Genomic DNA, 115,343 nt, shown 5'->3' on the forward strand with positions numbered 1-115,343 from the left:
CCGAGTAGCGCGCTCCGACCGGAGTAACTCGGCGGGCGACGGCACACCGCGACCGCCCGCTCGGGCGCGCCAGCACGAGAAATTAAATAGACTCGGCCGAGTCAGGGAGTATGGTCGAGTTGGGTACACACACGTCGGCGTCGGAGCGCCGGTTCGCACTCGGGTGGGTCGGGATGGCCATCGTGATGTCGCTCGCGGTGGCGGCAATCGACTTCCTCGAACTCCCGTTACAGACGGTGTACGTGTTCGCGGCGGGCGTGACGCTCCGGGAAGCCATCGGACTGGCGGTCTGGGCGCTCCGACGCTGAGGGCGGCGGAGAAGGAGCTATACTCCCGACTCCCGAACGTTCACGCGTGCCATCACGTCGCCTCGTCCTCGGGACGCTCGCCTCGCTTTTCGCCGGCTGTAGCGCGTCGTCGCCGACCCCGACCGACGCCCCGACGACGCACACCGAGACCCGGACAGCGACGCCGACGCCGACGCCGACCCCGAACCCCTACGAGTCCCATCTCGCTTCGTTCGGACGGTTCCTCGAATCGGAGTCGGTGGCCCTCACGGAACTGACCGCCGACGAGCGGGCGTCGGTCGTCTCGCTCACCTACGAGAGCGACGGGCGGAGCACCGACCGCCTCAGCGGCGAAATCGGGACCGTCGCCGGCGGGTTCTTCAGGGAGGTCGCCGCCGGATGGGCGGCGTCGCGCCTCGAAGCGACCATCGTCGCGGCCGACGACGACGCGGACGCGGTCGTCGCCCGCTGGCGCGCCGAAGCGACGTGGTTCGAGGCCTACGACCGCGGCGACATCAGCGCGGACGAGCTCTCGCTCCGGGTACTGCAGACCGTCGAAAGGGAGTAACGGGAAAGAACGGGCGACGAGACGCAGAAGGGTTTAACGGCGCTACGGCCGCCGGCGAGCGAGCGCGACGAGCGCCGCGAGCGCCGCCGCGAGCGCCGCGGACACCGCGCCGAAGCCGGGAGTTCTGGTGTCAGTCGTCGCCGGTTCCGACTCGGTCGTCGCGGTTGTCGCCGTCGTCGCGGTCGGCGTCGGCGTCTCCTCGGCGTCGACTTGGAGCGACCCCGCCGAGACGCCGCCGACCGCGATATCGTAGCGCCCGACGGCGTCGGCGGCGACGGCGAACTCGACGGTCCGCGTCTCGCCGGGGGCGAGGTCGAGCGTCCGCGAGTCGCGGACCGCGCCGTCGACGGTCAGGTCGACCGTCGTCTCGCCGCGGGTCTGGCCGGTGTTTTCGACCGTCGCGGTCACGGTGACCGAGTCGCCGACGACCGCCGACGACGGGAGCGACCCGGTCGTGACCGCGAAGGCCGCCTCGGCCGGCGCGGGGGCGAGCGCGAACACCGAGAGTCCGGGCGAGGCGGCGGTGAGCCGAACCTCGCCGTCGGTCTCGGCGACGACGCTCGTCGAGAGCGCCCGCCACTCGCCGTCGCTGTAGCGGTAGAGCCGGAGGTCGGCCGGGTCGAGACCGCGGTCCGACAGCGTCGCCGCCGAGACGGAGAGGGTGAAGTCCACGCCGTCGACGGCGCTGTCGTCCACGTCGTGGGCCACGTCGAGGTAGGAAAGCGGCTCTCCGTCGAGCGCCGGCGTCCCGTCGGGGACGCCGTCGAGCGCCCGGACCGTGAGTCTCGCGTCCGACTTCGCGCCGAGCGTGAGCGAGAGGCCGTCGACTCGGACGCCGCCGGTCTCGACGTCTGAGAGGTCGACGTCGACCGGCGTGCCGGGCTTCGCGTTTCGGATGTCGACCGCGAGACCGCCGCCACTGACGGACGTGCGAACCGACGTTCGCGCGCCGCCGGAGCCGGAGCCGCCCGACGAGCCGCCGGGGTCGTCGGCATCGTCGTTCGAGTCGCCCGGGTCGTCGCCGGAGCCGGAACCGCCGGACACCTCGACGGACGCGTCGGCCGTCGTCCGCGTAATCGCCGACCCGTCCGCGTCGGCGAGGGTGTCGACCTCGACGCCGAGCGTCGCGTCGCCCGCCGACTCGCCGGTCACGTCGAGCGCCGCGAGCGCGACGTCGCCGGTCCGTCCGGTTCGTGCGTCGGTGTAGCCGACGATTCTGAGGACGCCCGACTCGGGGGTTGCCGACTCGACCGCGAAGTCGCTGTCGGCGACGCGCACCGAGACGACCGAGGGGTCGTAGGTGACGTTGACCGCGAACGCGCCGACGCCCGCGTCCGCGGGAACGTCCGCGGCCCGCAGGGTCGCCGTCGCCGTCTCGTCCACGCCGACCGAACTAACGCCCGCGACCGAGACGGTCGCCGAAGACGCCGCGCCGGCCGCGGCAACGGCGAACGGCGCGACGCCCGCGAGGACGACCGAACAGACGACCGCGGCGACGACGAAGCGCCGCGCGAGTTCGAGACGGCTCATCGCACACCCCCGTAGTCGGCGGTGCGATTGCCGGCGTCGTACTGCGCGACGAGCATCGCGTCGACGGCCGTCACCTCGCCGTCGCCGTCCACGTCGCCGTAGGGGTCGCCGTCGTCGACCGCGGCGACCGCGGCCGCGATATCCGCGGCGTCGCCGTCGTCGACGGTCCCGTCGCGGGTCGCGTCGCCGACCCGAAAGCCGACGAACTCGACGGCCACGTCGAGCAGGCCGGGCGAGTCGAGCGCGACGGTCGTCCTGCTTCCGTCGCGCTCGGGCGCGACCTGCTGGCCGTCCACGGTGGCCGTCACGTCGTGGTAGCCGGACGGGAACTCCGCGGGGTCGGCGACGCCGACGACCGCTCGGCCGTCGGGCACGTCCGCGAGGAACGCGACTTCGAACCGCGCGCGGGCGGTGGCGTTGCCGGCCTCGGTGACGAGGCTGTCGACGCTCCCGTTCGCGACGGCCGACTGCGCGTCGGTGGCGGCAACGACCGTCGGGTCGGCGAGCGAGCCGTGGCGGTAGGTCACGTTGGTCTCGCCGGCGGCGGCGACCGAGACGTTCAGCGCCGGGTAGGACTCGCCGTCGACGGTGACGGAGACGGTGTGGTCGCCCGCGGTCACGTCGTCGCGGACGGTGGCCCCCGCGCGGTCGGTGCCGTCGACGGTGACGGTCGCGCCCGACGCGGGGTCGCCCGCCTCGTCGAGCACGTCGACCGAGAGCGCGCCGGTGGCGGCGGCGGTCGCGGTCGTCTGCGCCCGGACGTTGTTCGACTCGTTGTACAGGGGGCGCACGTCCGCCTGAATGGTGCGCTCGCCCGCCGATTCGACGGTGACGGTGAACACGTAGGTCCGCGACTCGCCCGCCGGGACGTTCCGCCCGTAGACGAAAAGCGAGTCCCCGCTCGTAATCGTGCTGTTCTGGACGGCCCACGTCCGCGTGCCGTCGGTCGATTTCACCACCGGGTTCGGGTCCGACGGGGCCGACAGCCCGGTTTCGAGGGGCACCTCGACGATGGGGCTGAACAGGTCCGTCCCGCTTTCCGTGTTGTCGACGGTCACTTCGAGCCGGTTGTCGCCGACGTGGAAGTCCGCGGGCGCGTCGATGGAGACGCCGTAGCCGGGGGCGGCCGCGGTGGGCGCGGCGACGCCGGAAACGACGACTGCGGCGAGCAAGAGCACCGTCGCGGCGCGTGCGACGGCCATCTCAGGCACCTCCCTCGTTCGCGGCGTATTCATCGCGCGCGACGAGCTGGTCGTTCTCGAAGCCGACGACGAGCACGCCCGTCCCGGTCGTATCGACCTGCACGGTTATCGGCCCGTCGGCGTTGTCTCTGAGCGTCTGAAGCTCGCTCTCGGTGAGTTCGACCGAGTCGAGCGCGTCGGTCGAATCGACGTCGATGGTCTTCGTCACGAGCGCCGGGTTCGACTCCGTCCCGAAGGCGACGGTCACGTCGTGGGTCGGGTTCGAGCCGCCCTGCCCGAGCGTCAACAGCGTGTTGATGGCGAGCGCGGTCGCGCGGGTGTAGCCCCACGAGCCGCGGTCGTCGTAGACGGTGACGAGGTAGGTCTGGCCGTCCTGCACGGAGGCGTTCGTGTTCTCCAAGCCGGTCGCGTTGAGCGCCATGAGCGCGTACGCGGTCGTCTCGGAGGTGGTGCCGACGTCGCTCCACGAGGCGGAGCGGCGCTCGGTCCACGCCCCGCTTTCGGCTTGGGCGTCGAGCAACCACGTCCGGCCGTCGTCGATGGCCGTCTGCACGGCCGGCGTCTCGACGCCCGAGGCTTCGAGGCCCCAGACGGCGAGCGCGGTGGACATCGTGTTCGGGTCGGTGCCGTCGCCCCACGCGCCGTCGGCGCGCTGGGCGGCGACGAGGTAGCTCGCGGCGTCGCCCCTGAGCTGGTCTGCGGTCGATGCGGCGGTCGCGTTGTACGGGCCAGCCTGGTCGAGCGCGACGAGGGTGAACCCGGTCATGGCGGCGTCATCGTCGAAGTAGAACTTGTCGTTGCGGATGCGGCCGTCGGCGGCCTGCTCGTCTGCGAGCCACGAGACGGTCGCGTTGGCGTCTATCCGGTCGAGGTCGGCGCGGACCGGCGCGCGGGCGCTCTGCACGGGGTCGTTTCCGACCGCGCTCGTACCGAAGAGCGCGTAGGCCGTGTAGAACACGTCGCCGTCGGGGTCGTTCCCGTACATGCTCCACGAGCCGTTTGCGTGCTGGGCGTCCTGTCCGGTCGTCAGGCGGGCGACGCCCGCGCCGACGCTGTCGTTGATGCGGTCGCTGTCGTACCCGCCGGGCGCGGGGTTGCGCCGGTAGTACTGGCCGGTGTACAGCGCCCCGAGCATCGGCGAGGTCGTCTGCTCGACGCAGGCGTGGGGGTACTGCACGAGGTAGTCGAGGCCGGCGAGCGTCCGCCCGTCGGTCCCGAGGTGCGTGGTGATAGTCAGGTCGTGCTCGTAGGTCGTCTCGTTGCGGAGGGCGAGCGTCGTCGAGTCGCCGCCCGTGCCGGTGAAGTTCACCGCCGTCGTGTCGACCACGCGGGTCTTCGGGCGCTCGACGGTGAGCCGTTCGGTCGCCGTCTCGGTCTCCCCGCGGGCGCTCAGGTTCAGTTCGAGGTCGTAGGTCGCGTCGCGGTTCTCGGCGGCGACCACGGTCCACTCGAAGTACGTCCGGTCGTCGGTGTCGTGCTTGGTCGCCGTCTCGCCGTCGGCGAATTCGAGGCCGGCCGGGAGCGACAGGTTCGCGGTCACGTTGCTCTCGTAGTTGCCGTAGCCGCGGCCGTAGACGGTGACGTTCTGTCCGGCCTGCACCGGGTCGGCGGCGGACAGTCGCCCGCTGAGTTCGTACGGCTGGCTCGTCGTCGTGTCCCGGTCGCTGTTGCCGCGGGGAGCGTCGGGGTCGTCCACGGTGGCGACGACCGCGTGCCGGCCGGTCGCGAACGTGTGGTTCCGCGTGAGAACGACCGACTCGCGGGGGTCGAGCGCCGGCACGGTGAGCGTCTCGTTCGACGAGCCGTCGCCGAAGTCGAGTTCGACCGTTCTGGGGTCGTTCGGGGCGTTCCCGTAGTTCCTGAGGTAGATTCGGGTCTCGGCGGCCTCGGTCGGGATGACCCGCCACGGGGCGTTCACCGAGAGCCGGAGGTCGGCGTAGGTGACCTCGGTCGTCGCCGCGGTCCGGTTGTCCGTCTCGTCGCCCTCGGCGACCGCGCCGTCGGGGTCGGAAACGGCGACGAGTTCCACGTCCGGGTACGCCGAGCTCAGGTTGCCGCGGAGCCGGTCGGTGAGGTCGACCGTCACCGTCTCGTTCGCGCCGGCCGCGACCGTGCCGACGGTACGGGTGTACGTCGTCGAGGCGTCGTCGTAGTAGCCGACGCGGGACCGCGCGACCAGTCGCACGTCGACGCCGGTCGCCTCGGCGGTGCCGTCGTTGACGACGGTGACGTTCGCGGTCACGCGGTCGTTGCCGAGGGTGTACGCGGGTTCGACCTCGATTCGCGGTTCGAGGTCGGGCGCGGCCGAGGCGTTCACGACGAGCGTCGTCGCGTTGCTGTTGCCGGACGCGTCGGTCGCGGTGACGGTGATGTTGTGTGGCCCCGCCGTCGCCAGCGAGAGGTTCGTCCGGTTCGCGGCCGTCGTCACCGACTGCCCCTCGTCGGTCTCGAAGGTGAAGTTGGCGACGCGGTGGTTGTCGGTCGCGGTCGCGGTGACGGTGAGGTTCCCGCCGGTCCTGACGGGCGACGGCGCGCTCGCCGAGACCGTCGGCGGCACGCGGTCGACCACCGGGACGGTCGTCGACAGCGTCACAAGCGTCTGCTCGGTCGTCCCGTCGAGCACCTCGACCGAGACGGGCGCGTCGCCGAGCGTCGCGTAGGTGTGGTTCGTCCGGTTCGCGGTCGTGAAGTCGGTCTCGCCGTCGCCGAACGACCAGTCGTAGCGAACGTCGGTCACGGACGCCGGGAACGAGCGATTGGTGACGGCGAACGAGACGTTCGTCACGTTCACGTCGGCGGGCGTCGGGGTGACGCGGAGGTCCGCGGAGCCGATGTCGCGGACGGTCACGGTCGTCGTCGCGGTGTAGAGCCGGCGGTCGTAGCTGTCGAGACCGGTGACGCGTGCCGTGTAGGTCCCGGTCCGGTCGTACGCGTGCGAGGCGTTCCGCGCCGTCGTCTCGGCGGTCGCGCCGTCGCCGAACGACCAGCGGTAGGCGTCAATGCTGGCGGTGTCGCCCGAGGCGGTCGTCTCGAAGGTGACGTTCTCGACGGCGCGCCGCGGGTTCGCGGGCGTCGCCGAGAGCGACCCGGAGACGGACGCGAGGGGTTCCACGTCGCCGAGGGCGACGAGCGAGCGGTTGATGTCGGACGACGACCCGGTCTGGACGTAGAGCCAGCCGTCGCCGCCGACGACCGCGCTCGCGACGGTGGTGTCGAAGCCGGGGGCGTCGAGCGAGTCGTTCCACACCGGCGCGCCCGTCCGCAGGTCGAGCGCGTGGACGGTGCCGTCGAACTCGGCGACGTAGACCGTGTCGCCGAGGACGGCCGGCGCGCCGAGGACGGCGCTTTCGGTGTCGTAACGCCACGCGCGCGAGCCGTTCGTGGCGAGCGCGACGACGCCTTTCTCGTCGTCGTCGTAGCCGCCGCGGGTGTCGACGACGATGCCGTCGGCGACCGCGGGCGACGAGCGGCTCTCGGTCTCGCCGGCGGCCGCGGACCACAGCGTCGAGCCGTTCGCCGCGTCGAAGGCGACGAGCGAACCGTACGTCGAGACGTAGAGGACGCCGTCTGAGACCGTGGGGGCCGCGCCGCGGTGGTTCGAGAGGCTCCGGTTCCACCGCTCGGTACCCGTGTCGGCGTCGAAGGCGTAGAGGTGCGAGCCGAAGCCGGTGTAGCGCGCGCCGTCCCAGCCCTGCGTCACGTAGACGGTGCCGTTCGCCACCGCGGGGACGGCCTGCGCGTTCCCGGTCGTTGCGAGTTCGGTCAGGTTCGTCCGCCAGCGGAGCGAGCGCGTGTCCCGGTCGATGGCGTAGAGCGAGTCTTCGGCCTCCGAGACGACGTAGACCGCGTCGCTCGTGACCGTCGGCGCGGAGAGCCGCTCGCCGTCGGTGAACAGGCCGTCGCTGTCGGCCGGCACCGACACCGACCAGCGCTCGGACCCGTCGGCCGCGTCGAACACGGTGAGCGTGTCGCGCTGGTCGTCCACGTCGTCGTCGTACCCGCTCACGAACACCGAGTCGCCCTCGACGGTCGGGGGCGCGGTCACCTCCTCGGGATAGGTGCTGGCGGACCACAGCGTCGAGCCGTTCGCGGCGTCGTAGGCGACGATGCCGTAGCCGCTGGCGGCGAACACCCGCCCGTCGGCGAACGTCGGCGACCGCGAGTAGAGCGTGGACGTGGTCTCGTTCCAGCGGACCTCGACGGGTCCCGATGGGCCGACGCCGGCGACGTTCGCACCGGTGTTGGCGTCGTCGTAGCCGAACTGCGGCCAGCCGTCGGTCGGCGCGGCGAACTCCTCGGCGGCGACGTCGACCGTCGCCGAGGTCGTGAACAGCGGCGTTCCGTTCGCGTTCGCGGCGGTCACGGCGGCGTCGTAGGTTCCGGGGTCGGCGTAGACGTGGGCGGTCTCGTTGGCCGTCGTCGTCGCGTCGGCGGTCCCGTCGCCGTCGAAGTCCCAGCGGTACTCGCCGACCGACTGACCGGCCGCGAGCGAGACGTTCCGAACCGCGAACGCGACCGAGTCGCCCTCGGTGAGCGCGTCGGGCGCGGCGACGAGCGTGCCCGACCCGGCGGCCGTCACGTCCAGTCGGAGCGTCTCTTCGACCAGAAGCGCCTCCGTGCGGTTGTCGCGGACCCGCACGGTCGCGTTGTACGCGCCGGCGGCGTCGTAGGTGTGGTTCGCCGTCGCGTTCGGGTGTCGGGTGGTCGCGCGGTCGCCGTCGCCGAACGTCCACGTGTAGAAGTCGCCGTCGCCGACGCCGGAGACGTTCACGAGTGAGAACCGAACCGTATCGAGATTCGCGCGGGCGGGCGTCGGAGCCGCCGTGAGCGTGCCGTTTCCGGCCGTCGTCGCATCGAGCGTGAGCGACTCCTCGAAGAGGAACTGCTCGGTCCCGCTCCGCGCCGTGACGGAGACGGTATGAGAGCCGGGGTCGGAGAAGCCGGAGAGGACGAGGCTCGCGTTCGGATGCGTCGTGTACCCCGCGTAGGAGCCGTCGACCGTCCACGTGTAGAACGACGGCGTCTCGCCCGTGACGTTCGACAGGGAGACGTTGACCGGCTCCCCGAGCGCCGGGGCCGTCTCGTTCGCGGTCAGGGTCGCCCCCGACTGCTCGGCCGATTCGAGCGTCACCGTCACCGTCTCGTCGCCCGTCACGTCGAGCTGTCTCGTGTAGACGCGCTGGACGTAGCCGCTCGACGACGAGACGGGCTCGCCTTCGACTCCGCCGTCGTAGCTGAGTCGTCTCGGCGGGGCGACGGCGACGGTCACGTCACCCACGAGTTCGATGCCGGCCGTCTCGTTCGAGAGGTGGATATCGCCGTCGGACTCGGTGAGGAACCACTCGCCGAACTGCGAGGTGTTCACCGTCGCGCCGTTCGCGTTCGTGTGCTGGAAGGCCACGGCCGCCCCCGAGACGGGCGCGCCGGTCTCGTTGACGACAGAGAGGTTCACCACGTGCGCGTCCGGAAGCGTCGCGTTCCCGAGGTCGGCGGTCGCACCGGGCGAGGCTCGCTGGAGCGCGAACACGTCGGGCGAGCCGTCCCGGGGAAACGCGCCGGGCGAGCCGGGTTGCGACCCGTTGGCGGCGACGTAACTCACGTCGTACGTGGCGTTCGACTGGAGTCCCGTGAGGTTGTACGCCCCCTGTGCCGATAGCTCGTCGTTGGTCGGTTCACTCCCCTCGGTCGCCGCGAGGACGACGTCGCTCGCGGCGGGCGCACCCGTCGCGCGGTCGACCGACCCCGCGAGCGACCCCCCGGCCGCCGCCCCCGAGACCGCGACGAACGGACTCGAAAGCGAGACGAGGACGATAATCGTGAGCGATACTGCTCCTACCTGCTGTCGATAGCGTGTTGTCATGCCCCACCGTGTTCCCTCCGAAACCCGCGATACTCACGAAATCCGGACTGATACCGAGTGTCATCACGGCGGGGCTATAATTCTGTGTTACTGACGTTACAGCGGTGTTTCAGGGCGTGAAACGCCGTTTCGACTCGCGGGATGCCGGCCGGCGAACGGCGTCGCTGTCGAGTGGTCGGTCGCGGCGGCGGCCCGCGCCGCCTCAGAGAAACGCGTCGCGGTCGGCCGGCGTCGCTTCGGCGCGATACCGCGTGTACGTCGAACGGGCCCAGTCGACCACGGCGTCGGCTTCGGCGTCCAGCACCGCTCGCGGGCGGCCGTGGTCGTCGACGACGCCCATGCCGACACGGTCGGCGTCGAGAATCGAGAGGACGTACGGCACGCGCTCGTAGCGGTACAGAGAGACGCTGGGGGCGTCGAAGAGGTCAGCCAACTGCCCCGCCGTCTTCTCGCTTCGCGCCATCGCCTCGTAGGCCCCGTCGGTCATGACGACCTCGACGTCGATGTCGTCGTTCCGGCGGCGATGAATCGTCGCGAGCACGTCCGGCGAGGCGGCGTGGGTCAGGATGCGGATTCTGTCGGCCGACTCGACGTGCGACACGGCGAGCCGCAACGGGGCCTGCGGGTCGCTCGGCGTCGGAGCCACGACGGTCGCCGACGCGAGCGCGCCGAGGTTGAACCCGAAGTCGTCCCGCGGGAGCCACCGAAGGAGGTCGCTCTCGGCGAACGCCGTCGCCGCCTCGACCGTCGAGATGGCCGACTGGAGCTGTTCGACCACGACGACCCCGAGCGGCGTAATCTCGTATTCCTCGCCCGACTTCGCGACCCAACCGCGCTCGGAGAGCGACTTCATCACCCGCCAGACCGTCGACCGCGACGTGTCGAGCGTCGCCTGCAACTCGCCCGCAGTCGCCGGTCCCTCGTCGAGCGCCCGGAGCGCCGCTAACCGGTTCGGTGAGGTGACGAGACACCGAAGTTCGTCCACGACCCCGTCCATGGTGAACGATATGACACCGCTGTAATAGTAGTTCCCCTCTGACGAGTGCGAAACTAGACGAACAGGACCCTGTACGGCGCGGAATCGCCTTCGTCGCGTCGGTCGCGGACCGCGGGCTCTCGTTCTCACTGCGAGCGAATCCACCTCAGCGATTATGTGCGTTCGCTGAAAATATCGGACCATGTTCGACCGACTCCTCTTTCCGACCGACGGGAGCGACGGCGCGGACGCCGTCCTCGACCACGTCGTCGATATCGCCGCCGCCCACGACGCGACCCTCCACCTACTGCACGTCGCCCCGGCGGAACCCGAGCGCCGCCCGAACCTGAACGACGGGGACGACGACTCCGACGGTTCCGACCCCACCGAGCGCCGCCGAACCGACGGCGAGCGGTTCGTGACCGACGCCGAAGCCCGCGCGTCGCAGTCCGGCGTGTCGGTCGTGACGAGCGTCGAGCGCGGCGAGCCGTACCGAGTCATCACCGAGTACGCGGCCGAGCGGGACGCCGACCTCGTGGTCATGCCGACCCACGGGCGGACGGGGCTGAGCCGACTGCTCCTCGGGAGCACCACGGAGCGCGTCGTCCGCCGGTCGGACGTGCCCGTGCTCACGGTCCGGCCGGACGCGGCGACCGACCTCGCGTACCCCTACGCCGACGTGTTGACGCCCACCGACGGGAGCGCCTGCGCGACCGCGGCGGTCGCGTTCGGAAGCGAGTTGGCCGCGGCGACCGACGCGGCGCTCCACGCGGTGTCGGTCGTCAACGTCGCCGCCTTCGGCGCGGATATCCGCGGCCCGCTCCTCATCGACGAACTCGAAGAGCGCGCGAGCGGCGCGGTCGAAAAAGCGGCCGACGCGGCGGCCGCCGCGGGCGTCGAGACGGTCAGGAAGTCGGTCGGCCGCGACGTGTCGATTCACGACGGCATCCTCGCGTACATCGACGAACACGACGTTGACATCGTGGTGATGGGAACCCACGGCCACACGGGGTTCGACCGCTACATGCTCGGGAGCGTCGCCGAGAAACTGGTCCGGACCTCGCCGGTGCCGGTGGTGACGGTCAGAGAGCCGCGAGACGAGTAAGTCGAGGCGGGTCGCGTTGGGTCGGGGCGAGTGCCGACTCGCCGTCGGCGGACGCCGGCCGCTCCCCCGTCAGTTCCGAAGCAGTCCCGTGACGCCCGCGGTCTCGGCGACGACCCATCCGACGAAGACGAGATACGCCGCGCCGAGCGCGTAGCACTCCAGCCGGGTGAGAGACAGGTCCGTCCGGAGCAGGCCGAAAAGCAGGACGGTCGCCAGCGTCAGCACGCCCAGCATGGGGACGGCGACGGCGAAGTCCACCGGGACGCTCCCGACGATGAGCACGCCGACGGGGATGGCGACCAGCAGGTCGAACGTGTTCGACCCGAGGACGTTGCCGAGGCTGGTCGCGCTGTTGCCGTCGGCGGCCGAGCGGACGCTGACGAGCGTGTCGGGGAGGCTCGTCGCGGCGGCGACGACGGTGACCCCCGCGAGGAACGTCGGGACGCCGAACGTCGCGCTGAGCGACTCGACGCTCCCGACCAGTTGGTGGACGCCGACGAGGATGACGAGGAGGCCGCCGAGGAGCCGCGCCCACTCGCGGCCGATGCCGTCGCCGACGCCCGCCTCCTCGCTTTCGTACTCCGAGACGTCCTGCCACTGGATGAACAGGTAGAGCCCGTAGAGGAGCAGTGGGATGAGCGCGACGGGGCGGGTGAGCTGTCCCGTCAGCGCCGGGCCGCCGGGCACGGGGAAGTAGATGACCGCCAGCGAGAAGGTGACGACGAGCGTGGCGACGGCGACCATGTAGAACTGCGCCTCCTTGTAGACGACGAGCCGACTGGTTTCGAGAGGGCCGTCGGTGGCGAGCCCCGACAGCGCCGGAATCACGAGGATGTTGAAGATGGCCGAGCCGACGATTGCGCCGACGCCCATGTCGAAGACGCCCGCGGCGGCGGCGATAGCGACGCTGGCGAACTCGGGAAAGCTCGACCCGAGGGCGACGACGATAGAGCCCTGCACGACCGCCGGGAGGCCGTAGTACGACGCGAGGTGGTCGGCGGACGCTTCGAGCCAGCCGCTTCCGACCCAGATGAGACCGGTCATCAGGAGAATCACGGCGACGTTCGCGAGCGGCGACGACGGGAGGAGACTGCCGAGGACCATTGGAAGCCCGTTCAGCGACGCGGAAAAAGAAGCCACCGACACGGGTGAAACGCAGTCCGTGGTCTCGGACCGCCGTCAGTCGTCGCCGTGAGCGGACTCGGGGGTGAACGTGACGCCGCCGATTTCGATTTCGTCGGGGACGCGGTCGGTGTCGTGCGCGCCGACCGGGGGGAGGTTCGCGTCGGCCGCCGGCGACGCGTCGAGGTCGGTCGCGGACGCGAGGCTCTCCATCTCGCCGTCGGCCTCGCGCGCGTCTCGGTCGATGCGCATCGAACAGAACTCCACGCCGCACATCGAGCAGAAGCGCGCCTGCTTGTAGTTGTCGCCGGGGAGCGTCTGGTCGTGGAACGACCGCGCCCGCTCGGGGTCGAGCGCGAGGTCGAACTGCCGCGCCCAGTCGAACTCGTAGCGCGCCTCCGAGAGCGCGTCGTCCCAGTCGCGCGCGCCGGGGAGGTCGGTCGCCACGTCGGCCGCGTGGGCGGCGATTCGGTAGGCGGCGAGGCCGTCGCGAACGTCCTCGCGGTCGGGGAGACCGAGGTGTTCTTTCGGCGTGACGTAACACAGCATCGCCGCGCCGGCGCGGCCCGCCTCGGTCGCGCCGATGGCGCTCGTGATGTGGTCGTAGCCCGGTGCCACGTCGGTCACGAGCGGCCCGAGGACGTAGAACGGCGCGCCGTCGCAGACTTCCTGTTGGCGCTCGACGTTCTCGGCGATTTGGTCCATCGGGACGTGACCGGGACCTTCGACCATCACCTGCACGCCGTGGTCCCACGCGGTCCGCGTGAGTTGGCCCAGCGTGTCGAGTTCGGCGAACTGCGCGTCGTCGCCGGCGTCGGCCAGACAGCCGGGTCGGAGGCCGTCGCCCAGCGAGAACGTCACGTCGTGCTCGGCGAAGACGTCGCAGATGTCCTCGAACGCGACGTACAGAGGGTTCTGCTCGCCGTGTTCCTCCATCCACTGGGCGAGGATAGAGCCGCCGCGGGAGACGATGCCCGTCTTCCGACCGTCGGTAAGCGGGAGGTGCTCCATCAGCACGCCCGCGTGAATCGTCATGTAGTCGACGCCCTGTTCGGCCTGTTTCTCGATGACGTCGAGGAGCAGGTCGCGGGTGATGTCCGCGGGGCTGTCGACGCGCTTGACCGCCTCGTAGATGGGGACGGTGCCGATGGGGACCGGCGAGTACGCGACGTTCGCCTCGCGAATCTCGTCGAGGTTCGACCCCGTCGAGAGGTCCATCACCGTGTCCGCGCCGTAGTGGACCGCGGTGTGGAGCTTTTCGAGCTCTTCTGTGAGGTCGCTCGTCGTCTCGCTGTTGCCGATGTTCGCGTTGACCTTGGTGGCGAACTCGCGGCCGATAATCATCGGGTCGAGCGAGTCGTGATTGCGGTTCGCGGGGACGACCGCCTGCCCCTCGGCGACCTGTTTCCTGACGAACTCGGGGTCGCGGTTCTCGCGCTCTGCGACCCGTTCCATCGCCGGGGTGACGCGTCCCGCTCGGGCGTGTTGGAGTTGTGTCGACGCCATTGATTAGCTAGTGATACAACTGGCTAATAACAGTTGTGACGGGCGGGTCGGAAACGAGGGACCGAGAGACTAAGAGACAGAGTGACAGAGAGACCGAGAGACCGAGGACCGAGAGACAGAGCACGCGGGCTATCGGCTCACAGACCCGAAGGCGCGACGACGCGTCGCTCAGCCCTCGTAGCCGGCGTACTCCATGAGGCTCGCGAAGATGTCGGAGTCCATCACCTCCTTGTAGACGACGCCGCTCAGCATGCCGCCGGGGTAGAAGTTCCCGTTCATGACGTGGTTGACCTTGTGGCAGTGCATGAGGTAGATGCCGGGCTGGGCGTCGGCCGTGAACTCGACCGTGTGGCGCTCCGCGGGCGCGATGTTCGTCACGTCCATGTCGTGGCGGGCGGCCTCGGGGACGATGCCACCGTCTTTTTCGACCAGTTGGAAGCGATGGTTGTGGATGTGCATCGGGTGGCTCATGTAGCCCGCGTTGACGTAGTGAATGCGGACGGTGTCACCCTGTTCGACGATGATGGGCGAGCCGTCTTCGGGGTGGAGCGTCCGCGGCGCGCTCTTGCCGTTGACGGTGAACACGTCCGGCTTCCGGTTCCGGGGGTCGTAGCTCACGTTCTCGCCGGCCATCTGTCGGGGGAGCCGCGAGTCCCAGTCGCGGACGGTCATGAAGTACTCCCTGTCGGCCGGTTCGTACCCCTTCGGGTCGACGCGGAGGATGCCGTACATCCCCATCTCGATGTGCCGGTGGGTCTGGTAGTGACAGTGGTAGAGATGCGTCCCGGGGACGTTCGCCGGGATGGTGTAGGTGTGTTTCTCGCCGGGGTCGACGCGGATGCCCGTCGTCGTCGGCACGCCGTCGTCTTTCCACGCCTTGCGCACGCCGTGGAAGTGGACCGTGTGGGGGCGCATCCCGTCGGTGTTGTCCAGCGTGACCTCCATGTCGTTGCCCTCGGTCGTCCGGAGAATCGGCCCGGGGACGCTCGGCGCGCCGTCGTCGGCGCTGAACGCCCACACCTGCGGGAGTTCGACCGGGCCGCCCATCGTTTCGAGGGGGTGGGCCGCGTGGCGCGCCGGCGCGCTCTTGAGGGTGACTTTCCCGCCCTGTTCGTCCACCTGTACGACTTCCGGCGGGCTGGTGTACGGCAGACTCGACTCGCTCGTCTGGGCGGCCGTCGTCTCGTCAGCGCCGACGGCGGCCGAGTCACCGTTCGTGGGCGCTGTACACCCCGCGAGGCCGAGCGCTCCGACGCTTCCCGTTGCGGCGAGGAATTCGCGACGCGACACCGTCGAACCGGGTGCACCGACGTGGTTTCGCATTACAGTCGGTCGTTGGCCCGGGGGAGTGGAATACCGTCTCGCCGGTTCCCGTCGCACAGGAGCCCTGCGAACATGTTCGGCGGGGTCGATACGTACCGGGCCGAAAAACGGTCAGTCGGGGCGTACCAGTCCGAATCGACGGCCATCGGTTCGACCGGACCCGACGCTGGTGCCCCGCGACTTTCATACGCCCCGGCGGTGTATCGGGAGCCGAACCGACGGCGCGCGGGTCGCCGCCGACCAATCCACTCTCACGCAGATGTCGACCAACCCACTCTCAGACGCGCTCGAACCGGACTTCGAGACGGTGTTCGACGCCCTCACCAGTCCGCAGTGCCGGGCCGTTCTCAAGGAACTCGACGGCCCGATGACCGCCTCGGACATCGCCGCCGCGTGCGACCTCCCGCGGTCGACGGTGTACCGGAAACTCGAACAGATGGTCGAGGCGGGACTCCTCGAAAAACGCGACCGCGGCCGCGACGCCGCCCGCTACGCAGTCGGCTTCGAGGAGGTGGTCGTGACGCGCGAACCGGGCGACCTCTCGATTTCGGTGTCGTCGCCGTCGCGGTCGGCCTCGGACCAGCTCTCGACGATGTGGTCGGCCGTCGGCGAGCAGACCGACGACTGAGACCTACCCGACCGTCGCGTCGTCCCGCGCGAGAAACGCCTTCATCACTTTGCCCTCGGCGCGGTGGAGCTTCTCGCTCGTCGTCGACTTCGCCAGCCCCACGGCCTCGGCGAGCTCGGTGAGCGTGCACGTCCGCGGCGTGTCGTAGTAGCCCTCGGCGACGGCCGTTTCGAGGAGGGCGTACTGGTCGTCGGTGAGAAGCGACTCCGTGTCTATCGACTGGTGGATGGAGACGAGGTCGAACGGGATGCCGAACTGCGCGAGCTGGTCGCCCAGCTCCGAGAGGTTCTCGCGCGGCGCGGTCACCTCGACTGTCACCTCGCCGTCGACGATGGTGATTGGCAGTTCCAGCGGGATTCCCACCTCGCTGAGCGTGAGAATCAAAAGCGGCTCGGTCGTCTCGAACTGCACGAGGGCGCGCTCCGGTTGCGCTTCGAGAATCGTCACCGAGACGACCGATTCGTACTCGTCGATGGTGGTGACGACCGGCTCGATGTCGGCCGCCCGTATCTCGACGAGGCCGACGCCCGTCTCGTCGGCCGGCATCGCCGCGAGGACGGTGAACTCGGCGTCCGGATACCGCCCCGAGAGGTCGGAAACCCAGACCTGCTCGGGGAGCGTGATGGAGAGTGTTGCCCGGGGCATCGGTAGTGAAACGAAGTCGTCCCCGCCGCACAAAGATAGTTCCGAACATGTTCGCCCTCCGGCCGCGTTTCGGGAACCACCGAGGCGGGTTTTTCACCGGACCACCGACCGTCGAGTGTCGAGCGGGGCGGGACCGCCGCCTCGCCACCTTCAATCATGAACCCGAACGACACCACATCTCCGACGCTCGGCCGGCGAACCGTACTTCGACTCCTCGGCGGCGCGGCCGTCTCCGCGACCGCGCTGGGAAGCGCCGCCGACGCCGCGCGGGCGCAGTCGGAGACCGACCTCGATTCGTGGTTCGCACAGACCTCGAACTACGACGGCGTCGCCGATAAGACGGGGAGTTCGACGGTGACGGTGACAGTCGGTGCGCAGGCCAACGGCGGCGCGTTCGGGTTCGGCCCGGCCGCCGTGCGGGTCGACCCCGGGACGACGGTCGTCTGGGAGTGGTCCGGGAAGGGCGGGTCGCACAACGTCGCCGCCGAGGACGGGAGCTTCGAGTCCGAACTCGTCGGCGACGCGGGCCACACGTTCGAGCAGACGTTCGATTCGACCGGCGTCTACACCTACGTCTGTACGCCGCACAAGACGCTCGGCATGAAGGGCGCAATCGTCGTCGGCGACGCCGGCGGCGCGACCGCGACCGAGGCGGCCGACTCGACCGACTCGACCGGCGAGGGCGAGTCGGAGGCGTCCACCGAGAGCGCCGGCGAGGGGGACGCCGACCTCGACGCGTGGTTCGAGAACACCTCTAACTTCGACGGCGTCGAGGCGCAGACCGGTCTCCAGCGCGTGACGGTCGACGTCGGGGCGCAGGCCAACGGCGGGGCGTTCGGGTTCGGCCCCGCGGCGATTCGCGTCTCGAAGGGGACGACCGTCGCGTGGACGTGGACCGGCGAGGGCGGGTCGCACAACGTCGTCGCCGAGGACGGGAGCTTCGAGTCCGACCTCGTCAGCGCCGGCGGCCACACGTTCGAACACACGTTCGAGGAGGCCGGGACGTACACCTACGCCTGCACGCCGCACAAGACGCTCGGGATGAAGGGCGCGGTCGTCGTCACCGACGACGAGGGCGGGTCGAACGCGCAGGTCGCCGAGCCGTTCGGCGACCCCGAGACGGAGCGCCTCGGCGGCATCGCGCTGGCCGGGACGTTCGGCGCGATGCTGGCGTCGCCCGCGCTGTTCGGCGCGTTCATGTGGCTCAACGGCGAGGGCGACGAGTCGGCCGGCGAGACGTATCCGAAGGGGAAGTCGGAGTAAGTCGTCCGCGGGAGGAGTCGGGGGAGTCGATGCCGTGCTGAACCGTTTTCTCGAATGACGCGCTCAGAACAGCGACGCGAGCACCCCCGAGATATCGACGTGGAACCCCAGCCGCTGGACGCCCTTGTAGCCGAGGTAGATGCCGACGATACCCAGAATCCCGGCGAGGTTGGGTGGGGCCGGAATCGGCGTTTCTATGAGGCCGAACAGGGCTCCGGCGAAGACGCCTGCCAGCAGGGCCAAAACGAGTTGCGAGGCCATAGGTGAGTCATCCGCGTTCCCCGGTAAATAAGTACAGCTATCGACGCGACCGCGGCGACCGCCTCCGCGACCACGAGGCCGCGGTCGTCGGCGTGCCGCGGTTGTGACCGGACGACAGCGAACAGAACCGAGACGCTGGCCGAAGCACTCACAGCGCGTGCCACCGGTCCAGAAAATTGTTACTGACTCCGGTGTGTTACTCCGTATGCGCCGTCGCGTGTTCCTCGCGTCCGCCCTGACCGCCGCCTCCGCCCTGACCGCAGGATGTAGCTCTCTCGGCCCGCAAACCGAACACACGGACCCGGCTGTCGAAACCGACGACAACCCCCGAGACAGGGGAAAATACCTCAAATTCGACGGAGACGGAGACGGTGGTGACCTCGCCACCGTGGGCGTCGACCCCACTTCCGGTCCCCTTCCGAGGCCGCTCGCCGTCTCGATTTCGCATACAGACGACACCGAACTCCGGTCGCTCACACAGCGGTTCGTGGCACCGGACGGTGACGGGTCCCCGCCGAAACTCTCACTCCGAGGGCCGTTCGAGGGAGGCCACAAGTCCCACCCGTCCGTGTCGCTGTTCCGAGACGAGGTCGCCGCAGTCGTCGAAGTCCACCGGTTCGGCGAGCTCGCCGACGAGACCGCGTTTCTCAACCTCGCGGTCACCGACTGGCCGGAGTCGGCCCGCAGACTCGTCGTCGACAGTACCGTGGAACTCGTCGAGACGGGGACGTTCGAGCACACGCACGTCCTCGACGGCGAACTGACGTTCGACTTCTTCGCCGAAACGGATGCCGGCGACGGAACCGCTGAAACCCGGAGTCGTCGGGGTAGCTAGACACCGGCTCGTCGCGAGTGCAGACACCGGTCTCGACGTTCGAGACCGAGATGCGACTACTCCACGTACACCCGCGTCACGTGGCCGCCACAGCCGCATCGCTCGACGTACTCGTACGCCACGTCTTCGCCGAACCGCGCCGCGAGCGCGTCGTACAGGTACGTCTCCGGGTGGCCGTGGTCGCCGTGGGTGACGAGGTTGACGTGGTGGCCGGCAGTGGTGTGTTCGACCGCGGCGACGGCCTCCGCGACCACGAGGTCGCGGTCAGCGGCGTGCCGCGGGAGTTCGAGGTTCGCCGACCACGAGGTGTCGTGGACGCGGTCGGTTGCCGAATCTGGCGTTTCTCGGTCGTGGTCGTGGCCGTGGTCGGCGGGGCGCGAGTCGGTCGTCATACGATTCGAGAGAGGGCTTCCGGCTCAAAGAGCGGCTTTCCGAACATGTTCGCCCGAGCTGTGCGAAGCCGGGAAGCGGCGCGTGGAGCCTATAGCAGGCGTGTGAACCACGACGTGTATGGAGCTTCAACGCAAGACCATCGCGAAGGCAATCGTCGTCGTGTTCGTCTTCAACCTCGTCGTGATGGGTGCGGGCGCGTGGTTCGCCTATCAGGAGGCCCCGCCCATCCCCGACGAGGTGGTCGGACCCGACGGCGACGTCGTCGTCAGCGGCGACGCGATTCGAGAGGGCAAGACCGTATTCCAGAAAGACGGCCTGATGAACCACGGGTCGATACTGGGCAACGGCGCGTACTACGGCGCGGACTACACCGCCGACGCGCTGGATTTGAAAGTCCAGTTCATGCGGAACTACTACGCCCAAGAGCGGTACGGTGAACCCTACGACCGACTCGACTCCGCCGACCAAGCGGCCGTCGCCGACGTGGTGAAATCCGACCTCGACGACAGCTACGAGGGCGGCGCGATTCGCTACACCGCGGCCGAGGTGTACGCCCACGAGCAGGTGCGTCAGGAGTACGTCGAGCGCTACCACGAGGGCGACCACGAGCGCGGCGTCCCCGTGAACATGATCGACTCCGAGGAGGAGGCGCGGGCGTTCGCGGACTTCGCCATGTGGACGGCGTGGTTCTCCCACACCGACCGCCCCGACGGCACCCACTCGTACACGAACGACTGGCCGTACCAACCCGGCGCGGGCAACGACGCCACCGCCGCCTCGATGACGTGGAGCGTCGCCGCCATGGTGCTCCTCGTCGCGGGCGCGGGCCTCGGCATCTGGCTGTACAAGTCGGTCGAACTCCCCGAGCCGTCGGCCGAGGACATCGCGGTGCCCGAACCGGGCGACGTGAGCGTCTTCCCGAGCCAGCGGGCGGCGCTCCGGTTCATCCCGGTCGCCGCGGGGTTGTTCTTGGCGCAGGTGCTGTTGGGCGGCCTGCTCGCGCACTTCTACATCGAGCGCGCCGGCTTCTTCGGCGTCGAGTCGATATTCGGCGTGCCCATCCTGCAACTGCTCCCGTTCGCCATCGCCAAGACGTGGCACATCGACCTCGGAATCCTCTGGATAGCCGCGACGTGGCTCGGCGCGGGGCTGTTCCTCCCGCCGCTTCTGACCGGCTACGAGCCGCCGAAGCAGTCGACGTACATCAACGTCCTCCTCGGCGCTATCGTCGTCGTCGTGGTCGGCGGCCTGTCTGGCATCTGGCTGGGCGCGAACGGCTACATCGACGGCTCGCTGTGGTGGATTCTCGGCAACGAGGGGCTCGAATACCTCGAAGTCGGGAAGCTCTGGCAGTTCGGCATCCTCGCCGGCTTCCTCATCTGGGCGGCGCTGGCCGTCCGCGGCCTGAAGCCGCTTCTCGACAGGGAGCCGCCGTACGGACTGGCGCACATGATTCTGTACGCCGGCGGCTCTATCGCCCTGCTGTTCACCGCGGGCTTCCTCTTTACCCCCGAGACGAACATCGCCGTCACGGAGTTCTGGCGCTGGTGGGTCGTCCACATGTGGGTCGAGGGGGCCTTCGAGTTCTTCATCGTCGCCATCGTCGGCCTGACGCTGGTGTCGATGAACCTCCTCAGTCGCCGGAGCGCCGAGAAGGCGGTCATGCTCCAGGCGTTGCTCGTCATGGGGACGGGCATCATCGGCGTCTCGCACCACTACTGGTGGGTCGGCATGCCCGACATGTGGGTGCCCATCGGGAGCGTGTTCTCGACGCTCGAACTCATCCCGCTGGTGTTCATCCTCTACGAGGCGCTCGGGCAGTACCGCGCGATGTCGGGCGAGTCGTTCCCGTACCGCCTGCCGTTCATGTTCATCGTCGCCAGCGGCGTCTGGAACTTCGTCGGCGCGGGCGTGCTCGGCTTCTTCATCAACCTCCCGCTCATCAACTACTACGAACACGGGACGTACCTGACGGTCGGCCACGCCCACGCCGCGATGTTCGGCGCGTTCGGCTTCCTCGCGCTCGGCATGGTCACCTACATGCTCCAACTCTCCATCGACGCCGAGCGCTGGGACGGCTCGTGGCTGCACGCCGCCTTCTGGTGTTGGAACGTCGGCCTCGTGTTGATGGTGTTCGTCTCCGTCCTCCCGGTCGGCTTCCTCCAACTGGAGACGGCGTTCACCGGGAGCTACGCCGCCGCGCGGAGCGTCGCCTTCTACGACCAGCCGCTGATTCAGACGCTGTTCTGGGCGCGGCTCCCCGGCGACACCCTCATCATCCTCGGAACGGTCATCTACGCGGCCGACCTCGTCAGAAAGCGGTTCGTCCTCCGGCAGTCCGCGGACGACCCGAGCGTCGAGGACATGGCCGTCGCCGAGGGTATCCTGGGCGACGACGACTAACCGGCGAGGCTCTGTCGAACCTCGCATTTTCTGATATTCGTCAAGGTCGTGCTGAATAGAGCGCGCATATTCAGCAAGCCTAACGGCTGGGTGAATATGGAGAATTGGCGAAGTATATGCGCGCTGACTCGGTGGAGAGAGGGTCAATCGAGGAGCCGATTGACTCCTATCTCCACACCTGTCACGAGGATGTTGAGGACCCCCACCGAGAGAACATCTACCGGATCGGATTATGAGCCTATTTTGAGTTAGGGACGTCGTCCCTCTTTGACGTGTGTTACGTATTGGTGAGCAGTTTTCCAAGTGACATTTAGTGCATCACCCGTCTCGTGGGCAAGGAAATCGTGTACTGATGAAAGATACGCTGCGATAGCCGGTTTGCCAAGTGCCGCAACATCAACAGGTACGAAATCTTCGTCTCGGTGTATTTTTAAACTATCAATATGTCGACAGAGTTGGGCGAGAGCAAGTGCCCTCCTTTCACGTCCACTATAATACCCGTCATCAATTTCGTATGCATCACCGCTCTTATCCACGACAATATACCTGTCAGGCCCTTCTGACCACGGCGGGTCGTCAGGGTTTGTAGTTACCGCGATTACCCTGACCCCATCATCGTATTGTTCAACCGTTTCGCGTTTTTCATTCGGACGCTTTCGTACCATATCACGAAATCCTATATGCTACGTATTGTAGCATCTATTCTTTAAATACTATTTTTACTAAACCGCACTAACTAAGGCATGTTACCCTACATCATGTAGTGAAATTAAGTTAAGTGTGCGTGTCTCTAATAATCTGATGCCATCCGGGACACCACGGCTCCCACGTCTCTGGATGGCTCGGCTTGGGCCGGTGATAGAGCGTGAAGCAGGCAGAGACATCTCCGTCAGGAGAATCGGCGGTACGAGAGTACGCAAAAACGGCTTGGTGGATACTGCGAGTCCTCCTCGCCTTAGCAACTCTCGTCAAAATCACCGTGGAACTCGGCCTACCATAGGACCGGACACCACGGCTCCCAACATGTCATTATTGCGGCGAAGTTTTAACGTTAACTAATCTCTGGATATCGGACGTAGATACGCTATCTGCTAGCAGATACTGGCTTCTAGCATTCACCACTCAGGTCTTTCCAACTGACCCTGTGCAGAATGCATCCTCTGTCTGTGCCACACCACCCCATCAGATAACGGATGCACAACAGCGCAACCGGCGACTGATTCACCGTCTCTGTTTTTCGCCGACATCGGACTGCCGACTCATTCCCACGCGAGCGCCAGCCCCGTCGCGGCCCCGACGACGACCGTCCCGCCGAGCGTCGCAATCACGCCCAGCGCCCCGAGGAACAGCGGGACGACGAGAAACAGAACAACGCCCCTCACGAGCGCCGACACCGGACCCATCCCGGGCGACGCTTCGAACGGGGTCCCCTCCATCACGACCACCGCGAGTTCGAGCAGGTACATCGGGACCGGGAGCGCGAGCAACCCGACGAGGCCGCCGACGAGCGCGCCGCGGACTCGGGAGTTCGGCCCGCTGAGTCGCCGCCAGAGCAGGCTGGCGAGCAGGCCGCCGCCGAGAAAGCCTCCAGCGACGAGCACCGCCATCGGTCCGGAGGGGACAGACGGGTCGCCGCCGGTCAGGAGGGCGACCACCGGGTCGGCGAGAACGTACCAGAGCGCGAACGCGCCGCCCGCGAGGGCGAACGTCATCGAGGGGCGGCGGCGGGCGGCGGCGAGGAGCGGTTGGCCCATGCGAGAGATTCGGCGCACCGGGAGAAGAAGCTCGCGGGTGGCGGAGAACCGACGACGGGCGAAAAACGAGAAGAAGTGAGGGCGGGCTACTCGACGACGACTGCGCCTTTCATTCCGAGCGTCTCGTGGGGCGTACAGGCGTATCTGTACGTCCCGGCCTCCTCGAAGGTGTGTTCGAACGTGTGGCCGCTACTGCCCGCCAACTCCGATTCGAAACTTCCGTCGGCGGCGGCGACGTTGTGCGAGCCACCCTTGCCGTTCCACTCCCAGACGACGGTGGTGCCGGAATCGACCCGTACGGCGGCCGGGCTGAACCCGAACGCGCCGCCGTTGGCCTGCGCACCCACCGTCACCGTCACCGTCGAATTCCCCGTCTTGTCCACCACTCCGTCGTAGTTGCCCACGTTGTCGAACCAGCCGTCGAACTGCGGGGCGCTCCCGCCGCCGGAACCGCTGTCCGCGCCGGTCGTTTCGCCGGACTCGGTCGTCGGCTCCGCGGTCGATTCGGCGGTCGTCGCGTCGCCCCCGTCCGCCTCGGCCGCGTTCGCGGCGTCGCCGCCGGAGCCGGAACAGCCGGCGAGCGCCGTCGACAGCGCCGCCGTCGCAGTCAGTGCCGTAAAGCGCCGTCTCGTGAGGTTGGTGTCGCGCGTCATCAGCTACACCTCTGCGGCGACGAAAGCAAGCGATTGTCCCGAATATGTTCGGGGCGGCTCCCGCGGACCGCCACGGGCTACGGGGCGTCAGTCGCCCGCTGACTGACTCGCGGGCATCGGGCCGTCGTAGTCGGCGGGCACGTACCCGCAGAGCGGGTCGCTGGCCAGCGGGTCGCCGGTGTGGGCGTACGCCCGCGAGCGACTGCCGCCGCAGACGTGGCGGAACTCGCACGCGCCGCACTTCCCGCCGAGGGCGTCGCGGTCCCGGAGCGACCGAAAGAGGTCGCTCTCGCGGTATCGCTCGACGAGCCCGCCGTCGCGGACGTTACCGGCGGACGCGGGGAGAAAGCCCGACGGGAACAGGTCGCCGGTGTGGCTGACGAAGGCGAACCCGTCGCCCGCGGTGATGCCGAGTCGGCGGCCGATGCCGTCGGTCGGTGGCGCGTCGCTCGCGTCACGCCGGCGCTGGATGGCGACCCGCCGGTAGTGGGGCGCTTCGGTCGTCTTGACGCCGAACGGCGCGTCCTCGCTCACCTCGGTCAGCCACTCCATGACGCGCTCGGCGCGCTCGGGAGATATCGGGTCGAGGACGCGCCCGCGCCCGACGGGGACGAGGAAGAACACCGACCAGAGCACCGCCCCGAGGTCGGCCACGAGGTCGCAGAGCGCGGGGAGTTCGTCGACCGTCTCGGCGCAGACGGTCGTGTTTATCTGAAGCGGGAGGCCGGCCTCGCGGGCCGCGCGGGCGGCCGCGACGGTCTGGTCGAAGCTCCCGTCCTCGCCTCGAAAGGCGTCGTGCGACGCCGCGGTCGCGCCGTCGAGACTGAGCGCCATGCGCCTGACGCCCGCGTCGGCGATGTCGGCGACCGTTTCGGGCGCCAGCGACGACGTTCCGCTCGGGGTGAGCGTCATCCGGAGGCCGAGGTCGGTGCCGTACTCGACGAGGTCCACGAGGTCGGGGCGGGCCAGCGGGTCGCCGCCGGAGAGGACGACGAGCTGTCCGGGGCCGAACTCGCGGGCCTGTTCCAGCAGGCGCGTTCCCTCCGCGGAGGTCAGTTCGTCGGGGTGTCGCGCGGGCGTCGCGTCCGCCCGGCAGTGGTCACACGCGAGGTCGCACGCCTGCGTCACCTCCCAGATGAGGACGAACGGCCGCCGCGAGGTGTCGATGCTCGACGGGTCAGGCGGGGCGGTCGCCGTCGGCGGCGCGCCGGCGTCACTTCCCGCGTTCGTATCGGTGTCGACGTGTGGCGGTCGAGACATGGCTCTAGCCGGGTGGTTCGAGGGCGCGGGAGGTGAGCGACGCCCCGAACGTGTTCGGCCGACTGGCCGGGAGAACCGAGACGAACACGTTCGGGGTGAGCTTCCTGCGCTGTCGCCCCCACCGTTTTGGTATGGAGCACGAGGCGTACCTCGACGGACTCGACGCACCGACCGAGCGAGCGGTCGACTTCCTCGACGCGCGGGAGTTGCCGCCGCCGGAGCCGCTCACGGAGACGATGAACCGCCTCGCCGGGCTCGACGACGAAACCGTGTTCGTCCAGCTCAACGACCGCGAGCCGAAGTTCCTCTACCCGAAGCTCGACGACCGGGGGTTCGCCTACTGCTCCGCCGAACGAGACGACGGCGTCGCCACCGCAATCTGGGTGCCCTGAGGGCGGTCCTCCCGCTTCCGTCGCCCGAAACGTATCAACCGAGCCTAATTTGGCATAATCGTTAATGTAATAACACCCCGGGCGTTTGTACGTGGTATGAGTTCAGACCACACGAATACCACCCACTCCGAATGGTGTCCGGACTGCGGCACGAAGATGGCCTTCACCGGCACACAGCCGGCGGGGCTCGCGCAGTTCTTCTGCGAGCAGTGTCGGTACCGCCGCGACCGTTTCGTCGGCGACGACTGAACCCTCGTTCGTCTTCTCGGGATTCACGCGCTCGGTAGCGGCCGCGCTCTCCCGCGTCTCACGGCGTGGTACGGCTCGCGAAGATGTTCGGAGCGCGTCTCCAAACCGGACAACCATTGTCCGTTTATACCCGTGTCCGGGCACTCGATTCAACCGGAGGGAGACAACATGCTATCTACGACTCGGCGGCGGACGCTCCAGTGGCTCGGACTCGGCGGCGCCGCCTCGCTCGCCGGCTGTGCGACCGAGGCACCGACGACCGCGCAGTCGCTCGACGGGGCGGACGAACCGACACAGCAGGGTTCGGCCGACTTGGTCGACCAAGTCGCGGCCGACCCGACGGACATCCCGGGCCCCATCGACCGGAGCGAGCCCGCGGAGGTCGACGTGACGCTCCGGCCGGAGGAGGTGACCGCGGAGGTCGAAGACGGCGTGACGTTCACCTACACGACGTACAACGGGCAGGTGCCCGGCCCGCTCGTCCGCGTCCGGCAGGGAGACACGGTGAACCTGACGTTCGAGAACCCAGAAGAGAACACCATGCCGCACAACGTCGACTTCCACGCCGTCGCCGGCCCCGGCGGGGGCGCGGAGGCGACGATGACGAACCCCGGCGAGACGGCGCACCTGCGGTTCAAGGCGACCTACCCCGGCGCGTACATCTACCACTGCGCCGTGCCGAACATGGACATGCACATCAGCGCCGGGATGTTCGGGCTCATCCTCGTCGAGCCACCCGAGGGGCTTCCGGAGGTCGACCACGAGATATACCTCGGCCAGCACGAGTTGTACACCGACAAGGACGCCGGCGAGGAGGGCCAGCACACGTTCGACTACGAGGCCATGCGGAACGAGGACCCGACATACGTCCTCATGAACGGCGAGAAGTACGCGTGGACGCCCAACGGCCGGGGACCGGCCGCGACCGTCGGCACCGGCGAGACGGTCCGGGTGTACTTCGTCGACGGTGGCCCGAACCTCTCCAGTAGCTTCCACCCCATCGGAAGCGTCTGGGAGACACTCTACCCCGAGGGGTCGTTGACGACCGAGCCGCAGACACACATCCAGACGCGACAGGTGCCGCCGGGGAGCACGACCATCGCGACGATGAGTTCGCCCGTCCCCGGCGACTTCAAGCTCGTCGACCACTCGCTGTCGCGCGTCGTCCGCAAGGGCTGTATGGCGGTCGTCCGCGCCGAGGGGCCGGAGGACCCCGAGATATTCGACCCCGACCCTGACCCGCAGTAGTCTCGTCGCACCGCCCGGGAATCACCGACTGACCGTTTTTCGACCTGACTCTGTTGAAGCGACCACAGCATTATGGCGTTCGCTTTCAAAATGCCAAGGATGCCAGACGACAAACAGGGCCGGGATAAGCAAGCGGCCAACGAAGAACAGCGCCAGCGCGAGCGAGCGATCCAAGAAGCGCGTGACCGCGCCGACGAACCCGAACCCGGGGAGCAACTCGGGGACCTCGACGACGCACTCGAAATCCAGGACTATCCGACCACAACGGAGCAACTCGTCGAGAACTACGGCGACTACGAGGTCGAAACACAAGGTGGGTCGAAACCAGTCGCCGAGGTGCTCGCCTCGGTTGACAACGAAATTTACGACTCCGCGGACGACGTTCGGGACCGGATACAGCGATTGATAAATCGGAGGTGAGTGCGTCCGAACTGGCCTCTGTCGTGGCGATATTTCGGTGACCTGCGTTCCGAGACGTGTCCGCTCTGTCTGTACCGCTCTTTAGCCCGCCCCATCAGCACCTCCCTTCCTGCGACCGAGACGTGGGCTGTACTCAGCCCGGACGCGACAACCGACCCGCGACGACGGGTTGTAACAGCGCCATCGACTCGTGCCACAACCCCCTGACCCCGCCGGAGCGCCGGCACTCCCAACAGTAAGTCGAACGTGTTCGGGGGTGGGCCTACGCTCGTCGCGACCCTACCTCGGACTATGCCAGACATCCCATCCCTGTTCGGCGGCGGGTCACGGGCCGACCGCTTCGACGACATCGACCAGTTCGTCCCCGAGCACCTGCCGGACCCGGACGCCTTTCTCGACGGCCACCGCGTCCTCGACGGCGACGACCACGTCGCCGTCCACCGGGTCGCTCGCGACCTGTTCGAAGCGCGGGGCGTCTACGACGTGACGTTCGGCTACAACCTCGCCCGACTGAACCTCGACCGACGCCACCCGGACGCCGGCTTCCGCTACGCGGAGGACCGGGACGACCCGTCGGTCCTTCTCGCGGAGTTCACGCCGACGACGCCGTTCTGCCCGCAGTCGAAGACGCTCACCGTCGGCGCGTTCCGGGCGTGGAACGGCCTCGCCGACCGCCACGACTACGACCGCGTCCGCGTCCGCGTCGCGCCGATGCACCAGCAGGCCGACGCCATCAACGCGGAACTCGACGCGATGGATCCGGCTGACGCGCAGGCGGAGACGGACGACTCGGTTCCCGATACCGGGACGCCCCAGGGTGAGCGCGACGGCGACGAGCCGGGTGCAGTCTCGCTGTCCGAGGAGTTCGAGGCGGCGCTGAAGCGGCTGTCGAGCGAGCCGGAGTAAGGTGGGCGTTCGTCCGCGGGTTGGCCCTGCGGTTCAGTCGTCGGCGGTCGGCGCGAACACGAGCACCGCAGAACTATCGACTGGGGCGCGCGGCGAGATATCGCGGTCGCCGCCGAACCGCATCAGCTCTCCAGCCGCGACCTCGTGCGTCTCGCCGTCGAGGGTGAGTTCCATCTGGCCATCGACGACGTGAAAGACGATGTCGAACCCGGGGTGGGAGTGCGCCGGCACCTCGTCGCCGGCTTCGAGGCGGAGCCTGACGGTTTTCGGGCGGTCGGTCTCGAAGACGGGCGCGTGCATCACCGGCGGGAGGTCGGCGAGCGCGGCGTGTTCTGGCATCACGACTGAGTCGTCGGCCGCGCGGTCGGTAAGCCTGCGGCCGAACGTGTTCGGAGGTGGAGCGCGGCCAACGAGGTGGCGAATGCAGGTGCCCTTTTGTTCTTCGGACGAGACGGCCTGTTCAATGCCCTCCATCGTCGACGAAACCGTGTTCAGCGAGCCCTCCGGCGGCCTCTTTCCAGCCGTCCAGCTCTGTGGCGCGCTCGTCATGTCGGGCCTTTTCTGGCAGTACGCCGTCGTGGAACAGTCCATGTCTGGCGGCTGGCTCCTGTTCATGATAGCCGGGACCGCGCTGTCCGGCATCGCCGAATCGCTTCCGAAGGACCGGCGACGAGCGGCCGGCGTTCTACGCCTCGCGGCGGTTCTCGTCCTGACGTGCCTGCTCGCACTCCTCTTTCTCGCGCCCGAACTGCTCGGGATGTGAGGGAGTTCGAGACGTCTCTGCCGCACTGACTCAATCCGCGCCGTCGTCCGCATCGACTGACGCGGTCGCACCGCCGACCAGCGACTGCGGGCTGTGAACCCAGACGACTCGCAGGAGGTTCGCGGCGAACGCCGCGACACCGACGAGCACGAGCGCCCAGCCCGCCGTCTCGACGGCCGTCGAGAGACCGACGAGGTCGCTCGCGACGACGGCGGCGACGCCCGAGACGACGAGGCCCAAATCGAGGCGAGCGAGGCGGGCGCTGTAGAGGTCGTCGAGCATCGGCACGGGTTCGAGGCCGAGGCGGTCGCTGTAGCGGTGGACCCAGACGATGAAGGGGACGACGTGGTAGAGCGTCCCGAGCACGACGAAGCCGACGAAGCCGAGGCGGAACAGCGAGCCGGCCCCCGGCGCACCGAACAGGCGGTCGCCGGCCAGCGGGGCCGCGAGCCACGCGGGAAGGGTCAGGACTCCCCACCCGGCGAGCGCGACGGCCGCGACGGCGTATCGGGCGAGCATGGGCGTCCAGTCGACCGACGACTCGACGAGCCGGCGGGCGAGAATCGCGGCGACGCCGAGAAGCGAGAGGGTCACGAGCGCGCCGCCGACCCGCGCGAGCGTCGGGTCGGAGACGAGTCGGCCGCCGGCGAGGGCGACGACGCCCAGCGGGTAGCCGACTTCCTCGAATCGGCGGAGCAACACGTCGACGCCGCGGAGCTTCGTCTGGGTGAACATCGTCGCGAGCTGGTAGAGCGCGCCGACCACGGTCGTCACGACGACGCCGAAGACGGCGAGCGTGACGTGGGCCGCGCGGACGCTCGCGTGGGTCGCGCCGACGCCGGCGAAAAGCGGGCGCGTGAAGTCGACCGCGAGCAGGAAGCCGAGCGCGGTGGCGACCGCGAGAAAGCCGAGTGCGAGGCCGAAGTGGCGCTCGGTCACGTCGTAGTCGTCGAGTCGGGAGAGCGTGCGCGCGACGTTGTAGGCGAACGTCCAGAAGCCGAGGAGCGCGGCGGCACCGAAGACGGGGAGCCACGCGAACGCGCCGAGGAGGAAGCACGCGGCGAGGCCGGCGAGACCGACGCCGACGGCCCACAGTTGGGCGGTCGCGAGCCGCCGCGAGTGGAGGTCGACGCCGGACCAGACCGGGACGAACTGCGTCATCGCGCCCATGATGGTGACGCAGACCCACCCCGCGAGCAGGAGGTGGACGTGCGCGAGACGAGCGGTGCCGGCGACGACGCCGGCGGCGAGGGCGACTCGGAGGCCCACCGCGGCCGCGAGGAAGCCGAGCGCGACGACGAAGTGCCGGAGCGGAATCGTCATCGGTGGCTGTCGGGCCGTGTCGACCTCGGCGGGAATGGCGCTCATACGCGGACTAGCGCGGCGCGAAGCCCTACCGGTGACGCCGAACATATTCGCCGAGGATGGAGAAACGGCGGAGCCGGGTCGGGTCGGGACAGCGGGGACGACCCGCGACCGTGACCCGCGGCCGCGACGCTACCGCTTCGGGAAGGTCGCCGCGAACTCGTTCGGACCCTGTTTTTCGACCGCGTAGTTGTCGGCGTCGAAGGCGTCGACTTCGGCCTGCATCTCGTAGAACAGCGGTTTCGGGTCGTGGTCGTTGAGAATCGTCAGCGACTCGCCGGCGTCGAGGTCGTCGAAGGCGGCGTGAATCTTCGGATGGCGCTCCGCCGGAGGGAGGTCGCGGACGTCGAGGATGGTGTCTGCCATACGTGTCGTACCTCACGGGGGACCGCCGAGTCGGTTACCCCGAACACGTTCGCTCGCGCGGCGGGTAATATCGATACTACTCGCCGGCGGGGGAGAGTAAATATACCGCTTCCACGGGGGTCGCCGGCGACGGCCAGTACCGCCACGGGAGCAACGGGGCCCGCCAGTTCGAGAACTCGGGAACGCGGCTCCCCGACGCATCGCGAGTTCACCGATTCGAGTGGCATCTACGCGGACAGACGAATGGACGAACAGACAGACGGTCTGGTCTGGTCTGGTCTGGTCTGCCGACGCGCGCTCCCGGAGCCGAACTGCTGATGTTCTGGGCTGAAAGATATGTTTATACCTATTCAACATGTTATTTACTGACAAGTGTATATCATCGATAACGAATTGGAGGAGAACGGAACAGACAGACCGATGCCGGTCGGTTCGGTACCGCTCCCGTAAGCGGTCAGAACGCATATGACTCCCATCTCGGAACTACCACCACGATATGGACATCGAAGCGAGGATTAAACGTCGGCAACGCCGGGACGGAACGCCTCGCCTCCTCGTCGATTACGACTCGCTCTCGCCGGTCGCACACACCGACGACCCGGTGAACTGCGGGCCGGTTCTGGAGCGACTGCTCGACTACCTCGACCCCGTGTTCGACGGGCACCTCCCGCCGAACGCCTACGTCTACGGCCCGAAGGGGTCGGGGAAGTCGGCGGTCGTGACGGCGCTTTTCAACCACCTCGTCCGCGCGTCGAGCGTCAACAACGCCGCCATCCACACGACGACCCGCGTGCAGGCGACGTTCGCGCCGCGGTTCGTCTACGTCGACGCGCGCGAGACGACGAGCGCGTTCGCGTTCTACCACGCCGTCCTCGACGCGCTCGTCGACGAGTCGGTGCCGAAGCAGGGCATCAAGACGGAGGCGCTCCAGTCGCGGCTCAAAGCGACGCTCGACGCCCCTCAGACGGGTGCCGTCGTCGCCGTCGACCACCTCGGAGAGCCGGGGACGCTCGACGGCGAGGCGTTCGTCGACCTCTGTGCCGGGCTTCCGAGCAAGGTCAGTTGGCTGGCCATCGGGCGCGCGCCGCCCGACGAGACGGTGCTGACCGACTACACGGCCGACGAGGTCCAGTTCGAGCCCTATCAGAGTCAGGTGCTCATCGACGTGTTGATGACGCGGGCGGCGGCGGCCGGCTCGCGGCGGACGCTCGACCACCGACTCGCCCGCGACATCGCCGAGTGGGCCAACGGCGACGCCCACGACGCGCTCGCGGCGCTGTTCGGCGCGGCCGACGAGGCGGTCCGCAACCAACACCGGAGCATCACGGCCGCCGACGTCGCCGCGGGCATCGCCGCGGTCCCCCAGCCCTGCGTCTCGCTCGGCCGCGTGCTCGCGCTCCCGGAGAACCGCCAGCAGGTGCTCCACGAACTCCTCGCGTTGCGCCCCGACCAACAGGAGTCGGTGCGGGCGGCGAGCCAGCACATCGCGAAATCGGTCGACCTCTCGGCGACGACGGTCAAGCGAATCCTCTACGAACTCGCCGAAGACGGCGTCACCCGCCGAGTCACGGCGGAGCGCGTCGACCGGAAGGGGCGGCCCCCGAGCCGGCTCGAACCCCAGTTCCCGACGGTCGTGTTCGAACGGCTGTTCGCCGCCGCCCGGTAACCCGCCGCCGGAACGTGCGCCCGTGTTGGCACGTTCGGCCGGTCGCCGGCGGTGCGGTTGGGAACGTCCGGATGCGGTGTCCTGTTCGCGCCCCGGACAGCACTCGGAACACCCCCCAGAGACAGTCGCGTTGGCGGCCGAGGCGACGACTCGGTGAGTCCCCCCGTCGCGCGACGACGCCGTCGAAGACCCGCCGACCGCGCCGTCGTCGCCGCGGTGCAACGCTTACGCGCGGGGACAGAACTATACTTCGCCCACGGGACCAGTAGGTAATGACGACCACCCCGACGCCCGTCCGTGCACCGCCCGTCGGCGCTCCGTCGAACCGCTTCGGCGCGCCCGCGACTCCGCGGGGTGTATCGACCGCATGACCGACACATCGAGTCGGGAAGACGACGTGGTCGACGCCGTCGTCGAGACGCTCTGTGCGGCCGCGCCCTCGATTCGGGCAGGACTGCCCGGCCGGCGCGTCTACGAGGAGGGGACGAACCCGAGCGGCGAGCGCCAGTTGGAAGCCGACACCTACGCCGACGAACTGCTGTTGAAGCGGCTTCGCCCCCTCGACGGCGTCGGCGAGTACGCCAGCGAGGAGCGCCCCGACGTCATCGACGTCGGCGAGGGCGTCTCGGTCGCGCTCGACCCGCTCGACGGGTCGACGAACCTGAAGCCGAACAACGTGATGGGGACGCTCTACAGCGTCTACGACGAACCGCTCCCCACGGGCGGCGAGAACCTGCTCGCCGCGGGCTACATCCTCTACGGCCCGGTGACGACGCTCGTGGCCGCCCGCGACGGCGTCGTCAGCGAGTACATCCTCGAATCGGGCATCAAGCGCCCGCTCCGCGAGGAACTGACGCTCCCCGACGACCCGGCCATCTTCAGCTTCGGCGGCCGGGTCAACCGCTGGTTCGACGAGTTCGAGGCGTTCGCCAGCGAGACCGAGCGGACCGAGGGGATGAAGCTCCGCTACGGCGGGTCGATGATCGGCGACGTGAATCAGATTCTCCACTACGGCGGCGTCTTCGCGTACCCCGCACAGACCGACGCGCCGGGCGGGAAACTCCGCCAGCAGTTCGAGGGCTTCCCCATCGGCTACATCATCGAGTGCGCGGGCGGGCGGTCGTCCGACGGCGAGAAGTCGCTCCTCTCGGGGACGCCCGAGGGCGTCCACGACCGCGTGCCGGTCTACATCGGCAACGATTCGCTCGTCGAGTCGCTGGAAGCGCGACTGAAGTGACGGACCGCCCTCGGTGGGCGTAATGACGAGCCACGCGTTCTGCGGCGACCGAACGCAGTCGACGAGCCGACCGCTCGTCACTCGCCGCGTGAGGGCCGCGTTCGACTCGACGCGTACGAGACAAACTGACAGATAGAAAAAATGAGTTGATATCGGATACGTTCTGTTTCCAGAACGTCGGGCAGGGTCTGTGAACGGCTCTGTTCTCATCATCCGATTGTCGGGCTACAAGCCCCAGGAGTGCTAACTCTGGATTATCTGAGGACAGACGGGAATAGAATCGCACATCGAAGTCGGTCAACCGATATCCGAAGTTAGAGCGCATAAAACTGCGTATTACCGCCTGTTACCGCCGATTTCGTCATCAGGGGGCGCGCTATCGAGTCAACGACTCCAAAAGAGTTTGATATTCGATACTATCCCATTCCGTTTTTATTTTTGATATGTATTTCGAGACAGGCAGAATCGGGTGCGTACCCACAGTCGGAGCGCGGCGTATCGGCCTCGACACGCCGAATGGTCGAGTGAACGTCGGACGCCAGAGCGTGCGAGAACCCGTGTGGCATTACACGCGTATCCCTGTCATGGAAACCGGTCGGGCGGCTCAGTCGAAGCGCCCGTCGTTCGAGCTCCGCGCGGCCATGTTCATGTTCACCTCGATGATGTTGGCCGTGCTCGTGACCATCTCGGGGATGGTGTCGCGGAACTGCTCGCCTTTGATGCGACTCGTCGGCCCCGAGACGCTCAACGCGCCGAGGACGGTGCCGTTTCGGTCGCGAATCGGCGCGCCGACCGCGCGGAGGCCCTCGATTTCCTCCTCGTCGTTGCAGGCGTACCCCCGCTCTCGTATCTGGTCGAGCTCGTCGAACAGCGCGTCGCGGTCGGTGATGGTCGCGGCGGTCTTCGCCGGCAGGCCGTGTTGGTCGACGATTTCCTCGACCCGACTGCGCGGGAGGAACGCGAGGATGGCCTTGCCGGTCGACGACGCGTGGAGGTTGTCCGGGCGCTGAATCTTCGACCGCTGGTACTGACTGCCGACGGCGCGCTCGCCGCGCACCTTGAGCAGGCTGATGCGCAGGCCGTGCTGTTCGGTCGAGAGGTGGGCGTACTCGCCGGTCTTCTCGGCGAGCGCCTCGACTTCCTCCTTGCCGACCTGATACAGTATCTGCTGGTTGCGCACGTACTCGCCCAGAAGCAGGAACTGGAGGCTGAGGTGGTAGCTGTCGCCGTCCTTGGCGACGAGGTTGTTCTTCCGCAGGGTCGCCAGATGGTTGTACACCGTGGACTTCGAGAGGCCCAGGTAGTCGACCAACTCGGCGACGCGCGCACCGTCTAACTCCTCGAGCGCCCTGACGACGCTGACCGCCGTGTCCACCGTGCTGAGGGTCCGGGACGGGGCATCGGTGTTGGGGTTCTCGGGCATGCTACGAGAACGTCTATCCGGTGGCATAGCTGTTCCGAATATCTTGCAATCGAAACGTGGGCGCGAAATCGGTGGCGAGACCGTCGAACTGAGCCGATATCGCTCGATGATTGTCCAACAGGCGGCGCGCCCGCGAGACGACCGGTCTCCGCGATGCGCGCGAACGAGCGCGTCACGCGTAACGCGATGGAAGCGACGTCCAGCCCTCTCGAACCCACCGCTGTCAGATGTGTGGAATCACTTCTCTCCCAGTCTTCTGCTATCTCGACGGTTTTGGTTCGGTTCTCACCGCGAGCCGATGTCTAAGCCGTTGTATTTACTGACAACACATCGAGTCAGGGCGGTAGAGCGCTCAGTTCTCCCAGAGAGAGCCGATGGCTGGCGGGCGAGCGCTCGGCCGGTGAGGGGCAGTTGTCTACAAAAACGACACCCAACGCCCGAGCGTGGCTGTCACATCGGGGAACGCGGCCGAAGCCACGACAGGAGTTCCCGTCGAGGTGGGGTGTCACATATCGAAACTATCGGCGCGGCCGCGAGGAACACCACGGAGGAGCCGCGACCATGGCAGTATGTAACCGCCACTCGGTTGAGTCGGGTCGGCGAGCGGCAGGCCGCCCACCGCGACTCACGCGCCGGCGAGGCGAGCGAGCGTCCCCGCGAGAACCGTCGTCGCGGTCGCACAGTCCTCCCAGTCGGTCCATTCGCGCGGGTTATGCGAGAGGCCGTCCACCGACGGGGCGAACAGGAGCACGGCATCGGTGACGCTGGCAATATTTGCAGTATCGTGCATCGCCGCGGAGTGCATCCGTTTCGCGTCGATATCCCCGGCCGCGGCGGCGTCGAAGGCGGCGTCGACGCAGTCGTCGGCCATCTGACTCGGGCGCTGGTCGCGGTAGCGGTCGAACTCCGTCTCGACCGGATGCGCGGCTTCGAGTCCGTCGAGCGCCGCGTCGGCCCGCTCGGCGATGGCGTCCATCGCGCCGTAGTCCACGTCGCGGATGTCCATCTGTAGGCTGACTTCCCCGGGGACGATGTTGCGCGCGTTCGGGGCCACGTCGAACTGGCCGACGGTCCCCACGGCGGTCGGACTCCGGTTCTGCGCCACGTCGTCGGCCGCGGCCCGGAACTCCACGACGAACTCGCTGGCGGCGACCAGCGCGTCGCGGCGCTCGTCCATCGGGGTCGCCCCGGCGTGGTCGGCCTCGCCGACGATGTCGGCCGCGCAGGTCGTGATGCCGGTGATGGCGTCGACGACGCCGACCGACGCGCCCGCGGACTCCAGTACCGTCCCCTGTTCGATGTGGAGTTCGGCCCACGCGTCCCACCCTTCGGCGTCGATGGTGTCGGTCCCGCGGAAGTCGATGGCGTCGAGGTGGGCTTCGAGGGTCGTCCCGTCGGCGTCGCGGAACGCGAGCGCGTCGGCGGCGTCCCGCGCGCCCGTCGCCACGGACGACCCGAGCAGGCCGTGCGAGAAGCGCGCGCCCTCCTCTTCGGTGAACGAGACGACGTCGATGGGGCGGTCGAGCGCGAGGTCTGCTTGCCGTTCTCGGAGCGTCCGAACGGCTTCGAGCGCCGCGTAGACGCCGAGCGGGCCGTCGAAGATGCCGCCTTCGGGGACCGAGTCGAGGTGACTGCCGGCGGCGACGGGAGCCGCGTCGGGGTCTGCCCCCTCGGGAACCCATTGACCGGCGATGTTGCCCACGGCGTCGACGCGGACCGAGAGGCCGGCGTCGCGCAGTCGCTCGACGAAATAGCGGCGGGCACGTCGGTCGGCGTCGCTCCCGGTCAGGACGGTGCGGCCGCGCCCCGCCGGCGCGTCGATGTCGCCGAAGCGGGCGTTCGCTTCGATATCCTCGCGGAGTCGTTGCTGGGAGGCCTGCATGTGCGGCTCAACTCGCAAACGACGTCTAATAATTGTGTGTGTTCGTGGCAGGTTCTACGGGGCACGGGCGGCGATGGCGGGTGAGACGCGCGGCTGGTCGAGGTCGAACAGCCGGGTCGAACCGCCGCGTTAGAGCGTTCGAATCGTCTGACACACCACGTCGACGCCGATGTCGAGGGCGTCCTCGTCGATGTCGAACCGCGAGGTGTGGTGGCCGAACTCGTTGCTCGCGCCGATGCCGACGTAGGTCGCCTTCCCGCCGTGTTCCTGAACCCGCCGGATGAGGTAGGAGGCGTCCTCGCTCCCCCCGATGTCGAGTCGCGGGACCGTCTCGGTCACGTCGTCGAGGTCGGCCGCCGACGCGAGGACGGCCTCTATCATCTCGTCGTCGGCCGTGAACGTCGCCGTCTTCCCGTACAGGCCCGTCTCGACCGACACGTCGTGCATGCCCGCGGCGTGGTCGAGCACGCGCCGGGCCTTGTCGAGCATGTACTCGTTGAGGTCGGCGGTCCCGCCGCGGACCTCGACGCGGAGGCGCGCCTCTTCCGCGATGATGTTCTGCGGGTTGGGCGACTCGAACTTCCCGACGTTGATGCGGGTCGCACCGTCGGCGTGGCGGGGAATCCCATAGAGGTTCTGGACCGCGGCCGTCGCCGCGTGGAGCGCGTTGCGCCCCTCGTTGGGCGCGTTGCCCGCGTGGCTGGGCGCGCCCTCGAAGGTCACGTCGAGTTTCGCGTTCGAAAGCGGGTTCTCGTAGGCGGCGATGACCGTCCCCGTGGGGTTGCCGAGGCCGAGGTGGAGCGCGAGGAAGTAGTCGATGTCGGCGAGCAGGTCGGTCTCGCTCATCGGCTTGCCGCCGCGGCCGCCCTCTTCGGCGGGCTGGAAGAACAGCCGGAGCGTGCCGTCGAACCCGCCGTCGTCGTCGAGGGCGCGGGCGATACCGAGCCCGATGGCGGTGTGGCCGTCGTGGCCGCACGCGTGCATCTCGTTGGGGTGCGTGCTCGCGAAGCCCAGTTTCGCGGGGCGGTGTTCCTCGTCGCTCGACTCGGTGCGTTCGAGGGCGTCCATGTCGACGCGGACGCCGACGGTCGGCCCGTCGCCGAAGCGCTTCTCGGCGACGAGACCCGTGACGCCGTCCATCCGGTCGAGGTAGGCCTCGGGCGCACCTTCCTCGCGTGCGCGTTCGATTGCGGCCGCGACCGCGTCGTCGTCGGGGACGCCCAGTCGCTCGTCTTCGGCGACGGCGTCGGAACCGAGGTGGAGCGTGAACTCGCGGTCGTCGAGCGCGGCGGCGATGAGTGCGGTCGTGCGGAACTCCTTCCATCCGGACTCCGGATGGGCGTGGAGGTCCTGTCGTAACTCTCGCAGGGAGAGCGTGCTGGCGTACGCCATGAAGCCGATATTGCAACCACCCCGTTAAACTGTTTGGGAAGCGGTAGCACAACGAACCCGACCGGTCTATAGTGCAGATTAGTGCCAAGTTTGTGAGAGTTTGGCAAAGCTATAAATAACGGTGTTTCATGAGCTAAGGTATCACGCGTACCGCTACAAGGGTGTGTACGTAGCTCAACAAAACAATGTCAGACGACAACATTACCGAGATAAACATGGACAGACGGCAATTTATCGCGGCCGCGAGTGCGGTCGGCGCGGCTGGCTTCGCGGGCTGTACCGGCGGTGACTCCGGTGGTTCCGGCGGCTCCGACGGGACCGAAACGAGCGGTGGAAGCACCGACAGCAGTTCGTCGGGTAACTCGGGAGAGACCGTTCGCGTCAACGTCGCGCTCGCCGCGGAGCCGTGGAACTTCGACCCCGCGCTCTGGACGGACACCGCGACCAGCACCATCGGCGGCCTCATCTACGATGAGGTCATCGAGCTGACGCCCGACTCCGAACTCCAGCCCGGCCTCGTGACCGAAGTTCCCGACCCCATTGAGGACGGGACGGCCTTCGAGTACACGCTCCGCGAGGGCGTCACGTTCCACAACGGCGACGAGGTGACCGTCGAGGACTTCAAGTACTCCGTCGACTGGATTCTCAACCCCGACAACAACTCGCCGGTCAAGAGCCGCCTCCCGTTCGTCGAGGACACCGAAATCGTCGGCGACCGGACGCTCCGGCTCAACCTCTCCCAGCCGTTCGGGACGCTCAACTGGTGGCTCACGCGCGGTCTGGAGGGCATCGTCCCCGAGGGCTCCCGCGGCGACACCTCCGAGGGCAAAGGGCCGAGCGGCCTCGCGACCGACCTCACGCAGGACCCCTCCGGCGCGGGCACCGGCGCGTTCAAATTCGTCGAATGGAAAAGCGGCAGTCACGTCCTCCTCGAAAAGAACGAGGACTACTGGAAGGAGGGCGCGCCCGCCGTCGACGAGTTCAGATTCGACTTCATCGGCGAGGACTCCACGCGCCTCGCGAACCTCCGTTCGGGCCAACTCGACCTGACCGACAAGGTCCCCCCGAAGGACTTCGACGGCCTCAGCAGTCAGCCGGACATCACGACCGAGTCCGTCCCCGGCAACTTCACGCAGGTGCTGTACGTGAACCTGATGGAGTCCGAGGGCAACCCGATGAGCAACCGGCACAACCGCCGCGCGGTCCTGTTCGGCATCGACCGCGAGGAGATTCTCGACGAGGTGTTCTACGGACAGGGCGCGGTCCAGAAGGGACCGTGGTACCCAGACAGCGACTGGACCTCGCCGAAGCTCAAGGAGATGCAGATGTACGACCCCGAGAAGGCGAAAAAGGAACTCGAACTCGCGGGCAACCCCGACGGCTTCGAGATGGACATCATCGCCACGAAGGGGTCGTGGTTCAAAGACGAGGCCGTCGTCATCCAGAACCAGCTGTCGAAAATCGGCATCGAAGCCACCGTCACCGCCGTCGACAAGTCCACGCTCCTCAACCAGGTGTACAGCACGGACACGTGGCACGCCGCGATGGAAGACTGGGCGCAGTCGATTCCGGTCGCCACGTCGTGGCTCGACGCCGGCTACGCCGACAACAACCACAACCACAACAACTGGCACCACCCGTCGGACGACCTCGAAGACATCTACGCGCCGAGCGGCCCCGCCGCGCCCGAAGACGCCGAGGGCGACTTCTCGAACGGCCACGAGTGGTACGTCTCGAAGCTCCGCGAGGCGCAGGCGTCGACGGACGAACAGGAACAGAAGGAAATCGTCTGGGAACTGGAGGAGTACCTCGTCGAACACGGCATTCAGATCGACATCGCCTACGTGAACAAGCTGGAAGCGTGGCGCAACGCCATCAACGACTACGAGGTGGGCACGTTCCAGGACAACTACCGCTTCGTCTCGAAGGGTGAGTGAGGAGCCGATGCACACGCGTTCGCGTCGGACTCGTCGACCGCCGACGGCGACCGAGGAGGTGACTCAGCCGTGAGCATGTCCCGGTTCGTCCTCAAGCGCCTGCTGTTGAGCATTCCCGTCCTCCTCGGGGTGAGCGTCGTCGTCTTCGCACTCGTTCACCTCGCGCCGGGCGGGCCGGTCCGGGTGATGCTCGGCCCGCTCAGCAACGAAGAGCTCGTCAGACAGATTCGCCTGGAGATGGGGCTCAACCGCCCGCTGTACGTCCAGTACGGCATGTGGGTGTTCGACGCGCTACAAGGCGACTTCGGCGTGTCGTGGACGGTCCAACAGGGGACGCCCGTGACAGACATCATCGTCGAGCGCATCCCGCTGACGGTCGAGCTGTCGATTCTCAGCATGATTACGGCCGTGCTCATCGCCATCCCGGCGGGCATCATCAGCGCCGTCCGCAAGGACAAGCCCGCGGACCACGCCGCGCGCATCGCCGCGCTGTCGGGCATCTCGATTCCCGACTTCTGGCTGGGCATCATCCTCATCATGATCTTCGCGGTGCAGTTTTCGTTCCCGTGGGCGACCGGCGGCTGGACGCCGCCGTGGGTCGACCCGGTGGCGAACCTCCAGCAGTTGTTCCTCCCGGTCATCACGCTCGGGACGGCCTACTCCGCGCTCATCGCCCGGATGATGCGCTCGGAGATGCTGGACACGCTCAGTCAGGACTACGTCAAGACCGCCCGCGCGATGGGCATCGGCGCGCGCGAAATCGTCCTCAAGGACGCCTCGAAGAACGCGCTCATCCCCGTCGTGACGGTCATCGGCGTCGGACTCGGCCAACTGATGAACGGCGCGATTCTGACCGAGACGGTGTTCAACCTCCCCGGTATCGGGAAACTCCTGATACTGGCCATCGACCGTCGCGACTACCGCATCATCCAGGCGCTCATCCTGTTCATCGCGAGCGTGTTCGTCTTCGCGAACCTCGCGGTGGACGTGCTGTACGCCTACCTCGACCCCCGCATCAGACACGATGGAAACTAACATGGCAACGACAGACCAGACGGACGAGGCGGTGCCGGCCGCGCAAGCCCCCGGCACGCACCACAGTCAGTTCGAGATGTTCTGGAAGGAGTTCCGCCGGAACACCCTCTCGCTCGTGGGGAGCGCGATTATCCTCACGATGCTCCTGACCGCGCTGTTCGCGCCGTTTCTCGCCCCCCACGACCCGACGACGCAGTTCGAGGCACCGGACGGCGAACACAACCCGATGCCGATGGGCACCGAGATGCTCGTCGAGAACGACGCCGGCGAAATCGTCGGCACGACGACGGCCTACCTCGGCACCGACCACCACGGCCGGGACATCCTCTCGCGCATCATCTACGGGTTGCGGACGCTGATGACCGTCTCGCTCGGCGTCGTCGGCTTCGCGATGGCGCTCGGCGTGACCGCCGGCGCAATCGCCGGCTACTACCGCAACACGTGGGTCGACGAGATCATCATGCGCTTCATGGACATCCTGTTTTCCTTCCCGAGTCTCATCCTCGCCATCGCGGTGCTCGGCGTCCTCGGGGTGGGAAGCACGGAGTACGGCTCGTTCACCCTCCCGAACATCGTGAAAGTCATCGCCGTCATCGGCGTCGTCTACATCCCGAGTTTCGCGCGCGTCATGCGCGGCTCCGTCCTCAAGGAGATGGAAGAAGACTACATCGACGCCGCGAAGTCCCTCGGCGCGAGCGACCGACACATCCTCGTGAAGGACATCGCCGTCAACACCCTGCCGACCGTCGTGGTCCAGGGGACGCTCTACATGGGGACGGCCGTCCTCGCCAGCGCCGCGCTGTCGTTCCTCGGGCTCGGCATCCAACCGCCGAACGCGAGCCTCGGGCTGATGCTGTCGAACGCCCGCGGCTACCTCTACAGCGGCGAGTGGTGGTACTCGGTGTTCCCCGGGCTCGTCATCGTCGTCACCATCCTCGGGTTCAACCTGCTCGGTGACGGCCTGCGCGACGCGCTCGACCCCCGCAACGACGGAGGCGAGCGATGAGCGCCGAGCCGGACGAACAGCCCGTGCTCGAAATCCGCGACCTCGTCACGCGGTTCTACACCGACGAGGGGACGGTCAAGGCCGTCGACGGCTCGTCGTTCGACCTCTACGAGGGCGAGACGCTGGGCATCGTCGGCGAGTCCGGCTCCGGCAAGTCCGTGACCGCGCTGTCGATGCTCCAACTCGTCGACAGCCCCGGTCGCATCGAGCGAGGGAGCGTCCGCTACCGCGGCGACGACCTGCTCAAAAAGACCGAGGCCGAGATGCGCTCGATTCGGGGCAACGACATCGCGATGATGTTTCAGGACCCGATGACGAGTCTCAACCCCGTGTTCACCGTCGGCGACCAGATCAGCCGGGTCATCAAGACCCACCAGGACGTGTCGGACAAGGCGGCCCGCGAGCGGACCATCGAACTCATGGCCGACGTGGGCATCCCCGAACCGACCTCGCGCGTGGACAACTACCCCCACCAGTTCTCCGGCGGGATGCGTCAGCGCGCGTTGCTGGCGATGGCCATCTCCTGCGAACCGGACGTGCTCATCGCCGACGAGCCGACGACGGCGCTCGACGTGACCATCGAGACGCAGATATTCAACGTCCTCGACAGACTCCAAGAGAAGTACGGGATGAGCATCATCCTCATCACGCACGACCTCGGCGTCGTCGCCGGGACCTGCGACCGCGTCGCAGTCGCCTACGGCGGCCGCGTCGTCGAGCGCGCCGGCGTGGACGCCCTCTTCGAGAACCCGCGGCACCCCTACACCCGCGGCCTCATGCGGTCGATTCCGCGACTCACCGACGACACCGACCGGCTGACGCCCGTCGAGGGCGACGTGCCGAACCTCACCGACCTGCCGTCGGGCTGTTCGTTCCACCCGCGGTGTCCCCACGCGACCGCCGAGTGCGAGTCGTACGACCCCGAACTCCGGGAGGTCGAACCCGGTCGGGAGGCGGCGTGTCTCCACGCCCGCGGCTACGACCTCTCGCCGTCGGCCATCGAGACGGAGCGCGCGGAGGCGGACGGCGGCGGTCCCACGGCCCCCGCGACCGACGGAGGTGAGCCGCGATGAGCGACGACCCGCTGTTGTCCGTCTCGGGACTCCACAAGTACTTCACCCAGAACGACGGCTTCATCGACCGCCTGCTCGGAGCCGACGAGACGGTGAAAGCCGTCAACGGCGTCTCCTTCGACATCGAGCGCGGCGAGACGCTCGGCCTCGTCGGCGAGTCCGGCTCCGGCAAGTCGACGACCGCGCGGTCGGTCCTCCGGCTGGACGAGCCCACGAAAGGGACGGTCAGCTACGACGGGACCGACCTGACGGCGCTGTCTGACCGGGAGATGACGGAGATGCGAAAGCGCATCCAAATCGTCTTTCAGGACCCCGCGTCGAGTCTCAACCGCCGGAAGACCGTCGGCCAAATCATCAAACAGCCGATGGAGATTCACGGCCTCTACAAGGGCGAACGCGACGCCCGCGTGGACGAACTCATGGAGACGGTCGGCCTGCCGCCGCAGTACTCCAACCGCTACCCCCACGAGTTCTCCGGCGGCCAGCGCCAGCGCGTCGGCATCGCCCGCGCGCTCGCGGTCGACCCGGACTTCATCGTCGCCGACGAGCCCGTCTCCGCGCTCGACGTGTCGATTCAGGCGCAGATTCTCAACCTCCTCGACGACTTGCAGGAGGAGTTCGACCTGACGCTTCTGTTCATCGCCCACGACCTCAGCGTGATTCGCCACGTCTGCGACCGCGTCGCCGTGATGTACCTCGGCGAAATCGTCGAACTCGCCGACGCCGACGAGCTGTTTTCGAACCCCCAGCACCCCTACACGCGGGCGCTGTTGGGCGCGATTCCGCAACCGGTGCCCGAGCTCGCCCGACAGCGGCAGGTGCTCGAAGGCGAGGTCCCCTCGCCGCTCGACCCGCCGTCGGGCTGTTCGTTCAACCCGCGGTGCCCTGAGGCGACCGAGGAGTGTACGTCGGTCGACCCGACGCTCGACGACGTGGCGGGCGCGACCGGCGGCCACAAGGCCGCCTGTATCCACGTCGACGAGTTCGAGACCGGCGCGGGCGTTCCGAGCGCCGCGCAGGACGTCGACGAGCGGTTCAGCATCGAGAACTTCGACGCCGAACCGACGCTCGTCACCGACGGTCGGGGTGACGACGACAGATGACCGTCGCCGTCAAGCCGATGCTCCGCATCGTCCTGACGTTCGCCATCGTGTGGTTCTACCGCGGGCTGTTGCCGCCGCTGTCGCCCGCGGCGAGCACCGTCGCGCTGGTCGTCCTCGCGGTGCCGACGTGGGTGGTCGTGAGCCGCCTGCTGTTCAACTCCGGCGGGGCGCTGGCGATGATAGACGACGAGTTCGACCGCAAGTAGTGGGAGCTCTCTCACCTTGGTAGCCGTTCGGGAGCGTTGCGCCCGACCGGGTGAATAGCGTTCACTTCGATTTTCCACAGGTAGTGTGTGGTGAAGTCAATCGCTCGATAGCACCACCATATATAGTGTAGAATAAGCAATTCTATATTGTGGGGAACGGATTGCTCATCGCTTCGAATCGACTAACCGAACAGGTTCTAATTGTGTATGCTAGTTCCTATAACCAATATGCAAACAATCTTTATCAATATCTGTTTCAAAAATGTAATAAAATTCTGATTGGGTGTGATATTAAGATTGGCCCCAAAATCAGATAGGGAGCTCGCCCGACAATAGTAATGTTATATTTGTGCAATACTATGTTGTCAGAATCACGTCGTCGGTGGTTTCGTCGCATGCCCACTCGGGGACGCTAGCAGTTCCCGTCGACTGCGCCACGAACGACGAGCGAGACGCTAGGAGGGGTGCATCGAAACAGCGCCTCGTCTGACGAGACGGTGCCACGGCTAGTGGCAAAAGCGTGGTTACGAGGTTGCTCGCGGGGAGGTCATCGCTCGGCGAGTAGTTCTGTCGGGTCGAATCTGGTGGCCGCGATGTGTCGCGGCCCCCCGTCGACAGCGACGTCGTCGTCCTGTTTGTTGAAATAGTACGTGGCGAGGATAGTCCCGTCGTCGAGCACGGCCGCCCGCGGGTAGCCGAGGTCGTAGTTCGCGCCGTCGTCCCGGAGAATCCATTCGCGGCTCCACGTGGCACCGTCGTCGTGACTCACGCGGGCGCGGATGCCGTACGGCGGGTGGCGGTAGCCGTAGATGCACACGAGCGACCCGTCGTACTCAAGGAGTTTGCTCGGCGCGCCGAGGTCGTTCACGCGCGAGACGAACGACCAGTTGCGCCCGTCGTCGGTCGAGCGATAGATTTCGGTCCACTCGCAGTCGACTGATATCTTACACCGGACGGCCGCGACGAGCGTCCCGTCGTCGAGCAGGACTGGCGAGGGACACAGCATGCGGTACTTCTCGCTCCCGCCGATCTGCGACAGGAACGACCAGTTCTGTCCCCCATCGAACGACCCGTACACGATCGGCACGTCGTGGGGGTCGGTGGCCGTTTTCCCCGTCAGCATCAACAGGAGCGTGCCGTCTTCGCGGGTGATGTACGACGGACGGCCCTGTATTCGCTCGAAGTCGAACATCGGGAGGCGCTTCGCGTCGCTCCACGAGTCCCCACCGTCGTCGGACAGCTTCACCCAGGGAACCGCGTCCGAGGCGGCCGAATGCGGAGACGACCAACAGGCCATGAGGGTGTCCCGATTCGAGAAGTCGTGGGGCCCGACGTCCGGAATCTCGTTGTAGAGCACCTGTTCGGACGTCTCGACGTTATCCGAGATGACGCCGTCGTCCGTCCACGTGTCGCCGCCGTCGGTGGTTCGCATCGAACGGATAGAGCCGTAGGTCTCGATGCGCGCGTGGCTCAACTGGTTCTGCTTGTTCTCGGTCGGAGAGACGACGCTCCCGTAGCGAACGACCTTGGCGTCGTGGAGGTTCTCGGGCACCGAGTAATCGCAGTCGTGGTTGATGAACGCGACGACCACGCCGTCGTCGGTCTTCCACATCCCGCCGTTGAAGGGCCACGCCGAGAACTCGCCGTCACCGTGGTAGACGACGGTGTGTTCGGCACTCTCGACTCTCTTGGGTGAAGCTAGCATGGGTCCGTTTCACAGAGTTGGGGCGGGGATATTAAAGATACCGCAGACGGTGATGAAAACGGGTCACGCGCCGACGACTTCGACGAACGAGGCGTCGCAGTCCGCACATCGCATCGTCGTGACGGTTCGCGTCCGACAGCACGTCTCTTCGGTTCGATGCTGAAAATCGGGTTCGCCGCCGCAGGTCGGACAGCGGTCGAGGAACAGTCGAAGCTCGCCGAGGGAGATACCGCGCGTTCGCGAGGACAGCCCGTGCCAGCCCGGGAGTTCGTCAGCCAGCGCGACCGAACCGGCCGCGTCGGCGAGGAACGCTTCGCGCGACGGCCACCGGCCGGCGTGCGCCCCGTCGACGGAGACGGCGAAGTCGCCGGCCGATTCGTCGACGGCGAACTCGGACGACTCGGCGTCGACGAGCGCGGACTCCGAGAGCGCGGTGTCTACGTCGGCATCGATGGCGTCGAGTGCGTCCGTCCACGCACGGCGAACGGCGTCCGTCAGGCAGAAATCGGCCCCACCGTCGCACGGCACGAGCACGCCGTTTTCGACGAGGACGTTGTCGCGGTCGCCGTCGGTCACGTCGGCTGATTCCGGGTGTGAATCGACGGCCGCCTGTTCCGGCCCGTGTTCGAAATACGCCATCGCCCGCGAGGGGAGGTACCGCTGTGTCAGCGTCGGTGTCCCCGGTATCAGATACCCACGGAGGCCGATGACCGCGGCCGACGCCGCGAGTGAGACAGCACCCAAGAGCGGCGACCCCACCCACGCGACGACTCCGGCGAGGGCAACGGCGAAGACGGCGTTCACCCCGGTACAGGGGAGACACCGGTTTTCACCCGTGTACGCTGGATTCCTGACGCGGTCGAGCACGGTCGAATCACGGTGACGTATCCAGTTCATCGGTCACCTCGTCACACGTCCGGGCCGCGGGTCACGACATCGTTGGAGCCGGAGTCGAAGAGATGCGTGGCCCGAGTCTCGATGGAGAGGCGAATCACCTCGCCTTTCTCGTAGGCGTTGTCGGCCGGGAGCGTCACTCTGACTTCGCCCTGCGGGCCCTCGATGGTCGCCAACATCTGCTTTCCGATCCGCTCGATGAGGGTTATTTCGCCTTCGAGGTCGCCGTCGTTCCGGTCGAGTCTGACGTCTTCGGGCCGGACGCCGACCGTGACCTCGTCGCCGACGCCGACCGCCGTGGAATCGACCACCCGAAGCTCGACGTCTCGGCCGTCAACGGACACGACGACCGTCTCGCCGCTCGCGCGGTCGACGGTGCCGTCGAAGAAGTTCATCGACGGGTTACCGATGAAGTTCGCCACGAACCGGTTCGTCGGCCGCTGGTAGAGTTCGTCCGGCGTCCCGATCTGCTCGATGCCGCCGTCGTTGAACACCGCGATACGGTCACTCATCGTCATCGCCTCCTCCTGGTCGTGCGTCACGTAGATCGTCGGCTTCTCCACGCGGTCGTGGACGCGCTGTATCTCCTTGCGAATCTCGACTTTGAGCTTCGCGTCGAGGTCGCTCAGCGGCTCGTCCATCAGGAACGCCTCCGGTTCGTGGACGATGGTTCGCGCCAACGCCGCACGCTGTTGCTGGCCGCCGCTGAGTTCGCCGGGATACTTCTCCAGCAACTCGCGAATCTGCATGATATCCGCGGCCTCCTCGGCGTTCTCGTATCGCTCTTGCTTCGGAACGTTCCGGACTTTCAGCGGGTAGGAGATATTCTCTTTCACCTTCATGTGCGGGTAGAGCGCGATGTTCTGGAACATCATCGCTAGGTTCCGCTTGTGAGCCGGTTTCCCCGTCATGTCCTCGCCATCGAATCGGATGCTCCCGCTCGTCGGCGTTTCGAGCCCCGCGATACAGCGGAGCGTCGTCGTCTTCCCGCACCCCGATGGACCGACGAACGTGAAGAAATCGCCTTCGTCGATGCTGAAGTCGATGCCATCGACGGCCGTTATCGTTCCGGACGGCGAACTGAACTCTTTCCGCAGGGAGCTGACCTCAATAGTCATGATTAACAACCACACACATCTTGTGAGACAGTCCCATTATACGTTTCGGTGGATGCAGATTCTCAGGTCGACCGTGCGGAGAAAACGAAGGGAGAGTGGTGACTGCGGCGAGCGTTACATCTGTCCGCCGACTTCGAAGCCCTCGAGGAGGTACTTCTGGAGCGCGAAGACGAAGATGAACGCCGGGATGACCATCATCACGCTCGCGGCCATCACCTCTCCCCAGAGCGTCTGTTTCTGAATCGTGAACATGTGGATACCGACGGTCAGCGGCCAGTTCTCACTGGTCGGCATGATGATGCGGGGAATCGTGTACGCGCCCCACGCTGTCGCGTACGAGAAGATTGCGACCGCGATGACGCCGGGTTTCGCCATCGGCAGTGCGATCTCGTAGAACGCGCGGAACGGCGACGCGCCGGCCATCTGAGCGGATTCTTCGAGTGAGATGGGCACGTTCTGGAAGAACTTCCACATCAGCCAGATGCCGAACGGAAGCGCCGTCGCCGTGACCGCGAGAATGAGTCCGAGGTGGCTGTTGATGAGGCCGATGCGACTCCAGAAGATGAACATCGGAATCGCGAGGAGGATCTGCGGGAACATGTACCCGAAGAGGATGATTCTCGCGAACGTCTTCTTGTGTGGGATGTCGATGCGCGTGAGCCCGTAGCCGGCCAGCGTCGACATCGACGTCGTGACGCCGACGACGCCGACCGAGAGAATCATGCTGTTCGTGAAGTACGTCGGGAAGTTCGTCCCCTCGAACGTGTTGACGAAGTTCTCGACCGAGAAGGCCTGCGGCAACAGCGTCTGCGGAACGTTGTATATCATGTCGGTCGGCCGCAACGCCGTGCTGACCATCCAGAAGATCGGGAAGATGACGACGAAGAGCAGCAGCACCAACAGGGCGTTCAAAAGCAGGTTCCACCCTCTCGACCGACCTTGGTGAGAGAGGTGCGTCAGCGGATTCCACGGTTTGTCGACGGTTCGTTGCTTGACGCTCGACCACTTCTGCCCGATGTCGTTGCGGATGCTCATTCTGCGCGCACCTCCTCGGACGGTTCGAAGATGCGGAAGTACAACACCGCCGCGACCAACAACACGAGGAACAACACGGTCGAGACGGCCGCCGCGATACCGAGTCGGCTCGTCCCGAAGGCGACGTTGTACGCGTAGATGGGTGCAGTCGTCGTCGCTCCGCGGGGGCCGCCCTGCGTGAGGACCCAGATGTAGTCGAAGGTGTTGAACATCCATACCGCGCGCAGCAGCAACACGATGAAGAACACGCCCTTCAGGTTCGGGAGGGTGATATCCCGGAAGCGTTGGTACGCCGTCGCGCCGGACATCTTCGCGGCTTCGTAGAAGCTCTCCGGGATGGCCTGCAACCGAGCGAGCACCATCACCGTGACGAAGATGGAGTCCTTCCAACTACTCGTGAGAATCGCCGCGAGCATCGCCGACTCCTGGCTTCCGAAGAACGACACGTAGCCTTGGATGAGGCCGATCTGGACGGCGAGTTGGTTGACGATTCCCCACTGCGAGTTCAGCATCCAGAGCGCCATGAAGCCGATGACCGCGTTCGGGATGAGGTACGGGAGAATCGCGAACGTCCGCGCGATGTTGACGAACTTGAACGACCGGTTGAGTAGCAACGCGAGGGTGGTGCCGAAGACCACCTGAATGACGACCGAGCCGCCCGCGTAGACGACCGACCGACTGAGCGCGTCGTAAAACGAATCGCTCGACAAGAGCGTCTCGAAGTTCGCGACACCGATCCACTGCCACTCGTTCGAGAAGGCGTTGATGCTGAAGAAACTCGCGCCGATGACGCCGACAATCGGAACGAGATTCACGAACGTGAAGAGCAACATCGGCGGGAGAATCGTCAGCGCGGCCAGTACCTTCTTTTTCGAGAGGAACTCGAACGCCTCGTCTCGTAGTTCTCGAGCCCGAGAGCCATGCTTGTTGATTGTACTCATGGAACGTGCCAATTCTTCATGAACCAATGGTAAAAATCTTCCCATCACCGCAGTCACCGGGGCGAGTGAACAGGACGAAAGCGGGCGGAGCGCGACCCGCCGAAGGCGTCTCCTCGCCCATAGATTATTATAGGAGGATGCGAGAACGTACTGACGACCATGGTATTTGGAGAGCCGAGAGTGGGCTTCGGAACGTGGCAGAACACCGACCCGGACGCCTGTGCGGAGAGCGTCCGAACGGCGCTGGAGATGGGCTACCGCCACATCGACACGGCGCAACTGTACGAGAACGAAGCCTACGTGGGCGACGGAATCGAGCGGGCGGACGTCGACCGCGAGGAGATAACGCTGGGGACGAAACTCTGGCCGGGCGACCTCGCGTCCGACCGCGTCCCCGAAGCGGTCTCCGAGAGCCTCGACCGCCTCGGCGTGGACTACGTCGACGTCCTCTACGTTCACTGGCCGGCGAAGGACTACGACGCCGCGGACACGTTAGGCGCGTTCGCCGAACTCCGGGACGAGGGCCTGATTCGACACGTCGGCGTGAGTAACTTCACCCCCGACCTGCTCGACGAGGCGCGGGCCGCCTGCGACGTCCCAATCGCGGTCAATCAGGTCGAACTGCATCCACTGCTCCCCCAACCGGACCTCATCGAGTACTGTCGCGGTCACGACATCGAAGTCGTCGCCTACTCACCGCTCGCCCGCGGCGAGGTCTTCGAGATTCCGGAGGTAACCGACATCGCCCGCGAAAACGGGCTCAGCGAGGCGCAGGTCGCCATCGCGTGGCTGGTCTCGAAAGACGGCGTCAACCCCATCCCGAAGGCATCGAGCGAAGACCACATCCGAGGGAACCTCGAAGCCGCGGACATCGAACTCGCGTCGGAGGAACTCGCTCGTATCGACGGTATCGACCGCGAGCTACGAATCGCCGACCGAGACTGGGTCGACTGGTAACGCCGACCCGAGCGCGGGATTTTACGAACCGTCTGAGAGAGTCACCGACAGCGACGCACGGGGTGACGAGAGCATCGGGTTCCGAACCGGACACGCGTCGGAAAAGGCACGTGAGTGATACAGAAGGGAAGTCGGCAGGCGACGCGGACCGTCGGTGACGGTGTCGTCGCTGGCAGGAACGGCACCGGAGTCTGCGTCGCGGTTGAATGGCAGACAGGACCGTGACTGGGATTACTGCCCTAATCGTCGGCGGGGACCACCTCTCTGGTCCCTTGCTCGTGCATGTGTGCGACGGCCCGCTCGATCGCCGCGCGTTTCTCGTCGCTGTTCGCCACCTCGTCGAACGGGTGGAAGAGATGGCCCGAATCGCGTCCGAGGATGTCGATGGCGGCTTTTTCGCCGGCGGGGAAGTTCGACTCGTAGTCCTCCATCGCGGCGCGGATGAGCGGCACGATAGAGAGGTGAAGCTCGCGAGCGCGGTCGTAGTCGCCGCGTTGCGTGGCTTCCCAGATTTGGACGGAGATGCGCGGGCAGACGCTACTGATGCCCACGATACCGCCGTTGACGCCCAGCGTGTACGTCGGGAACTGCGCGATGCTCATCCCGCCGAGGACAAAGCCGTCGTCGCCGATGGCTCGGAGATAGTGCGTCAAGTTACCGAGCGTACTGCTGACCTTGATGCCGACGACTTCCGGGATGTCCCGGACGAGGTCGCCGACGAGTTCCGCGTCGAGGTCGAGCAACGACATGACGTCGTACACGACGATTGGGAGGTCGGAGACGTCCGCAATCGCGCGGTAGTAGTCGCGAATCGAGTCGTTGTCAGCCATGTGCGAGCCGGCGTACCCCGTCGGTGGCATCACCATGAGGAAGTCGGCGCCGGCATCGCGAGCGAGCCCCGCCTTCGTGGTGGCCTCGTGCGTCTGCCGCGCGATGACTCCCGCGACCACGGGGACCGCGCCGTCGACTTCGTCGACCGCGACCTCGTAGAGGTGCTGGAGCTGGTCGTTGTTCATCCGCATCCCTTCGCCGGTGCTTCCGCCGACGACGACGCCGGAAACCCCGGCGTCGAGATGGTAGCGAATCTCGTCTCTGAACGCGTCGTCTTTCAGTCGGCCGTCAGCGTCGAGCGGGGTGATAAGCGGGGGGTTTACGCCGTGAAGTTCGTTGGTCATCTGTTGTTGAGGTCGTGTTTGAGTCGGTGTGTCGTTCGGAATGTAACGTAGTCCACTGTCGTGGTTACGGGCCCTTCGGTACGTCGAGGCGAAGGACTCCGGTGTCGGAAGCTGTGCTGAGATTCACGCGTCGTTACGGCCCTTTCGCCTGATTCAGCGACTCGCGGGCGCTCTCGGCGACTTGGTCGACCGCCTCGCCGGGAGCCATGTCCTCGCTGATCACGAGCGAGATGGCGGTCGACCCCGGTCGCGTCGTGAAGATCGAATCGACGTAGGGGTTCGGCGGGCTGGTCTCGTGCGCTGGTGGAATCGCGTCGGTCACGGACTTCCACGCCGCGATGTCCTCGTCGGTGTAGGAGTCCGGGAGCTTCTCGCGCATGTCGATCTCCTCTTTTTGTTTCGGGTACAGCGGCGCGTTCTGGATGTTGATGTAACGCTCGTAGTACTCCGGTTGGAAGATGAACCGGTCGAGGAACGTCTTTGCCATGTCCGTGTTCGACCCCTCGAACGAACAGATCGACTTGATGACGCCGAAGAACTCCCCGGGGCCGTCGGGGCCCGGAATCGGCTCGGCGCGGATGTCCTGATGGAAGTCACGGTCGCGTTCGATCGACTGAATCTTCGGCCGCGCACCGCCGTACGTCGTGTGCGCCGCCGACTCGGTGTGAAGCGCGTTGATTCGCTCCTCACAGCCGATGTCCGAGCCGGGACCCGTGTAGGGCTGGAGCTGTTTGCGGAATTCGAGCATCTCGATCCAGCGCTCGCGGTTCTCTCCCTGGTCGATAGAGACCACGACCTCGCCGTCGTCGTTCCGAGTCGCCATGTTTGCGCCGTTACTCCGAAGGAAACACTGAGCGACGAGTTCGCTACAGTAGTGCGTCGACCACGGGAGCAGTGTCGCGTCGGTCACCTCGTCGGAGTTGCTGGCTTCCTCCATCCAACTGACCATGTTCTCCCAGGAGTCCGGCGTCGACTCGGCGATGTCCTCTCGGTACCACTGCAGGTACGGAATCGCGAAGAAGGGAATCGTGTAGTGCTCGCCGTCGCGTTCGAGGAACGACCGCTCGTGGGGCATACCCAGTCGGTCCGTGACCGTCTCGACCAGGTCGGTCATCGGCGCGAGCGTCCCCTGGTTCTGGAGTTGCGTCGACTGCGTCACCGACGTCGGGAACAGCTCCGGCGGGTTGCCGGACTGAATGAGCTGAATGATACGCTCTTGGATGCTCTGGCCCTCTGCACCGCATTCGAGGGTGACGGACGCGCCCGTCTGGTTTTCGAACTCGGCGAACGCGTCCTCCCAGACGCGCTTGAACACGTCCGAACACTCGTCGGTGACGACGCGCATCTCGCGCCCGCTGTAGTCCGGCCAACCGTTTTCCTGTACCGAACCGGTCGTACTGCCGTCTGTCGACGTCGAACCTGAGCCACCGCCGCCGCCGATACACCCCGCTAGCCCGGCGACTGCTGAGCCGCCGACGGCTCTCAAGACGTTCCTGCGTCGGGTGACACTCCTCTCGCTGTCTCGGCATTCGTTTGATGCCATGGAATCTGCTTCATGATTGTAATGTAAATACATTTCTAACTATTGTTGACATATGGCACGGAACGGCCGAACATTCATGGGGGCGGGGCGGAACCGGACGGTATGGCCGATTTGAATGCTGTCGTCATCGCAGACGACATCACCGGAGCGAACGACACCGGAAGTCAGTTCGCTAGTCGGGGGTATCGGACGAACGTCGTGTTCGACCCGAGCGCACCGGCGGACTGTGACGTTCTCGTCGTCGACACGGAGACGCGGGAAGCGCCGCCGGCGGAGGCGTACGACTCGGTTCGAACCGCCGTGAGAGCGCACGACGCGCCCGTCCTGTACAAGAAGCTCGACTCGACGCTCCGCGGGAACGTCGCTGACGAACTGACGGCGCTCCTCGACGCCGCGACGCCGGACCTGCTGTTGCTCGCGCCGGCGTTCCCCGCGAACGGACGGACTACGGAAGGCGGCGTCCAACTGGTCGACGGTGAACCGGTCCTCCGGACGCTCACCGACTCGGAGAACCTCCCATCGGCGTCGTCCGTCGTGGAGTTGCTCTCGTCGGTTCCGTATCCCGTCGAAACGGTGCATACGAGCGTCGTAGACGCGGGACAGCGGGCCGTCCGGTCGCGACTCGCCGAGATACACAGACACCACGACACGCCAGTGGTCGTCGTCGCCGACGCGACGTCCCAGGCGCACCTTCGGTCGCTCGCCGAGGGGTCCGACCGACTCACCGCCGGCGTGGCCTACGCGGGGAGCGGCGGACTCGCGGGGGCGTTATCGCTCTCACCCTCGGGCGGGAGCGAGGGGGCGGTACTCGGCGTCGCCGGGAGCGTCAGCGAGACGTCGTTCGAGCAACTCAGTGCAGTCCCGGACGACGCGCTCGTGGTGCTGGACCCCGAGGCGATGCTCGAACGTCCCGAAGAAGCCGCGACCTCCGCGCTCGGCCCGCTTCTCGACGCACAGCGCGTCCACGGCTTCGCTGTCGTCGCGTCGGCGGCGTCTCCCGGGGCCGTCGACGCGGTGAATCGGACCGCGGACGCGCTCGGCCTCGACGAAGGCGCCGTCAAGGACCGAATCGCGGCGGCGTTGCGCGCGACCGTTCGAAGAGTCCACGAGTCGCGGCCGCTGACTGGCCTGTTCACAACCGGCGGCTCGACGACCATCGCGGTGCTCGACGAGCTCGACGCGACATCGCTCGACCTGACGGGAATCGAACTCGCGGAGGGGGTTCCGCTCACCAGAGTTCGCGGCGGGCCGGCGGACGAGACGTTGCTCGTGACCAAGGCAGGGTCGTTCGGTGACCCGACGACAATAGTTAATTGCCTCGACTTCATCGGTACGCGGTGATGACGGCAAGAGAGAGACCCCTCGTCGGCGTGACGATGGGAGACCCCGGTGGTATCGGAAGCGAGATAATCGTCAAAGCAGTCCCCCAGGTGGCCGACGACGCTGACGTCGTCGTCATCGGCGACGCAGACGTTGTCCGGCACGCGGTCGCGCAGTGTGAGAGCGACCTGACCGTCGAGGCGGTCGACACCGTCGCCGACGTTCGGGCCGACCCGTCGACGCTGTCCGTACTCGACCTCGACAACGTCGCGTCGCTCGCCCACGGTGAAATCGACGAAGCGTACGGGCGGGCCTCGCTGGAGTACATCGAACGCGCCATCGAACTCGCCATCGCGGGCGACATCGACGCCATCGCGACGGCTCCGATTCACAAGCAGGCGACGGCGCAGGCCGGAAGCGAATTCGCGGGCCACACCGGGATGCTCGCGGCGTACACGGAGACGGACAACTACTCGATGATGCTCATCGAGGGGGGACTGCGCGTCACGCACGTGAGCACGCACGTCCCGCTCCGCGAGGCCTGCGACCTCGTGACGACGGAGAACGTCTTCGACACCATCACGGTCACCGCTCAGGGGTTGCACGACCTGGGAATCGACGACCCGACGATAGCCGTCGCCGGCTTGAACCCCCACGCCGGAGAGGGCGGCCTCCTCGGCGCGGAGGACGACGAGGCCATCGAACCGGCGGTCGAACAGGCCCGCGCGGTGGGCATCGACGCCGAAGGGCCCATTCCGCCGGACACCGTCTACGTCAAGGCGGCCGCCGGCGACTACGACTGCGTCGTCTCGATGTACCACGACCAGGGACACGTCCCCATCAAGATGCTCGGGTTCGACAGTACCGACACTGTCAGCGGCGTCAACATGACGGTCGGACTGCCGATTATCAGGACGAGCGTCGACCACGGCACGGCGTTCGACATCGCGGGGCAGGGAATCGCATCCGAGTCGAGCATGGTCGACGCGATTCGGACCGCCGCCCGCGTCGCCGTCGAGCGAGCGTGACGAATACGGAGAGCCCGTCAACTGGTTTCGGTGGGGTTTCCAACCGACGTGGAAACATCGTGTCGTCGGTTACGCGTGTTCTATCTTGAGTTCGATGATGTTGGTTCCGTTGAGGATCTTGTGTGAGAGTTCCTCTTCGACGCGGTCGTCACGAAGCTTGTTCGACGGGACGGTCACGCTGATCGCGCCGACTGGATTGCCCTCGATGTCCTGAATCGGCGCGCCGACACAGCTGATACCGACGTCGCCTTCGTCTCGCTCGATAGCGTACCCGCGTTCTCGCGTGGCGTCGAGTTCCTCGAAGAGCGCCTCGCGCGTGTTGACGGTGTTTTCGGTGACCGCTCGAAGCCCCCATTTGTCGACGATGTCGTCCACCTCGTCGTCGGAGAAACACGAGAGGATGGCCCGCCCGAAGGCCGGTCGATGGAGGTACGAGTGCTTCCCCACGGGCGCGAGGTCGACGGCGGCGTTGTCGCCGCGCGCCATGAATATCACGACGCCGCGACCGTTCTCCTCGATTGCGAGATTGACCAGTTCGCCGGTCTCTTTCGCCAGGTCGTGGACGACCTTTCGCCCGTGTCGGTAGACCGGGAGCCGCTCTCGGATTTTGCCCCCGTAGTGGAGGAACTGAAGCGAGAGTCGGTACTTACTCCCCTCCTTGACGACGTAATCGTTCGCTCGGAGCGTCTGCAGGTGGACGTAGACGGTGCTCGTCGGGAGTCCGGTTCGCTCCGACAGTTCCGTCACCCCCAGCGAATCCTCCTCGACGAGCGCCTCAATGACCTCAAGAGACCGTTCGACCGCCTCAAGCGTTCGTGGTTCGTTAGTTGCCATACGATAATACACTATTTCCAACCTGATTAAATATTTGGGATTGGGGCGTAGTTTAGCCCGGTCACGACTCCTGAATCGAACGCTGGTCGAGAAAGCGACCCTGGGCCAGGTATCGGCTGTCTCACCGGCCACCATTCGGTGTCGGACCCCACGTCTCCGTCTCGAAACGGAACCGTTTCACACAGGGGTCCGATTTCAGAGCGTCCACCTCTGTGTGCGACAAATGGATAGTTCCGGAGTCAACCGCGTTGTAATGCCACGATTACGAACGATTCGGGTCGAGAGTTGCGTTTCCACTCCGAGTGAAAGCACTATACGGCCCGGGTCGCACTGTGTGGGGACTTGCTCCGAGATAACCGCGCAGGCGTGCGGTTTCGAGTGTCGTTGGGGTGGCTCGGCGGCGGGCGGGGGACCAGTGGAACCGTAACGCCGGTCGGAATGGTCGCCGCTGGTCGGGGCCGCTGTGCATCACGTTCCACGCTGGTTGGAAACCGTTTCAGACCGAGCGGCCACGTGCTTCGCTCTGATACGCGATGGGCGCCATAGATTACAGGTATACGCTTGTAACACGTCGAGGGGGGGTAGGTCGTGAAACGCGGAACGCGGTCGATGTCACTCCCGCTGATAGAACGCCGCGATGTCCCGCCATCGGTCGAAGTACGCCTCTTTTTGCGTATCGAAGTCCGCGCCCACCGACGGGTCCGGCTCGATAACGTCACGCTCTCGGAGGAGGTTTTCCGCCGCCGTCTCGACGTCGCTGTAAATCGACGTGATGAGTGCGGGAGCCATGATAGCGCCGGCGGTCGTTCGCGGCTCCATCTCGACGACCGGGCGGTCCCATATCGACGCGCGGAGCGTGTTCCACCAGTCGTAGTTGCCGTCGAGCGTCGGCGTCCCGTCGTTGATGACGAGCACGCGGTCGATATCGGTGTCGAAGTGCTCTTCGACCAGCGAGATATACGTCCACTCGGTCAGGATGATGCCGGTAATGAGCCCGCGCGCCAGTCGGCCGTGGACCTCCTCGGTCGACAGGGAGTTGTCGTAGTTGAGGCCGAGGAGCGATCCCGCGACATCGGCGTCGAAAAACGGGCTTCGGTTGCCCTTGAGGAACACCTCGTAGCCGTGGCCGCTCGGGACTTGTCGGGCGAGTTCGAGCCCGCGCTCCGGCGTGCAGTTGAGGACGCGGTCGAAGAACCACCGAAGGAGGTTGCCGGTGTCGAACGACGCGCCGGGCAGGTAGCCGTCGATGGGGTGGCGGTGGTAGTACAGCGCCGGGTGCGGCGAGACGGACTCCGAGACGTACTTGACGACGCTCGACGCGCCGAAGGTGATGCTGAAGTCCCCGGGTTTGACGCCGCCGTTCGCCAGCACCGAGGCATTGCCGTCGGTGAGCCCCTGAAAGAGTTTGATGCCGTCGAAGCCGGTCCGATCGGCCAACTGGCCGTCGGCGACGCCGATGAACGAGCCGGGGGGTCGAATCGCCGGAAAGAGCGACCGAGGCAGGTCGAGCGTCTCGAACAGCGACTCGAACCACGTGGGCAGGGGCGTCGTCACGTCGGCACCGAACTTCAGCGCGTTCGTCCAGTCGGTCTCGATATCGCGCCACGGCGTCGACGCGTCGAACCGGAGCCGGTACAACAGCCACGTCGTCGGGCTGAGAATCCACTCCACCCGCTGGAACTTTTCGGGGTGCTCCTCGCGAAGCTTCAGAATCTTCGGAAGGGGGCTGGTCGGAGAAAACGCGATATTCTGGTTAATCGAGAGGTCGGACAGACCGAGGTCGCGGAGCTTCGACGCCTGTTCGGGCGCGGAATCGAAGTACATCTGCGGGGGGAACACCGGCTCACCGTACTTATCGACGAGCACGGCGGTCCCCGACGTACTCGCGACCGAGCCGATACCGGTCTGCGGGAGCGCTGGTGCCGCTTCGTGGAGCGCTCGCTCCCACGCGAGCGTCGTCTGCTCGGCGACGGGTGCCTCACCGCCGGCGAGTCGTTCACCGTCGGTGCTGTACACGTCGACATGCACGCTCGCGGTACCGAGATGAACGCCGACCAGTTGCGGGCTCTCCATACCACGCCGTCACGCAGGACGCCATTAAATCCTTCCGAGGATGGTACCCCAGCGAGCGCGTGAGGGCGCAGTCCGGCCGATTGACAACAGCGGGGTTCATTTGAGAAGAGTTAGCATACGCTCTGAGAGAGCGCACATTCGGTTGACAAACATCCCCGAAGTGAGAGAATACAGTTAGATAACCGTTGAAATAGAGAGCATACCCGGATAAAGTATAATTATAGCCTGAGGGACCCAAATTCTGTGTCTGAGAACAGAGGTACACTCGTGCTGAACAGACTCGTCAGGGTCAGCGGCGGCTTGCAAGAGTAGTCGAGACGAAGATTACAGGTATATACGTGTAATGTTAGTGGTTCGTGTGGAGTTCGATGACGTTGGCGGCGCTCTGGACGATGTCGGGAACCTCGTCGGTGAACCGTTCGTTGTTCATGCGGCTGACGGGTTGCGAGACGCTGATTGCACCGAGGACGGTCCCGTCTTTTGCGACGATAGGTGCGCCGACGCATCGGAGCCCTCTGATGAGTTCCTCGTTGTCCACGGCGTAGCCCCGGTCACGGACCGTCGCCAACTGTGCGTCGAGTTCCGCTCTGTCGGTGATGGTCTGGTCGGTTTCCGCGGGAAGGCCGTGTTCCTCGATGATGTCGTCGACGCGGTCGGACGGGAGGTGCGCCAGTATCGCCTTTCCGAGTCCGATGGCGTGGAGCGGGCGTCTGAGGCCGGGGTAGATGTCTAAATCGACCGCCCGCTCGCCCTGTTCGGAGGCGAGATAGACGCCCTGTCCGTACTCCTCGACCATCAGGTTCGCGAGTTCGCCGGTCTGGGACGCCAACCGGTGGACTTCGCGCTTCGCCACCTGATACAGCGGGTGGCGATGCTGTACGTATCCCCCGAATCCGAGCAGGCGGAGACTCAGTTCGTAATCGGTCCCGTCGCGGACGACGAACTTCTCGGCTTCGAGCGTGCTGAGGTGGTTGTGAACCGTGCTCTTGTTCATCCCGAGTTCGCGTGCGAGAAACGTCACACTGCTCGACCCGTGTTCTCGAAGCGCGTCGAGCACCCGAATCGTCTTCCGACTCGTTTCGACCCGGTTGGGCGCGTTTTCTGTCATAACTGCGTGTCGTCGAGGCAACCCTAAATAGTTTGTTCCATTGAGTGGAACAGCTGTTCGATTCAGCGAGACGGCGGAGCGAGTCGTCGACCCCGCTCGAACGGCGGCTGTAGAAGGGGAGAACCCAAGATATCTGCCGCCTAACGGTCGCTGTGCGGTGTTCGGGGGAATGTCGGCAAAAACTATTTACGCTCACTCTCTGAGCTACGGTGTATGGAGATACAGACAGAGAGCTTCTCCATCGAGAGCCACAGCAGGTTCGAGATTCTGAGCGTCACCCCCGAGGTGGAAGCGACCATCGAGGACCTCGGCGTGACCGATGGACTCGTGTACGTGTCGACGCCGCACACGTCCGCGGCGCTCTCGACCAACGAGTACGAAGAGAAGCTCCTCGACGACATGATTGACAAGTTCAAGGAGATTGCCCCCCCGGACGAGGGCTACTACCACGACCTCGACCACATCACCGCGGGCGAGCAACCGAACGCTCACGCGCACCTCATCTCCGCGATGATCAAGCGACCGGTCCTGCTCGTCCTCCGCGACGGGGAGCTCGACCTCGGGACCTGGGAGGAGGTCATGTTCTTCGAACTGTGCGGCCCGCGCGAACGAACGATTACCACGACGATTCTACAATAGCCATGACGGACCAACGACTCGGACGATCGGTGACTGTCGCTATCGACCACGGCCTCCATTGGGGTTCGCTTGAGGGGTTCGAGGACCCCGCGGCGCTCCTCGACACGGTGTTGGACGCCGGCCCCGACGGTATCCTGGCGAGCGTGCCGTTCCTGAAGCGCTTCGAGGACCGAATCGACGCCGCCGACGTCCACACCATCGGTACACTCGACCTCCTGTACGACTCGACGATGCCAGGCGACATCGAGAACGCGGAAATCCACTCCCAGGTGTTCAGCGTCGAGGACTGCGCCGACGTGGCCGACGCCGCCAAAGTCGCGCTCGTCTTCGGCCGGGAGGACCCCGACGTGCTGAAAGAGAACGCCGAGTTCGTCGCGGCCGCGGCCGAAGAGTGCGACGACGCGGGGATTCCGCTCATCGTCGAGCCCACGCTCTGGGGCCAGCGCGCTGACGACGAGTTCGACACCGACTACCTCGTCAACGCCAACCGCCTGGGCTTCGAACTCGGCGCGGACATCCTGAAGACGCCGTACCCACCCACGGGCTTCGAGCGCATCGTCGACAACGCGCCGGTGCCGACGTACATCGCCGGCGGCCCCACCGTCGAGACGGACCGAGAGGTACTGGAGATGGTCCACGGCGCCGTCGAGGCCGGTTCGCAGGGCGTGATGTTCGGCCGGAACGTCTGGCAACGGGACGACCCCGCGGCCATCATCGACGCGCTCTCGGCCATCGTCCACGAGGGCGCGACTATCGAGGAGGCGGAGACGCTGTTATGACTCCCCGAGGGAGCCCCCGAACCCACCCATGAATCTCCCGTACCCCCACTTTCAGGTCAACTTCAAGGTGTATCCGGACACGAGCGGCGAGGACGCGCTCGCGTTCGCGCGGATGCTCGAAACGATAGAGGCGGAGACCGACGCGCGCTTCGTGTTGACGCCGCAACTGCCGGACATCCGGCTGATAACCGAACGCACCGACCTCGCCGTCACCGCGCCCGCGATGGACGCCGTCGAGCCCGGTCGCGGGATGGGGAAAATCCTCCCGGAGACCGTCGCGGACGCGGGGGCCGACGGCGTCGTCATCAACCACGCGGAGAACCGCGACACGCTGTCCGACCTCGTGTGGAAAATCGAGCGCTGTCGCGACCTCGACCTCGACTCGGTCGTCTGCGTCGACAGCATCGAGATGGGTCGCGCAGTCGCGGAGTTCGACCCCGACTCGATGATATACGAGATGCCCGAAGACATCTCGTCGGACCGCGCGATCACGCAGACCCACCCCGACCGCGTGCGCGACTTCATGTCGATGGTCGAGGCGGAGAACCCGCGCACTCGCGTCCTCGTCGGCGGCGGCATCTCGACCGCCGAAGACGTCCGCCTCGCGTTCGAACAGGGTGGCCACGCGACCGGTGCCGCATCGGCCGTGTCGCTCGCGTCGGACCCGGAGCCCCTCCTCCGCGACATCGCCGCGAGTTTCCCCTGAGACGGTCAGACGGTCGCCGACGGCGGACCGCCCCGTCTCGCTCCGCTCGGCGACTGCGGCGCGTCAGACCGGCGCAATCTTTTTAGTGGTCATCGATGATGTGCAATACACGACAATGACAGCGAAAAACATCCTCGTAGTGTGTGGCACATCGGTCGCGACGTCGACGGTCGTCAAGGAAGCGCTGAAAGAGAAGCTCCCAGCGCGGGGCCTCGACATCGGGACCATCGCCAAGGCGAAGGCGACGGAAGCCCCCGGCAAGGTCTCGTCGGGGAACTTCGACCTCATCGTCACCACGACGCAACTCAACAAAGACAAGTTCGACATCCCGGTCATTCACACGACGGCGTTCATGACCGGTATCGGTCAAGACGAGGTCCTCGACGACATCGTCGCGGCGCTCGAAGACTGATTGACGCGTCGGCGACGCGGATTTTTCACGAACGATAGCAATGTTTATGTGGGCTCACTCTCATCCTGAGACAGGGTTGTGAGTTAATAGCATGGCAGTACCAGAAGTACTCTTACAGAGTGGTGTGAGTTCCCTGTTGAATTCGATCAACAGCGTAATCCAATCGCTGGGCGTGAGCGTCCTCCTTCCGATAATCATCTTCCTCATCGCGCTCGCGTTCCGGGTGGACGTGTTGAAGGCGGCGCGCTCGTCCATCCTCATCGGCATCGGCTTCATCGGCATCAATCTCGTCATCGGGCTGTTCAGCGAGAACATCAGCCCGCTGGCCCAACAGATGGTCGAGGTGACCGGCATCACGCTTCCTGCGGTCGACGTCGGCTGGCCCGCCGCCGCCGCCATCGCCTTCGGTATCGCGGAACTCGGCGTCTGGATGATTCCGCTGTTCGTGGTGATGAACCTCGTCCTCTTCGCTATCGGCTTTACCTACACGCTCAACGTGGACATCTGGAACTACTGGCACTTCGCCTTCATCGGCGGGCTGGTCTACATGAGCACGAACAACTGGCTGTACTCGGTGGCGGTCGGGCTGACGCTGGGGCTGTTCGTCCTCGTGGCCGCGGACTGGACGCAACCGGCGGTCGAAGAGACGTTCGACACACCCGGTATCTCCATTCCGCACGGGACCTCGGCACCCTACGCCGTCGCCGCGATTCCGATTCACTGGGCGGTGGATAAGACGCCGCTCGGGAACATCGAAGCCGACCCCGACGCGATTCAAGACCGGTTCGGTATCCTCGGCGAACCAATCTTCGTCGGCCTCGCTATCGGGCTCGTCATCGGTATCGCCGCCTACAGTAACGCGCTCTTCGTCGCCGAGAGCTGGTACGCCATCCTCACCGCCGGCATCTCGTTCGCCGCGGTGATGCACATCCTCCCAATGATGGTCGGTATCCTCATGGAGGGGCTGACGCCGCTTTCGGAGTCGATTCGGAACTACATGACCTCGCGGTTCGAAGACCGCGACATGGCGATCGGCCTCGACTCGGCCATCCTCATCGGCCACGAGTCGGTCATCGCGTCCAGCCTGCTCATCGTTCCCATCGCCATCGTGATGTCGATCATCCTCCCCGGCAACGACGTCCTGTGGGGAATCGACCTGGCGACGTTCCCGTTCTTCTTCGCGCTGATGGTTCCCATCATGAACGGCAACATCGTGAAGATGGTCGTCACGGGGACCATCCTGCTCATCCCACTGCACTACATCTCCTCCGCGGTGGCTCCCCTCCTGACGCAGGCGGCGGGGAGCGCGGGCTTCGACCTCGGTGGCCGCGGGCTCATCACGTCGCCCGTCGCTGACGCGGGGTCGCCCGCGACGGGCATCCTGGCTCTCATCCCGGCACCGGTCGCCCTCGCGGTCGGACTCATCATCGTCCTCGGTATCTGGGTCGCGCTTCGGACGTGGCCCCAGCGGATGTACATGGTCGCCGGCGCGTCCGAAGAGAAAGCGCGGGAGACCGTCGAACGTCGTCACACCGGCAAGGGCGGCGGCCTCCTGCCCAACAAAATCGGCTCGACCGTCGACGCGACGAGCGCAGAGGGTCGCTCCGACGACTGACCGCGCAGTTACAGTTACAGTCACCCGTCGGCGCCCGCGACTCGACCGCGACGAGTCGCCGCGTTTCCCGGCACCGTCGGCGAACCGGTACCAACACTTTTCTCGGAGACCCGCGTACGACTCATCGATGCGAACCGAAAGCCTCGAACTGACTGGCGAGACGGACGAAGCGGTCCTCACGGAACTCGGCGCGTACGCCTACGACCAAGGCTGGGCCGACAAGACCTACGCGGACGCCCTTCTGGAACGCGAAGCCGACTACCCGACGGGACTCGACATCCCGACGATGGGGTTCGGCATCGCCATCCCCCACGCCGACCCCGACCACGTCTCCGAACAGGCCGTGCTCCTCGGACTGCCGCCCGCGGGCGAGTCGATAGCCTTCCGGAGCATGGACAACCCCGACGAGCGCGTCGAGGCCGAAGTCGTCGTGTTACTCCTCGTGACAGACACCGACGGCTACTCGTCGTTCCTCTCGAACCTCGCGAAACTCTTCCAGGCCGAGGAGTTCGCCGAGCTGACGAAGCGCCGCGACGCCGACGGCCTGCTCGACCTCGTCGTCGAGCGCTGTGTCGATTTCGACGGCTGAGAAGGTCCAGTTCTCAGTCGATGAGCGCTCGCACGTCCTCGCGAGTCTCGGCGTTGAGGGCCGCCTCGGCGAGCGCCGCCGCCGACTCGTCGTCGACGTCCCGGACGCCCGCTTTCACGTCGGGAACCGTCACGGCGCTCATGCTCAGTTCGTCGAGGCCGAGCCCGACGAGCAGTTCGGTGAAGTCCGGGTCGCCGGCCATCTCGCCGCACATACCGACCCAGGCGTCGCCCTCGTGGGCCGCCTCGACCGTCCGTGCGATGGCGCGGAGGACCGGCGGGTGAAGCGGGTCGTGTAACGAGGCGACGCGGTCGTCGTCGCGGGCCGCGGCCATCACGTACTGCGTGAGGTCGTTCGTCCCGATACTGAGGAAGTCGAGGCGTTCGGCGAACTCGCGGGCGAGGAAGACCGACGCCGGCGTCTCGACCATCGCGCCGAGTTCGGGGACCGCGTAGTCGACGCCTTCCTCCTCCAGTTCCGCGGCGATTGCGCTCACGTCGTCGAGGAGCGCGTCGAGTTCCGCAACCGTCGACACCAGCGGGAACATCACGGCGAGTTGCGCCGGGCCGGCGGCCGCGCGCAGAATCGCGCGGACGTGTTCTTCGAACAGTTCGGGCCGCTCTCCCGGTGCGAACCGGACGCCGCGGACGCCGAGAAACGGGTTATCGCCGGGGTCGGAGTCGACGTACGGAATCGGCTTGTCGCCCCCGATATCGAGCGTTCGGACGACCACGCGCGACCCGGCGAACGTCTCGCACACCTCACAGAGCGCCCCGTACTGCTCGTCTTCGTCCGGCGGCGCCTCCCGGTCGAGAAAGAGGAACTCCGTTCGAAAGAGCCCGACGCCGTCCGCGCCGCGTTCGTCGGCCGCCACCGCTTCCCGCGGCGTTCCGACGTTCGCGGCGACTTCGACGTGCCGGCCATCGACCGTCGTGACGGGGTCGTGCCGAACCGTCGCGCCGCTCGATTCCCGCGCCGCGGCGACGGCGTCGGCGTCCGGGTCGACGGTCACGTCGCCCGTGGTGCCGTCGACGACGAGACGCGTGCCGTCGTCGAGGTCGAGCGCGTCGGCGTCGACGCCGACGACTGCCGGAATCGCCAGCGACCGAGCCATGATGGCGGCGTGCGACGTGCGGCCTCCCTCGACCGTGACGAACCCGGCGACCGCGTCGGGGTCTAACTGTGCGGTGTCGCTCGGGGTGAGCCGCTCTGCGACGAGCACCGTTCCCTCGGGGAGCGCCGAGAGGTCGACCCGGTCGCGGTCGAGCAGAATACGGAGCAGTCGGTCGCGAACGTCGCGGAGGTCGTCCGCGCGCTCGGCGAACATCCCATCTGCCTCCTCGAACCTGGCGATTGGGTCCTCGAACGCCCGCGAGACGGCCCGCTCGGCGGTGAGACCATCTTCTCTGACCGCGGTTTCGACGCCGTCGGTGATCTGCGGGTCGGCAAGGAACTGCTGGTGTGCGTCGAATATCTCCGCTTCGTCCGCGCCGACGCGCTCGGCCGTCCGAGAGCGCTCGCGGGCGAGTTCGTCCGCCGCCGTCTCCCGTGCCTCTTCGAACCGCTGACGTTCGGTCTCGGGGTCGGCCGCCGACCGTTCGGTGTCGTCGAGGTCGACCGCGGAATCGTACTGGACGACCGTGCCGACACCGAGTAGCGGCGTCACCCCGACGCCCGAGATTCGGCGGTCGCTCATCGGTCCCTCGTAGCTATCGCTGAATACGCTGGGCTTGCGAACATCGCACGCGTCTAGTCCGCGTCCGCCGGCAAAAACACTCGCGAAGCGGTAAAGCCTTTAGTACCGGCGTGGGAAATGATGGCACGGATGGCAGCGAAATCAGCGACAGTAGTCGTAGAGCACGAGACCGGTCTCCACGCACGCCCCGCGTCGATGTTCGTCCAGACGGCGTCGAAGTTCGAGACGGACATCTCCGTGCGGAAAGCCGGCGGAGAGACGGAAGTAGACGCCAAAAGCAGTATCGCCGTTCTCTCGCTCGGTGTCGGCCCGGACGAGGAAATCGTCATCACCGCCGACGGTAACGACGGCGAGCAGGCCGTCGAGCGACTCGTCGAACTCGTCCGGAACGACTTCGATCTCGATTCGTAGACGACCGCTCGGACACGTCGTCGACCCGACGCCCGACGACGTGGGGGTCGCGACGAGTGACTACAAAGCCGCCTGCAACCACGACGGCGAGTTCGACCGCGGAGGGGAACGGCCTCGCGGAATCGGTCGGGGTTCCCCCTCTCCGCAACCGAGTTTGGGAAAGAAATCTGATAATTTCTGGTATTATTCAGATATTCGATGATTTCAGCGGACATCCGAGAGTGCGCGAGATATCTCGGACACGCGCGCTGAGAGTGGATTCAACCGCCGGTTGAGATTTCAGGCGTTCAGAAATCGCAGTTTGGCGTTCGATAAAGAAAAACGAGTTTATCGTTGCTCTCGAACGCGTGTATCGGTGTTTTCGAATAGACACCACTACACCCACGACTTCAGCTTATCTTGATTACTGATATGTGTTTTTGACGAGGGAGTCTAGCGTCGAACCGGGGAGTCACGGGACGCGTCGCTAGCGAGGAACGAGTGACGTCGGGGACGTCGCGGCGCACCCGACGGTCAGGCGGTCAAAAAACGCGTGCCGAAGTGCGGCCTATCGGGAGGTCGGCGCGACTAGTGGAACAGCCGCCACACCAGACCGAGGAGGATGAACGGTGCGAACGGTATCATGAACACTGCAATCAAAGCGACGATGAGCGTTCCCATGAGCCCCATCTGGGTGTTCGAGTAGTCGGTTCGAACGGGGTTGACTGCGCGGGCCATACGTAGTCGTCCGTTCCCCTCATACATAACGTGACTGGATAGTTAATATATAAATAGCCGCGAGAACGGAGCGGCTGTTGTGGGCGAAAACAGGACGTAACGGGGTTACGCCCGAGTCGGCTCAGGTGCCCGGAGCGCCAACAACACGCCGGCGACGGCGACGCCGCCCGCGGCGAAGAACGCGGGTGCGTAGCCCGCGTAGTCGATAATCGCGCCGGCGGCGATGGGGGCGGCGAACGCCCCGAGGAGTCCGACGCTCGTCAGGAGCGAGACGGCCGTCGCCCGCACCGAGGGGGCGACGAGTTCGGCGATGTACGAGAAGATGAGTCCGGTCACGAGCTGGATGGCGAAGCCGACGACGACGACCGCACCGACGACGAGGCCGAGCCGCGAGACGAACGCGAACGCGACGACCGCCGGCGTGGCGACGGCGAACGACGAGACGATGACGCGGCGGCGGCGACCGCCGAACGCGCGGTCGGTAATCACGCCGCTTGTCGACCGCGCCACCGCGCCGATGGCGGGGAACAGGGCGGTCAGAAGGCCGCTGGCCGCCAGCGAGATTTCGAACTCGCTTGCGAGGAAGCTCGGGAGCCACGTGTTGACGAACAGGTACAGCGAGTAGGCGAGAAAACAGAGCCCGCAGACGGTCCAGACCGCCCGACTCCCGAACAGTTCGCGGAGCGCCGCCCCGTCGGGGGACGGCGCGTCGACACCGGGGACGCGCCGGCGCGTCGCGGCCGCGAAGAACGCGACGCCGACGACCGCGACCCCGGCGTACAGCGGGAGAATCGCGGGCCAGCCCGCCGCGTTCGCGATGAGCGGGCTCCCGAACTGTCCGAGGGCGAACCCGACGGGCGCGCTCGCGGTGAACACGCCGACCGCGGTCGCGCGCTGTCGCGGGGGGACGGCGTTGCCGACGACGTTCGCGCCCGCGTTCCAGAAGGTGACGTAGGCGAGGCCGCCGAGCACCCGCGAGGCGAGGAGCCAGCCGTACGCGCCGGCGGTGGCCGCGTACCAGCCCCAGCCGCCGGCGACGACGAGCGCGACGGTCGCCAGTCCGACCACGCGACGCACGGAAAACCGGTCGAGGACGACGCCGATGGGAACGCTCGTGACGACCGCCGTCGCGTACATGACGCTCACGAGCCAGCCCGCCGCGCTCGAACTCAGTCCGAGCGAGTCCTGAATGGCCGGAAAGACGCTCGCCGGGGCGATTTCGTAGGCCGCGGCCGCCGTCGAAAGCAGGAAGAAGCCGACGACGATTCCCAGTGTCTCGCGTCGCGTGCCCGTCGTGTCGTCATTCGTACTCACGGTTTCGCTACCTGCTCGTCGGAGGAGTATGAAACCGCCTGATGTCGGTCCGGTTTCGTCTCGTGGTGACCGCGAGCGTCACCGACTCAGTCGCCGCCCCGAAGCGCCCGCTCGATGGGCGTCTCGCCGCCCGTGAGGCGTATCGTCTCGCCGATGGTCCGGTCGATGTCGAGGCAGGCGACGACCGTCTGTGCGACGTCGGCCCGCGGAATCTCGGCCGTGTCGCCGCCGAGGCCGTCGGCGGCCAGCGAGACGGCCCCGGTCCCGTCCGCGTCGGTGAGCCTCGCGGGGCGGAGAACCGTCGCGTCGAGCGACGACTGTTCGAGGTGGTCGTCGGCGCATCGCTTGGCGACCAGATACGGCCGCAACGGCTCCGGCCCCGCGAGCGGGTCGCCCGCGCCGATGGAGCTAATCATCACGAAGCGGTCGATGCCCGCCTCGACACAGGCATCGACCACTCGCCGAGCGCCCCAGAGGTCGACCATGAGCGTCTTGTCCGCGCCCGTCGACCCCCCGGAACCGGCGGTGAAGACGACCGCGTCGGCCCCGTCGAGCGCCGCGTCGAAGTCGCCTTCGAGGTCGCCCAGTCGCGGCTCGCCGCCGCGGTCGCGGACCGCCTCGAACTGCGACTCGTCTCGCACGACACCGACGGGGTCGTGGCCGGCGTCCGCGAGTCGCGGGAGAAGCTCGCGTCCGATACCGCCGTTCGCGCCGATGACTGCGACCTGCATGGTTCGGCGGCGTGTAGTCGGGCCGGCGCAATAGGGGCTTGGTTCGGCGAAGGTGGCGAGGGGGCCCGCGCGACGGGAGCGCCGACGACCGACACCGAGTCCCGTCGAACCGGACGGTACTGCTGGAATCGTCACCGTCCTTGGTCCGCGGGCCCGCGTTCGGGTATGCGCGATTCGAACCGCGAGTGGATTCTCGCCGAGCGACCCGAGGGAGAGCCGGACACGGACAGCTTCGAACTCCGCGAGGGGGAACGACCCGAACCGCGACACGGCGAACTCCTCGTTCGCGTGCGGTACCTCTCCGTCGACCCGTACATGCGCGGTCGGATGCGAGACGCGGAGTCGTACGCCGAGCCGTGGTCGGTCGGCGACCCGATGCAGGGGGCCGTCGTCGGCGAGGTCGTCGAAAGCAAAAGCGACGCCTACGACGCGGGCGACCACGTGACCGGCAACGGGGCGTGGGCCGACTACAGCGTTCTCGACGCCAGCGAGGTCGCGCCCGTCGACCCGTCGGTCGCGGACCTCCCCGCCTACCTCGGCGTGCTCGGGATGCCCGGCCGGACGGCGTACTTCGGCCTGCTCGACGTGGGCGACCCCTCGCCCGGCGAGACGGTCGTGGTGTCCGGGGCGGCCGGCGCGGTCGGCTCCGTCGTCGGCCAGATTGCGAAGCTCAACGGCTGTCGCGTCGTCGGCTTCGCCGGCTCCGACGAGAAGGTGTCGTGGCTCACCGACGACCTCGGTTTCGACGCCGCAATCAACTACAAGCAGGTCGACGACTACCGGGCGGCCCTCGACGACGCCGCGCCCGACGGCGTCGACGTCTACTTCGACAACGTCGGCGGCCCCATCACCGACGCGGTGTTCACCAAGCTGAACCTCGACGCCCGCGTCGCCGTCTGCGGGCAGATCGCTCACTACAACGACGAGAGCGTCCCGACCGGGCCGCGAAAGCTCCCGCAACTCATCGCGCCGCGCGCGAAAGTGCAGGGACTCCTCATCGGCGACTACGCCACCCGGTTCGAACAGGCCAGCGAACGGCTCGGGTCGTGGGTCGCCTCCGGCGACCTCGAACACCGCGAGACCGTCGTCGACGGGCTGGAGAACGCGCCCGACGCGTTCCTCGGACTGTTCTCCGGCGACAACATCGGCAAGCAGGTCGTCGGCGTGTCCGAGCCCTAGCTCGGCGCGTGCTTCGGCCGTCAGTGGCAGGTCGCCCCACGAACGCGACCGGTCGTGCGACTTCGTTTTAGCCCGGCCTAAATTTCGAAGCACCTATATCGTTTTAGGTGAGCCTAATTCGTATGTTGGACGACGACGAGAACGCGAGGCCGACGCGGAGAGACTACCTGACGTACGGTGGGGCGCTTCTCGGCGGCGGGGTGCTCGCGGGATGCGCCGGCCAGTCGGGCGACGACGCGACGGCGACGGCGACGACGACCGCGGCCGACGCGGCGACCGAAACCGAGACAGGGGCCACCGAGGCGGCGGCCGAGACAGCCGAATCGAGCTACGCGGCCGAGCTGTCGCCGGTCGGGACGGTCACGCTGGACGAGCCGCCGACGAACGTGTTCACCCACTTCCCGTGGTTCCCGGACATGGCGAGCGCGCTCGGGCAGGGCGATACCGTCAACAGCCTCTGGTGGGACGGCACCGTCGCGGGCCTCGAATACTTCACCGCCGGCTTCGACGGCTTCGAAATCGAGTGGGCGGACGCGGCGGGCGAGTACGGCTTCACGAAAGAGCGGCTGTACGAACTCGACAGCGACCTCCACCTCGTGGACCCCGCGTGGGTGACCACGCAGGACAACTGGAGCCGAGCCGACATCGACGAGGTCGCGGACAACGTCGCCCCGTGGTTCGGCAACTACTACAGCAACTTCAACGCCGCGCCCCCGGAGGAGTGGGCCGACGGCTACGAGTACTACGACCTCTGGGAGCTGTTCGACCGCGTCGCGTCGCTGTACGGCGAGCGCGAGCGCTACGAGGCGCTCCAGTCCGTCCACGACGACTCACTCGGCACCGTCGAGGGCGGACTGCCGCCGGAGTCCGAGCGCCCGACTGCCGCGTACCTCTCGGTCTCGACGGACCTGTCGAGCATCTACCTGCTCCGGCTGAACGCGCCCGGCTACTGGAACGCCCACACCCGACCGCTCGGCGCGGTCGACGCCTTCGCCGACGCGGAGTTCACGGGGCCGTTCCAAGAAGTCGACATGGAGGCGCTGTTAGAGGCCGACCCCGACGTGATTCTCGCGTTGTGGACGGTCACGGAGACGTTCGACTTCGACGGGCTGAAGCGGAACCTCCGAGACGACCCCGTCGGCCGCGAACTGGCCGCCGTCCAGAACGACCGCGTCTACCCGCAGGGGACGCGGTGGCAGGGGCCGCTGATGAACCTGTTCCAACTGGAGATGACGGCCAAACAGCTCTATCCCGAGCGGTTCGGCGCGTGGCCGACCTACGAGGACGGCGACGACTACCCCGACTTCGGGACCGACGAGCAGTTGTTCGACCACGAGCGGGTCGAGGAAATCGTCACAGACGGCTAGCCCGTCACAGCCTGTCGTTCCCGTCAATCAGTGGTAGTGTCAGAAAGGATAAATTTTGAGGGCTGGTAGCGGGAGCTGAGTTCGACGCCCGTGGAGTTTTCAGATTCTGTCCGCGTGAACCCGGCCGACCAGCCACTCTGTGGTTTGACAGAGACGACATCTGTTCCAGACGAAACAAATCCGACAAACGAATAGACGACGCATCCGTCTCGGGAGCGTCTCAACGGTCAGCGGCGGCGTCCGGTCGGTTCAGTCGGATTCGGACTTGCGTGCCGGAGTCGGACGCTTCCACGCTCAGCGTCCCGTCCGAGCGAGAGACGATCCAGTACACCAGCCACAGGCCGATGCCGGAGCCGTGTTCGAGGTCCGTCTCCTCGCCGGCTTCCAAGACGGCGAACTCGGATGGCGGGAGGCCCGGTCCGTTGTCCTCGACGATAATCGTCACTTCCGACGGGGACACATCGGTCGTGACGCGCACAGCGATCGGTTCGTCGCCGGAGTGGTGAGAAACGGCGTTCTCGATTAACTCGGCGAGTGCGAGGTCGAATCGGGGATGTGCGTCGACGACGACGTCATCGACGTCGAACGAGACGGATTTCAGAAACTCGGCCGGAACGTTTTGTTTCACCTTGAGTAGATATTCGTTGAGCGAACGGCTGTCCGTCTCGGAATACGACAGCACGGTCTCGATTTTCCTCGCTTTGGCCGCTTGTTCGACGACTTTCATCGCACGCGTATGTATGCGACCCGCCGACTGAGCGGTCTCACCACCCGTCGAGTCTCGGATGATGGCCGCAAAGCCCGCAATCACGTTGAGGTCGTTTCGAATGTTATGACGGAAGATACGCGACAGGACTTGTTTGAGGAGGTCCAGTTCTTCCTCGCGCTCTTTGAGGGCCGTAATGTCGCTCAACACGACGATTTTCCCGGTCACTCCCCGGCCATAGGAAATCGCCGACGTCTCGATCGAGAACGTTCGCGTTCCACCGTTTACCGCTAACTTGATGACGTCGGTGGTCTCTTCGTCCGAAAGCACCGAAGCGTCGCAGATGAACTCCTCGAGTTTGGCACCGATGAGACGCCGTTCTGACAGTTGGTGTCCCGATTGGTTCGCATCAACGATGTAGCCCGCGGAGTTGACCACGAAGATGGGGTCGGTGATCTCTTCGAACGTCTGCTCCCGAGCGACGGGAACGAACTTCAGCAAGCCGTGTTCCCGAATCGAATACGCGAAAAAGAGCCCGGAACACGAGTACAGAACTGACGTGGGGTCGAAATAAATCGGGACGAGTCCCACGACTTTCACTATCGTCGAGCCGACGAGCATCGAGAACACGACTAAGAGATAGACGGTCTGTCGACGTTGCGTGCCGCTCGTCCGGAGCAGTTCTCCGACGAACATACCGGCCGCCAGAGACACGAGCAGGTAGCCGTAGACCTTCGTCACGAGGACCTTCAGCGGGCCATCGAGAAGTGGAAAGTGTAAGATGCCATCCGGGGTCGCGTAGTATGCACTCGTAAACACCAGTTCGTACGGATTAACCCACGAGATGACAAACAGAAGCAGTATCGGGCTGAACAGGACGTAAACGACGGTCCGGGAGACGGTCTGTTTGAAGACGAACTCGTAGGCGAGTAAGAAAAGCGTCACTGCGGCGGTCGGAATCATCACCCAGAAGAAGTTCGCAACCGCTAACGTGAGCTGTGGGTCCGGAATGAGCGTGAACGTCGCGAACAGCAACGACCAGAGACCGCCGGTGGCCATCGAGAGGATAAACCAGATGACGCCCGGTTTATCGCGTTCTTGCCAGAGGAGATGGCAGTTCACGACCGATGGAATCACCCCAAGGTACATCAGGACGACAGCGATTTCAGGGGTGAGCCATCGGTCAAACACGTATTCTATACCAGCATTATCGAGCTAATTATTCTTTTGGGAGATCTGTAATATAATCCACAATTCATGCTGGAGCGCCCATCCAGTGACGCCAGTATGGCGACAGGAACGGCGATTCTACCCCTTCTCACTACGGGGAGCGCCCGCATCCGCGCTCACGTCTCGAAGCACTCGCCCGGGGTCCCCTGAGGTCTCCTGTAGACCGGTGACCCAACAAGTATAGTACGAGCGGCGAGATTGCTCTGAGAGATGAACGGTACGGACTGGTTCCCACGACGGCAGTCTCCGATCTGTCACCTCCGCTCTCGGGGAGGAGCATACTGAGATGAGGGTAGCCGACGCACGATTCCTGTTTTTTCAGTTGAACATCTGGCTGTGTTTGCTCTCGGCCGCGATGGTCGGGGTCTCGGGGCTAGCGATGGGTGTCGACCCCCGCTCAATCGGGAGCGGGCTCCTGCTCGCGCCACTCCTGTTTTATTTCATATACGTCGAAGACCGACGCGGGGGGACGGCCGAAGACGAGATAAACCAACCGCACCGGACGAGGCTCGTCCGGCGGTACCAGCGGGGACTGTTCGTGACGGAACTGCTCGCGTTAGTCGGCTACGAACTGGTGGTCTGCCTGCTGGTGTTTCAGGCGGGAACCGCGACTGCCAGCGACTTACTGTTCGCCCAGATTCCCCTCGTCGTACTCGGAAGCTACGGGTGGCTGAAGCGCTATCCGACGCTCGATTCCATCGGCGTCGGGTTCACTTGGGCGTTCGTGGCCGTCTTTTCGGTCGTCGCGGCGACACCCCTGCAGTATTCGCTCGACGGCGCGGCCGTCTTCTTCGGGTGGTTTCTGATTACCGCCGCCGGAGTCGAGTCCCGCAACATCCAGGACATCTCCGGCGACACACACGCGAATAAGACCACGCTCGCGGGCTACTTAGGACCCCGAACGGCGTCGGTGTTCGTTCGACTCCTGAAAGCGGGCGGCGTGGCCGTGTTCTTGGCCGTTTCCGGGCCGCTCGTCGCCGGCCTCGTCGTCTGCTACTTGCTTTCGCTCTCGGTGTTCCGCCATCTCACGCGGCTACACAGGCGGGGCCCGTCGTCTGAGACGAGTCAGAGCACCGCCCGCGGGTGACGTGATGCGACGCGACGCGACACGACGTTGCGCGACGTGATGCGACGCCACGTGATGCGACGTGACGCCGCGGACCCCGCTTTGCGGCGGGGGTCTCAGCCTCTCAACGCGTCGACCGGCCGGTCGTTCGCCGCTTTCCACGCGGGGTAGATCCCGCTGAGGATGCTCGCGACGACGGCGAAGCCGAACCCGTACACCAGATACTGGAAACCGCTCCACTGCAACGCCCCGAGCGGGTCTCCTGTGATCATCTGGAAGATGACGAGCCCCGCCGCAAGCGAGAGGAGCACGCCGATGAGCCCTCCGAGCGCGCCCATCAGGGCGGCCTCCGTCAGAATCATCCGGAGCACTTCGGACCGCCGAATCCCGACCGCACGGAGGACGCCGATTTCGCCGCGGCGTTCGACCGTACTCATCAGCATCACGTTGAGGATGGCGACGCTCGCGACGACGAGCGAGATGCCGCCGATTGCCAGCAGGGCGAGCGAAAGCGTCTCCAAGAACCCGCCGACTTGGCCGGCGTTGCCGAACGTGTTGATGCTGAGTTCCTCTTCGTCTTCGGTGTTGAAGTACTCGTCTAACTCCCCGCCGATTTCGGTCGCGGTCGCGCTATCCGCGGCGACAATCGTCACGACGTTGTAGTGGTTCTGCTCGGAGAGGGCGGACTCCGGCAACACGAGTTCGCCGCCGCCGAAGCCGAACGCGTTTTCTTCCTCGATTAAGCCCTGTACGCGGTACAGTTGGCCGTCGTACTCGACGGGGTCACCCTCCTCGATGCCGAGGGTGGTCGCGGTGCTGTTGCTGAGGAGTGCGCCGCTCAACAGCCGGGTGGGCGCTTCACCCGAGGTGAGGTTGTACAGCGCCGCCGCGTTCGTCACCCCGGTGACGCTCACCCGCACCTCCCGTCCGTTTCGCGACGAGACAGTCGTCGAGTTCGTCTTCTGGGGGACCACCTCCGCGTCGGTCACCAGATTCCGCATCGTATCGACCTGGTCGTCGGTCACCCCGTCCGTGTCGCTGTCCTGACCGGACGTTATCGACACCTCGTTGCCGATGCTCCCCAGTTGCGACGTCGCTTGTTGCTGGATTGCGGCCGTCGCCATCCCGAGCGAACAGATGGAGACCACGCCGATGATGATGCCGAGCGCGGCTAACACCGTCCGCAGTTTGTTCCGGCCGAGGTTCCGCCACGCCATCTGGACGCTGGGGAACCGCCAGAGGAAATCGACGACGCTCATCGCCCGGAGACCTCCGTGACGACGCCGTCGACGAGTCGGACGGTGCTGTCGGTGTACTCCAGCATCTGTTCGTCGTGGGTGACCGCGACAATCGCGACGTTTTCGTCCTCCTTTAACCGAGTCAACTCGGTCAGAATCGTCTCTCCGGTGTCTTGGTCGAGGTTCCCCGTCGGCTCGTCGGCGAGGAGAATGTCCGGCTCGTTAATCAGCGCCCGCGCGATGGCGACGCGCTGTCGCTGTCCGCCCGACAGCTGGTCGGGTCTGTGGTTGAGCCGGTCGCCGAGCCCCACCCGCTGTAGGAGGTCCTGCGCGCGGTCGTGCCGGTCGACCGAGGTGTCCCACATCGAGGGAAGCTCGACGTTTTCGGTCGCGGTCAGCATCGGCAACAGGTGAAAGTCCTGAAACACGAACCCGATACCGGACCGCCGCTCTTCGGTCAGCTCGTCCTCGGTGAAGTCGGTCACGTTGCGACCGTCGAGGTGGACCGTCCCCTCCGTCGGCGTGTCGAGCAACCCGATCATGTTCAGCATGGTACTCTTCCCGGAGCCCGACGGGCCGATGATCGTCACCATCTCACCGCGGTCGGCTTGGAAGTCGACGTGGTCGAGCGCGGCGATGACCTCCTCGCCGTTCTGGTAGCGTTTCACGACGTCAGTGAGTTCGATGACACTCATGCTAGTGCTGGCGCCAGCGATAGATGCCAACTCCGCCGAGGACGACGACCACCAGCACGCCCCCGATAACGGGCAACGAAAGTGGGAGACCACCCGACGACCCGCCCGAGCCCTGACCCCGGTTGGACTGGGGACCGCCGGCGGCGGGCGTGACGCCGGTGCCACTCGAATCGATCGGCACCTCCTGTGTCGTCGTCACGCGGTCGCCGTCCACGATGTAGGACACCTCGATGGGGACGGTGGTCGGCTCGCCGCTGAGCTGTGCGGTCAGGTCGAACGTGGCGAACTCGCTCCCCTCTACGCGCCCGACGAAGTAGCCGCCGGACGGCGAGCCGTGGGACACGTTTTCCGTCTCCTTGACAGTCAGCAAGACCGAGCTCGCGTCCGTGTTCCCGATGTTCGCGGCGTCGCCCTGTATCGTCACGGAGCCGGTTGTTCGCGTGGTCTCGATGCTCGTCAGTCGAATCTCGCCGGGGACCGACTCGTCGTCTATCTCCTTCGACAGCGAGGTCGTGTACGTCTCTCCGTCGACGGTGTACGTCGCGGTGAACAGCACGACCTGGTCGCTCATATCGGCGGTGTCGAACACGACAGAGCGGTTCGTGTCCGGGCCGAGGTTCGCAGTGTACCGCTGGGCGACCTGGGAGTCGTTTACCGACGCGGTGATTTCGACGTTCGAGAGGTTCGTGTTCCCGTAGTTGGTCAACTCCACGTCGACGGTGTCGTTCGTCTGCTCGGTCACGGAGAGCCCGGCTCGCACGTCCCGTTCTTCGACCGTCACGATGACCGGGTACTCGACGTTGATGACGTTCCCGTTCTCGTGGCGGCCGGAGACGTGGACTCTGAGCCGTTTCTCTCCGGCGCTCGTGAACGTGGTCGACAGCGGCACGTCGACGGACCCACCCGGTCCGAGCGTTCCGAGGTTGTTCGCTTCAGCGACGATGCTCCCGCCCGAACGGAGCGTGATCTCTTTGAGGTCCACGCCGCCGGAACTGCTCTCGAAGTTCGAGACGGTCGCACGAACCGTGACCGACTCGCCGACGTACGGCTCACTCGGCTCGACTGTCGTCGAGTTGACCACGATTTGCCCCGACTGCGCGCTCACCGCCGGGAGGCCCGCGACGAGCACGCTCGTGACGGCAACCAGCGCGACTGCACCCGCGACAGCGGGCCGAACACCGCGACTCCGCGTCATGCGCCCGACCCGAACGCCACACTCGGTTGACGCCCGCCGTCGGTTCGCCCGCCGTCGGTTCGCCTGCCGGGCCGAACCGACCGCGTCAGCGGTGTCTGCTTCTTGGAGGGCCGATCGATCAGTGGGACCATCTGGTTGCGTCGCTCCATTTCTACAGAACAAATCAGCGAGCCAAGAATAAATGAGTCTTTTCACTACTTAGACCCAAATCACCCATAGATACCGTCGCAGTCGGTGAATCTGATACCCGTTTGTCGGTTTCAACACGCCGCCGACGTCTCGGGAAAAAGCCGGACGCTCGAACAGACGCCCCGACGAGGCGTCAGGTCCGAGTCGCGACGAGATACGCGATGGCGGTGAGTCCGACCCAAAGCGCGCCGGCGACGCCGGCAACGAAAACGAGCCGTGTCGACCCGACGACTCCGGCGACGAGCCAGACCAGAATCCCGACCCCGGCGAGTAGCTGGACGAACAATCCGCGCAGGGGAACGGGTTGGCTTCGAACCGTCCGAACCATTCCGTACCCGCCGAAGAAGAGCGCGGACAGGAAACAGCCACCGCCGAGGAGGCCCCACGCGGAGAGCAGGCCGGACCCGGAGGCCGCCCCCGGTTCAGGCTCGGTCAGGGCCGCGGCGGTCTCGGTGGAATCCGCTGACTCCGAGCCGGTCGCCGGTACCGGGCGAATCCGTGCCGTCGCGGATTCGTTGCTGTCGATTCCGAGGCCGTCTTCGACGCTGAGTGCGACCGTAAGCGTCTCGTTCGGCATGCGGAGGCTGAGTCCGGCGCGCTCCCGCGTCGTGTGGCTCGTCCCGTTAACGACGAAATGGTACTCCGAGACCGAGCCGGTCTCCGCCGCGCTTTCGGCCCCCGAGAGCTGGATTTGACTCCCCGCGACCGCAGTCGACGGCGTACTGAGCCGCGGGGTCGGCCGTCGGTACCGTTGCCCGATCGGGGCGTCCGCGACCGGGATGAAGTCGACCCAGCCGTTGGTAATCGTGATTTCGTCGCCGTCGCCTTCCGGCAGGATAGAGGAGTGATACGGCCCGCTCGCGGCCCCCCAGTAGTTCGACTCCGCGTTGACGGTCCGTATCGAGTCGGTGACGATTCGCGCCGTCGCGTTCGCCGTGACGAGCCGGGAGATGTTGATATCCATCCCGGTGTCGTGGCCGTAGACGTCGTTGTTAGCGATTCGGTAGCGGTCGGCGTCCGCCTCGCCGTACGAGAGCTCGATACCCGTCGGCAGTGAGTCGTCGACACGGCGGATATCGACCGCGCCCTCGGCCGTCGACCGGGTGTGGCTCACGCCGTCGGTGCGAAGGACGGCGACCGTATCGTCCCAGAGCGTCGCGATTTCGATCTGTTGCCGGAGTTGCGGGTTCGCAACGAGCTCCTCGAACGGGGCGTCGACGTCGCTCTGGTCGAGAATCGCACCGCGGGACCCCTCGGCGACGTAGAGCCCGGTTCCGGGGGCGACGCCGTCGAGTGCTGGCGGTCGGACGTGCGTATTCGTGTTGAACACGATGTCGTTGTTCCGAACCGTCGCGTTCAGGGTGCCGCGGGACACGAGCCCGTAGCCGTTCGCGGCGATGACGTTGTCCGACACGGTGAGTTGGCCGCTGTGGGTGAGCGGACTGGAAACGAGAACCCCGGCACCGCCGTTGTTCGCGAGGCGGTTCCCCGCGACGGTAACGCGGTGCACGAGGAGGTCCGAGCGCACCGTCAGCGCGTGGCCGCGGTTGTCGACAATCGTGTTGTTGGTCGCGACGAAATCACGGGCCAATGCGCGCACGAACACGTCGAGACCGTCGCCGCCGTTCTCGGCGATTCGGTTTCGTGACAGCGTGACGTTTCGGACCACGTGGCTGTTGACCGCGACTCCGTCCTCACCGTTGTTGAGAACTCGGTTCCCGGTCACCCGACCGTTCCTGATCGCCCAGTTGGAGAGCGCGACCCCGTGTTCTCCGTTTTCGCTGATGACGTTGTCCGTGAGCCACAGTTCGCCCTCGCTCGTTTCGGACTGGATTTCGAGCCCGTTGCGGTCGTTGTCGACCAACTCGTTCCCGCGAAGCGTCACTCGCGTGACGCCACGGTCACGCCGCTCGGACTGCCGAACGCGAATCCCGGTCTCCGACTCCGAAATCCGGTTTTCGTTTGCGACCAGCGTCGTCTGCGTCCGCGTCTCGACGTGGATTCCCGCGTCGCCGGCGTGCAAGCTGTTACCTCGGAAACTGCCTTCGCTCTGGGCGGCCCGTATCGCCACGCCGTCTCCCCGCACGTCGGTGAACCGACTGTCGCTGACCCGGATGCCGGTCGCGATATCCGCGTCGGCGAACAGCCCCGCGCCATCGATATCCTCGAACTCGGAGTCGCTGACGGTGATTCCCCGGACGCGTGTGAGGTCGGTCGGCGGCGCGTACGCGTACGGCGTCGTCTCCGCTCCGACGACGTACATCGCGTGGACCCCGTCGGACAACTGCGGAACCCGGCGTTCGAGCAGGCTGACCCCGACCGGGTACACCCCGCGCGTCCGCGGGTTCACGACCCCATCGTACTCGACGATGAGTCGGTCCCGACTCGATACGTACGTCGAGTGCGATAGCGAGATTTCGACGTGACGCCCGCTGACCGACACGTCCGAAACGTCGTCGTCGAACGACTGGTCGATATCTCCGTCGTTGTCGGTATCGAGGCCGATGCGACGAAGCGACCCAGTCTCGATGTCGGCCACCGACCGCTCGGTCGGATACCGCAAGCGAATCGTCTCCATCGAGACGCCGACGCCGGGGGCGAGCCTGAGCGTGTGCCGTGCGGTCCGGTTCCGGCGTCGGTCCGTCGAGTCGAGTTCGACCTCTTCGACGGCCCCGATCGACGGGCTCGCGCGAATCGCGTGGCCGCCGATTTCGGAAAGCGTCGACCGCGTTATCGTCACCGGGGGCGTCGTCGTGCCGTTCGCGGAGAGCCCGGCCACAGAGAAGTTTTGCAGACGCGAGTCGGTGACGGCGACTGCCCCCTCCCCGCTCGTGGTCGTAATCCCGCTTCGACCGCCTCGTAACGTGGTATTTCGCAACGAGAGCGTCGACGACTCGGAGCCGTTGTAGCGAATCGTCTCCCATCTGAGGTCCCGCCCGGAGGCCGCACTCTGCGTAATCAGCACGGGCCGCGTTTCGGTGCCGGTCGCGCGCAACGACCCCCGGACCGTGAGCGAGACGCCCTCCGCGAGTTGGACCTCCGTCCCGGGGCGGATAGTCAGCGTCGCGCCGGGCTCGACAGCGACATTCCGGATGAGGCGATAGGGACCGCCGTCTTCGGTCCACGTCGTGTCGGACTGGATCGGTGATTCGACGAACGTGACCCCAGAGGGTGCCGCCATGGCCGACGCGCTCAACATGGGGGCGAAAAGCGTACAGACGACAGCGAGCGCCACAGCCCACGGGATCAGTTTGTTAGTCACCACGTTTGTCTTACACCCTGATAGGTCAGGATACGGATTTAGTTTTCCCTTCCCCGAGTATCCGTCGCCGGCCCGAGGTCGAGACCGCTACCTCGACGATTAATGTATTCGAATATACAAAATAAATCTTATAGAACGACCGTTCGATAGAGTTTTACACCTCAACGAATCACGTCTCAGATGTGAAGTCGAACGTCGGAGACAGTGAGGACTCGGTCGGTCGACCGACGAGCCAGCAGTTAGACAACTAACACAGATCACCAAGATGGTACGGAACAAATCAGCGATACTCCTTTGTGTGCTAGTAGTAACGTCAATCGCGGCAGTTCCCGTGTCGGCCGAGAGTTCGGTGTACGGCAATCCGGAGCTCTCGCTGAGCGTGTCGGACAACACCTACCGGTCGAGTGAGTCCGCGACGCTGTCGATCGTCGCAAGTAACAACGGACGGCTCGAACAGGGTGGGCCAGCGCAGTACGAACAGGAGGTTCAGACCGCACAGAGCGTCCAGATGGAGGTTCTCGAAGACCAGATCGACGCGCCGATCGACGTGAAAACGGGGACCGTGACGGCGGGCGCAATCCCGGATTCGGGAACCGCTCGATTCGATTTCAACGTCGAAATCGGTGCCGCCGAGCCGGGGACCTACGAGATTCCCGTCGAGGTACAGTACAAGTACGTCCGGATGGTCACGTACGGCGACGTCGACGGCCCGGAATACGTGTGGCGGACGGTCACGAAAAAGAAGTCGGTGACGGTCGAGGTCGAAGACCGTCCGCAGTTCGAGGTCGTGAACGACGAGAATAACGCGGTGTTCGCCGGTGACACCGGCCGGCTCTCGTTCACGCTCGAAAACACGGGGACGCGAACCGCCACGTCGTCTTCGGTCCAGGTCACGACGCAGTCGCCGACGGTTTTCTTCGGAACGACGCAGAACCCGCAGTCGTCGACGAGCCTGTACGTCCCGTCGCTTCAGCCGGGTGAGCGGACGAACCTCTCTGTCCAAGTCGGTGCGGCGGCAGAAACCCAAGCCGGGTCGTACCCCATCAACCTCGCCGTGTCGTACGAGAACCAAAACGGTGTTACCGAGACCTCGGATACGCTGACGACCGGAGTCACGGTCAAACCCGAGCGGACGTTCGAGATCAGAGACATCGAAACGAAACGCTTCAGAGTCGACGAAGGCGAGGCGAAGATCGACGCACAGGTCGTGAACACGGGCGGTGGGTCCGTGAGCAACGTCGCCGTCCGTATCGGCAACACGGCCGTTGTGACGCCGACGAACGGCGAGTCCGCGATCGGTGACCTCGAACCGGGCGAGTCCCAACCGGTCTCCTTTACCGTCTCGATTCCGGCGAGCGCCGAGCCGGGGACGAACACGTTCCCGTTCATCGTCGAATACGAGAACCAAGACGGCGACGTGAGGACGTCCTCGCCGATTCGCAAGTCGATATCGATCGGGGCGGAACAGGACCCGTTTTCGGTCGTGAACGTCAGCACGAGCGTCTCGCCGGGGACGACGAAGACGGTTGACGTCGAGGTGCAGTACAACGGTGAAGAGCCGGTCTCGGCGGCCAACGCCAAGCTCTTCGTGAGCGACCCGATTTCGACGTCCGACGACGGCGCGTATCTCGGCGAGATGCAACCGGGAGAAACGAAGACGGCGACGTTCACCATCAGCGCCGGTTCGGAAGCGATCGTCAAAGCCTACGACGCCTCGGTCGAGGTCCGGTACGACGAGGCCGACGGCGACACGAAATACACTGACGGCCTGCCGGTCGGCATTGCCCTGTCCCCGTCGAGCGGTGGACTCCCGATTCCGATGTCGGTCATCGGTGTTCTCGCACTCCTCGGGATTGGAGCGATAGCCGTCGTCTACCGCCGTCGATGACGGATTATGGACGGGACAAGGAGTAACCATGGATAAGCTACGCGAGGTATTCAGCACGGTCGGAAGACAGGTCCAACAGCGGCCGGTCGCAGTGCTGCTCCTCGCAGTCCTGCTGATCTTCACCGCGTTCGGCGGTGCTGCGCAGATCACGAGCGTCACTGGCGACGCTGCGTTCGTTGCGGACAACCCAACGTTCGACGCGTTTACGGAATCGTTTGACCGAGGCAGCATTGCCGTTCTCGTACGGGGTGATATTTCGGAACCGCAGACACTCCACGCGATCGACCGCGTCGACCGGCAGATGTCGACGAAGGCGAACGTCCATACCGTAACGAGTCCGGCAGATCAGGTCCGCCAAGAGTACGGTCGAATCCCCGACTCGGAGGCGAAGATTCGAAGCGTTATCGGGTCACCGGACTACACGGTCGTCCAGATCGTCTTCGATACGGGGCTCTCTCAGCAGGACGAACGGCCCATCTACACGCAGGCCGTAGAAGCGACTGACTGGGCGGAGTTCCCCGCCGGAACGACAGTAACCGTCACTGGCAGTGCCGCGTTCTCTGCACAGCTCTCGACGCTCATTCAGCAGAGTACACAGCAGTTGCTCGGTCTCGCGATCGGGCTCATGGTCCTGGCGCTGTTCTTCCTGTTCCGCGGCGTCCGCCTTCGTCTCCTCCCGATTGTCGCCGTCTTCGTCGGCGTCATCTACACCTTTGGGGCGATCGGGTACGCTGGAGTCCCCAACTCGACGATGACCAGCGCGGTCTTCCCCATCTTGATCGGGCTGGGCATCGACTACTCCGTCCAGTTCCACGAGCGGTACGAGGAGGAACTGGAGAACCATCCGCCGCGCGAGGCGCTTCCGCAAGCGCTTGGCGGGATCGGTCCACCGGTCTTCGTCGCTATGCTCGCCGCCGCCCTGGGGTTCGGAGCGACGTGGGTGTCGACGTCGTCGCCGTCGATTATCTGGTTCGCCCAGACCTCGATCTTCGGCGTGCTTCTCACCTTCGTCGCGGGGATTCTCGTTCTCCTCCCGCTTCTCACCCTCTGGGTTCGCCGGCGGGGCGACTCGACGGACGAAACGCCGACCGAAGACGACGCTCCGACGACGGCCACAGCGTCGCAGTCCCAAGGCGACTCAGATCGCGTCGGCCTCGTTGGAGAACTGCTCGGCCGTTCGGCGCGGACACTCGCGAGTCATCCAGTGCTCGTCCTCAGCATCGCGCTGCTGATCGCTCTCGTGGGCTTTCAGGCTGGCGGGTCACTCGACACGCTCGCGGATACGGAAGGGTTCATCCCGCAGGACCTCCCCGCGTACACCGACCTCCAGCAGTTCCGCTCTGTTGCCGGGGGCGGTTCGAGCACGAGTTACGACGTGCTCGTGACCGGGACGAATCTCAAACACCCGACAACATTGCAGTGGATGCTTGACTTCGAGCACGTCGCAACACAGACCCCACTGGTACAAGGCGTCGATTCGCCAGCGACGCTGATTAAACAGTACAACGGGGGCCAAATCCCCCAAACCGAGAGTGGCGTCAAGCGCGTGCTCGAAACCATCCCCGAGAGACAGAAACTCCAGTATTACAACGATGGGCGTGCGCACATCATGGTCTACTCCGAACAGGATATGACCACCCAGCAGGCCCTCTCGTTCCTTGAGAACACGCGCGAGTCGATCGCGTACAGTAGCCCGCCGCCCGGAGTGACGGCGGACATCACGGGAACTGCCGCGATTGCGACGCCCTCCATCGTGGAGCAGATCAACTCACGAAACGTGACGACCGGACTGGGAGTCCTGTTCGTGTTCGTCCTGCTCCTCCTGTACTATCGCAATCTGGTGAAGGCCGTCGCGCCGCTCATCCCGATGGTGTTCGTCATCGGCTGGCAGAACATCTATATGTATCTGCTGAACATCCCGGTTTCGCCACTCGGTGCGAGTCTCGGGGCGATGACTGTCGGCATCGGTGCGGAGTACACCATCATCGTGATGGACCGATACTACCAAGAGAAACAGCAGGCGGGCGTCAGTCGACTCGACGCCGTCCAAACGGCGGCCACGCGGGTCGGGAAGGCAATCAGCGTGTCGGGCATGACGACGGTGTTCGGCTTTTCGGCGCTGGTGTTGTCGCCGTTCCCGATTCTCAGCGGGTTCGGGTTCCTGACCGTCGGCGTCGTGTTCCTGACGCTCATCGCGTCGCTGGCGACGCTCCCCCCGACGCTCGTCCTCTTGGACTCGATCGCCGAGCGCGTGACCGCCATCCGCTCCTCCGGCGGGTGACCGCCACCCGATTTTCTGTACGTCCCCCGCGCTAACGCGCGAGGGGTCCACCGTTGGGGTCGGAGACCGACTCTCGGAGGCAAAAACGGTGTGAGCAACGCCAGTCCCCACGGCGCATCGGCGATACTCGCTCGGGTCACGCCCCGAGAGACTCGCCCCGCGTAACTGTCGAAATCAGGTTTCTGACCGCCTCGACGAGTGTGCCGATGAGTCCGCCAGACGAGGACTCCGAGGGGACGCTGGGTAACGGCGTGTTCGTTCGCACCGAGCCGGCTGGAGTCGGTGTCGACGCGTTCGGTTCGTCGGCCGTTGCGTTCGGTGGTGCGACCTGAACCGTCTCGATATGCTCTCTCCCGGTCGAATCGGTCACACGGACCCGAACACGCGCCGGGTACCCGTCCAGTTGAAGCGTTTCGTTGATGCTAACGTCGCTGGTCACGCCCCCACCGTAAATCTGCGCTAAATCGATGGTGTCGCCGGTCGGTCCGACCGTCTCGGCGTACACGCTGGTAACGCGGCCATCGTACACGCGACCTTCGACGTGGACCCGGTCATCGCTGACCGCAATCGTGTCCGGCTGGAGTTCGATCGCCGGTCGCACGAGCTGCGTGACGTTCACCTCAAGTTCGCGTGTCGTCGCGTTGCCGGTGCCGTCGTCCGCAACGATGGTTATGTTTCGACTGTCCCCCACGAGCGGGACCGTCTTCGTGAACGTGTGTTCGATTGGCCGCGCGCCGATTGGCTTCGGCTGAATCTCGTAGTTCAATCCCGACCCGTCCGCAGAGCCGCGACGAACACCGACCGAACGGATGCCGACCGCATCCGTCACCCGAATCGTCAACCGAACCGCCGAGCGTGTTTTGACGAGGCTCTGGTTGAGTATCTCAATCGACGGCGGCGTCTCGTCTTTGACGTAGATGTCGACATCGTATTGACGGCGGTGGCCGCGCGAATCGAGCACCGTAATCTTGAGACTGTTTTGGCCAGCGCCCACGCTGTCGTCGAACGGCCCCAGCCGAAGCGGTTTCGAAATCGACGTGTTCGGATCGTCGATCACGACCCGTTTTCGGAATCCCCAGGGAGTATCGATACCCTGGCCGTGATAGCGCAGTTCGATCGACACCTGCTCGACGTCCGAGTGGTCGTAGAGCGTCCCGTCGAGGCTGATTCGAGACCGATTGATCGTATAGTTGTTCTCGGGGGTTTCGTAGATACTGGTGTTGCCCGTCCGGAACGGCGACGTGAACACCAACGCCGGGGCGATCGAATCCTCGATTATCGTTGCCCTGTGGGTCGTGGTTCTCCCGCCCTCCTTTACGAGAACCTCCAGCGCGTGCTCGCCAGCGGTCACATCGAGCGTTGCCGTTTCCTGGACCGCGGTGCTGTTCGGCGTATATATCCGTCGGCTGTCTCCGTCCACGCGGACGACGAGCAGTTCGATTGCCGCCGAACCGTTCGCTCGAACCGTGAGTTCGGGGTTGTCGCCGGTCGTAACCGTGTCCCCGTCGGCTACAGTCCGGTTTTCGATAACCAGCGTCAGACTCGGCTCTGAACGGTCGGTCGAATTGTTCCGTTCGACCTGCTGGTGTGTGTCCGAAACATCGATAGCCACGTCTCCAGTTGTCGTCGATGGCTCCGCCGCGGCGGTTACTCCTGCAGTAAAAGAGAGTATCAGTAGAACTGCGGCCGCCCAACCCACGTGCTTGGAGTCCATGTTCGAATACACTAGCCAGTGGGCGTTTCGAAGATAAATCTACAGACCCAACTATCATCGTTGAAATTCAGAGGAGGACTAACCGAGATGGCTCCAAGGATACGGGGCAATACGGTCCCGAATCGGGAGCCGCCGACCCAAGATGGAGTGGTACTGGCCTGTCGTTACGAGTAAGCAAATTGGTGTAGATTACTCGCATTTCAGCCATCAAACAACTGGCCACTAACACGACTAGTTGGGTCGATCCGATGACTGCCCATACAGAGGCTGGCTTGACGCCAACCTTTCTTACTCTCAAATCCATCGATACTAATCTATTTCGGTCTCAAGCCGCCTCTCGGGGAATTCTCGCTCTGTCGAGGGACGATTGAACGACCTGAGATGACGTACTAGGTCCCTCTCGCAAGCGAAGCCTCTTCCGCATCCATGTGGGTGTCCCCGTAACGAAAGAGCGGAATCAAGAGAGACAAATACCCAAACCGCTACCACTCTCCGAGAGGAACTCTAGCCATGGACAACAGCGAAGCGATCGATGCGCTCATCGAGCTCGGTCTGTCTACGTATGAAGCCCGGGTGTTTACCGCACTGATCGAACTCGGCGAGGGAACGGCGCGCGAGGTTGCGAAGACGTCGGACGTCCCGCGGTCACAGGTGTATACGACGGCCAAAGAGCTGCAGTCGCGAGGGTTCATTAGCGTCCAACAGGCGAACCCACAGGTGTTCCAACCGATATCGCTGTCCGAGGTCGAGTCCCAACTCAGTCGCGAATTCGAATCCAAGCGTGACACGGCGTTCGATCGGCTCAAGACGCTCGAACGACAGACCGCTCCGGCGGCCGAACAGAATGAAGACGTGTGGACGATCACGGGCACGCCGGCGATTATCGGCCGGGCCAGTCAACTCATCGACGAAGCCGAAACGCGAGTGATCTACGGTGCCAAGAGCCTCGGGCATCCGGATGCCGAACTCCTGAGTACAGTCCGCTCGTGCTGTTCACGCGATGTCTCGGTACACCTGCTTCAGGATAGTGACCAAGAGATTTCGGACCAGTGGCGAGAGAACGAGTGTGTGTCCGTCGTGTCGATCCCACCGCAACAGGCCAAAGGTGACCACGCAGTTCGGCTGTTACTCGTCGATTCGGATAGCTTCCTGCTGAGTGTCCGTAGCAACCGATCGGCACCCGAAATCGCGATTTGGAGCGCAAACACGACGTTCGCCGAGGCGTTCTCACAGCTCCTCACGAGCAGTCTCCCCGTTCCCGAGTGAGAACCGACTGTCCATCCTGCCGACTCGCTTACCGCTGACGCCGTTCGCTGTTTGACAGTGTCGTGAACAGTCTCCGAGTTCTGACTGCGACCCAGAATTCGCGACTACTGGGCGTGCGATGTGCTACGACACGCCTTCCAGACAGGTGCGACGAACACACCAGCTACCCGTTCAGAACCGGCTTTGAGACTACGGTCTCCACCTCGGTGCCGTCGGTGGCGACTCCTGCTCGTCAGAAGTGTCTCTTCGGGTTGGTGGGATAAAATAAAAAGACCGGAACGAATCCGGTTGGTTACTCGTCTGCTGTCGTCACGTCCTCGTCGGAGTGACGAGGAGGGGCGGCGGCGTTAGTTCTCGCGGCGGAGTGCGAGAAGGGCCGCGCCGACGAGTGCGACGAGAGCGACTGCGATACCGAAGCCGGGCGTGTTGGAGGACGTGGTGGTCTCCTCAGTCGGCTCTTCGGTGGTCTCAGTCGGCTCTGCGGTCGTGGTCGTTTCCGTGGGTTCTTCCGTGGTCGTCGTCGTCTCGGTCTCCTCAGAGGACGTCGTCGTGGTGTCCTCACGCTCGGAGACGACTTCGACGTTCACGGTGTCCGTGCTGTCGCCGTCGTCGGCTTCCACGGTGTACGTGCCAGTCTCGAAGTCAGTGGTGTCAACTTCGACCATCCACATGCCGTCGTTCTCCCACGAATCAGTGTCTTCGAGTGCGACGGACGTACCGTCTTCACTCGTCACTTCGACACTGACGGTGTTGTCGTCGGGCTTGAGGTTCGTCGAGCCAGCGATGACCATCGTTTCACCGGTTGCGACCGGGTTGATGCCAGCCGCTTCAGCGGCGTCCGGGTAGATCGAGTCGATGGACGTCGAGGACTCGGCCAGACGGAACGTCTCGGTGACGATCAGGTCGTCGCTCGCCGTCTCGTCAACCGTTTCGGAGGCGATGAGTTCGTTGACCTGTTCACCGCTGTTAGTACCGCCGTCAAGGGTGGCGAGATAGCTCTCCAGATCATCAAGGTTTGCCCCCGAGGACTCGGAGGGCAGCGAGCCGTCACCAACGTTACTGTCACGACCAACCGAGAGGATGTGGGCAGTGATCTGACCCTGTGCGAGGGAATCACCATCAACGTCATCGATGTTCAGGTCATCCTCCTCGAAGGTACTATCGCTGTCTACACTCACTCGCTGGTATCCAACGGATCCGCGCTCGTCAACAAAGATGACGAGGACGGAGTCAGCGCCAGAGGCAGAACCGTTAACGTCAACGGTTCCGTCCGTAGTGGCAACCTGGCCGTTGATCGTAGTGAACTGACCCGAGAGAGCCTGATCGGTTACACGGATCGAGTTACTGCTGCTCACACCACTCGTGAACTCCGACGTCGTGAGAGTGGAATCAACGCCGCTAGGCGAGTCAATGTCGGCGTCTTCCGCGTCAATGACGCCGATGCGGTAGGTACCCGTCAGCGACAGGATGTTGTTAGCGGACGAGAGCTGAACGTCTTCTTCTTCGAACGTGTCGTCAGAGTCGACGCTAATCGTGTTGTCGCCGCCGTCGATTTCGAGGAGCTCCCAGTCGCCATCGTCGCGGACGTAGATTGCGACGTCGTCGGAGCTGGTAGCCGTCCCGTTAATATCAACTTCCGAGCCGACAACGTACTGGCCGGTCGGGTTCGAGAGCGTCGCGCCGCCCTCTTCGACGGTGAGCGTGATGTCGTTCACCGAATCGAAGTCGCCGCTGGCAGCCTCGGTGGCGTTCACGCCAACGTCGTACACTTCGATGTCGATGTCGCTGTCGTCAAGATACTGTGTTTCGATGCCACCAACGGCACTCGCGCCGTCGATTTCAACGACCGCGTACGCGATAGTCGCGTTGTCAGCCGTCGCGTTTTCCGACGTATCTGCGTTCGCAATGCCGACTTCCGAGGTGTCGCCGATGTTACGGAAGACGCCCTCTGCCTGGGCAGTCGTGACATCGCTGTCACGGAGGTCGTTGGTGTCGATAGCGACAACGTGTTCGTTGCCGTCGATACCGTTCGTGACGGTGTACTGAACGTCAGTACCCTGCGTCACGGACTCGCTGTCGAGTTCGATGCCGACCTCGTCCTGCGACGAGATCGTGAGGGTCAGCGTCTCGGAGGCCTCACCGAAGTCGAGGTCCTCAGCGCCTTCGACGATAATCGTGTACTCGCCGGCGTCCTGACCGGACATGTCGAGCTCGGCACCGACCTGTGCGTCGTCGTCAGCATCAGCCGTTCCGTCGTCGATCACGTCGCTACCCTGAACAACCTCGTTGGAGATGTCCGTCCCACTTGGGTCTTCAACGGTAACTGTGACCTTCTCGGCGTCTTCGAAGTTGTAGTTAGCGCGGACGTAGAGTTCGCCAGCGTCGCCCGAGCTGAGGGCGGAGCCGGTGACGTCGCCACCACTGGCCGTCAGGATTTCGCTGGAAGTGATGCGCGGCGCGAGAACCGTGACACCGGGGGCACTGCTCGAACCATTAGTAGTGTACGCACCAACTGGCTGGGCATCCGAACTCTGTGGGATGGGTGAGTTCAGATCCAGGGTGACACCTTCTGCGCTGCCTGCGACACCCGTCAGAATCGAGTTGTTCTCTGCGAATCCGGCAGAGGTGTTAATGTCCTCACCGAGGAAGACACGGTCTCCGGATTCGATTGTCTTGTTGAACGTTTCGTTGTCTGCGTCGAGATCTCCACGCTCCGCGGCGGCACTTCCCGTAAACGCGATGGCTCCCGCAAAGACGGAGGTTACCATCAGCGCGGCGAGAAGTATCGCACGCGTTTGATTTTTGATCGTTGTCATAGTGTACTTGTAGCGCCAGTATTTTCCGCGCAGTTTCGCTATAACGCGGATCCCTACTAGCGGGGGATGGGCAGGGGTACGGTAGAACCATATAAGCGGCCTTGGTAAATGCTTTCTGTTTCTGTTGCATGTTCGGTCCTGTCCCCGTTGCCGTCTCGCAGTTGGTGTCCGGACGTAATCCCCGCCCACACGTGACAACGTTGGAGGTTAGGCGAACGGTGCCGGCCAACTCTCGGAGGCAGACGACCGAAAAAACGAGCTCCAGCGGAGTATCGAACCAATCAAGCCACCAACAACGACACGACGAGAACAGTCACGACGACGATGGCTACCTCATCCTCGACAGGCCAACAAGACGCAAGGACAGAGACCACAACCGCCGAGACGGGCAGACCGGGAGTCCGCGGACAAGTCATGACTTCAGTCGCGAGTCGGCGGCAGTGCCACGTAGTCGTTATTCGCGAGTGGTCACGTTCGATTCGATTTCTATCTCTTTCGGCCCCGCGACGATGGTGTCGTTGTAGCTAATCGAGACGTTCGCGGCCCCGGTTCTTGGCGGCGCGAAGTCACAGGCGATGACACCGTTCTGGCCGACGGTCGTCAGACACCGGGAGAAATAGGTGGTGCCCTCCTGTGACATCGTGAGGTCGATGTCCATCTTGGTCTGTGGGGCGAGGTTGGTCCGTGCCGAGACGTTAAGCTTCGTGCCGGACATGGTCGCCGTGAGATTGTCCACCGACGGTTCGGCGACCGTGAACGACTCGGTCAGTACGACCCGCTCCCCATCGGCGTGGATCTCGCTGTCGACCACGACGGACACGTTGTACGTCCCGGTTTCCAAGCGCGTGGAGTCAGCGACGACGTTGAGCGTGTCAGTCTCCGCGTCGTATGCGACATCGAACACCGTCTGCGGGGAGACGAAGTCCATCTCGGAACTCTCGACGCGGAGATCGACGCCGGGGCCCACGTTACCGAGGGGACTCGACGCGTATTCGAGACGGCTCTGGGCGGTCTCCCCTCCGAACGACACCGAAACAGCGCCCGTTCCCTCCGTACGGGGGTTGACAACGTGGTATTCGAACAGCAGCGTCTCGTTATCCGCGACCGAGATCGGCTCGTCGAATGCGACTGTCAGCCCGCCACTGGATGTGACCTGATATCGATTGACGGCAGTTCTGAGCGACCGGTCGATCTCACCGTCGGCATCCGTATCAATTCCGATGTGCTCGATCAGCTGCGAGCTGTGGAGGGACGGCGACGTCCCCTCGCGGTAGTTGATTCGGAGCGTTTGGCTCGTACGGACATCCGTCTGTGGCGACCACTGTACAACGTGTGTCGTGTGCGCGCCCGTGGACGCGTTCCGCGCGAACACCGACTGCGTGCCCGGAGCGGGCCGCTGAACGGCGCTTTCGAGCCCACTCACGTGGTACTGCACGACTGCGTCGTCACCGACCGCGACGACGGGAGCGGACCCACTCCCGCGCGATCGGTCAGCACAGTCGACGGCACTGGGCTGCTGGGTGGCTGGTACCGAACACGCCGCGCTCCCTCGGACCGATGGGGGCTCAATCCAGAGACGGTCCGCAATCCGGGTCTGGCCGGCGGAGGCGATTACGTTGTACCGGCCGGTCGGAAGTGCTTCAGGGGCGGCCGCGTTCGGGCGCGTGAGGACGGAGACAGTATCGTTTGCGTCCGCCGTCCGGAATGCGGTGTCGGGGTCGTTCGCGTTCGCCGTGTCGAACACCACGGTGACAACGCCGTCGCCAGAGCCGTCGGTCGCTAAGACTGTCGCCGAGAAGTCGCCTTCCGCAGATGAGATTTGGAGTCTAGCCTCGTCGGTGTTGTTGAGGACCAGCGTGCGTTTTACGAAGTCGCCTTGCTGCTCAACCCGCTGGGCGTCGGCGAACCGCACCGTTTCGTCTGTCGGGTCCGACGCGTGCACAGCCATTGCGCCGCCCGGAATCGCCGTCAGCCCGAGAATCAACAAGAAGATAACAGATAATGTTCGTATCGAGCGGGTCCGTGGACTCATACCCCAGACTATCTGGTCTGGCAGTAAGTACTTTCTGTCACAGTCACTATCCTCAAACGCCTGTAGGTAGCTTGCACATCAGTTGAGAGACCAGTTTTGGGTTGCGTGCTGTCACCGCCCGTCACTAGCCCCGATAACCGTCCGTTTGACGTGGTTTCACTCGTCAAATGACTGGTTTTCTGTTGATTCACCGACCAGTGTCCACAAAAGATATTAGTTGTGTGTCGCTACTGTTAGTAGAGATGTATACACAGGTGTTGCCTCGGTCGTCTTGTCCACTCAGTGCCCTCCCCTACACGTCTGAAACGTACTGATGTTCAGAGACACACTCCGTTCTACGCTTCTGACTCTCTGTCTCGTCTCCGTGCTGACTACCTCGATGGTCACCCCAGTCGTCGCCCAGACCGCGAGTTCGGGGCAAGTGTACGGGTCGCCCGACATCGACGTGTTCACCTCGACAAGCGAGTTCGAGCCCGGAACGCAGTCGGAGCTCAGGCTCACACTCCGAAACAACGGCCAGATCGACCAATCGGGTCCCGAACGCTACGAGAGCCGCGTGACGACTGCCCGCGGCGTCACGGTCGAAGCGAAGTCGGGAGACGCGCCCATCGAGATTAACACCGGCACTATCGGGGCCGGAAACGTCCCGACGGGCACGGTCGACCTTGCGCCGATCGATATCACGGTCTCCGAGAATGCGACCCCCGGAACGTATCGGATTCCGATCGAGGTGTCGTACACGTACACCCGACTCGTCGATTACGACCCGTCGGGTGCCGAGTACACGGACAACACGCGAACGAGAACCCACTACGTGACGGTTCGCGTCCGCGATCAGCCACGGTTCGAAGTCGTCGAGACGTCGTCGACCGCGCAGGTCGGGAACACTGGCGACCTCTCCGTGACGATCGAAAACACCGGCACCCGAGCCGCGACCGAAGCGAGCGTCACGGCGACCTCGCGGAGCGACGAACTCGTGTTCGGGACGGCCTCGGCGAGTTCGACCGCGCAGGTCGGCCGCTGGGCCGTCGGCGAGCGTCGGACGGTCAATTACACCGTTTCGCTCGCCGAAGACGCAACGGTTCGCGGCTACACCGTTAATCTCGACGTCGACTACACCGATACGGACGGCATCGCTCGAACGTCGCGAACGATGAACATCGGCGTCACCCCCGCTGAAGAACAGAGCTTCGCCCTCGAAAACGTCTCTACGAACCTCCGTGTCGGCGCGGACGGAACGGTCTCGGGGACGGTCGTCAACAACGGGCCGAAACGCGTCGACGACCCCGTGCTCCGGCTCAGGTCGAGCAACCCGAACATCAACGTCGAGACGTCCGAATACGCGCTCCCGGACCTCGAACCGGGCGACAGTGCCACGTTCGAGTACGAGGTCGGCGTTAGCGACGCCGCGAGCGCGAACGTCCAACAGCTCAACCTCACGGTGGAGTACCGCAACAGCCGTGGGAACATCCGAGTCAGCGACGGGCTCACGACCAACGCCGAAATCGCGCCGCACCGGGACCGCTTCGTCGTCGAGGTGGTCAACGACACGATCGAAGCAGGTAGTGACACCGCACTCCGCGTGCGGGTCACTAACAACGGCGACGAGCCGCTCAGAAACATCGAAGCGAAAGCGTTCGTCCGCGACCCCCTCAGTAGTGACAACGACGAGGGCATCATCGGCGAACTCCAGCCGGGCGAATCCGAAGAGTTCACCATTGCGCTGAGCGCCGGGGCCGGCGCGTTGCCGAAGCGCTATCCGGTCTCCTTCGACTTCCAGTACGAGATGCCGGACGGAGACACGGAAGTGTCGCAAACGTACACCGTGCCCATCGAAGTAATCGAGTCACAGGGCGGCGGCCTCCCGATCGGGCTGATCGTCGGTGCGGTCGTCGTTATCGGCGTGCTCGGTGTGTTCGGCTGGCGGCGCTTCAACACGGACGAGTAACTAATGGACTTCCAGATCGATTACCAGCACTACATCGACGTTGTCGACGGTTGGATAGTCGACCAGCCGAAGACAGTACTCCTCGCGTTCCTACTGCTTTCGGCGGGGTTTTCCGCCGGGCTCGGACAGTCTGGAACCTCGTCTGGAACCAGTCAGTTTACTGAAGACGTCCCCGCGTATCAGGCGTTCGAAGAGGTCAACGACAACTTCGAGCGGGTGACGTTCGAAGAAGACACCGGCACGACACAGCTCATCCAATCGGGGACGAACGTCCTGTCGAAGCCCGAGCTACTTCGGATGCTCAGGGCGCAACAGCGGTTGCAAGCGAATCCCGAGCTGTCGGTCGTACAGACGACGAGCGTCGCCCGGGCCGTCGCCAGAGTCATAGACCCATCGGCCACGACGCTCGCTGAAGAGATCGACGCCGTCGAACAGGCGACGCCGACGGAGATCGACCGCGCAGTCCAAGTCGCCGTCGAACAGAACCCCGCGATTCGGGCGAGTCTGAGCGAGGACTTCAACGCGCGTTCCGCGTCCGCGTCCGCGACGATCGGTATCGTCACTCACTCGCTTAGCGGAGAAGTGTCCGACTCGGCGGGGACGGGCGGCGACAGCCCGCTGACGGAGATCCAACGTCACGCCGAGTTCATCGTCGGCTCCGTCGGCGGGGATATCCGGGTCTTCGGGAGCGGAATCCTCTCCGAAGAGTTCAACTCGGTGATCGGCGACTCCCTCGCGCTCGTCGTGCCCGCGGCGGTCGTTCTGATTCTGTTCTTCTTGGTGTTCGCCTACCGCGACCCGATCGACCTCCTGATCGGGGTCGTCTCCCTCGCGATGGCCGTCCTCTGGACGTTCGGGTTTATGGGCCTCGCAGGAATCGCGTTCTCGCAGATGCTGATTGCGGTGCCGCCGCTCCTCCTCGCGGTCGGTATCGACTTCGGGATCCACGCCATCAACCGCTACCGCGAAGAGCGGACCGAGGGCTTCGGCATCCACGAGTCGATGCGGACGGCGACTGACCAGCTTCTCGTCGCGTTCACTATCGTGACGGGAACGACCGTAATCGGCTTCGCGGCCAACGCGTCGAGCGACCTCGGGCCGATTCGGGACTTCGGTATCGTCGCGGCCGTCGGCATCGTGTTCACCTTCCTCATCTTCGGCATCTTCCTGCCGGCGGCGAAGGTGTATCTGGACAGCCTCCGAGAGCGGGTCGGCTTCCCCGAATTCGGGTCCGAGCCACTCGGTGCAGAGGACACGGTGCTCGGGAAGGTCCTCCCCGTCGGGATTCACATCGCTCGTATCGCCCCGAAGGCGTTCCTCGTCATGCTGGTCGTGAGTACCGCGTGGATGGGGTACTACGGGTCGGGCGTCGAAAGTCGCTTCACGCAGGACTCGTTTCTCCCGCCGGAGGACAACCCGGAGTATCTCGAACTGTTCCCCCAACAACTGCAACCGCGTGACTACACGGTGACGGAGACCACGAACTTCCTCGAAGACAACTTCCAGACGGGTGAAGAAGACGTCACGACGGTGTACGTAGAGGGCTCGCTCACGGACGGTGGTACCTTAGAGTCCATCTGGCGGGCCGGGAACAGCCCACCCGACAGCTTCGTCGTCGACGACGGCCACGCGCGGGAGACGAGTATCATCACCGTCATCCAGAGCTACGCGGAGCGGGACCCCGAGTTCGCGGCGCTCGTCGCTCGGAACGACCGCGACGCGAACGGCATCCCCGACGACAACCTCAAGCAGATCTACGACGCGCTCCTCGACTCGCCCGCGCGCGGTCAGGCGCTCAACTACATCACCGACGATTACACCTCCGCGCGCGTCGAGTACGCGGTCGAATCCGACGCCAGTCAGGCCGACGTGACCGAAGACACGCGCGCGGTCGCGGACCGCTACCGCGTGGAGGCGACCGCCACCGGCAACGTCGTCATTCTGAAGGCCGTCTCGGACGTCATCGCGCAGTCGGCGTTCATCAGCCTCGTGCTCGCGCTCGGCGGCTCCGCGGTCTTCCTCATCATCATCTATGCCCTGCTCGAAGGCCGGCCCTCGCTCGGCGTCGTGAATCTGGTCCCGATCGTCGTGACTGTCGCCGCCATCGCCGCGACGATGCGGTATCTCGACATCCCGTTTAACGTGATGACCGGGACGATCCTGTCTATCGGTATCGGCCTCGGAATCGACTACTCGGCGCACCTCGTCCACCGGTTCGCCGAGGAGTACGACGAGGGCACGGACGTCTTCGTCGCGCTGACCGACTCGGTGCGCGGGACCGGTGGCGCGCTCACCGGCAGTATGCTGACGACGGTGACCGGGATCGGCGTTCTCGTCATCGCGATCACACCGATTCTCGGCCAGTTCGGGCTCCTGACCGGGGTCTCGATTCTGTACTCGTACGTGGCCTCGCTTGTCGTGTTGCCGCCGGCGCTCGTCGTCTGGGCGCGCTTCGTCCACGGCGAGAACGCAGAGACTGCCGGGACGGCGAGTGACCCGGACGGCGCGGGCGGTGCGGCGTGAGTCTGCCGGCCATCCCTCGGTGAAAGGTGGGGCGGGGGTTCACCCTGCGCGTTCGAGACGCGCGGCCACGGCGGGCCAAACGCCGGCCGAAACGCACCGACACCCCCAACGACGCCCGTGCGCTCAGCCGCGGGAGACCGGGATTTTTTTCGCTTGGTGAGTAACAGAGCAGACTATCAATGAACGTGTTCTGCTTCGGAGCAGGGAAGGCAGGGGGGAACGTCGTCGAGCAACTTCTTCGCTACGAGCGCCAGCTAAAGACGGATTTCATCGTCGGCGCGGCGGCGTGTGATACGACCGCCGCAGACCTCGACGCCTTAACGCTGATTCCCGAGGACGCGCGCGTGCTGTTCGGCGCGGCCGAAACCAACGGGGACGGATTCGAGGGCGACGCCGCCCGCGGTGCCGAGGCCGCCAAACGGGAACACCGACAGCTCCTCGAACCGACCGACACCGCCCCGATTGCAACGAGCGACGCCTTCGTCGTCTGTGCCGGTCTCGGCGGCGGGACCGGTGGCCCGACTGCCGCGGTTATCGCCGAACAGCTCTCCGAACTGTACGACCAGCCGGTCTACGGAGTCGCCACCTTCTCGACGTCGACGACGGACCCGCAGTGCGCTTCGAACACCCTGCGGTCGCTCCGGCAACTTGTATCGGCCACCGACCACGTCTTCGGGTTCGACACCGCCTCGTGGGTCAAAGACGAGCCGGTATCCGAGGAGCAGTACGACACGCTCGACGCGGAACTCGCACGGCGGCTCGGCGCGCTCTTCGCGGCGGGCGAGGTCACGACCGCCGACGACGTCGGCGCGAGCGTCGTCGACGCCTCCGAAATCATGAACACGCTTCGCGGTGGGGGGCTCGCGACGCTCGGCTATTCCGAACGCCCGCTCCCGCCCCGCGACACGAGCGTTCGCGGGCGTCTCAAGCGACTCATCGGCGACGACACCGAGTCGGTCGACCAGATCGACTCGCTGAACCGAATCACGACGCAGACGCGAGAGGCCGTCCGCGGACAGCTGACGCTCCCCTGTGACATCGAGACGGCGTCGAGAGGGTTGCTCGTGATTACTGGGCGACCGGCGTGGCTCAACCGCGACGCCATAAGCCAGAACCAAGGCTGGCTCGAAGAGCAGACCGGGAGTTTGGAGGTTCGCAACGGCGACGACCCGCGGCCGGATGCGGACGCTCTCAGCGTGTTAGTCGTCCTCGGCGGGGTCGCTCCGCCCGAGCGACTGACCGCGCTCCAGGCAGTCGCGGACGGTGACGACTCGACCGACGCGTGAACGCACCACCCCCGTCGCTTCGACGAGCGGGTACGTCGGGACCGCCGGCGAGACGAGACGAGACGAGACGAGACGGGTCGAGACGAGACGGGTCGAGACGAGACGGGTCGAGACGAGACGGGTCGACGACGCCGTGCGTTCGAGGCTCGCGGCTCGGCGCAACGGAGCGACGCGCGGTCGGCACACAGCGGTCGACCCCAGCCAGAGACATCGTTAAGTACACTTCGGCACTACTTACGCTAGAACCCTCGCGCTGACGACCCCAGAATACATGACTCACTTCTCGGATTCAGCAGACGCAGATCGCCATCAGACACAACAGGCCATCCTCGAAGCGACGCACCAGATCTTACTTGAGTCCGGTTACAACGGGATTTCAATCTCGCGAATCGCCGACCGAGTCGGCATTAGCAAATCGGTTATCTACCATTACTACGACAACAAGGAGTCGTTACTGGCGGAGCTCTTAGACGTCGTACATCGACGGTTCCTCGCGAAGACATTCGAACAGGAGGACACGACACCGCGCGAAGAGCTCGAACGCTTTCTGACGCTGTTCGTCGCCGCGCCGTCGATGAGTTGCCAGCCGGAGGCCGAACTGACACAGCTGGCGAAGGCGTTCGTCGAACTGCGAACGCAGTCGATTTCGAACCCGGACTACCGCTCGATTTTCACCGAGTCGGAAAACAGGGTCAAACGACGGCTCACCGAGACGATCGAAGAAGGAATCGAACGGGGCGAGTTCAAGCCGGTCAACCCCGAGCGAACGAGCGAACACATCCTCACGTTCGTCGCCGGGGTGCTGTTTCGGCAAGCGACGACCGACTCGGTCGACGGCGAGCACCTGTACAGCGAGATTCAAGAGCACCTCGCCGACCGGATTTACCTCTGAGGGCCGCTCGGCGAGGCGGCGAACGCCGCCGAGAACGGACCCACGCTATCGATACGGCGGGACGAGTGCAGACTCTGGTCAGCCGGTGCGGTGGTCACTCGGGGAGGTGAGAGACGAGAGCCGTCAGAAAAGCGGCGGTGGGGCGGGGACCGACGACAATCGATTATGGGTACTCAGTCGTTTTTGAACCACCGACGGCCGGTGAACAGGAGCGCGGTCACTACGAGACCACCGAAAAAGCCGCTGAGTAGGAACGTCGACGAGTTCGAGGGGTCCGTACTACCGAGGTCCACCGCGAGTGCGTTCGTTCCCGAGGTGGTCGCCGACGAATCGAACTGGACCGACTGCGTCGCCCGGCCGGACGTCTCGCCGACGTCGTACGTCGCGGCGACCGTTGCGGTGTCCGACGGCCAGCCGTTGACATCGACGACGACCGTCTCCGAGGTCGCGGCGTCGACCGACCGAAGCGAGGTCGTCGGCAGTTCCGACTGGTCCGACGCGCCCGAGATGACGACGTTGTCGATCGGTGCGTTCCCGTGGTTGGTGACGCGATACCGAACGGAGACCGAGTCGTTCTCCTCGAAGGCGGTCGCGTAGACCGACACGTCGTCCCGAATCGATTCGACCTGCATGGTTTCGAACGCTTCGACGGTTTCGCCGTCGTTGTAGCGGAGCGTCGCCTTGAGCGCGGTCTCGCCCGCCGCCGACGGTTCGACCGTGAACTCGTAGGTCGTCGAGTTCTCCGCGGCGAGGACCGGGGTGAGCGCGGTCTGGGCCTGCATCTCTCCGGTAACCGAGTCGAGCCGAAGCGCCAGGTCCGTCAGCGCCGCGTCGTCGCCGTTCGACACCGTGACGGCGACGGTGGTTTCGGTCTCGGCGACCGCTTGGTGGGTCTCGATTTGGACGCGGGGCGGAACCGTCGTCGACGTGCTCGGTTCCGAGACCGTGACGAACACCGGATGCTTGAGGTGGACGATCTCCGACGTCGCACCGTCGGAGTCGTAGTAGCGACCGCGGACGTGGACGGTCAGTCGCTTGTCACCGGCGGTGGCGAAGCGCGCGCTCACCGGCACTTCGGCCGTGTCGCCGGCACCGAGCACGCCGATCTGGTTCGCCTCGCTGTGTTTCGTTCCGGAGCTATCCACGACCGTCACCTCCGTGACTTCGAAACTGCCGCTCCCCGAGCTGGAATGACTAATTGTCGGAGTTATTATAATACGGTCGCCGGTTTCGGGGTCGTCGTCGGACACGCTCACTCCGGTTACTGCGGTATGCGCGGGCGACGCCGCCGCACCCCCCACGGTACTTCCGACAGCGAGTAAACAAACAACCGTTACTAATCCAACTAATACGCCGTTCTTCGGGCCGAGTTTCGATGTCATGCAGACTTTAGGCTCGCCTAAACAAATAAAAACCCATTGGTTTTTAGGCCGGCCTAATACTCGGGTATTGGAGTCCCGCTAGCGAGGCGCATAAATGACAGTTCACAAACATTAACGCACTGACCGACCGTCCGCGACGGGTTGCTTTCGAACGGTACCTCAGGGGAAGAGTCGGCCGGTGTGCCACTCCCAGACCAGTTCTGTCCCCAGCCAGACGAGCAACCAGACGGTTACGAGGACGAAGACGAGGGCGGTAATCGACAACTGCTGGAACGGTCGCGTAACCGCGAGCAAAAGCGGGTAAAACAGAAGCAGTACCCCAGCCACGGTACCGAGGCCGATCAGGCTACAGACGTACCGCTCGGTGGCGTCGATCTCCGCGGGTTGGGTCACTTGCTGTGTCGGTTGGTCGTCGTCGGGTGCCGACCCGTGTTGGTTGTACATCCGTTTGTTCCCCCTCGGCTATACTACACTAATAATCATTATAAAGGTAGCGTCGGAGACGACACGACAGCAGATAGATAGTCGTCTGACAAAATCTTGATTAGCGTCGTCAGAGTGGACAGTACAATGCCACTGTCAAATTCGCCGGACGAATCGACAGCCGACCGGGCGAAGTCTGACTCTCGCGGCGGGGTCACACGCCGACGGGTGTTGCAAGCGTCGGCCGGGACGGGCGCGCTCCTCCTGGCCTCGGGGACAGCCGCCGCCAACGGCAAAGGCGGCCAAGCGATCGTCAGGGAAGACGAGTACTACCCGGACGAGACGTTCGTCATCCTCGAAGCCGAATCGTGCGATAACCAGACGCAGTACGGCTCCTGTCGCGACGACTCGCTCCCGTTCCGGTGTGAGGGGCAGGGCGGGCGGTTCCCCCCGGGCAAAGGCGGCGCGCTTCCGTTCCCGTGGTGGAACTTCAAATACGAGAGCGGCCCGCTCGAAGGGGAACTGCTTCGAATCTACACGCGGGACAACAGCATCGACACCGACAGCACCTATCGCTGGACGCGGAAGGAAAAAGACTGCCCCGAAACGCCCGACTACTACCAAGTCGGGTTCGCCCGCGACTGAGAAACCCCAGGGGCGCGCTCCGAGACGCGACCCGAAGCGTCTGTCGACGAGAGGCATTCGAGCGACCGAGACCCGCCTTTTCTCCGTGGCGTGTGCGAAGACTGTCACCAACAGCTTCCGGGTTGAAACCGCCGAAACGACAGCACACGAGCGGTAGTCCGCCTAGAAACACTTTTCAGCGTCAGATTAGATAGAAGACATGATGACTGACATGAACGAGTCCACCTATCGCGGTACCCGGTCGGTGCCCGCGGTGCGAACGGCCGACGCGAGTTGTACCCAAACCGATGAGTGAGTCGACGTTCCTCGAACAGACCAGAGTCCATCTCCACAAAGCGCTCGAAACGGACGACCCCGACGAGAAGAACTTTCATCTCCGGAATGCGCTTCAGCTCTGTGCGTGGGACGACCTGACCGACCGAGCCGAACAGAACGACGCCGACTGACGCTCTTCTCGCCACCGGTTCCGCATACTCGAGACTCGCTTAGGGACGAGTAGCCGAACCCACCGTCGATTCGCCTCGCGTTGGAGAAACAGTCGTCTCGACAGTCCGAATGATAGTACCTGTAGAATATATGTTTCAAATATAGTCTGTTTTCTTATGAAAGTCTCGTCTGCCCGTGTTGATGTGATTGTCGAAGGAGTTGTGCTTACAAACAGAAAATATCCGAAATTAAGTTCTTATTTCTCATATCTCCCGCATTAAATTCCAGTATTATAGATTTTTGTAGAGGGGCCGTTCTATTCGTTTTCAATGTTACTAGCTTAGAGTTATGTATTGGTATCTGACTAATTCTGCATTCGCGTGTTCGCGCTCACGGTCGTGGCTCCGCCGGAGATGGCTGTCTCGACGCGAGTCGGCTCGGTGACGAATCAGAATCAGTCGTAGCTCCGCGGCCGTTGCGAACGGACCGCTGGGAAGGACTGTCCGTGCTATGTGACTGTCGCACAATCTAGCTTTAATAGCACCCCCGGCGAACGACTAGGTAAGCCCTCGCAGGCGGTTCGCACGCAGTCGACCGGTGTCGCACCCGATGCCGCGTTTCGACTGTCGTCACGGTGTTGTTCCCGATGCCGCGTTTCGGGTCGTCATCACCCACCGATTGCCACCCACCTGTCCGGGTACAGGAGATTCCAATGCAACTTACAACCCTCTTCAACGACGATTCCGCCGTCTCACCGGTTATCGGTGTGATTCTGATGGTCGCGATTACGGTCATCCTCGCGGCCGTCATCGGTACGTTCGTCCTCGGCCTCGGCGATCAGGTCGGCGACACCGCTCCGCAAGCGAGTTTCAGTTTCGACTACAACAGCACGTCGGGTGATCTTACGATCACCCACGAAAGTGGGACCTCGATTGATGCAGACAGCGTCTCTATCTCGGGGCCTGTCGGCGATGACGGAGACACCTGGGCAGACATCGACGGTTCGGCAACCGAGATCTCCGCAGGGAGTTCGATTACCGTCACTTCGAACACCACCCCATTTGCCTCCGGTGAAACCGTCCGCGTCGTCTGGACCTCCGAGTCCGGCTCCAGCTCGTCAACGCTACAGAGCTGGACGTACAACGGCTGAGCAAACACTCCTTACGACCGCAAGGACGGCCCTCACCTTCCGAGTCGGGGGACGCACACAGGCTTTGGGTGCCGACCACACGACCACCAGTCCCGCCTCGGCCCAACGAACGTCCCGAGGGTGACGACTGACCAGTCGAAGACGGTCAGGCCCGCGACCAGAAGGAAGACAGTACCAAGAAACAACAGGGTGGCACGTGTCGGAATCGCTCTGTCGGAGCGCCAGTGACATTGATCGTAGTCTAGTCAAGACACGCCTGGTCAGAGTTTCTTTCTACCCTACCGTACCGCAGATGTAGCGGTCCTAAGACGACATTTGTACGGTGGCAGAGTGTTTCCAAGTTTTGTGTTGATATTCTAGATGAGGGACAGCACTACAGAATAGTTGTGGGACTAGGAAACTATAAACACAGCTTTGGTTGTGGGGCAGTGAGATAGCGAATTTTGGAGTTTAATAGGTGTATGAGTAGTCTCACGAGGTAAAACAACTATCTATGAGTCTATGATTAATGAAACCGTGTCGAGTCGGGCGACAGGAAATTTAATGTTAGCAAAGACCTGTATAGTAGATGTCATAGCTGAGAGTAATGTCACTGAACACATCTCAAATGGATCTGCTCGTTGTATCGCACTCATATGCAACATTTACCAAAGGCCAAATTGACGTTCTATCGGAACACTTTGACAGTATTACTGTTTTAGTTCGTTACAATCCCCTTGCTGAAATAAGCGAGTATCTCCCGATTTCAAGATTTGAACAGTTCACAAAGGATGCAAAAGTCAACCAGGCAGACATTCCTGAGAATGTGGGCGTACATCTTAGTCCAATTGTCTATCTACCAACTAGCAGGGGATATCGTCGCCTGGGAGATCGACATTATTCAAAGGTTAAAGACCAGATTGTAGCTGAGGATATAGACTTTGACATAGTTCACGCTCACTTCGCATGGACGTCTGGCTACGTCGCCACCCAACTGTCTGAAGAATATGATGTCCCTTCAATTGTGACGATACATGCAAATCAGGATAGGCTCTCCCGAGAGATGGACTCGAAGGATAGTTTAGTTGAGGATGTTTGGAGAGATGCAGATGCACTGATCCGCGTCAACGAAAAAGACGTGCCTAAGCTGTCAAAATACAACCAAGATGTCCATTCAATCCCCAACGGGTATTCCCGCAGTCGATTCAGAGTACTGGATAAATCGGAGGCGAGAGAAAACCTGGGTATCGATTCAGAGACACAGTTAGTATTCTCTCTTGGCCAATTAATCGAAAGAAAGGGATACAAGTACTTAGTTGAGGCAATCGACTCGGTTGATGATGATCGAGACCTAATATGTGCGATTGGTGGCCATGGAAAACAGAAAAAAGAGTTAGAGAACAAAATCACATCGCTTGGTCTTAGCGACAAGGTACAACTCCTCGGATACATTCCTGAAGAAAATCTTGATTTGTGGATGAATGCTTGTGATATATTCGTCTTGTCAAGCAAAGCCGAGGGCAACCCAACGGTGATGTTCGAAGCTCTTGGCTGTGGTAAACCGTATATTGGTTCCGCTGTTGGTGGGGTTGATGAAATAATAACAGAGGGAATTCATGGCTATACATGTGAACCAGAGAACATCAAAAAACTCACAGAATCCATTGAGCGAGGGCTATCAACGGATTGGGACCGGGAAATGATTCTAGAATACGGAAAGAACTTCACATGGGAGAAAATCGTTGATAAGACCCTAAAGGTGTATGATAAAGCTTACGAGAGATAGTCTTGTAAGCAGATACATCATCAAAACCACATGGAATGCACCCGTTAAGAGGATACGCCTGTGATTGAAAATTGAGAAAGATATAGATGACTAAGCGAAATATCGAAGCCGTGTTTGATCGCTTACTCATAGTTCTACCGCCAATTGTTGCTATTTCCTCAGTAGTCCTCTTATACTCTTTCCAAATGACAGATATGCTAGTTAATAGTTTCTATATCTCCATACCACTGTTATTAGCTCCACCCGTATATCTCGCTCTTCAAAAAAAAGATAATCAGCGCCCCAAAGAGATAATAAACAAAAAGCCAGCAATAGTCTTGTTTATTTTTCTCATTTCAGTCTCAACATTTGTCTCAGTGAGTGCAGTAGGACGGAGTATTTTGTTCTATGCGCCAGTATCTGCGGCGATATTGTTGGTTGTATTTCAAATAATATACCACGACTTCAATCAGAGATATTCATTCGTCGTCTTACTCCAGCAGAGCGCCATTATTCTATTGCTAGCGTGGAGTGTGAATATAGACCATGCGTTATATTTTGGAGGGACCGACCTCTTAGCTCACCGCTGGTATACACAATCACTTCTTAGTGCACACCACGTTAATGAAAACTTAGGTCAGTACTCTGGGTTCCCATTATTCCATATTTTGGTTAGTTCTCTCATCACAGTAATTAACTCTAACTCAATCATAGACATTATGTTCCTCGCATCAGGAATCATTTATATTAGTCTTCCATTGTCGGTTTTCTTATTCTCTAGCAAATTCTTTGGCAAGAAAATATCCCTCTTGGCTTCACTGTGCTCAGTGCTGTTCCCGTTTTATATCTACTATGGGCAGTACGCAATCCCTCGAAGTATAATTCCAATATTCTTCATTCAGTCGATCTGGCTGTGGGAATCAAAAGAGAGGGACAAGCATCTTATTGGGTTATTGTATCTGGTCGCAATAACACTGTTTCATGCTAGTAGCGGTCCGTTCATCCTAGTAACAATAGTAGGGTATATAGGGTTCAGACTCATTGATGTGAGAAGTCGAAATAGAGCAGCAGTTTCAGGGTACGCGGTTTATACTGCATCACTTTTGCTACTCGTAGTCACGCATTGGATATTTGTCGAAATAAGTCTCATAACATCAATCACCTCGCTACTTTCCACGGTCGGGGCAACGGGAAGTACTGGGCTATCATCACAGGCAACTAGTAGACTCAATCCGCTGAATAATTTTTACTGGGCGTTTTGGATCTTCTTTGGCTTGATTGGAACATATTTTGCTAGAGAGTATTCACAAAAAAAGTACGGGTGGCCTCTAGTACTATTCGGCGCATCGTTAATGGCTGTTGGAATACCAGGGCCACTCACTTCAATTGGGGTATTCGACAGCCTCAATTTTGACAGGTGGGGCCTTTATTCTGGAGTATTTATTGCAATTTCCACATCTGTTGGAATAATTGGAATGTTTAGAAAAACAGCCGGTGCAAAGCGAGCTCTCTTATTAGTTGGGATTGGGTTATTCATATTCTCCCAGATAGCCAATCCTCTAGTAGCATCAGGCGACCCCCTCTTCGGTGATCAAAAAGAGAAGCACTTCTCGAAGAGTGAATTGAATACGCTCAGATTTACTCTTACAAAAAGTTCAGATCCAGTCGTTGTTGATTACCTTACGGGGAGGTATATCCGGTTCACAGAGTACAGTCAGAGGAGGTATCTATTACAAGTCGATGCAACCGATAGAGGTATCGTTTGTCCACCAATGCAATCTAAGCTTGTGATTCGGTCTGAAGACCTGAAGACATCCGGTATTTCGGTCAGGCCATCAGTCACCGGCGAGTTTTCGTACACACGGGGTGGAACGACATTTGCCAACTTTAATCCGGATATTTCTACATGGAATGAATTGGAGAAAAAGAGCAAGATATATACAACGGGGGCAACAGACGTATATCAAACCGGAGGTAGCCGTTGCTAATTTATGGATAATAGTGACAATAAGCAAAACAAAAGAATGCTGATGGTTTCTTCTTTAAATATAAAGCCATTTGGGAAGAAAGGAAGCACTCCAGCAATCGAAGAGGCTGTCCAGCAATACCATGAAAATGGGTGGAAGATTACGTTTATCGGAGGCTTCAACACGACTGATAAGGAGTTTGATTTCGACGTTAAAGCGTACGGACTTCCGCTTGGATGGTTTCGGGGGTTGAGTGCCTATGCGAGTATTGGATGGCTCATCCGAATCTGTTATTGGGTTCTGTTCCAGATTCTTGGTTCCGTTTTGATAGTTCGCTCATTGCATAAAGAAGAGATTGACCTGATATACAGTTGGGACGTCTATGCTGTCTCAATGTGCAAGCTATGGTCAGTCGTTTTCAATAAGCCTGTAGTATCCAGAATTCTCGGCACGTGGGATTACTATACTAAGTGTGACTCTATTTTCTGGCGGTTGTGGTACTGGCCGCTTACCGTCGGTTTGCAGGTTCCTGTTGACCTGATTATACCGACCAATGATGGCACCAGGACAGACAAGGTGCTTGACTACTTAGGTGTGAGTTCAAATCTGTTGTTCCTCCGGAATGGAATTGACAAAGACGCCTTTGTGGAGAGTATTCCAACCAGATCATATTCAAATAAGAAGGCGTTAGCGCTCTCTAGGCTTGAATCTGGAAAAGGAATAGAATTGGCTATCAAAGCAATGCCAGAGGTATTAGAAGAACATCCAGAGGCAGAGCTGGTGATTGTCGGCGATGGGTCCCTCCGAGATGATCTTGAACGTCTTTGTCGCAAACTAGGTGTTAAGAGTCACGTTGATTTCAAGGGTCGCGTTCCGCATGATAGAGTCCAGGATTTCTATGCCAACTCGCAGGTCTTCTTATCACTTCAGCAAGTTTCCAACGTAGGGAATACACTGATTGAAGCCATGTACACTGCGTCTTGTATAATAACAATAAATAACGGTGGTACCGGGGAACTGATTTCAGATGACAAAAATGGGATGCTAATACCGACCCACGATATGCAGTTAAACCTCACCTCCAAAATCATTGAAGCACTACATACCCCATCGAAGTGCGCTGAATTAGGTGAAAATGCGTATCAATCTGCTCAAGAAGAGATACCAACCTGGGAAGAGCGAATGGATCAAGAGATAACCACTGTGAATCAGATTGTCAATGAGAACTAAGCTCAAGGAACAAGTGAGAACCCTTCTTCACGTAGTGCATGTGCGTGGATTGTTTTCGTGGCCTCACTGTATCATTCAAGCATTGAATGAGTTCTAAAACAAGCTTATTCAGCCGAATACTGTCAATCTTGTCAGCCAATGTTGGCAAGATGATTGTGGGTATCTTGATGACTCCAATTCTAGTTAGATACCTGGGAAGCGAGGGTTACGGAGAACTCTCGTTTCTCCTCTCAATCTATAGTTATCTTATACTTTTTTCTGGGTCAGGATTGGCGGCAAGTGTTCAAAAGCACATACCAGAGGCAAGAGATATTAAAAACTGGAAGGAGATGTTAGTCAAATACCACTTATTGACTTCCTTGAAAATAATTAGTACTTTTGTCATTTTCATACTACTTGTAACGTCAGTAGACCTAACACCACTGTTTGAAATAAAAGCAAGTTCACTATTGTGGCTTCTAATCGGGTACGTAGCCATTGAGTCTCTTTTTCTCGTTACGAGGAGCTCAGTTATGGCCGTTGGAGCAGAGAAAGTGTCTGAACCCATATATGTATTTAGATACATATTATACTTCGTTCTCTGTATCGTATTTCTGAGTCGTGGGTTAGGGGTTGCCGCACCTCTACTCGCTCATATGCTCTCTATTTTGATCTCACTCACGCTACTCTTTGTTAAGTTCGACAGATACATTCCAGTACGCCGTATCTTGTTTTCGGACACTAAGGGACTCCCAACAGGTGAACTTGTGTCTTTCTCGTCGTCAAGTATATTTTTGTCATTTGCAATGATATCATTGTACAATACTGACCTTATAATTTTGAAAATAGTAGAAAATTCAACAACAGTTGGATATTATAAGTCAGCACTAGTGATTGTTGAATTCCTTTGGTTCATTCCGATAGCAATCCAAACTGCCTATCTACACTCTACATCTCAGCTCTGGTCAGAAAACAAAACTAAAGATTTAGAGCGAATTGCGTCAACGACAACACGGACCGTCCTATCTCTGAGTCTAGTGATGGCAGTCGGAATTATGTCACTTTCGGATCAATTTATCGGTCTATACTATGGGCTTGAATTCCTCAATGCAAAAACAGCGTTACTAATACTACTTCCTGGCGCAATCGGATTTGCAGTTGCTAGGCCGCTCTACGCCATCTGTTTAGCAGGGAACCAGACCAGGCACCTTCGATACTTTATCGGTGGTTGTGCTCTGCTAAATGGAGTACTAAATATAATACTCATACCTCAATATGGTATGGCAGGGGCGGCGGTGGCGACCAGTGCTACTTACGGACTCATGTTTGTACTTATGACAATGTCATTACGTTTAAATGGTGTCGAAGTGAAAAACCTAATGCTGGAATCACAGATAGTTGCGATTTTCATTACCACAGTAGTGATTTACGGGTTCAAGTCAATTCTCTCGTCCAACATCGCACAACTAATCATTATACCGCCAGTTGGGTTCGTGATCCACACCACAATGTGCCACAGACTAGGGATTCTGGATGTGAAATCGATATACAAGAAGGTCACATAGGATATAGTACAACAGCGAGAATTAGTTCAACTAATCCCATTAGACGTTCAATCGAAAGTCTCGACTATCACTGTTCAGCTTGTCAGCCAACTCCAGAACGTGTTCAGAAACATCGATTTTGTCGTCAAGCAACGCCTTTCGTCTCGCGTTCCATGTGTCGTCGGACGTATCGAGCAGTCCCTCAATCACGCCCAGTAGCTCGTCGTACGCACAGTCCGGTGGAAGTTGCGAACAAAGCTGGTACTCGTGTTCCACTTCGTCGAGGACGCCAGCCGAGAGCGACGAGACGAATATCGACGGCGTCCCGAGGACGGCACTTTCGATAGCCATCGTCCCACTCTCGCCTAAGAGCAAGTCAGCGTAGTATATCAGGTCGTGCATCTTGTGGACTGGAAGGTTCACACGGCAATGCTCGACACTCGAAGGCAGGTCCGCCTCCGATGTGATAAGAACACGAACACCCTGTGCTTCGAGGTCTGTGACCAGCTTGGCGACCCTATCCAACCCTTTGTTCCCGATGTCGTGGACAGCTTCCCAAGACACCAACCGAAGGATGACCGCTGTGTCGTCGGGGTCAAGACCGACCTTGTCGAGAACCGCTGGGTCCGGCGAAAATTCGTTCGGGTGGAGGTACGATAGTTCGTGGAAGCCGGGATACCGAAGCTGTTTTTCGCCGAGGTCCTCGGTGTATGTTTCGGGAGTACAGACGTAATCTGCAAACGGGAACGTAATCGAGTTTTGGAGCGTGGCGTGTTCCGTGTCGGTGAAGACGATGCTCGTACCACCGACTAACGTTCCCGCATGTGCAATCGAGGGTTCGCCGATTGCGAGGAGTAAGTCGGGGCTGAACGTCCGCGCCTGCTGGATGATATGATACTCGTATTTGAGTTGGTTCAATAGCAGGCTGACCATCGACGTTGGCTTTTTTGCCACTAAATCGTAGTCGAGTTCGTAGCTGTCGAGGAGGTCCTCGACGATATCTTTTCCCCGAGCCAAGATTCTCACGTCGTCACCATTCCGGTCGAGCTTCTCGACAATCGGTCGGAAGAAGTGGACGTGTGCCGGATGTTGGATGGTGATGAGAACTTTCATTCGCGGATTTGAATTTCCTTACTCTCGTTCACTCGCATATCGAACAGCATCGCGAACATCAAAAAGAGACTCCCGGTCATAAAGAGCATCAGGCTGATCGACCCGCGGAGGAAAAGCGAGTCGCCCCACGCGAGTTTAGCGTACACCGACCAGCCTGCACCGAGAAGGCTGACGAGCGTGGTCAGAGCCCCGAACACGTAGAACAACGCGAGCGGGTGGAAGTCCAGTATCAGGTACTTCACCTTCAACCGCCACAGGAAGTTCGCAAGCAACATGCCGGAGACCTTGCGGATGTACGCGGAGTATTTGATACTGCTTTCTTCGTCGCCGTAGACGGCGGGCATCGCAACGTCGGCGATGCGCATCCCCTTCGCGTTCAGTTTGACGAGGAGGTCGTTACAGTAGCCGTAGTACTCGTACATGTTCTCGATTCCGACGTTCTCTAAGGCGTACTGTGAAATCGCGGTGTACCCATTTTGCGGGTCCATCATCTTCCAGTAGCCGCTTGCAACCTTCGTCAGGAACGTCAGGATGGAGTTGCCGAAAAATCGCCACTTCGACATCCCCTCGCGGAACTCCCGGTACAGGAGGCGATTGCCCTTCGTGTAGTCGGCGTCGCCCTCAATGATGGGGTCCAAGAAGCGGTCCAAGATGTCGGGGTCCATCTGGCCGTCGCCACCCATGACGGCGGTGATGTCCACCTCGTCTTCGAGTGCGCGACGGTAGCCGGTCTTGAGTGCCCCGCCGACGCCCCGGTTTTCCTCGTGTTGAATCGGGACGACGCGGTTCGCGAAGACAGTCCCACCGTCGCTGATCGGTTCGGGAGTCTCTTCTCGAAACGAGAACGTCTCGGAGTCGGGTTCGGTCTCGGGAGCCGAGTCGTTGACCTTCGCCGCGTATTCCTGAATCTCCGTCCACGTGTCGTCGGTCGAGCAGTCGTCGATGACGTACATGCGGTCGACGTAATCGGGCATCGTGTCGATGACCTCCCCCACGAATCCGGCCTCGTTGTAGGCGGGGACGACGACGCCGATGGTGTGGTCCCTATACATATCCTCCTCCGATGGTGTAGACGCGGTGGTCAGTGTCCGAGAGGTCAAGCGTGTCGCGGCCGTCGATAACGACGAGTTGGCCGTCCGACCGGGAGACATCGTCCCACCGAATCGTATCGAAGTCGTCGTGGTGAGTGACCATGACGACGGCGTCGAACGACCGGTCGTAAATTTCAGAGTGGTCGAGACGCGTGAGGTCGAACGCGTCCGTCTCGTCCAACATCGGATCAACGCCGTAGACGTCCGCGCCGAGGTCGGAACTAATCGACGCGATGTCAAGGGCGGGCGACGCTCGAATCTCCTCGACGCCGGGACGGTAGGTCAGTCCCAAAAGGAGCACGGACGCGTCTTCGAACGCCAGCCTCTCGGCGTCGAACTCTTCACGGAGTTTGTTCACGGTGAACTGCGGCATAGAGTCGTTGACTGCGCGCGCAGTTTCCAAAAGCGGTGTCTCCGTCTCGAACGGCTTGATGACGAAGTACGGATAAAACGGGATGCAGTGACCGCCGACACCCGGGCCGGGGTCGTGGATGTTACAGAACGGTTGGGTGTTCGCAACTTCGATAGCCTCGTTCACGTCGATTCCGAGTTCGTCGGTCAGCGTTGCGAGTTCGTTTGCGAGGCCAATGTTCACGTCTCGGTACAGCCCTTCGAAGACTTTCACGGCCTCGGCAGTCGTCGCGTCCGAAACTGGAAGGACGCCCTCGGCGTTGATTTCCTCGTAGATGAGCGTCGCGGCGCGCGTGCTCTCGTCGTCAATGCCACCGACGACCTTCGGATACGCACCGCGGATGTCTTCAAGCGCCCGCCCGCTTGACGTTCGTTCCGGACAGAACGCGAGACCGAACTCGCCGTGTTCGAGGGCGGAGTTGGCTTTGAGCGCCGCTCCGACACGTTGTTCCGTCGTCTGCGGCGGGACCGTACACTCGATGACGACGAGGTCGCCCGCCGACAGGCCGGTTGCGATGTCTTCGACCACTGCATCCAAGATTGCGAGGTCTGGTTCGTGGTCGTCGGTGATCGGCGTCGGGACGATAACCACGTGCACGCTCGCTTGGGCAGCGGCGTCTCGCGGCTCGGTCGTCACGGTGAGCGCGTCATCGGCCACGAGGTCGGAGACGAGCGTTTCTAACCCCGGCTCGCGCTTAACGTGACAGCTGCCGTTGGAGATCGTCTCGACGACCTCAGGGTCAATATCTGCGCCGATGACGTTTCCGGTCGTCTCTGCGTAGACGGACGCGAGCGGCAGGCCCATCTTCCCCAATCCGTAGACGGCAACAGGTATCTCACCATTCGTGAGGGCGTCGCGCTGTGCGGCTTCGTCGTGGTCTG

The 115,343-nt window shown here is 63.7% G+C and carries 95 protein-coding genes (1 of these 95 running past the window's edge); 48 read left to right on the forward strand and 47 right to left on the reverse strand.

All coding sequences use genetic code 11. From position 1 onward, the window contains the following. The first annotated feature begins 110 nt into the window (after nucleotides 1-110). Nucleotides 111-308 carry a hypothetical protein gene (locus C438_RS00005; RefSeq protein ID WP_004967129.1) on the forward strand — a complete coding sequence of 66 codons (198 nt, stop codon included), beginning with the start codon at nucleotides 111-113 and terminating at the stop codon, nucleotides 306-308. A gap of 46 nt (nucleotides 309-354) precedes the next feature. Then, nucleotides 355-855, forward strand: a complete 501-nt coding sequence (locus C438_RS00010; protein WP_004967130.1) for a hypothetical protein — start codon at nucleotides 355-357, stop codon at nucleotides 853-855. Nucleotides 856-897: 42 nt separating this feature from the next. On the opposite strand, the gene C438_RS00015 is transcribed toward C438_RS00010, so the two are convergent. The 4 genes from C438_RS00015 to C438_RS00030 all read right to left on the reverse strand — a co-directional run bounded on the left by C438_RS00015 (nucleotide 898) and on the right by C438_RS00030 (nucleotide 10,444). Next, nucleotides 898-2,385: a PGF-pre-PGF domain-containing protein gene (locus C438_RS00015; protein ID WP_004967131.1), complete on the reverse strand. Its 1,488-nt coding sequence runs from the start codon at nucleotides 2,383-2,385 to the stop codon at nucleotides 898-900. Next, the gene (locus C438_RS00020) at nucleotides 2,382-3,587 is read right to left on the reverse strand and encodes a hypothetical protein (protein ID WP_004967132.1); all 1,206 of its coding nucleotides are present in this window, start codon (nucleotides 3,585-3,587) and stop codon (nucleotides 2,382-2,384) included. Before C438_RS00020 ends, C438_RS00015 begins: the two co-directional genes overlap by 4 nt. 1 nt (nucleotide 3,588) lies before the next feature. Further along, a complete protein-coding gene (locus C438_RS00025) occupies nucleotides 3,589-9,447 on the reverse strand; it encodes an outer membrane protein assembly factor BamB family protein (RefSeq protein WP_004967133.1) in 5,859 nt (1,952 codons plus the stop codon). 202 nt (nucleotides 9,448-9,649) lie between these two features. Beyond that, on the reverse strand, nucleotides 9,650-10,444 hold the full coding sequence (locus C438_RS00030; protein ID WP_004967134.1) for a helix-turn-helix transcriptional regulator: 795 nt from the start codon (nucleotides 10,442-10,444) through the stop codon (nucleotides 9,650-9,652). A gap of 181 nt (nucleotides 10,445-10,625) precedes the next feature. Between C438_RS00030 and C438_RS00035 the strand changes: the two genes are divergently transcribed. Next, nucleotides 10,626-11,528: a universal stress protein gene (locus C438_RS00035; protein ID WP_004967135.1), complete on the forward strand. Its 903-nt coding sequence runs from the start codon at nucleotides 10,626-10,628 to the stop codon at nucleotides 11,526-11,528. Between the two features lie 69 nt (nucleotides 11,529-11,597). Here the strand turns inward: C438_RS00035 and C438_RS00040 are convergent, their stop codons facing one another. From C438_RS00040 to C438_RS00050, 3 genes are all read right to left on the reverse strand, one after another. Then, nucleotides 11,598-12,632 (reverse strand): sodium:calcium antiporter, encoded by a 1,035-nt coding sequence (locus tag C438_RS00040; RefSeq protein ID WP_004967136.1) that lies wholly within the window; start codon nucleotides 12,630-12,632, stop codon nucleotides 11,598-11,600. A gap of 75 nt (nucleotides 12,633-12,707) precedes the next feature. Beyond that, complete coding sequence (gene thiC / locus C438_RS00045) at nucleotides 12,708-14,156, reverse strand: phosphomethylpyrimidine synthase ThiC (protein WP_049917604.1); 1,449 nt, start codon at nucleotides 14,154-14,156, stop codon at nucleotides 12,708-12,710. Between the two features lie 168 nt (nucleotides 14,157-14,324). Next, nucleotides 14,325-15,479 (reverse strand): multicopper oxidase domain-containing protein, encoded by a 1,155-nt coding sequence (locus C438_RS00050; RefSeq protein ID WP_004967138.1) that lies wholly within the window; start codon nucleotides 15,477-15,479, stop codon nucleotides 14,325-14,327. A gap of 259 nt (nucleotides 15,480-15,738) precedes the next feature. Between C438_RS00050 and C438_RS00055 the strand changes: the two genes are divergently transcribed. Further along, nucleotides 15,739-16,107 (forward strand): winged helix-turn-helix domain-containing protein, encoded by a 369-nt coding sequence (locus tag C438_RS00055; RefSeq protein ID WP_004967139.1) that lies wholly within the window; start codon nucleotides 15,739-15,741, stop codon nucleotides 16,105-16,107. A 3-nt stretch (nucleotides 16,108-16,110) separates the two neighbouring features. On the opposite strand, the gene C438_RS00060 is transcribed toward C438_RS00055, so the two are convergent. Beyond that, nucleotides 16,111-16,752 (reverse strand): helix-turn-helix domain-containing protein, encoded by a 642-nt coding sequence (locus C438_RS00060; RefSeq protein WP_004967140.1) that lies wholly within the window; start codon nucleotides 16,750-16,752, stop codon nucleotides 16,111-16,113. A 156-nt stretch (nucleotides 16,753-16,908) separates the two neighbouring features. Between C438_RS00060 and C438_RS00065 the strand changes: the two genes are divergently transcribed. Continuing rightward, nucleotides 16,909-18,015, forward strand: coding sequence for a halocyanin domain-containing protein (locus C438_RS00065; RefSeq protein ID WP_004967141.1), 1,107 nt, complete (start codon nucleotides 16,909-16,911; stop codon nucleotides 18,013-18,015). Between the two features lie 63 nt (nucleotides 18,016-18,078). Here the strand turns inward: C438_RS00065 and C438_RS00070 are convergent, their stop codons facing one another. Further along, entirely contained in the window at nucleotides 18,079-18,276 is a 198-nt protein-coding gene (locus tag C438_RS00070; protein ID WP_004042032.1) for a XapX domain-containing protein, read from the reverse strand. Between the two features lie 205 nt (nucleotides 18,277-18,481). Between C438_RS00070 and C438_RS00075 the strand changes: the two genes are divergently transcribed. Next, nucleotides 18,482-19,111 (forward strand): hypothetical protein, encoded by a 630-nt coding sequence (locus C438_RS00075; protein ID WP_004967142.1) that lies wholly within the window; start codon nucleotides 18,482-18,484, stop codon nucleotides 19,109-19,111. A gap of 56 nt (nucleotides 19,112-19,167) precedes the next feature. Here the strand turns inward: C438_RS00075 and C438_RS00080 are convergent, their stop codons facing one another. Then, entirely contained in the window at nucleotides 19,168-19,503 is a 336-nt protein-coding gene (locus C438_RS00080; protein WP_004967143.1) for a CGCGG family putative rSAM-modified RiPP protein, read from the reverse strand. A gap of 118 nt (nucleotides 19,504-19,621) precedes the next feature. On the opposite strand from C438_RS00080, the gene C438_RS00085 reads away from it, so the two are divergent. Next, a complete protein-coding gene (locus tag C438_RS00085) occupies nucleotides 19,622-21,907 on the forward strand; it encodes a nitric-oxide reductase large subunit (protein ID WP_004967144.1) in 2,286 nt (761 codons plus the stop codon). Between the two features lie 248 nt (nucleotides 21,908-22,155). Here the strand turns inward: C438_RS00085 and C438_RS19200 are convergent, their stop codons facing one another. The 4 genes from C438_RS19200 to C438_RS00100 form a co-directional block, all read right to left on the reverse strand. After that, nucleotides 22,156-22,572: a hypothetical protein gene (locus C438_RS19200; RefSeq protein WP_152421723.1), complete on the reverse strand. Its 417-nt coding sequence runs from the start codon at nucleotides 22,570-22,572 to the stop codon at nucleotides 22,156-22,158. Between the two features lie 594 nt (nucleotides 22,573-23,166). Further along, the gene (locus C438_RS00090; RefSeq protein ID WP_004967145.1) at nucleotides 23,167-23,661 is read right to left on the reverse strand and encodes a hypothetical protein; all 495 of its coding nucleotides are present in this window, start codon (nucleotides 23,659-23,661) and stop codon (nucleotides 23,167-23,169) included. Nucleotides 23,662-23,747: 86 nt separating this feature from the next. Continuing rightward, nucleotides 23,748-24,314, reverse strand: coding sequence for a halocyanin domain-containing protein (locus C438_RS00095; protein WP_004967146.1), 567 nt, complete (start codon nucleotides 24,312-24,314; stop codon nucleotides 23,748-23,750). Between the two features lie 87 nt (nucleotides 24,315-24,401). Next, nucleotides 24,402-25,574 carry a TIGR04053 family radical SAM/SPASM domain-containing protein gene (locus C438_RS00100; RefSeq protein WP_004967147.1) on the reverse strand — a complete coding sequence of 391 codons (1,173 nt, stop codon included), beginning with the start codon at nucleotides 25,572-25,574 and terminating at the stop codon, nucleotides 24,402-24,404. A gap of 32 nt (nucleotides 25,575-25,606) precedes the next feature. On the opposite strand from C438_RS00100, the gene C438_RS00105 reads away from it, so the two are divergent. The 5 genes from C438_RS00105 (at nucleotide 25,607) to C438_RS00120 (ending at nucleotide 28,789) form a co-directional block, all read left to right on the forward strand. After that, nucleotides 25,607-25,966 carry a DUF2249 domain-containing protein gene (locus C438_RS00105; RefSeq protein WP_004967148.1) on the forward strand — a complete coding sequence of 120 codons (360 nt, stop codon included), beginning with the start codon at nucleotides 25,607-25,609 and terminating at the stop codon, nucleotides 25,964-25,966. 96 nt (nucleotides 25,967-26,062) lie between these two features. After that, entirely contained in the window at nucleotides 26,063-26,215 is a 153-nt protein-coding gene (locus C438_RS19460) for an HVO_2142 family zinc finger protein (RefSeq protein ID WP_158250823.1), read from the forward strand. Between the two features lie 168 nt (nucleotides 26,216-26,383). Next, nucleotides 26,384-27,463 (forward strand): copper-containing nitrite reductase, encoded by a 1,080-nt coding sequence (gene nirK, locus C438_RS00110; protein WP_004967151.1) that lies wholly within the window; start codon nucleotides 26,384-26,386, stop codon nucleotides 27,461-27,463. A 99-nt stretch (nucleotides 27,464-27,562) separates the two neighbouring features. Next, nucleotides 27,563-27,883, forward strand: coding sequence for a DUF5789 family protein (locus C438_RS00115; protein WP_049917641.1), 321 nt, complete (start codon nucleotides 27,563-27,565; stop codon nucleotides 27,881-27,883). A 291-nt stretch (nucleotides 27,884-28,174) separates the two neighbouring features. Continuing rightward, nucleotides 28,175-28,789: a hypothetical protein gene (locus tag C438_RS00120; RefSeq protein WP_004967153.1), complete on the forward strand. Its 615-nt coding sequence runs from the start codon at nucleotides 28,175-28,177 to the stop codon at nucleotides 28,787-28,789. A 33-nt stretch (nucleotides 28,790-28,822) separates the two neighbouring features. Here C438_RS00120 and C438_RS00125 read toward each other — a convergent pair whose 3' ends face one another. Next, nucleotides 28,823-29,128: a cupin domain-containing protein gene (locus C438_RS00125; RefSeq protein WP_049917642.1), complete on the reverse strand. Its 306-nt coding sequence runs from the start codon at nucleotides 29,126-29,128 to the stop codon at nucleotides 28,823-28,825. Between the two features lie 124 nt (nucleotides 29,129-29,252). On the opposite strand from C438_RS00125, the gene C438_RS00130 reads away from it, so the two are divergent. After that, nucleotides 29,253-29,552: a hypothetical protein gene (locus C438_RS00130; RefSeq protein ID WP_004967155.1), complete on the forward strand. Its 300-nt coding sequence runs from the start codon at nucleotides 29,253-29,255 to the stop codon at nucleotides 29,550-29,552. 30 nt (nucleotides 29,553-29,582) lie between these two features. Here C438_RS00130 and C438_RS00135 read toward each other — a convergent pair whose 3' ends face one another. Next, complete coding sequence (locus C438_RS00135) at nucleotides 29,583-30,920, reverse strand: hypothetical protein (RefSeq protein ID WP_004967156.1); 1,338 nt, start codon at nucleotides 30,918-30,920, stop codon at nucleotides 29,583-29,585. Between the two features lie 129 nt (nucleotides 30,921-31,049). After that, complete coding sequence (locus C438_RS00140) at nucleotides 31,050-31,283, reverse strand: DUF2249 domain-containing protein (RefSeq protein ID WP_004967158.1); 234 nt, start codon at nucleotides 31,281-31,283, stop codon at nucleotides 31,050-31,052. A gap of 496 nt (nucleotides 31,284-31,779) precedes the next feature. Here C438_RS00140 and C438_RS00145 point away from each other — a divergent pair, with 496 nt between their 5' ends. Beyond that, on the forward strand, nucleotides 31,780-32,949 hold the full coding sequence (locus tag C438_RS00145; RefSeq protein WP_004967159.1) for a Cdc6/Cdc18 family protein: 1,170 nt from the start codon (nucleotides 31,780-31,782) through the stop codon (nucleotides 32,947-32,949). Nucleotides 32,950-33,316: 367 nt separating this feature from the next. Continuing rightward, entirely contained in the window at nucleotides 33,317-34,186 is an 870-nt protein-coding gene (locus C438_RS00150; RefSeq protein WP_004967160.1) for a class 1 fructose-bisphosphatase, read from the forward strand. A 604-nt stretch (nucleotides 34,187-34,790) separates the two neighbouring features. Here C438_RS00150 and C438_RS00155 read toward each other — a convergent pair. From C438_RS00155 to C438_RS00165, 3 genes are all read right to left on the reverse strand, one after another. Then, nucleotides 34,791-35,609: an IclR family transcriptional regulator gene (locus tag C438_RS00155; RefSeq protein WP_004967161.1), complete on the reverse strand. Its 819-nt coding sequence runs from the start codon at nucleotides 35,607-35,609 to the stop codon at nucleotides 34,791-34,793. A 625-nt stretch (nucleotides 35,610-36,234) separates the two neighbouring features. Continuing rightward, nucleotides 36,235-37,491: a M20 family metallo-hydrolase gene (locus tag C438_RS00160; RefSeq protein WP_004967162.1), complete on the reverse strand. Its 1,257-nt coding sequence runs from the start codon at nucleotides 37,489-37,491 to the stop codon at nucleotides 36,235-36,237. Nucleotides 37,492-37,620: 129 nt separating this feature from the next. After that, a complete protein-coding gene (locus tag C438_RS00165; RefSeq protein ID WP_004967163.1) occupies nucleotides 37,621-38,883 on the reverse strand; it encodes an amidohydrolase in 1,263 nt (420 codons plus the stop codon). A 185-nt stretch (nucleotides 38,884-39,068) separates the two neighbouring features. On the opposite strand from C438_RS00165, the gene C438_RS00170 reads away from it, so the two are divergent. The 6 genes from C438_RS00170 to C438_RS00195 all read left to right on the forward strand — a co-directional run bounded on the left by C438_RS00170 (nucleotide 39,069) and on the right by C438_RS00195 (nucleotide 45,243). Continuing rightward, entirely contained in the window at nucleotides 39,069-40,820 is a 1,752-nt protein-coding gene (locus C438_RS00170; protein WP_004967164.1) for an ABC transporter substrate-binding protein, read from the forward strand. Between the two features lie 75 nt (nucleotides 40,821-40,895). Beyond that, nucleotides 40,896-41,855: an ABC transporter permease gene (locus tag C438_RS00175; RefSeq protein ID WP_004967165.1), complete on the forward strand. Its 960-nt coding sequence runs from the start codon at nucleotides 40,896-40,898 to the stop codon at nucleotides 41,853-41,855. 1 nt (nucleotide 41,856) lies between these two features. Beyond that, complete coding sequence (locus tag C438_RS00180; protein WP_004967166.1) at nucleotides 41,857-42,861, forward strand: ABC transporter permease; 1,005 nt, start codon at nucleotides 41,857-41,859, stop codon at nucleotides 42,859-42,861. Continuing rightward, nucleotides 42,858-43,934: an ABC transporter ATP-binding protein gene (locus tag C438_RS00185; RefSeq protein ID WP_004967167.1), complete on the forward strand. Its 1,077-nt coding sequence runs from the start codon at nucleotides 42,858-42,860 to the stop codon at nucleotides 43,932-43,934. Before C438_RS00180 ends, C438_RS00185 begins: the two co-directional genes overlap by 4 nt. Further along, nucleotides 43,931-45,037: an ABC transporter ATP-binding protein gene (locus C438_RS00190; RefSeq protein WP_004967168.1), complete on the forward strand. Its 1,107-nt coding sequence runs from the start codon at nucleotides 43,931-43,933 to the stop codon at nucleotides 45,035-45,037. The genes C438_RS00185 and C438_RS00190 overlap by 4 nt, the downstream gene beginning before the upstream one ends. Next, nucleotides 45,034-45,243: a hypothetical protein gene (locus C438_RS00195; RefSeq protein WP_004967169.1), complete on the forward strand. Its 210-nt coding sequence runs from the start codon at nucleotides 45,034-45,036 to the stop codon at nucleotides 45,241-45,243. The genes C438_RS00190 and C438_RS00195 overlap by 4 nt, the downstream gene beginning before the upstream one ends. A 547-nt stretch (nucleotides 45,244-45,790) precedes the next feature. Here C438_RS00195 and C438_RS00200 read toward each other — a convergent pair. From C438_RS00200 to C438_RS00220, 5 genes are all read right to left on the reverse strand, one after another. Continuing rightward, nucleotides 45,791-46,948, reverse strand: a complete 1,158-nt coding sequence (locus C438_RS00200) for a sialidase family protein (RefSeq protein ID WP_004967170.1) — start codon at nucleotides 46,946-46,948, stop codon at nucleotides 45,791-45,793. 63 nt (nucleotides 46,949-47,011) lie between these two features. Next, on the reverse strand, nucleotides 47,012-47,845 hold the full coding sequence (locus C438_RS00205) for a hypothetical protein (RefSeq protein WP_239640610.1): 834 nt from the start codon (nucleotides 47,843-47,845) through the stop codon (nucleotides 47,012-47,014). Nucleotides 47,846-47,856: 11 nt separating this feature from the next. Further along, the gene (locus tag C438_RS00210; protein WP_004967172.1) at nucleotides 47,857-48,960 is read right to left on the reverse strand and encodes an ABC transporter ATP-binding protein; all 1,104 of its coding nucleotides are present in this window, start codon (nucleotides 48,958-48,960) and stop codon (nucleotides 47,857-47,859) included. Between the two features lie 114 nt (nucleotides 48,961-49,074). Further along, entirely contained in the window at nucleotides 49,075-49,995 is a 921-nt protein-coding gene (locus tag C438_RS00215; RefSeq protein ID WP_004967173.1) for a carbohydrate ABC transporter permease, read from the reverse strand. Continuing rightward, nucleotides 49,992-50,936, reverse strand: coding sequence for a carbohydrate ABC transporter permease (locus C438_RS00220; protein ID WP_004967174.1), 945 nt, complete (start codon nucleotides 50,934-50,936; stop codon nucleotides 49,992-49,994). The genes C438_RS00215 and C438_RS00220 overlap by 4 nt, the downstream gene beginning before the upstream one ends. Nucleotides 50,937-51,116: 180 nt before the next feature. Between C438_RS00220 and C438_RS00225 the strand changes: the two genes are divergently transcribed. Then, the gene (locus tag C438_RS00225) at nucleotides 51,117-51,893 is read left to right on the forward strand and encodes an aldo/keto reductase (protein ID WP_004967175.1); all 777 of its coding nucleotides are present in this window, start codon (nucleotides 51,117-51,119) and stop codon (nucleotides 51,891-51,893) included. 239 nt (nucleotides 51,894-52,132) lie between these two features. Here C438_RS00225 and C438_RS00230 read toward each other — a convergent pair whose 3' ends face one another. Next, nucleotides 52,133-53,068 (reverse strand): dihydrodipicolinate synthase family protein, encoded by a 936-nt coding sequence (locus tag C438_RS00230; protein ID WP_004967176.1) that lies wholly within the window; start codon nucleotides 53,066-53,068, stop codon nucleotides 52,133-52,135. Nucleotides 53,069-53,201: 133 nt separating this feature from the next. Further along, complete coding sequence (locus C438_RS00235) at nucleotides 53,202-54,611, reverse strand: ABC transporter substrate-binding protein (protein ID WP_239640611.1); 1,410 nt, start codon at nucleotides 54,609-54,611, stop codon at nucleotides 53,202-53,204. Between the two features lie 102 nt (nucleotides 54,612-54,713). Between C438_RS00235 and C438_RS00240 the strand changes: the two genes are divergently transcribed. Then, the gene (locus tag C438_RS00240; protein WP_004967178.1) at nucleotides 54,714-55,952 is read left to right on the forward strand and encodes a four-carbon acid sugar kinase family protein; all 1,239 of its coding nucleotides are present in this window, start codon (nucleotides 54,714-54,716) and stop codon (nucleotides 55,950-55,952) included. Further along, nucleotides 55,952-56,959 carry a 4-hydroxythreonine-4-phosphate dehydrogenase PdxA gene (gene pdxA, locus C438_RS00245; protein ID WP_004967179.1) on the forward strand — a complete coding sequence of 336 codons (1,008 nt, stop codon included), beginning with the start codon at nucleotides 55,952-55,954 and terminating at the stop codon, nucleotides 56,957-56,959. Before C438_RS00240 ends, pdxA begins: the two co-directional genes overlap by 1 nt. A gap of 69 nt (nucleotides 56,960-57,028) precedes the next feature. Here pdxA and C438_RS00250 read toward each other — a convergent pair whose 3' ends face one another. The 3 genes from C438_RS00250 to C438_RS00260 all read right to left on the reverse strand — a co-directional run bounded on the left by C438_RS00250 (nucleotide 57,029) and on the right by C438_RS00260 (nucleotide 60,974). Continuing rightward, nucleotides 57,029-57,793, reverse strand: coding sequence for an IclR family transcriptional regulator (locus C438_RS00250; protein WP_004967180.1), 765 nt, complete (start codon nucleotides 57,791-57,793; stop codon nucleotides 57,029-57,031). Between the two features lie 612 nt (nucleotides 57,794-58,405). Continuing rightward, nucleotides 58,406-59,866 (reverse strand): FGGY family carbohydrate kinase, encoded by a 1,461-nt coding sequence (locus C438_RS00255; protein ID WP_004967181.1) that lies wholly within the window; start codon nucleotides 59,864-59,866, stop codon nucleotides 58,406-58,408. Between the two features lie 346 nt (nucleotides 59,867-60,212). Then, nucleotides 60,213-60,974 carry an IclR family transcriptional regulator gene (locus C438_RS00260; protein WP_004967182.1) on the reverse strand — a complete coding sequence of 254 codons (762 nt, stop codon included), beginning with the start codon at nucleotides 60,972-60,974 and terminating at the stop codon, nucleotides 60,213-60,215. 213 nt (nucleotides 60,975-61,187) lie between these two features. On the opposite strand from C438_RS00260, the gene C438_RS00265 reads away from it, so the two are divergent. The 6 genes from C438_RS00265 to C438_RS00290 all read left to right on the forward strand — a co-directional run bounded on the left by C438_RS00265 (nucleotide 61,188) and on the right by C438_RS00290 (nucleotide 65,714). Beyond that, nucleotides 61,188-61,613, forward strand: coding sequence for a secondary thiamine-phosphate synthase enzyme YjbQ (locus C438_RS00265; RefSeq protein ID WP_004967184.1), 426 nt, complete (start codon nucleotides 61,188-61,190; stop codon nucleotides 61,611-61,613). 2 nt (nucleotides 61,614-61,615) lie between these two features. Further along, nucleotides 61,616-62,392, forward strand: coding sequence for a class I fructose-bisphosphate aldolase (locus C438_RS00270; protein WP_004967185.1), 777 nt, complete (start codon nucleotides 61,616-61,618; stop codon nucleotides 62,390-62,392). Between the two features lie 28 nt (nucleotides 62,393-62,420). Further along, nucleotides 62,421-63,098, forward strand: coding sequence for a triose-phosphate isomerase (locus C438_RS00275; RefSeq protein WP_004967186.1), 678 nt, complete (start codon nucleotides 62,421-62,423; stop codon nucleotides 63,096-63,098). 115 nt (nucleotides 63,099-63,213) lie between these two features. After that, nucleotides 63,214-63,510: a PTS sugar transporter subunit IIB gene (locus tag C438_RS00280; protein ID WP_004967187.1), complete on the forward strand. Its 297-nt coding sequence runs from the start codon at nucleotides 63,214-63,216 to the stop codon at nucleotides 63,508-63,510. Between the two features lie 172 nt (nucleotides 63,511-63,682). Further along, nucleotides 63,683-65,125, forward strand: coding sequence for a PTS galactitol transporter subunit IIC (locus tag C438_RS00285; RefSeq protein ID WP_004967189.1), 1,443 nt, complete (start codon nucleotides 63,683-63,685; stop codon nucleotides 65,123-65,125). Nucleotides 65,126-65,252: 127 nt separating this feature from the next. Continuing rightward, nucleotides 65,253-65,714, forward strand: coding sequence for a PTS sugar transporter subunit IIA (locus tag C438_RS00290; protein WP_004967190.1), 462 nt, complete (start codon nucleotides 65,253-65,255; stop codon nucleotides 65,712-65,714). Between the two features lie 13 nt (nucleotides 65,715-65,727). On the opposite strand, the gene ptsP is transcribed toward C438_RS00290, so the two are convergent. Beyond that, nucleotides 65,728-67,410 carry a phosphoenolpyruvate--protein phosphotransferase gene (ptsP, locus tag C438_RS00295; RefSeq protein WP_004967191.1) on the reverse strand — a complete coding sequence of 561 codons (1,683 nt, stop codon included), beginning with the start codon at nucleotides 67,408-67,410 and terminating at the stop codon, nucleotides 65,728-65,730. A gap of 129 nt (nucleotides 67,411-67,539) precedes the next feature. On the opposite strand from ptsP, the gene C438_RS00300 reads away from it, so the two are divergent. After that, entirely contained in the window at nucleotides 67,540-67,821 is a 282-nt protein-coding gene (locus C438_RS00300; RefSeq protein WP_083899879.1) for an HPr family phosphocarrier protein, read from the forward strand. A 567-nt stretch (nucleotides 67,822-68,388) separates the two neighbouring features. On the opposite strand, the gene C438_RS19545 is transcribed toward C438_RS00300, so the two are convergent. The 3 genes from C438_RS19545 to C438_RS00310 form a co-directional block, all read right to left on the reverse strand. Then, the gene (locus C438_RS19545) at nucleotides 68,389-68,538 is read right to left on the reverse strand and encodes a DUF7535 family protein (protein WP_004967195.1); all 150 of its coding nucleotides are present in this window, start codon (nucleotides 68,536-68,538) and stop codon (nucleotides 68,389-68,391) included. Nucleotides 68,539-68,643: 105 nt separating this feature from the next. Continuing rightward, on the reverse strand, nucleotides 68,644-69,852 hold the full coding sequence (locus C438_RS00305) for an MFS transporter (RefSeq protein ID WP_004967196.1): 1,209 nt from the start codon (nucleotides 69,850-69,852) through the stop codon (nucleotides 68,644-68,646). A gap of 86 nt (nucleotides 69,853-69,938) precedes the next feature. After that, a complete protein-coding gene (locus C438_RS00310) occupies nucleotides 69,939-70,583 on the reverse strand; it encodes an SDR family oxidoreductase (protein WP_004967198.1) in 645 nt (214 codons plus the stop codon). A gap of 165 nt (nucleotides 70,584-70,748) precedes the next feature. On the opposite strand from C438_RS00310, the gene C438_RS00315 reads away from it, so the two are divergent. Both C438_RS00315 and C438_RS00320 read left to right on the forward strand, forming a co-directional pair. Further along, nucleotides 70,749-71,762, forward strand: coding sequence for an NADP-dependent oxidoreductase (locus tag C438_RS00315; protein ID WP_004967199.1), 1,014 nt, complete (start codon nucleotides 70,749-70,751; stop codon nucleotides 71,760-71,762). Nucleotides 71,763-71,884: 122 nt separating this feature from the next. After that, nucleotides 71,885-73,129 carry an ABC transporter substrate-binding protein gene (locus tag C438_RS00320; RefSeq protein WP_004967200.1) on the forward strand — a complete coding sequence of 415 codons (1,245 nt, stop codon included), beginning with the start codon at nucleotides 71,885-71,887 and terminating at the stop codon, nucleotides 73,127-73,129. Between the two features lie 220 nt (nucleotides 73,130-73,349). Here the strand turns inward: C438_RS00320 and C438_RS00325 are convergent, their stop codons facing one another. Further along, entirely contained in the window at nucleotides 73,350-74,984 is a 1,635-nt protein-coding gene (locus C438_RS00325) for a histidine kinase N-terminal 7TM domain-containing protein (protein WP_083899881.1), read from the reverse strand. Between the two features lie 367 nt (nucleotides 74,985-75,351). Between C438_RS00325 and C438_RS00330 the strand changes: the two genes are divergently transcribed. Next, the gene (locus C438_RS00330; RefSeq protein ID WP_004967203.1) at nucleotides 75,352-76,152 is read left to right on the forward strand and encodes a UbiA family prenyltransferase; all 801 of its coding nucleotides are present in this window, start codon (nucleotides 75,352-75,354) and stop codon (nucleotides 76,150-76,152) included. Nucleotides 76,153-76,247: 95 nt separating this feature from the next. Here C438_RS00330 and C438_RS00335 read toward each other — a convergent pair whose 3' ends face one another. From C438_RS00335 to C438_RS00350, 4 genes are all read right to left on the reverse strand, one after another. Next, nucleotides 76,248-77,390, reverse strand: coding sequence for an ABC transporter permease (locus tag C438_RS00335; RefSeq protein WP_004967204.1), 1,143 nt, complete (start codon nucleotides 77,388-77,390; stop codon nucleotides 76,248-76,250). Then, nucleotides 77,387-78,064 carry an ABC transporter ATP-binding protein gene (locus C438_RS00340; RefSeq protein ID WP_004967206.1) on the reverse strand — a complete coding sequence of 226 codons (678 nt, stop codon included), beginning with the start codon at nucleotides 78,062-78,064 and terminating at the stop codon, nucleotides 77,387-77,389. Before C438_RS00340 ends, C438_RS00335 begins: the two co-directional genes overlap by 4 nt. Before the next feature lies 1 nt (nucleotide 78,065). Further along, on the reverse strand, nucleotides 78,066-79,259 hold the full coding sequence (locus C438_RS00345; protein ID WP_049917607.1) for a hypothetical protein: 1,194 nt from the start codon (nucleotides 79,257-79,259) through the stop codon (nucleotides 78,066-78,068). Nucleotides 79,260-79,581: 322 nt separating this feature from the next. After that, nucleotides 79,582-82,647: a right-handed parallel beta-helix repeat-containing protein gene (locus C438_RS00350; RefSeq protein WP_004967208.1), complete on the reverse strand. Its 3,066-nt coding sequence runs from the start codon at nucleotides 82,645-82,647 to the stop codon at nucleotides 79,582-79,584. A 394-nt stretch (nucleotides 82,648-83,041) separates the two neighbouring features. Between C438_RS00350 and C438_RS00355 the strand changes: the two genes are divergently transcribed. Together C438_RS00355 and C438_RS00360 are read left to right on the forward strand one after the other, a co-directional pair. Beyond that, a complete protein-coding gene (locus C438_RS00355; RefSeq protein WP_004967209.1) occupies nucleotides 83,042-84,598 on the forward strand; it encodes a COG1361 S-layer family protein in 1,557 nt (518 codons plus the stop codon). 28 nt (nucleotides 84,599-84,626) lie between these two features. After that, nucleotides 84,627-86,879: an efflux RND transporter permease subunit gene (locus tag C438_RS00360; RefSeq protein WP_004967211.1), complete on the forward strand. Its 2,253-nt coding sequence runs from the start codon at nucleotides 84,627-84,629 to the stop codon at nucleotides 86,877-86,879. Between the two features lie 136 nt (nucleotides 86,880-87,015). Here the strand turns inward: C438_RS00360 and C438_RS00365 are convergent, their stop codons facing one another. Further along, nucleotides 87,016-88,593, reverse strand: coding sequence for a hypothetical protein (locus C438_RS00365; RefSeq protein ID WP_049917608.1), 1,578 nt, complete (start codon nucleotides 88,591-88,593; stop codon nucleotides 87,016-87,018). 510 nt (nucleotides 88,594-89,103) lie between these two features. Here C438_RS00365 and C438_RS00370 point away from each other — a divergent pair. Beyond that, nucleotides 89,104-89,859: a TrmB family transcriptional regulator gene (locus C438_RS00370; protein WP_004967213.1), complete on the forward strand. Its 756-nt coding sequence runs from the start codon at nucleotides 89,104-89,106 to the stop codon at nucleotides 89,857-89,859. Between the two features lie 347 nt (nucleotides 89,860-90,206). Here the strand turns inward: C438_RS00370 and csg are convergent, their stop codons facing one another. Both csg and C438_RS00380 read right to left on the reverse strand, forming a co-directional pair. Continuing rightward, nucleotides 90,207-92,675: an HVO_2072 family ArtA-dependent S-layer glycoprotein gene (csg, locus tag C438_RS00375; protein ID WP_004967214.1), complete on the reverse strand. Its 2,469-nt coding sequence runs from the start codon at nucleotides 92,673-92,675 to the stop codon at nucleotides 90,207-90,209. Nucleotides 92,676-93,129: 454 nt separating this feature from the next. Continuing rightward, a complete protein-coding gene (locus C438_RS00380; RefSeq protein WP_004967215.1) occupies nucleotides 93,130-94,662 on the reverse strand; it encodes a DUF7827 domain-containing protein in 1,533 nt (510 codons plus the stop codon). Between the two features lie 424 nt (nucleotides 94,663-95,086). Here C438_RS00380 and C438_RS00385 point away from each other — a divergent pair, with 424 nt between their 5' ends. From C438_RS00385 to C438_RS00400, 4 genes are all read left to right on the forward strand, one after another. Further along, entirely contained in the window at nucleotides 95,087-96,655 is a 1,569-nt protein-coding gene (locus C438_RS00385) for a COG1361 S-layer family protein (protein WP_004967216.1), read from the forward strand. A gap of 3 nt (nucleotides 96,656-96,658) precedes the next feature. Continuing rightward, entirely contained in the window at nucleotides 96,659-99,178 is a 2,520-nt protein-coding gene (locus tag C438_RS00390; RefSeq protein WP_004967217.1) for an efflux RND transporter permease subunit, read from the forward strand. A 179-nt stretch (nucleotides 99,179-99,357) separates the two neighbouring features. After that, nucleotides 99,358-100,464: a tubulin/FtsZ family protein gene (locus C438_RS00395; RefSeq protein WP_004967218.1), complete on the forward strand. Its 1,107-nt coding sequence runs from the start codon at nucleotides 99,358-99,360 to the stop codon at nucleotides 100,462-100,464. A 271-nt stretch (nucleotides 100,465-100,735) separates the two neighbouring features. Beyond that, a complete protein-coding gene (locus C438_RS00400) occupies nucleotides 100,736-101,356 on the forward strand; it encodes a TetR/AcrR family transcriptional regulator (RefSeq protein ID WP_004967219.1) in 621 nt (206 codons plus the stop codon). A gap of 173 nt (nucleotides 101,357-101,529) precedes the next feature. Here the strand turns inward: C438_RS00400 and C438_RS00405 are convergent, their stop codons facing one another. Next, nucleotides 101,530-102,501, reverse strand: a complete 972-nt coding sequence (locus tag C438_RS00405; RefSeq protein WP_193363619.1) for a hypothetical protein — start codon at nucleotides 102,499-102,501, stop codon at nucleotides 101,530-101,532. A 396-nt stretch (nucleotides 102,502-102,897) separates the two neighbouring features. After that, complete coding sequence (locus C438_RS00410; protein WP_004967221.1) at nucleotides 102,898-103,182, reverse strand: hypothetical protein; 285 nt, start codon at nucleotides 103,180-103,182, stop codon at nucleotides 102,898-102,900. A 126-nt stretch (nucleotides 103,183-103,308) separates the two neighbouring features. On the opposite strand from C438_RS00410, the gene C438_RS00415 reads away from it, so the two are divergent. The 7 genes from C438_RS00415 (at nucleotide 103,309) to C438_RS18655 (ending at nucleotide 111,867) form a co-directional block, all read left to right on the forward strand. Next, the gene (locus tag C438_RS00415; protein ID WP_239640616.1) at nucleotides 103,309-103,806 is read left to right on the forward strand and encodes a hypothetical protein; all 498 of its coding nucleotides are present in this window, start codon (nucleotides 103,309-103,311) and stop codon (nucleotides 103,804-103,806) included. Between the two features lie 287 nt (nucleotides 103,807-104,093). After that, the gene (locus C438_RS19550; protein WP_004967223.1) at nucleotides 104,094-104,252 is read left to right on the forward strand and encodes a hypothetical protein; all 159 of its coding nucleotides are present in this window, start codon (nucleotides 104,094-104,096) and stop codon (nucleotides 104,250-104,252) included. 692 nt (nucleotides 104,253-104,944) lie between these two features. Beyond that, entirely contained in the window at nucleotides 104,945-105,382 is a 438-nt protein-coding gene (locus tag C438_RS00420; protein WP_004967224.1) for a type IV pilin, read from the forward strand. Between the two features lie 586 nt (nucleotides 105,383-105,968). Beyond that, a complete protein-coding gene (locus tag C438_RS00425; RefSeq protein WP_083899885.1) occupies nucleotides 105,969-107,147 on the forward strand; it encodes a glycosyltransferase in 1,179 nt (392 codons plus the stop codon). Between the two features lie 698 nt (nucleotides 107,148-107,845). Beyond that, nucleotides 107,846-109,114 carry a hypothetical protein gene (locus C438_RS19205; RefSeq protein ID WP_160166856.1) on the forward strand — a complete coding sequence of 423 codons (1,269 nt, stop codon included), beginning with the start codon at nucleotides 107,846-107,848 and terminating at the stop codon, nucleotides 109,112-109,114. A gap of 3 nt (nucleotides 109,115-109,117) precedes the next feature. Beyond that, nucleotides 109,118-110,323 (forward strand): glycosyltransferase family 4 protein, encoded by a 1,206-nt coding sequence (locus tag C438_RS18650; protein WP_083899887.1) that lies wholly within the window; start codon nucleotides 109,118-109,120, stop codon nucleotides 110,321-110,323. Between the two features lie 86 nt (nucleotides 110,324-110,409). Continuing rightward, nucleotides 110,410-111,867, forward strand: coding sequence for an oligosaccharide flippase family protein (locus C438_RS18655; protein ID WP_083899889.1), 1,458 nt, complete (start codon nucleotides 110,410-110,412; stop codon nucleotides 111,865-111,867). Nucleotides 111,868-111,906: 39 nt separating this feature from the next. Here the strand turns inward: C438_RS18655 and C438_RS00435 are convergent, their stop codons facing one another. The 3 genes in view from C438_RS00435 to C438_RS00445 are tightly spaced (each overlapping or abutting the next) and all read right to left on the reverse strand, a layout consistent with a single transcriptional unit that may run on beyond the window. Next, nucleotides 111,907-112,959, reverse strand: a complete 1,053-nt coding sequence (locus C438_RS00435) for a DUF354 domain-containing protein (RefSeq protein ID WP_004967230.1) — start codon at nucleotides 112,957-112,959, stop codon at nucleotides 111,907-111,909. Continuing rightward, complete coding sequence (locus tag C438_RS00440) at nucleotides 112,956-114,011, reverse strand: glycosyltransferase family 2 protein (RefSeq protein ID WP_004967231.1); 1,056 nt, start codon at nucleotides 114,009-114,011, stop codon at nucleotides 112,956-112,958. The genes C438_RS00435 and C438_RS00440 overlap by 4 nt, the downstream gene beginning before the upstream one ends. Further along, nucleotides 114,004-115,343, reverse strand: the 3' portion of a protein-coding gene (locus C438_RS00445) for a nucleotide sugar dehydrogenase (protein ID WP_004967232.1). 34 nt of this gene lie beyond the right edge of the window; the window shows 1,340 of its 1,374 coding nt (coding positions 35-1,374); the start codon falls outside the window, past its right edge — the gene reads right to left on this strand; its stop codon occupies nucleotides 114,004-114,006. The genes C438_RS00440 and C438_RS00445 overlap by 8 nt, the downstream gene beginning before the upstream one ends.

It is taken from the genome of Haloferax denitrificans ATCC 35960 (assembly GCF_000337795.1).
Classification (GTDB): domain Archaea; phylum Halobacteriota; class Halobacteria; order Halobacteriales; family Haloferacaceae; genus Haloferax; species Haloferax denitrificans.

Excerpts from the sequence above, each read along its gene's own strand:
- C438_RS00340 (WP_004967206.1), bottom strand. The coding sequence starts at position 78,064 with ATGAGTGTCATCGAACTCACTGACGTCGTGAAACGCTACCAGAACGGC.
- C438_RS00185 (WP_004967167.1), top strand. The coding sequence starts at position 42,858 with ATGAGCGCCGAGCCGGACGAACAGCCCGTGCTCGAAATCCGCGACCTC.
- C438_RS00330 (WP_004967203.1), top strand. The coding sequence starts at position 75,352 with ATGAGGGTAGCCGACGCACGATTCCTGTTTTTTCAGTTGAACATCTGG.
- C438_RS00075 (WP_004967142.1), top strand. The coding sequence starts at position 18,482 with ATGCGCCGTCGCGTGTTCCTCGCGTCCGCCCTGACCGCCGCCTCCGCC.
- C438_RS00055 (WP_004967139.1), top strand. The coding sequence starts at position 15,739 with ATGTCGACCAACCCACTCTCAGACGCGCTCGAACCGGACTTCGAGACG.
- C438_RS00215 (WP_004967173.1), bottom strand. The coding sequence starts at position 49,995 with ATGAGCATCCGCAACGACATCGGGCAGAAGTGGTCGAGCGTCAAGCAA.
- C438_RS00270 (WP_004967185.1), top strand. The coding sequence starts at position 61,616 with ATGACGGACCAACGACTCGGACGATCGGTGACTGTCGCTATCGACCAC.
- C438_RS00200 (WP_004967170.1), bottom strand. The coding sequence starts at position 46,948 with ATGCTAGCTTCACCCAAGAGAGTCGAGAGTGCCGAACACACCGTCGTC.
- C438_RS00255 (WP_004967181.1), bottom strand. The coding sequence starts at position 59,866 with ATGGAGAGCCCGCAACTGGTCGGCGTTCATCTCGGTACCGCGAGCGTG.
- C438_RS00275 (WP_004967186.1), top strand. The coding sequence starts at position 62,421 with ATGAATCTCCCGTACCCCCACTTTCAGGTCAACTTCAAGGTGTATCCG.
- C438_RS19545 (WP_004967195.1), bottom strand. The coding sequence starts at position 68,538 with ATGGCCCGCGCAGTCAACCCCGTTCGAACCGACTACTCGAACACCCAG.
- C438_RS00425 (WP_083899885.1), top strand. The coding sequence starts at position 105,969 with ATGTCACTGAACACATCTCAAATGGATCTGCTCGTTGTATCGCACTCA.
- C438_RS00065 (WP_004967141.1), top strand. The coding sequence starts at position 16,909 with ATGAACCCGAACGACACCACATCTCCGACGCTCGGCCGGCGAACCGTA.
- C438_RS00165 (WP_004967163.1), bottom strand. The coding sequence starts at position 38,883 with ATGGCGTACGCCAGCACGCTCTCCCTGCGAGAGTTACGACAGGACCTC.
- C438_RS00040 (WP_004967136.1), bottom strand. The coding sequence starts at position 12,632 with ATGGTCCTCGGCAGTCTCCTCCCGTCGTCGCCGCTCGCGAACGTCGCC.
- C438_RS00290 (WP_004967190.1), top strand. The coding sequence starts at position 65,253 with ATGCGAACCGAAAGCCTCGAACTGACTGGCGAGACGGACGAAGCGGTC.
- C438_RS00315 (WP_004967199.1), top strand. The coding sequence starts at position 70,749 with ATGCGCGATTCGAACCGCGAGTGGATTCTCGCCGAGCGACCCGAGGGA.
- C438_RS00390 (WP_004967217.1), top strand. The coding sequence starts at position 96,659 with ATGGACTTCCAGATCGATTACCAGCACTACATCGACGTTGTCGACGGT.
- C438_RS00345 (WP_049917607.1), bottom strand. The coding sequence starts at position 79,259 with ATGACGCGGAGTCGCGGTGTTCGGCCCGCTGTCGCGGGTGCAGTCGCG.
- C438_RS00335 (WP_004967204.1), bottom strand. The coding sequence starts at position 77,390 with ATGAGCGTCGTCGATTTCCTCTGGCGGTTCCCCAGCGTCCAGATGGCG.
- C438_RS00175 (WP_004967165.1), top strand. The coding sequence starts at position 40,896 with ATGTCCCGGTTCGTCCTCAAGCGCCTGCTGTTGAGCATTCCCGTCCTC.
- thiC (WP_049917604.1), bottom strand. The coding sequence starts at position 14,156 with ATGGCGTCGACACAACTCCAACACGCCCGAGCGGGACGCGTCACCCCG.
- ptsP (WP_004967191.1), bottom strand. The coding sequence starts at position 67,410 with ATGAGCGACCGCCGAATCTCGGGCGTCGGGGTGACGCCGCTACTCGGT.
- C438_RS19550 (WP_004967223.1), top strand. The coding sequence starts at position 104,094 with ATGAGTGAGTCGACGTTCCTCGAACAGACCAGAGTCCATCTCCACAAA.
- C438_RS00240 (WP_004967178.1), top strand. The coding sequence starts at position 54,714 with ATGGCCGATTTGAATGCTGTCGTCATCGCAGACGACATCACCGGAGCG.
- pdxA (WP_004967179.1), top strand. The coding sequence starts at position 55,952 with ATGACGGCAAGAGAGAGACCCCTCGTCGGCGTGACGATGGGAGACCCC.
- C438_RS00050 (WP_004967138.1), bottom strand. The coding sequence starts at position 15,479 with ATGCGAAACCACGTCGGTGCACCCGGTTCGACGGTGTCGCGTCGCGAA.
- C438_RS00160 (WP_004967162.1), bottom strand. The coding sequence starts at position 37,491 with ATGCAGGCCTCCCAGCAACGACTCCGCGAGGATATCGAAGCGAACGCC.
- C438_RS00145 (WP_004967159.1), top strand. The coding sequence starts at position 31,780 with ATGGACATCGAAGCGAGGATTAAACGTCGGCAACGCCGGGACGGAACG.
- C438_RS00365 (WP_049917608.1), bottom strand. The coding sequence starts at position 88,593 with ATGGACTCCAAGCACGTGGGTTGGGCGGCCGCAGTTCTACTGATACTC.
- C438_RS00205 (WP_239640610.1), bottom strand. The coding sequence starts at position 47,845 with ATGAACTGGATACGTCACCGTGATTCGACCGTGCTCGACCGCGTCAGG.
- C438_RS00035 (WP_004967135.1), top strand. The coding sequence starts at position 10,626 with ATGTTCGACCGACTCCTCTTTCCGACCGACGGGAGCGACGGCGCGGAC.
- C438_RS00300 (WP_083899879.1), top strand. The coding sequence starts at position 67,540 with ATGGCAGCGAAATCAGCGACAGTAGTCGTAGAGCACGAGACCGGTCTC.
- C438_RS00385 (WP_004967216.1), top strand. The coding sequence starts at position 95,087 with ATGGTCACCCCAGTCGTCGCCCAGACCGCGAGTTCGGGGCAAGTGTAC.
- C438_RS00030 (WP_004967134.1), bottom strand. The coding sequence starts at position 10,444 with ATGGACGGGGTCGTGGACGAACTTCGGTGTCTCGTCACCTCACCGAAC.
- C438_RS00370 (WP_004967213.1), top strand. The coding sequence starts at position 89,104 with ATGGACAACAGCGAAGCGATCGATGCGCTCATCGAGCTCGGTCTGTCT.
- C438_RS00100 (WP_004967147.1), bottom strand. The coding sequence starts at position 25,574 with ATGTCTCGACCGCCACACGTCGACACCGATACGAACGCGGGAAGTGAC.
- C438_RS00025 (WP_004967133.1), bottom strand. The coding sequence starts at position 9,447 with ATGACAACACGCTATCGACAGCAGGTAGGAGCAGTATCGCTCACGATT.
- C438_RS00310 (WP_004967198.1), bottom strand. The coding sequence starts at position 70,583 with ATGCAGGTCGCAGTCATCGGCGCGAACGGCGGTATCGGACGCGAGCTT.
- C438_RS19205 (WP_160166856.1), top strand. The coding sequence starts at position 107,846 with ATGTTCCTCGCATCAGGAATCATTTATATTAGTCTTCCATTGTCGGTT.
- C438_RS00190 (WP_004967168.1), top strand. The coding sequence starts at position 43,931 with ATGAGCGACGACCCGCTGTTGTCCGTCTCGGGACTCCACAAGTACTTC.
- C438_RS00155 (WP_004967161.1), bottom strand. The coding sequence starts at position 35,609 with ATGCCCGAGAACCCCAACACCGATGCCCCGTCCCGGACCCTCAGCACG.
- C438_RS00135 (WP_004967156.1), bottom strand. The coding sequence starts at position 30,920 with ATGAGCGCCATTCCCGCCGAGGTCGACACGGCCCGACAGCCACCGATG.
- C438_RS00115 (WP_049917641.1), top strand. The coding sequence starts at position 27,563 with ATGCCAGACGACAAACAGGGCCGGGATAAGCAAGCGGCCAACGAAGAA.
- C438_RS00230 (WP_004967176.1), bottom strand. The coding sequence starts at position 53,068 with ATGACCAACGAACTTCACGGCGTAAACCCCCCGCTTATCACCCCGCTC.
- C438_RS00280 (WP_004967187.1), top strand. The coding sequence starts at position 63,214 with ATGACAGCGAAAAACATCCTCGTAGTGTGTGGCACATCGGTCGCGACG.
- C438_RS00125 (WP_049917642.1), bottom strand. The coding sequence starts at position 29,128 with ATGCCAGAACACGCCGCGCTCGCCGACCTCCCGCCGGTGATGCACGCG.
- C438_RS00180 (WP_004967166.1), top strand. The coding sequence starts at position 41,857 with ATGGCAACGACAGACCAGACGGACGAGGCGGTGCCGGCCGCGCAAGCC.
- C438_RS00095 (WP_004967146.1), bottom strand. The coding sequence starts at position 24,314 with ATGACGCGCGACACCAACCTCACGAGACGGCGCTTTACGGCACTGACT.
- C438_RS18655 (WP_083899889.1), top strand. The coding sequence starts at position 110,410 with ATGAGTTCTAAAACAAGCTTATTCAGCCGAATACTGTCAATCTTGTCA.
- C438_RS00265 (WP_004967184.1), top strand. The coding sequence starts at position 61,188 with ATGGAGATACAGACAGAGAGCTTCTCCATCGAGAGCCACAGCAGGTTC.
- C438_RS00320 (WP_004967200.1), top strand. The coding sequence starts at position 71,885 with ATGTTGGACGACGACGAGAACGCGAGGCCGACGCGGAGAGACTACCTG.
- C438_RS00195 (WP_004967169.1), top strand. The coding sequence starts at position 45,034 with ATGACCGTCGCCGTCAAGCCGATGCTCCGCATCGTCCTGACGTTCGCC.
- C438_RS19200 (WP_152421723.1), bottom strand. The coding sequence starts at position 22,572 with ATGGTACGAAAGCGTCCGAATGAAAAACGCGAAACGGTTGAACAATAC.
- C438_RS00250 (WP_004967180.1), bottom strand. The coding sequence starts at position 57,793 with ATGGCAACTAACGAACCACGAACGCTTGAGGCGGTCGAACGGTCTCTT.
- C438_RS00150 (WP_004967160.1), top strand. The coding sequence starts at position 33,317 with ATGACCGACACATCGAGTCGGGAAGACGACGTGGTCGACGCCGTCGTC.
- C438_RS00350 (WP_004967208.1), bottom strand. The coding sequence starts at position 82,647 with ATGTTGAGCGCGTCGGCCATGGCGGCACCCTCTGGGGTCACGTTCGTC.
- C438_RS00360 (WP_004967211.1), top strand. The coding sequence starts at position 84,627 with ATGGATAAGCTACGCGAGGTATTCAGCACGGTCGGAAGACAGGTCCAA.
- C438_RS00415 (WP_239640616.1), top strand. The coding sequence starts at position 103,309 with ATGCCACTGTCAAATTCGCCGGACGAATCGACAGCCGACCGGGCGAAG.
- C438_RS00080 (WP_004967143.1), bottom strand. The coding sequence starts at position 19,503 with ATGACGACCGACTCGCGCCCCGCCGACCACGGCCACGACCACGACCGA.
- C438_RS00210 (WP_004967172.1), bottom strand. The coding sequence starts at position 48,960 with ATGACTATTGAGGTCAGCTCCCTGCGGAAAGAGTTCAGTTCGCCGTCC.
- C438_RS00260 (WP_004967182.1), bottom strand. The coding sequence starts at position 60,974 with ATGACAGAAAACGCGCCCAACCGGGTCGAAACGAGTCGGAAGACGATT.
- C438_RS00085 (WP_004967144.1), top strand. The coding sequence starts at position 19,622 with ATGGAGCTTCAACGCAAGACCATCGCGAAGGCAATCGTCGTCGTGTTC.
- C438_RS00325 (WP_083899881.1), bottom strand. The coding sequence starts at position 74,984 with ATGTACCTTGGGGTGATTCCATCGGTCGTGAACTGCCATCTCCTCTGG.
- C438_RS00015 (WP_004967131.1), bottom strand. The coding sequence starts at position 2,385 with ATGAGCCGTCTCGAACTCGCGCGGCGCTTCGTCGTCGCCGCGGTCGTC.
- C438_RS00130 (WP_004967155.1), top strand. The coding sequence starts at position 29,253 with ATGCCCTCCATCGTCGACGAAACCGTGTTCAGCGAGCCCTCCGGCGGC.
- C438_RS00440 (WP_004967231.1), bottom strand. The coding sequence starts at position 114,011 with ATGTATAGGGACCACACCATCGGCGTCGTCGTCCCCGCCTACAACGAG.
- C438_RS00410 (WP_004967221.1), bottom strand. The coding sequence starts at position 103,182 with ATGTACAACCAACACGGGTCGGCACCCGACGACGACCAACCGACACAG.
- C438_RS00235 (WP_239640611.1), bottom strand. The coding sequence starts at position 54,611 with ATGGCATCAAACGAATGCCGAGACAGCGAGAGGAGTGTCACCCGACGC.
- nirK (WP_004967151.1), top strand. The coding sequence starts at position 26,384 with ATGCTATCTACGACTCGGCGGCGGACGCTCCAGTGGCTCGGACTCGGC.
- C438_RS00435 (WP_004967230.1), bottom strand. The coding sequence starts at position 112,959 with ATGAAAGTTCTCATCACCATCCAACATCCGGCACACGTCCACTTCTTC.
- C438_RS00060 (WP_004967140.1), bottom strand. The coding sequence starts at position 16,752 with ATGCCCCGGGCAACACTCTCCATCACGCTCCCCGAGCAGGTCTGGGTT.
- C438_RS00420 (WP_004967224.1), top strand. The coding sequence starts at position 104,945 with ATGCAACTTACAACCCTCTTCAACGACGATTCCGCCGTCTCACCGGTT.
- C438_RS19460 (WP_158250823.1), top strand. The coding sequence starts at position 26,063 with ATGAGTTCAGACCACACGAATACCACCCACTCCGAATGGTGTCCGGAC.
- C438_RS00170 (WP_004967164.1), top strand. The coding sequence starts at position 39,069 with ATGTCAGACGACAACATTACCGAGATAAACATGGACAGACGGCAATTT.
- C438_RS00220 (WP_004967174.1), bottom strand. The coding sequence starts at position 50,936 with ATGAGTACAATCAACAAGCATGGCTCTCGGGCTCGAGAACTACGAGAC.
- C438_RS00395 (WP_004967218.1), top strand. The coding sequence starts at position 99,358 with ATGAACGTGTTCTGCTTCGGAGCAGGGAAGGCAGGGGGGAACGTCGTC.
- C438_RS00005 (WP_004967129.1), top strand. The coding sequence starts at position 111 with ATGGTCGAGTTGGGTACACACACGTCGGCGTCGGAGCGCCGGTTCGCA.
- csg (WP_004967214.1), bottom strand. The coding sequence starts at position 92,675 with ATGACAACGATCAAAAATCAAACGCGTGCGATACTTCTCGCCGCGCTG.
- C438_RS00090 (WP_004967145.1), bottom strand. The coding sequence starts at position 23,661 with ATGGGCCAACCGCTCCTCGCCGCCGCCCGCCGCCGCCCCTCGATGACG.
- C438_RS00020 (WP_004967132.1), bottom strand. The coding sequence starts at position 3,587 with ATGGCCGTCGCACGCGCCGCGACGGTGCTCTTGCTCGCCGCAGTCGTC.
- C438_RS00400 (WP_004967219.1), top strand. The coding sequence starts at position 100,736 with ATGACTCACTTCTCGGATTCAGCAGACGCAGATCGCCATCAGACACAA.
- C438_RS00140 (WP_004967158.1), bottom strand. The coding sequence starts at position 31,283 with ATGGCAGACACCATCCTCGACGTCCGCGACCTCCCTCCGGCGGAGCGC.
- C438_RS00120 (WP_004967153.1), top strand. The coding sequence starts at position 28,175 with ATGCCAGACATCCCATCCCTGTTCGGCGGCGGGTCACGGGCCGACCGC.
- C438_RS00070 (WP_004042032.1), bottom strand. The coding sequence starts at position 18,276 with ATGGCCTCGCAACTCGTTTTGGCCCTGCTGGCAGGCGTCTTCGCCGGA.
- C438_RS18650 (WP_083899887.1), top strand. The coding sequence starts at position 109,118 with ATGGATAATAGTGACAATAAGCAAAACAAAAGAATGCTGATGGTTTCT.